Source organism: Flavobacterium enshiense (assembly GCF_040750275.1).
GTDB lineage: Bacteria > Bacteroidota > Bacteroidia > Flavobacteriales > Flavobacteriaceae > Flavobacterium > Flavobacterium enshiense_B.
In genome coordinates this window covers 461,372-576,714 of sequence record NZ_JBDOCV010000002.1, presented here as the reverse complement: position 1 = coordinate 576,714, position 115,343 = coordinate 461,372, and the positions used below count along the sequence as shown (strand labels likewise).

Sequence of the window (115,343 nt, the reverse complement as noted above, 5' to 3'; positions counted from 1 at the left end):
CAATACCTAAAATTGGTTTCAAAACAGTATCATACAGGATTTGTGCATCCAGTTTCGACAATACATTATCGAATTGAAATTTTTCTTCTTTCAATCGTAACGCATAAAATTCACCATCGAAATACATGCCAAATTCGAATTTGTGTTTTGGTTTCCACAATTCTTGTTTTTTAGTTTTGATAACGTAATTTTCAGCCACTTTTTTAATGAAATCCTCTTTGGAATGACCGTTCAAATCACTGATGATTCGGTTGTATTCGTAGATTTTTACGTTAGAATCCGCGATTAGAAAACTCATAAAGTAATTCAGGTTTTCATTGCCTAAGTGCTTGTCTTCTTCGTACAATAATTCAGAAGATGCCGAACGATGATGCCCATCAGCAATATATAAATCGCCAATGGTTTCAAATTTATGCTTCAGCCAATTGATTTCGTCTTCACTCTCAATGGTCCAAAGTGTATGTTTTTCTTTGTTGGTTGTAGAAAATTCGTAAATCGGTCTTGCCTTTTTTTTGTTTGAAATCCAATGGGTTAAATCGGAATCATCTCTGTAGGTAATCAGAACCGGTTCTGTATTGAAACCAGTCTGATGCAGATAATCTTTGAACAATTCCACACGGTATTGTAACGTATCTTCGTGCTTTTTGATGACATTGTTCTGATAATCTTCTACAGAAGTTCCTGCTAAAATTCCTGTAAAGGTGTGGTTTTTAGACTGGATTTCATAAAGATAGAAAACGGCCTTGTCTTCTTGTATGAGAATGCCGTCTTTTTTGAAATCTTCGTATTTATGGGCAACGGCTCTGAATCTTTTATCAAAACCAATTTTCTGTTGGTTCACATACGCCGGATTCAGGATATGTAAAAACGAAAACGGGTTAAATTCCAGATAGGCAGCAAGTTCCGTCGCTCCGTAATCGTCGTAGGAACGCGAAGTAACAAGACTTACTTTGTCTGCCGTTGGGCGAACTGCTTTGAATGGAATGATTTGAGCCATATTTAAGTTTCTAGTGACTAGTAATTAGTGATTAGCGAGTAATTTTTACTACGAACGACTAATCACTAATTACCAATTACTCTTTATTTTGAAAATTGTTTAGAAACTTTCTCTGCTTTTTTGCTTTCCGAATAATCATAGAAACCTTCTCCGGATTTCACGCCTAATTTACCGGCCATAACCATATTCACTAATAATGGACATGGAGCATATTTAGGGTTTTTGAAACCGTCGTACATTACGTTTAAGATGGATAAACATACGTCAAGACCAATGAAATCTGCTAATTGAAGAGGTCCCATCGGATGTGCCATTCCTAATTTCATGACCGTGTCGATTTCTTCTACACCGGCCACTCCGTTGTATAAGGTTTCGATGGATTCGTTGATCATCGGCATTAGGATTCTGTTGGCCACGAAACCTGGATAATCGTTTACTTCGGTTGGCGTTTTTCCTAATTTTACCGATAAATCCATGATGATTTTAGTAACTTCATCTGTAGTATTGTATCCACGGATGATTTCTACCAATTTCATAATAGGCACGGGATTCATAAAGTGCATTCCGATAACGCGTTCCGGATGAACCACTTGTGCTGCAATCTGAGTGATTGAAATAGAAGACGTGTTCGTTGCTAAGATTACATTATGGTCACAAACTTCACTTAATTGTTTGAAGATGTTCAGTTTTAACGTTACGTTTTCAGTAGCAGCTTCCACCACTAAATCACATCCAACAACACCGTCTTTCACGTCAGTATAAGTAATGATGTTTCCGATGGTTTTGTGTTTATCTTCTTCGGAAATCGTTCCTTTGGCTACCATACGATCAAGGTTGGCAGCAATAGTCGCCATTCCTTTTTCCAAGGCTTTTTCTGAAATATCAATCAATTTTACGGTGAAACCTGATTGTGCAAAAGTGTGAGCAATCCCGTTACCCATGGTTCCTGATCCGATTACAGCTATGTTTTTCATTTTAGTATTGTAAGATTTAATAATTTAAAGATTAAATAATTATTTTTTCTCCATGCAGTCGATAATCTGATAAGCAACACGTAAAGCTTCGGTTGCTTGTTCTAACGTTACCACAGGAGTTGTGTTATTGTTGATGGCATCGGCAAATGTTTCTAATTCGTCTAAGATGGCATTGTTGGGTTCAACATGTGGATTATCGTAATAGATTTGCTTTTTTACGCCTTCCGCATTCTGTAAAATCATGTCGAAATCGCCCGGAACTTCAGGTGCATCTTTCATTTTTACCACTTCGCAAACCTTGTCAAGATAATCAACAGAGATGTAAGCATCTTTCTGGAAGAAACGCGATTTGCGCATGTTCTTCATCGAAATTCGGCTGGAAGTAATGTTGGCCACACAACCGTTTTCAAATTCCAAACGCGCATTGGCAATATCCGGAGAATCACTGATTACCGCAACACCACTGGCATTCACGCTTTTTACTTTCGATTGTACAACGCTTAAAATTGCATCAATGTCATGGATCATCAAATCCAGAACTACAGGAACATCGGTACCGCGTGGGTTGAACTCTGCCAAACGATGCGTTTCGATAAACATCGGATTTTCAATTTTATCCTTCACAGCTTTAAAAGCAGGATTAAATCTTTCTACGTGGCCCACTTGTCCTTTTACGGTGTATTCTTTGGCTAAAGCAATAATTTCTTCGGCTTCTTCAACAGTAGTGGAAATGGGTTTTTCAATAAAAACGTGTTTACCGGATTTGATAGCAACTTTTGCACATTTATAATGAGAAAGCGTAGGAGTAACGATATCAATTACATCCACAGCATGAATTAATTTAGCTATGGTGTCGAATCGTTGGTACCCGAATTCTTTAGCTATTTTTTCGGCATACTCTTGATTTTCATCATAAAAACCTACTAATTCATATTTTTCAGATTGTTGTAGTAATCGCAAATGTATTTTTCCAAGGTGCCCGGCACCCAAAACGCCTACTTTTAGCATAAAAACTATTTTTAACAAATGTAAAATTAAAAATAGTAAATCCCAACTTTTAAAATTCCAAATTCCAAATTAGAAAATGAATGTATTTTTTGGAGTTTTGGATTTGATTTTTGGGATTTTTAAACCTAATTTTACAGAAATAAATATGCCAAAAACGTGAGAGATTTAGCCAAACATCAAGGACTTCGAAATCAGTTGGTAAGCCTTTTGGAAAGAAAAGGAATTACCGATAAAAACGTATTGGAAGCTATCCGAAAGATTCCGCGCCATTTGTTTTTGAATTCGAGTTTTGAAGATTTTGCCTATCAGGACAAACCGTTCCCGATTGGTGCAGGGCAAACTATTTCTCAACCGTATACTGTCGCATTTCAAACCGAATTACTTCAGGTAAAGAAAGACGATAAGGTTCTTGAAATCGGTACGGGGTCGGGTTATCAGACGGCGGTTTTGTGTACGATGGGTGCCAAAGTATATTCCATTGAAAGGCAAAACGAATTGTTTAAAACGACTTCACTTTTGTTACCAAAGCTGCACATCCGACCAAAACATTTAGCTTTTGGAGACGGTTATAAAGGATTGCCGGCATATGCACCGTTTGACAGTATTATTGTTACGGCAGGAGCACCGTTTATACCGCAACCTTTAATGGCACAGCTTAAAATAGGAGGCAGGTTGGTTATTCCTGTTGGGGAAGATGTTCAGGTGATGACGCTTCTTATCCGTAAAAACGAAACCCAATTCGAGAAACACGAATTTGGAGATTTCCGTTTCGTTCCGCTTCTGGAAGATAAAAATTAATGTGATTTTTTAATTCGGTCCAGATCACGCTTGTTGTCGCGGTCTTTGATAGTATCACGTTTGTCGTAGGTTTTTTTACCTCGGCATAAAGCGATGTCTAGTTTCGCCAGACCTTTTTCATTGGTAAACAATCGTAATGGAATGATGGTCAATCCTTTGTTCTGAAGACTTTTTTCAAGGCTCTTTAATTCCCGACGGTTCAAAAGCAATTTGCGTTCGCTTTTGGCTTTGTGATTGTAATGCGTTCCGTATAGGTATTCCTCTATGTGCGAATTGATTACGAAAAGTTCTCCGTTGTGGAATTCGCAAAAACTTTCAGCAATACCGGCTTTTCCCAAACGAATCGATTTGATTTCCGTTCCGGTTAAAACGATTCCAGCCGTGTATTTTTCGAGTATTTCGTAATCGAATTTAGCTCTTTTGTTTAATATGTTGACAGTTTTTTGCATAGGACGACAAATGTATAAACAATTCACGAAAAAGTAAAAACTAAATAATAGGAAAATACTTTTTGGTCTATGATTTTTATCAGTATTTGTGAGGTTTTTGAAGGATACTTTTGAGGTATAATTTAAAATCAAATAAAAATGAAAAGAATAATTTTCGCCTTATTGGTCATGTCGTTTTTCAATATCGGATTTTCGCAAGAGAAAGCAGAAAGTAAATCAGCAGATTTTTCAAGATGGAAAGTACGCATAAGAGGAATCGGAGTAGTACCGAATGAAAGTGCCTCAATCGGGACAATTGGCGGTGATGTGAATATCTCAAACGCTTTGGTACCGGAATTGGATTTCACCTATTATTTTACCAAAAACATCGCAGCCGAATTGATTTTAGGCACTACTCAGCACGATGTTAATACGGTAGGTTCGGATATTTCGGCAATAGGCGGGCCAACTAACTATAATGTTGATTTAGGTTCTGTCAGATTACTGCCTCCAACGCTAACGGTGCAGTATCATTTTAATCAGTCGAACGAGAATGTGTTTAAGCCATACATAGGTGCAGGTGTGAATTATACCATTTTTTATGATGTTAAAGCGGGTGATGTGGTAAAAGATGTTAGTTATGATAATGCTTTCGGTTACGCTGCTCAAGCTGGTTTTGATCTGATGGTAACCGACAAGTTCTTTATCAATGCTGATGTTAAACGATTATTTTTGAAAACAGATGTTACGGTAGATGCTTCAAATCTTGCTCCGGGTTTAAATATTCCTGCTGAAGTGGATATTGATCCATGGATTATCGGAATGGGAGTGGGAATGAAGTTTTAATTAGATAGTTTTTTCGATTTAAAAGTCCGCTGTGAAGCGGACTTTTTTATTTGTTTAAAAGCGAATAGACAAAACTGTCAAGATATTTTCCCTGCCAGTAACAATCTTCTTTAAAATGACCTTCGCGGATAAAACCGTTTTTCTCCAATAGTTTCCAGGATGCAAAATTTTCGGGATCTGTTACAGCTTCAATGGAATGTAATTTCATGTCATTGAAACCGTAGTTAATGATTCTGTCCAAGGCTTCCTGCATGATACCTTTTCCATGAAATGACGAATTTAGCATATAACCGATTTCCGCGCGGTGATTTTCCGGCTGCATTCTGAAATAACCGATATTGCCAATCAGTTTTTTATCTTCCTTTAAGCAGATGGCCCAATTGATGCACTCACAATTTTCCAATAATCCCTGCATGAATTCGATGTGTTTAACGGCGTCATCGAGATTTTTAGGCATTTCACGGGGGATGTACTTCATTATTTCCGGATTGGAACGTAGCATAAACATTTCATTGGCATCATCTTTAACGATTTGACGCAATAGTAAACGTTCGGTTTCTAAAATCGGGAAAGTGGAAAAATCAAAAGTTAGCATGGTAATCAGTTTGTGTAAAATTAATCTTTTTAAGAAAAAAATTAAAAAAATATTTCTAATGCTGTTATTTTTATAAAAATTATTAAATTTATAAGACCAAAAACTAACTAACTAATATTGATTACCATGAAATCAACTTATGAAACAATTGATAAAGAGCTTATTAGCACTTTGATATTTCCGGAAGAAGATGTTTTAGATGATGATAAAGATGCTATTTTACAGCGCAAAAATGATTTAAACCGCGCATTGGCTTTGGGAAATTTAGAGCATTTAAAGATTAAAATTTATTTTGAAGATGATCAATCCAAAAAAATGGTGGATACAACTATCTGGGGTGTAACCGATGAGCGTATCATTTTAAAACAAGGTGTGGTCATTCCTATAAAAAGAATTTACAAAACTGTTTAAGCTGTCACTGACAGCTTTTTTTATAAAGAATACCTTGGTAAAAATATCTTAAGAAATTATAACATTTTATGTGGATAATTTTAACAATCAGGTGTTTTTAAATAAAGTACCTTTATCAAACCATTCAAATCTACTATAGTTCTTATAGTTAAGTCTTTTTTGTCTTTGCGAGTTTTCTAATGCTGGGTTTTATTCTTAGTGCCGATTAGTAACAAAAAGGGGAAGTAAAGGTATGCCTTGTACGTTAGCATTTTACGAGTTCAAAGTCATTCATTAATCAAAATCGAACATTATGAAATCAATAGCAAAACTTTTATTTGTTTTGGGGTTTGCCATAACATCTTACGCCCAAGAGAATACGAAAAATGTTCCCGACAGCGATGAAGCTATGGAAACCAAAAAATTACCCGAAATAGTCATTAAACGTGCAGGTGATGATTTTTCAGTTTATTTGCCGGAATACGAAAGCAAAGATGATAAAATCAGAAATTTGCAGGAAGCGTTTATAGCTTACGAATTGGGTAAAGATTATGAGGGATATGATAATTACCTTGTAACGATGAAAGTTAAAGATGGCTCATTAGTAGCCACTTATAATGAAAAAGGAAAACTAACTCATGTAATTGAAAAGTATGATAATGTGCTTTTACCTATGCCTGTGATTTATAGTGTTTATAAAAATTTCCCAGGCTGGAAAATTGAAAAGGATAAATATCTTTATGCTCAGGAAGATGGCGATATCGTTAAAAAACAGTACAATCTTAAATTATCAAAAGATAAAAAGACTAAAAATGTAGTGTTGACTTCTAAAGGAGATGTAATTAAAGGAATATAAATAAAAAGCAAGTTTTTTAAAACACCCTTTTGGGTGTTTTTTTATGTCTAAAATTCCTAAAAATCATAAAATTCAAATTTGAATGTTAAAATTTAATGTAGTTCGTCGATTTAATTTGCAGTTAATCGAATTTAATGTACATTTGTCTCGTTATCAATTAGTTACAAAAATAAGATTGATAATGAAGCAAGCATTAACATTTAAATTTTTAGTTTATGAAAGTAACAATCATCCGCTCCATTTCGATCATTGGCTTACTACTAACTTTTGCTTCATGTTCTACAGAAAGTAATGAAGAAACCGATTCAGCTGTAAATGACACTTATCTTGTAGACAACAATTATTCATATAGCGACATCGAATTGGAAGTTGCCAGACTAATTAACGATTACCGTGTTAGCCAAGGTTTAAATCCTCTTGAAAAAATCAATCATATTTCCAATGTTTCGGAAGATCACGATCAGTATATGATTGCCAACAATACGTTATCTCACGCCCTTTTTGCCCAAAGAGAAGATAATTTAAAAGCGACTTTAGGCGCAGTAACCGTAGGTGAGAACGTTGCATATAACTATGCAACGGCTCAATCGGTTGTGATGGCCTGGTTGAACAGTGCCTCACACAAATCGAACATTGAAGGGAATTATACACACTTTGGAATTGCCATCCGAGCCAATGCAGAAGGGAAAATGTATTTTACCAACATGTTTATCAGAAAATAATTTTAGTTACAATATATGTGTTTAGTTTCTGGGTTATTTTTAATCCAAAAGAAAAGTCCCGATACTGCATCGGGACTTTTTCATATGGAGTAAGGCTTGTCTATTCTGTAAAGTCTAAATCTCTATTATGGGTTTCTTCTATAGTAAGAGTTGAAAAAATTCCTAAAGCAAAAGCAATAAAACCAACAATAGCAGCAGCTGTAATAACACCGCTGTTTATCTTTAAGCCATCAAAAGCCAAAAGCATGACAGGAACCAATCCACGAACCATGTTAGGAATCGTTGTAGTTGCAGTACTTCTTATATTTGTTCCGAACTGCTCAGATCCGACGGTTACAAACATTGCCCAATATCCGGTTCCCAAACCAAGCCAGGCACAGTAGAAATAGTACATGTTTTCAGACATTTTTCCTGAGAAAAGCAGTAGTAATACACCAATAATAGTGAACAACATCATGTATAAAATGGCTTTTTTTCGGGAATGCAGCCAATGCGAAATAAAACCACTGGCAAAATCTCCGGCTGAAATTCCAACATAAGCCCACATGATGGCTTTACCCGGTGTTATGTTTGTAATACCCATAACCGGCGCAAACTGATTGGCCATCATTGCTAAAATGCCGATACAAAACCAGGTTGGTAGGCCGATGGCGATACATTTCATGTATTTTACAAACCGATCCCAATTAGTAAAGAAAGAAAAGAAGTTTCCTTTTTGAATCGTTTCTGAATCTTTGATGTCGTTATAAATTCCGGATTCCACAACGCTTACCCGAAGTAATAATAACAGTAAGCCTAAACCTCCTCCAATGAAATAGGCGATAGTCCAGTCACCGGCTAATTCAACGGTTAATTGCGCTACTACAGCTCCTAATAAACCAAAACCGGCAACAATAGAAGTTCCGATGGCTCGTAATTGTTTAGGTAAGGATTCTGATACTAAGGTGATTCCAGCTCCTAATTCTCCGGCTAAACCAATTCCCGCGATGAAACGTAACAATGCATAAACATTTGTTTTGTCTTCAAACGGCATTTGTGGTAGAAATCCACAGGCAATATTGGCTATCGAATACACCAGAATAGAGCCAAATAAAACAGAAAGTCTTCCTTTTTTATCACCTAAAACACCCCATAAAATTCCGCCTAATAATAAGCCAACCATCTGATAATTCAGAATTAAAGTTCCGGCAGTGTCGACATCTAAATTCATGTCTTTTAAACTCGGAACACGAACGATTCCGAAAAGCAGTAAATCGTAAATATCTACAAAATAGCCTAAAGCTGCGACAATTACTGGAAAGGAGAAAAGGTGTTTCAGTTTCTCGTTCAGGGTAAAATCTTCCATTTTTGGTTTTTGGTTTGGTGCTCAAAAATAGAAAAAAGATTGATTTTACTAAGAATTTGAAAGATAAACTTCCGGATTAAACAATTCCATGTAGCGTTCCGGTCGTTGAATTTCTTTCCAGCCAAATTGTTTGTACAACTCATGAGCATCGGCAGTGAGCAATATCCAACGGCGCAAACCTTGTAAATCGGGATGGGACATGATTGTTTTCATGAGTTTTTTAGACAAGCCCTTTCCCCGATAGCTACTTAAAATGTAAACATCACCCAAGTAAGCTATTGTAGCATAATCGGTTATTACTCGGGCAAATCCGATTTGTTTATCATTATCGTACACACCAAAACATAAAGAGTTTTCAATTGATGTTTTTACGGTTGTTAACGGAATGTCTTTGCACCAATAGGAATGATTGCTCAAAAAATCGTGAACGGCTATTGCATCGATCTTTGATTTGTCCGTTGAAATTTCATAAAGTTCATTTCCCATTGTAATTGCCTTATAATAAATTAAGTGCAGCTAAAATACAGCTATTTATCTGATGGTTTTGTTTTTGAAGCACGATTTTATGTACGAATCATAACCGTTTAGCCCTGATGGGAGCGGCAACTTGTAAAGCGGACAGCAGGAGCATGGAATCCAAAAAGGTACTGACCGTTCGCTCCCAAAAAAATACCCGACTGATTTTTTTAAAAACCAGTCGGGTATAACCAAAAACCAAAATAAAAAATATGAAATCGCTACTAACAACAAGTTTGCGAAAGCAAACTCCAATAAATAAATGCGATTCCCTATATGACCTCTAATAAATGAATTTTACATATAGGAAAAACTAATTACTTTATTCTTTGTGGGACTGGTTCCTAAAAACCAATTCTCCGTTAAAACTATCCAGCAAGATGATGCTATCGGTCGTTATTTTTCCCGCGAGAATTTCCTTTGAAAGCTGATTTAAGACTTCTTTCTGGATCACTCGTTTTACCGGTCTTGCTCCGAAAGTCGGATCGTATCCTTTTTCAGATAAGTAGGCGATTGCTTCCGATGTGGCGTCCATTGTAATGTGCTGTTGTGCCAGCATTTTGATAACGCTTTTCAGTTGCAAGCCTACGATTTCACGAATGTTGTCACCAGTTAACGGTGTGAACATTACGATTTCATCGATACGGTTGATGAATTCCGGACGCACCGTTTGTTTTAGCAAGTTTAACACCTCAACTTTTGCTGCTTCTGTTGCCGCTTCGATTCCTCCCTTGAGGTTTTCGAATTTCTCTTGTATGATGTGACTTCCCATATTGGATGTCATGATGATGATCGTGTTTTTAAAATCGGCCAAACGTCCTTTGTTGTCGGTTAAACGTCCTTCGTCCAAAACCTGTAACAAGATGTTGAACGTGTCCGGATGCGCTTTCTCGATTTCATCAAGCAATACCACAGAATACGGTTTTCTTCGAACGGCTTCGGTAAGCTGACCGCCTTCGTCATACCCCACATACCCCGGAGGTGCACCAACCAAGCGGCTTACGCTGTGACGTTCCTGATATTCGCTCATGTCAATTCGGGTCATGGCGTTTTCATCGTCGAACAGATATTCTGCCAGCGCTTTTGCCAATTCCGTTTTACCAACCCCGGTTGTTCCCAGAAATAGGAAGGAACCGATAGGTTTTTTAACGTCCTGTAATCCGGCGCGACTTCTGCGAACAGCATCACTGATGGCCTGAATCGCTTCTTCCTGGCCGACTACTCTGCGGTGTAACTCATCTTCGAGTTTTAATAACTTTTCGCGCTCGCTTTGCAGCATTTTGGTAACGGGAATTCCGGTCCATTTGGCTACAACTTCGGCGATGTCGTCGTGCGTTACTTCTTCTTTGATTAGCGATTTATCCGATTGATTTTCTTGTAACTGTTTTTGCAATGCGTCCAATTTTTCCTGTGCTTCCTTGATTTTTCCGTAACGGATTTCGGCTACTTTTCCGTAATCGCCATCGCGTTCGGCACGTTCGGCTTCAGCTTTGAAATCTTCAATTTGCTGTTTCACCGATTGGATGTTGTCTACCAAATCTTTTTCTGATTTCCAACGGGTATAGACTTCGTTGCGTTCTTCTTTTAGGTTTGCTAAATCTAAACCAAGAACTTTTAGTTTGTTTTCGTCATTTTCACGCTTAATTGCTTCGATTTCAATTTCCAGCTGCATGATTTTTCGATCCAAAACGTCTAACTCTTCCGGTTTGGAGTTGATTTCCATGCGTAGTTTCGAAGCGGCTTCGTCCATTAAGTCGATGGCTTTATCCGGTAAGAAGCGATTGGTGATATAACGCTGTGACAATTCTACCGCGGCAATAATTGCATCGTCTTTGATTCGTACTTTATGGTGCGTTTCGTATTTCTCTTTGATTCCGCGTAAGATGGAAATGGCACTTTCGGTATCCGGTTCGTCAATATTAACCTTTTGGAAACGACGTTCTAAAGCTTTGTCTTTTTCGAAATACTTTTGATATTCGTCTAAAGTTGTAGCTCCTATGGCTCTTAATTCACCACGTGCTAGAGCTGGTTTTAAAATGTTTGCTGCGTCCATAGCGCCTTCGCCACCTCCGGCACCCACTAAAGTGTGGATCTCGTCAATGAAAAGTACAATGTCGCCTTCCGCGGAAGTTACTTCTTTTACTACGGATTTTAAACGCTCTTCGAATTCTCCTTTGTATTTTGCTCCGGCGATTAAGGCTCCCATATCCAAAGAGAAAACGACTTTGTCTTTTAGGTTTTCGGGAACGTCGCCAGCTACGATTCTGTGTGCTAATCCTTCGGCGATGGCGGTTTTACCTACTCCCGGTTCACCAATTAACATCGGATTGTTTTTAGTTCTTCGGGATAAAATCTGCAACACACGGCGGATTTCTTCATCACGACCGATTACAGGATCGAGTTTGCCATCGTTCGCTAATTGATTTAAATTCTTTGCGTATTTGTTTAAAGCGTTATAAGTTTCTTCGGCAGAAGCGGACGTTACGCGTTCTCCTTTACGGATTTCGGCAATCGCGGCTTCCAATCCTTTTTCAGTTACACCTTGGTCTTTTAATATTTGGGCAACTTTGCTTTTCGATTTGAAAATGGCTAAAATTAAATGCTCAATCGAAACGTATTCGTCGTTCATTTTTTTAGCGATGATGTTGGCTTCGTTCAAGGCAGTACCGGCTTCACGGGAAAGCATAATTTCGCCGCCCGAAACTTTCGGGAAACTCTGAATGGTGCTGTCGAGAATTTGTTTGAACAGGTTTACGTTTACATTCAGTTTTTTTAAGATGAAAGGGGCAACATTTTCGTCCACCTCTAAAATTCCTTTAAAGATGTGCTCGTTTTCCAACTGCTGTTGGCCGTTGACTTGTGCAATTTGCTGTGCTTGCTGTAAAGCTTCTTGCGATTTAATTGTTAAGTTATTTAAGTTCATAATGTTAAATGCTGTATGTCTGTTGTTGTTTTTGTTTAGCTTTGTAATCAAATAGACAATTTGTGTTCCAACCTATAAAATCAAGACAAAATGACTGATTTTCAATGGTTTTGGAAATTAAATCAAGACAAAATGTCCGAAATTATGACAAACTATGAGCTTTTTTAAAACTATTTTTGGTGAATCCGGTAGTGAGAAACCCGAAGCTAAAGTGAATTGGGAACCTTTAAACGAATTACATCAGTTAGAGGAAATCGTTAAACAATCAACTGAAAAGCCCATACTTATCTTTAAGCACAGCACGCGTTGCAGTATCAGCAGAATGGCTTTGAAGCAGTTTGAAAATACCTTTGATTTTCACGACAAAATTACGCCTTATTTTTTGGATTTATTGGAATTCCGACCGGTTTCCAATGAAATCGCCGCGTTGTTCGATGTAACGCATCAATCGCCGCAACTTATTGTAGTCAAAGATGGTAAAGCTGTTTACGATGCTTCCCACAGCGATATCGATTCGCAAGATTTAATCCGATATATTTAAAAAAAGAACCTGCTTATTAAAGCAGGTTCTTTTTTATAGGTTAGGTTTTGTTTTTAAAACATTCCGCCACCTTGTTTTTCGTTAGTATCCCTTTGTTTTCTGTCAAGTGCTTTGTTTTTACCGCTTCCAAATCGGTAACTGAAGTTTATGTTAACCGTTTGACTTTCCCATTTGAATGTACCGTTAATGTTTGCCGGCTCGGTTGAATAAAAACGCGATTTCATGGTTTTGAAAATGTCATTAACACGTAAACTTAAAGAGCCTTTTCCTTCGAATAAATCCAATCGTGTTCCTAAATCGGTTTTCCACATATCTTTATTGGAAAATTGTAAACCGCGTCGTTCTCCGGAATACATTGTAAACCAAATCAATCTGAAGTTTTTGGTAACTTTAAAAGTGTGGTTCATTCTTGAATTGAATAGGTTTGCATTTATTTTTTCTTCATATAAATTACCGTCACTTTTTTCTATGATTCCCTTTGTATTGTTGAAATAATTATCGATTCCAAAGTTTACATTCCACCACTTCTTAAATTCGTAATTACCGGAAAGTTCCAAACCATATTCCTGATTTTTATCAAAATTTGTAAAGGTCATTAATTGTTTTGTAGGCTCGTACGGGTTGCTGGTTAATACCTGATTGATTTCGTCTTTGATAAATCTGACAAATGCTCCGGCAGTAATGCTTCCTTTTTCCAGTTTTCGGGTATAGTTGGCTTCTATTGAATTTGTAAATTGAGGTTTTAATTCAGAATTACCTATTTGCTCAATAGTAGAGGCGCTCCATTGTCTGATTTTGTTTACCTGATGCATGTTGGGTCTGTCAACTCTTCTGGAATAGTTAAAGTTGAAAGAATTATTTTCAGACGGATTGTATGTTAAGAAAGCGGAAGGGTAAGCTGTGAAAATATAATCGCTGAAAGTTTCATTTGCAAATCCTGTTTTTTTGAATGTACCTTTTACATCGTAGCTTTCCAGTCGTAAACCTACCTGATAACTCCATTTTGTGTATTGCTTGCTAAAGTTTCCATAAGCCGATTGAATATTTCGTTCAAAATTGAAGTCTGCATCAAAATTGTCGTTTACAAAAAAGGTATTTGAAGTTTCATCAAATCGGCTTTCAAGGCCTAATTCGATCTTAGTGGTTTCGTTTATCGGGTTAACAAAATCAATGTTTCCAATAAAATTTTTCCCGTCTTTTGTGACGTTGTTTTTTCGTAGAAAAGTATTGTTTCCGTCAACAAACAAACTATTTTCTGGAGATTCGTCCGTATTGTAGTTGGCTTCGATGTCTAATGTTTTATCTTCTTTATCAAAAATATGTTTGTAGGCTAAATTATAGGTTTGATTTTTTGATTTTCCGGTAGAATTTTGAATTTGAGCCTGATCCGTTGTTGCTGAATCATAATAATTTACACCATTTTCAAATTTAAAAACAGGGCTGTTAAAGGTTTGCAGCGTGTAAAATGATAAAGTGTTTTTTTCATTTATATAGTAATCCGTGCCTAATTTGGTAAAATGCTCTTTGTTGAATTCCGTAATCTTAAAGGATAAATCATAATCGTTAGCACTGTTATAATTGTCCCAATGAACAATTCCTTGGTTTATATTTTTCCCATGATTTAAGGAATAAGTGCTGTAAAAATTGAACTTATTAACCTTATAATTCATGTCAAGTGAGCCGTTAAATTTTGGAACGATACCAAAAACCACCCCTGTATTTACATTACCATTAAAGCCGAGCATTGAATTTTTGTTCAAAACGATATTAATGATTCCGCTCATCCCTTCCGGATTATATTTGGCCGATGGATTTGTAATCAATTCAATTTGTTTGATGGATGTGGATGGTATTTGTTGTAAAGCCTGAAGCGCTGTTAAGTTAGAAGGCTTTCCGTTGATAAGGATTTTTACATTTTCATTGCCTCTTAAACTTACGGTATTGTTTTGCAGGTCTACGCTTACCGTTGGGATATTGTTCATTATTTCCGCTGCAGTTGCGCCTGTTGCCTGTAAATCTTTCCCAACCGTAACAACTTTTCTGTCAATTTTTTGAACAATGGCAGTTTTGTCTTTTGTGATGACCACTTCACTTAATTGTTTTGCTTCTTCTTCTAGCGAAACCGTTTTTAAGTTGATGTTTTTTTCCTCCTTAGTTAAGTTTACCGAGGTTTCAAATTTTGTATACCCTATAAATGCAATTTCGATTTTTAAGTTTTTTAGCGGTAAATTGCTTAGGTTGAATGTTCCGTTTTCGTTTGTAAGGCTTCCGGAAATTACTTTGTCCTCGTCTTTTACTGTAATCGTTGCATAAGGTAAAGGATCCTTTGTTTTACTGTCGATTATTTTCCCGCTTAAAGTTCCTGTGGCGTCAATTTTAACAGCAGTGTTAATTGTTGAAGGAACAGATTGTTGCGCTTGCATACTAGCTATAGAAGCCAATAAGCAAAACATGATAGCTTTTACTTTCATTTGATTTAAATTTTGATTGATGATGGGGACAAAGCTAATGCAAAAAATAATACTATGCAATACAAGGTACTTTTTTATTTTTGATTTTTTTTGCTTTATCATAAGAATGACGAATGAGCAGGCGATTTGTAAAATAAAAAAGCAAAAAAAATCCGAAGTTTTTTAACCCCGGATTTTTAAAATTATTTTTTAATGATTTTCCTGAAATACTCTTTACCGTCAATGTTTGCTTTCAGAAAGTAAATTCCGCTGGCAAAATTGCTGATATCGATTGTTTTACTTTGTTTGTCAGATGTTACCTTTTCGGATAAAATTATTTTTCCATTCGTATCCATTACCATAATATCGAAGTTTTCAAATGTTGCTCCTTCAAATGTTATTGTTATAAAATCATTGGCTGGATTAGGATAAACAGATAATTGCGGTTCGGTACGAACAGTATTCTCATCCGACATTTTAGCACAACTGATGGCAGTAACCGATCTTGTTCCGTTTGAGTTATTCACGTTACCGGCACTGTTTTTTGCTTTCATGTAATAAGTATATGTTGTGCCGGCCGTAATCAGATAAGTATTCAGAAAGGTTGTTCCGGTTACATCTGAAGCGTAGAGATTTCCATTGCGGTAAATGTCATAGCTCGTTACATTGGCGGAAGCCGTCCAAGTTAAATTGATTGCGCTTGTCGATCCGCTGCAAGTTGCCGTTGCCGTTAAGGTAAAGGAGCCCGGTGCACAAGTTATTGCCGTGGCAGACAAGGTTCCGTTAGAATTATTGGTTGTTCCGGTTGCATTTTTTGCTTTGATGTAGTAAGTATAAGTTGTTCCAACTGTTATGTAAGTGTTCAGAAATTGGGTTCCTGTGATGTTGCTTGCATAAAGTGATCCGTTTCTGTAAATATCATAGGAAGTTGCATTAGCTGAAGCCGTCCAATTCAATCGGATTTGGCTGGTTGTTCCGCTGCATTCCGGAGTTGTTGTCAACGTAAATGCTCCTGGAATTGGTGCAGAACAAGTAACTCCCAAGTTGGATTTTAAAGAATTAAAATAGGAGAGGGCAAAGGTATCCCGCCAAGTTGAACTAGTCAGTTTGGTTGCATCCGCAGTATCCACAAAACCAATTTCATTTAAGCACGCCGTTGCCGAAGAGTATTTCAGTACTCCTAAATGATAGGCTAAAAAGCTGTTGTCTTCCACACATCTGCGGTTGTTCCATGAACCATTCGTAGCCATATCGTTTTGAATTTTCTGAGCAAAGGCAATATCGGGTGTGGTGTTGGTGTCACTATCAGTACAATAAAAAGTTTCGGTTCCTGTTCCACCGCCAGCGTTACAATGAATGCTCAATAAACGGTCAGCATTCCAGTTGTTGGCCATAGTAGCGCGTTGCGTTACCGAAATCCAACTGTTTAAATTAGTCGTTCTAGTCATTTGCACAGTCCAGGCCGAACAGGAATTCTGGATTAACGTTCGGGTTCGCAAACCAACTTCTAAAGACGTTTCGATTTCTGTTGCGGTTCTGCCGTCCGGGTTGTCACTTGTTGTGGCTCCGTAACCGTGTCCGGGATCAATGACTACAATTTGTGCATTAATGGCAAGTGTAGCAAACAAGCTGAAAAGTATAGTAAATAGCTGTTTCATGACTTACAGTTTTAAAGTTGAGGTATAAATCTTTCCGGTTTTTTCATCGGAGAAAATGATTTGATTGTTACCGTACAATGATGGAAACATTTCAATTTGATTTTCTGTGGAAGTTAATTTGGAAGCTCTTGAATTTTCAACATCAAACAGTATTATTTCCGAATTACTTACGGAATGTCCGTCATGGCTTTCATCTAAAAAACCGATAAGATATTTGTCGTCCGAAGACCATGAAGTCGCAATTCCCTGACCAATGCGTTTTCCTTTGTCTGTACCGTTGATATCATAAACCCAAATATCTGCGCCATTATGAACGGCTACTTTCTTTCCGTCGTTGGATATGATCGCATTGTAAAATTGTCCTTCGTTGTTGGTAACGATCCAGCTTTTTGAGGTTTTTAAATTGGTTGCTTCAATTTTTAAAGAGGAGGGATTGGTATGTACAACGATTTCATTTTTTCCGTTATAAGAAGGAAGAAAATTGTGATTCAACTCCAGCGATTTAGACTTTTTTTGACTGATGGAATATGCCTTGACTTTAGAATCTGAAAAATAATCTTTCTCACCTTTTTCTTTGAAGTAGAATGTTTTGCTGTCCGGACTCCAAGCATAACCGTAACCGTTTCCGTCTTTAGGAGAAATTGGCGTAATTTTTTTGGTTGTCATATTCAGAAGATAAACCCCATGATTGTGTTCCTGTGTAAGTAATGCATACTTACCGTCTGGTGAAGCTACAGGATTAGTAAATGAACCTTTAAGACTAATTTCTTTAGGCTTGGAGAATTCCTGCGCCTGCAACTGAATCCCCAGAAGCAATGTGGCACCGAGTAAAAATTTTGTTTTCATATTAAATTGTTTTTGATAAAGTAGTAAATGTATTACAAAATAATTATAAAACAAAAAAAAACACCTTGATAATAAGGTGTTTATATTGGTGGCTTTTAGATGTTACCTTCGGAATTTATTTCGGGTAATAATGTTTTTAAGTTTGGCTTTCAAATCTTCTCCGGTATCATACACCATTTGTTCATTGCTTGGGAACGGAACGGCTCTCTTGTCAAAGAAAGGAAGGTAATTATCGTCGCAAGCACGCTTATCACCATTGTAATTAGCGTAAATGTGTTCGAAATTGAATTCACTTGCCAGCGGGAAAGTTTCAATCAATTGATTGGTTCTGAAATCAATATAATCTACTTTAGCCGTTACTTGACAAGCCTTGAACTGTCGGAACTCGTAGATATTCACGCGAATCGTTTTAAAATTATCCACTTTAATCGGGTTTCCTAAACTGTCTTTTACAACATTTCCGTTGGCATCCAACAATGTTTTTGTACCGTCTTTAATCTGTTTTTCTTTGATGAACTCTTTCTCTTTTACTTGTTCCGGTGAAATGTTAATCTGGCGGAAATTCACAATCATTCCATAATCATAGGTAATACCTTTCTGGCGGTTGCTGTGGTAAACCGTCCATTTGTCGTTTAATCCGAAAGTACTGAAATCCAGTAAATCGCTCTGTAAACGGGCTGGAATAATCATGTTGGTTTCATTCTTTGTATACACGTTTACGAAATCTGTTCCTTTAAACTGCGCTTCGTCCATTAATTGTTTTACATCTTTGTAGCCTGGGTTGATTTTTTCCAGATAAATAAAATCATCGTAAGCACGACGGTAACTCATTTTGTCATTGGTCTTTAATAATAACTTAGAGTTGTCATAAAGATATTTAGACAAGGCGTTTTTGCTGTTTACAATCTGATCTGAATAATCTTCGAAAGGGAAAATAGCATTTCGGCCTTCTTTCATCAATCGCAAAGGCAATAACGGACGGATTTTCTCCTGACGCGCATTCAATTGCAGATAGGTGTTGTATATCTTTTCCAGATTGGCAGGGTTCGCATCTTTGGCCAGCATGTCCACGGTTCGTAAATCGCGTTCTTTGGCTTTAGCGAAAGCTTCTTCCATTAAGTATATGTAATCCTGTTTCCCTTTGGAGGTTTTGTTGGTACGTAAAGCTTCGGCAGCACGATGAATGGCACCATCATAATCTCCGTCACTTAACATGCTTTGTGTTTGTTTTACACCGCAGGAATACACGAAAAGCAACAATAAAAAAAGTGAAGTAATTTTCTTCATAGACTGTAAGTTTTAGCAAAAATATAATTTTTCAGGAGCTTTTCCCGCTATCCACTATATCTTTTTGTAATACAAAAAAGTATTACAAAAAGGATGCCGTTTCTATCGGGGCTAGAGAATAGTCATAAAAAAACAAAAAAAAAACTCCGAAAGGACATTTCGGAGTTTTCTGTTTTAATTATTTCGTTGGAATAGGAGGAAGCAACTTGCTTGAAACTTCTCCAAACCCTATTCTTACGGTATCATTTACACAATAACCTCTTATGATAACCGTATCACCATCGTTAATAAATTTACGCTCAGAACCGTCTTTCATCGGGATAGGATTTTTTCCGCCCCAAGTCAATTCCAACATTGAACCGAACGAATCTTCCGTAGGACCTGAAATCGTACCGGATCCCATCATATCACCCGAGTTGATTCGGCATCCGTTGATGGTGTGGTGTGCCAATTGCTGGCTCATTGTCCAATACATATATTTTAAATTCGATTTACTAACCACAGTTTCCTGATTGTTATCCGGTGTGATTGATACCTCTAAATTAATGTCAAAAGCGTGGTCACCAGTTTGTTGTAAATACGGAAGCGGCGTTGGCTCTTGCTTAGGCGATGCACAACGGAAAGGCTCCAATGCATCCATAGTTACAATCCATGGCGAAATGGATGAAGCAAAGTTTTTTGCTAAGAATGGCCCTAGCGGCACATATTCCCATTTCTGGATGTCACGTGCAGACCAGTCGTTCAATAATACCATTCCGAAGATGTAATCTTCCGCTTCACCAACCGGAATGTTTTCTCCCATGATGTTAGCATCGGTAGTAATGAAAGCCGTTTCCAATTCGAAATCCACTAAACGGGAAGGACCAAAAACCGGTGCAGTTGCATCCGCAGGCAGTGTTTGTCCCATTGGGCGGTGTACCGGAATTCCCGAAGGCACTATCGTAGAGCTTCTTCCATGATAACCCACCGGAATGTGTAACCAGTTTGGCAACAAAGCGTTTTCCGGATCACGGAACATTTTTCCAACGTTGGTAGCGTGTTCTTTACTGGAATAGAAATCAGTGTAATCACCAATATGAACCGGTAATTGCATTTCCACATCGTTAATATTGAACACTACTACGTCACGGTGAGCATTATTATCTCTTAATTCGGAATTGTTAGCGTCGAAGATGTCTGCTAAACGGTTACGAACCAATCTCCAGGTTTTCTTACCGTCTCCGATGAAATCGTTTAAAGTGTCCTGCATGAACATATCGTCTGTTAATTCGATTCCTTCGAAATAACCGAGCTGTTGTAAAGCACCCATGTCAATAGCGAAATCGCCAATTCTTGTACCGATGGTTACTACATCTTCTTTAGTGATAAAAACTCCGAAAGGAATATTCTGAATGGGGAAATCACTGTTTTCAGGAACTGACAACCATGATGTTCTATTAGGATCGTTTGCTGTTATAGGCATGATGTTGTGTTTTTAGTAAATGTTGAATTTTCAATCATCAAATATACTTTGTATTGGGATTTTACCAAACTCTTTTCGTATTTTTGAGCTCGATTTAACAAATTTATTGAAAATGCAACGCGACGAACAAATTTTCGACTTAATTCTTGAAGAACAAGACAGACAAATCCACGGATTAGAACTTATTGCATCCGAAAACTTTGTAAGCGACCAGGTGATGGAAGCTGCGGGTTCGGTATTAACCAACAAATATGCAGAAGGCTATCCTGGAAAAAGATACTATGGAGGATGTGAGGTAGTAGATGTTATAGAACAAATCGCCATTGACAGAGCCAAAGAACTTTTTGGTGCTGAATACGTTAATGTACAACCACACTCAGGTTCTCAGGCAAATACGGCTGTTTTTGCTGCTTGCTTAAAACCGGGAGATAAAATTTTAGGTTTTGATTTATCACATGGTGGTCACTTAACGCATGGTTCTCCGGTTAATTTTTCCGGTAAATTGTACAATCCGGTTTTTTACGGAGTAGAGCAGGAGACAGGTCGTTTGAACTACGATAAAATTCAGGAAATCGCAACCAAAGAACAACCGAAATTAATCATCGCGGGTGCTTCGGCTTACTCCCGTGATATGGATTTCAAACGTTTCCGTGAAATTGCAGATTCGGTTGGAGCAATCTTAATGGCCGATATTTCACACCCGGCAGGTTTAATTGCAAAAGGGTTAATGAGCGATCCAATTCCTCATTGTCATATCGTAACGACAACTACGCACAAAACATTGCGTGGCCCTCGTGGCGGAATGATCATGATGGGTAAAGATTTCGAAAATCCATGGGGCTTAACGACTCCAAAAGGTGAAATCCGTATGATGTCACACGTTTTGGATATGTCGGTTTTCCCTGGAAATCAAGGAGGTCCGTTAGAGCACATTATTGCTGCTAAAGCGGTTGCCTTTGGTGAAGCATTGACAGATGAGTTCTTCAACTACGCTATGCAGGTTCAGAAAAATGCTAAAGCGATGGCAGAAGCATTCGTAAAAAGAGGATACAACATCATTTCCGGCGGTACAGACAACCACATGATGCTAATCGACTTGAGAAACAAAGGAATCTCTGGTAAAGAAGCAGAAAACGCGTTGGTAAAAGCTGAAATCACAGTTAATAAAAACATGGTTCCTTTTGATGATAAATCGCCATTTGTAACGTCAGGTATCCGTGTAGGAACACCTGCAATCACGACTCGTGGATTGGTGGAATCTGATATGGAAACGGTTGTGGATATGATCGACCGTGTGATTATGAACCATACTAACGAAGAAATGTTAGAGCAAATTGCCGATGAGGTAAACGATATGATGAGCGAAAGAGCAATGTTTGTTTTCTAGTCATCATTGTAAATCATAAAAGAAAGTCTCTCAGTTTTGAGGGACTTTTTTATTTAAAGAAATAATTCACTGATTGCACCACCGAAGTAATCAAAATCACGCCCAAAACAATATAACGGAAATATTTTTGCGAAGTTCTTTCCAATATTTTTTTTCCGATCCAGGTTCCTAAAATGCTAACAACAATTAGTCCTGGAATATAAATAATGTGTTCTTTCAGAAAATAACCGTTGTAAATGTAAATAACCGCACGACTGGAATCGACGCCTAAATCGATTAAAGCGGAAGTGGCGATGAAAATGTCTTTTTGCAAATTGAAAGCTGTCAAAGTCAAACCACGAATAGCGCCACCGGTACCGATTAATCCTGCTAAAAATCCGGATAGCGTTCCTCCTATAAAAAGGTTTTTGTTGTTTTTCTCAATCGTCTTGTTAATATTGAAGATTAAGTAAACTGATAACGCCAGCAATACAAAACTCATACCGAGTTCAATTTCTTTTTGAGGGATGTATTTTGTCAATAAGGCACCGATAATTACAAATACTATAGCTGGTATTCCGAGTTTGATGAAAATGGATTTATCAATGCCTTTGCGAAACAGCATGATTTTTGAAATATTACTGAAAACATGGAACACAGCAGTAATACCCAGAACGATTTTAAAGTCGAAAAACAAAGCCGCTAAAGGAACAAATAAGATGGATGATCCGAAACCGCTTACTGTTCCAATGATTTCGGCAATTAATGCTAAAACAAAAAAGATTAAAAGGTCTTCCATTTCACTCGGGTTTGCAGTCAAATTTAACCATTTTTAACGCTTTCTGTGAAAAATTTATGAATGGAATAGTTTTTGATTTACTATTTTTGAAAATGTAATTCGCAGAACATCACTAAAAATAATGTTTTGTGATGTAAACCAATCATAAACAAGTGAAACAAATTATTACCGGATTATTGTTGTTGACCCTTTCCGTAAGTGCTTTTGCCCAAAAAGACAAAGGGTTGAATTCTATAGCTATTCCGCAATCTAAAAATCCGGATGTGGAACTTGTTCCTAAAAAAGAAGCTGAGTCAAGATTTCAGGCAATTGATTTCAGCCCTTCTATTTATGATGAAAATAAACCGTTGACATTCCCTAAAGAAAATAAATCGTTTGAAATAGGAGCAAACAATGCATCGGTTAAAAAAGAAGTGTTTGCCAATCCGAGAGAAATTCCAAAAAATGCGCTTCCTAAGAATCACGGCGATGAAAACACTAAAGTATTCAGGAGAAATCAGTCATTTGGGGAGTTTAAAACCAAATCTGCTATGGTGAAGATATTGTACCGCGATCACATGGCGGAAGATGGGGATATGGTGAAAATTTATATTAACAATATGGTGGTTGTAGCTCAGGTTCAGTTAATCAATAATTTCAGAACTGTTGAAATCGGATTGACACCTGGCTTTAATAAAATTGAATTTGAGGCGTTAAATCAAGGTACTTCAGGACCTAATACTGCTGAATTTCATGTTTTTGATGATAAAGGCAATCAGATTACAGCGAATCAATGGGATTTGGCCACAGGATTTAAAGGCTCCGTAATGATCATCAAAGAATAATACAATTCAACTCCAAACTTCATTTTGGAGTTTTTTTATGACCTTTATCAGTAATTCCTTCATAAAATTCCAGTAAATTTGATAGTATGAAGTGGACATTTATTAGTCTGACTCTCAATCAAATCCAGTTATAATGAGGTTAAAAGCGATTGTTTCTGTTGGAGTTATTCTGTTATTAACGGCTTGCAAAAATGATAGTTCTGCAATTCAGCCTACCGTTGGCAGTATTACGCAAAGCGTTTATGCTTCGGGAATTGTAAAAGCTGACGGACAATATATCGTTTATCCGTCTGCAAGCGGTGTATTGCAAAAAATTAGCGTAACTGTTGGTGATACCATTGAAAGCGGTCAATCGTTGTTTGAAATCGATAGTGATAAAGCACAACTCACCACGGAAAGTGCCCGTTTGGCTTATCAGTTAAGTAATGAAAACAATCGGTACGTCCAAGACAAAATTGCCGAATTACAATTAGCCGTGGAAAATGCAAAAGACAAACTGAAACTCGACGAATCCATATACAACCGAAATGTAAAAGTAAAAGACCAAGGTGGAATTTCTGAAGTTGATTTTGAACGGGTTGAGCTGACTTATAAGAGTTCCAAATTGGCCTATGAAACTGCGCAAAAGAGGTTAAATCAATTCCGGATTCAATCAAAGAATGAACAATCCCGAAGTAATGTAAATCTTCGTTTAAGTGAAAAATCCCAAAGTGATTTCACTGTTAAAAGTGCTTTCTCCGGACAGTTGTTTGATATTCTGGTAGAAGAAGGAGCGTTGGTCTCTCCGCAAACGCCTATGGCTGTAATTGGTAAAGCAAATTCTTTTCTGCTGGAATTGGAAGTCGACGAAAATGATATGGTTCAGGTAACAATAGGACAAAAGGTGTTAGTTACGATGAACAGCTATAAAAATCAGGTTTTTGAAGCCAAAGTGCAGAAAATCTACCCGATTATGGATGAACGTTCCCGAACCTTTAAAATTGAAGCATATTTCATTAAAACACCTTCTAAGCTTTACCCCAATTTAACCGCAGAGGCAAACATCATCATCCGTGAAAAAAAACAGGCAATTACCATTCCAAAGGATTATTTAATAGACAAAGAATATGTTTTGGTAAACCGGAATGAAAAGCGCAAAGTTAAAACCGGACTCTCCGATTATCAGAAGGTGGAAATTGTGGAAGGTTTGAAAAAAGACGAAACCATTTATCTCAAAGAATAATGAATTACAGACTGGTACTGAATATCGCTGTTCATTTGCTTAGGGCCCGGTTCAAACAAACGGTTGTGGCTGCAGTGGGTGTGACATTCGGTATTGCCATGTTTATTACGTTGCTCGGTTTTATGAATGGTTTGAACGATATGCTGGACGATTTAATGCTTAACAGAATCCCACATGTTCGGTTGTTTAATGAAATTAAGCCTTCTGAAAATCAACCGGTTGAATTGTATGAAGCCTATGAAAAAAGTACCAATTTTATCAATTCAATCAAACCTAAGGACAGAGGTAAAGCCATCTACAATGCAAAAACCATTATTAAAATCTTAAAGGAAGATAAACGTGTGGTGAATGTTGCCCCTAAAGTGACAGCACCGGTGTTTTTCAATTCGGGAACCCTTGAAATTTCAGGCGTTCTTAACGGAATTTCAGTCGCTGAAGAAGAAGAACTGTTTAAATTCAGCGATTGTATGATTGACGGTAACGTAACTGATTTAGAACAGAATAACAGTATTGTCATCGGATCCGGACTGGCCAAAAAAATGATGCTCGTAAAAGGGGATTTTATAAAAATAACGACTCCGAAAGGCAATTTAGCTGCTTTAAAAATTGTTGGGATATCGCAAATTGGTGTTGCGGAAATGGACGATACCATGAGTACAACCTCTTTAAGTACTTCGCAAAAAATTTTAGGGGAGACTACAAATTATATCACGGATATTCAGGTAAAGTTGCACGACATAAACAGCGCACCGCAAGTAGCTAAAGAATTCAGTAACAAATTTGATACCGATGCCATTGATTATCAAACCACAAACGCACAATTTGAAACCGCGAACAATGTAAGAACTACGATTTCGTATGCTGTTGGAGTTGTTTTGCTGATTGTGGCGGGTTTCGGAATTTATAATATACTGAACATGATGATTTATGAAAAAATGGACAGCATTGCTATTTTGAAGGCTACAGGTTTTTCAGGTAAGGATGTAAAATGGATTTTTATTTTGCTTTCCACAATTATAGGTTTGTCCGGAGGAATATTAGGATTGGTTTTCGGGTATATATTTTCCAGTATTATTGATACAATCCCTTTTGAAGCCACTTCTTTTCCAACTATTAAAACCTATCAAATTAACTACAGCCCGGCTTTTTATTTCATAGGAATAACGTTTGCTTTATTCACGACCACTTTAGCAGGACTTTTACCGGCTATCAAAGCTAGTAAAATTGATCCTGTGGAAATTATTAGAGGAAAATAATCATGAGTAATAAAGTATTGGAAACCAAAGGACTTACAAAGTATTTCTACGAACCGACAAAATTTAAAGTGTTGGACAATATCAATTTGAGTATCAATCACGGCGAATTTGTTTCGATTGTCGGGAAATCCGGCTGTGGAAAATCAACTTTGTTGTATCTGTTATCTACGATGGATACGGATTATGAAGGAGAGATATTCATTCATGAGGAATCGGTTACCGGAAAATCGGATATTGATTTGGCCCGCATCCGCAATGAAAAAATCGGTTTTGTTTTCCAATTCCATTATTTGCTTTCCGAATACAATGTACTGAAAAACGTAATGCTTCCCGGATTGAAATTGCAACAATATGAAGAAGCTGAAATAGAACATCGTGCAATGGAACACTTAAAAGTTCTCGGCATGCAGGATCAGGCGCTCAAAATGTCTAAACAGCTAAGTGGCGGGCAAAAACAAAGAGTTGCCATTGCAAGAGCCTTAATCAATGACCCTTTGATAATTATGGGCGATGAACCAACAGGAAATCTGGATAAAAAAAACAGTGATTTGGTGTTTGATATTTTTAAAGAGCTCACACAAGAAAAAAATCAGACGCTTTTAGTGGTTACCCACGATACCGATTTTGCAGCGCGAACCAACCGAATCATTACCATGGAAGACGGTAAGATTATTATCTAGTCTTTTATTACCAGATTGTATTTTGTTAACAAGCCTTTTATACCTTCCGATGAAAAAATTGCGCGTTTCAGTTTGGTTTTCTCGGGATCGATGTTGAAATCGTAGCTGGTATAAAAATCGGCTTTTTCACAGTTGGCATCGGTAAATACGGTCATTCGCAGGTTGCAATTGTCAAAAAGAGCTTCGGATAAATCGGTTTGCATAAAATCGACACTTACCATGCTGCAATTGGTAAACGTAATTTTTTTCAGTTTCAGTGCGTAAAACTGTGCGTAATCCAGTAAACAAGTGTTGAAATGAAATTCATGAATCATTTGATCGGTCATCGCAAAATTTACGGAAGTGAAATTGCAATGGTTAAAAAGAGCGTTACGAAAACCCACATGGCCTATTTTGGCTTCTTTAAAGTTGCATTCGTAAAAAGTACAGTCAATAAAAAGTGTTCCTGAAAAATTGGCTTGTGTAAAATCGCAGTTGATAAAAGTGCAGTTTTCAAATTCTTTTAATTGAATTTCGTAAGCAGAAAAAATATTGTTTTTATATTCTTTATCGTAAATGAAATCGGAAGTCATTGCGTTTTGTTTGACACAAATATAACTATTAATGCTCAGCTATCATTTTTAGTTTTTCCAAATCGATAGGTTTGCTCAGAAAGCACTTTACAAAATCATATTTTTCAGCTCTCAACTTATCTTCAGTAGCAATGGAGGAACTCACAATGTAAATGCTTTTAATTTGGGTGGATTGTGATTCAAACTGAAATGTCATTTCGTTTAGAAAATCCCAGGCATCCATTTGTGGCATTTCAATATCCAGAAGAATTACATCTGGGAACGAATCTGTTTTTGTTAAATGATGAATAGCATCTTCACCGCTTCTAAAGGAAAATGTGTCCGAAAACAGGCCGGATTTATCAATCAGTTTTTGGGTGACGAGTTGATAAATAGGATCGTCGTCTATTATGCATATCGTTTTAGATCGGAGCATTTTTATTTAAAATAAATTATGAATACAGTTCCATTGTTTAATCCGCTCTCTACTTCAATTCTTCCATTCATGGCGTCAATCTGGTTTTTGGTTATAAACAGACCGATTCCTCTCGATTCCGGATTATTGGTAAACGTTTTGTACATGCCAAAAAGTTTTTCACCATTTTTGTTTAAATCAATTCCTATTCCATTGTCTTTGATTTTCAATATTTTAGATCCTTCTGTTTCGGAGTACGACAATTCTATGATTGGTTTTCTTTCCGGATGTCTGTATCGGATAGAATTTGATATCAGATTAAGCAATACACTTTCAAGGTAAGCAGGATTAAATTTCACAGTAACGTAATCCGGTACATTATTGATGATTTCAACATTGTTTTTTTCGATTTGATCCCTTAGGATTTCCTGAACTCTATTAATAAACCGGTTGAGGTTTAAATGCTCAATTAGAGGATTTATGTTTGTTTGGATGGAAACTACTTCGTTGAGGTTGTCCATCGTTTCATTTAAGGTATTTGATACTGTTTTTAGAAGTTCGAGCAGTTCCAGCTGTTCTTTTTTATCTTCGCTTAACTCGATTAAATTGATAAGTGACTGAATATTACTGGTATGAGATCTTAAATTATGGGATACAATGTGTGAGAAATTGAGCAGTCTTTTGTTTTGTTCCGATACCAGTTTAAAGGAATTGCTCAGTTCAATTTCTATTTGTTTCGATTTTGTAATGTCTATTAAAATCCCTCTGAATTTAAAGGAGCCGTCTTTCTCAATAAAAACATTAACGATATCCCGTACCCAAACCAAGCTTCCGTTTTTGGAGATCATACGGTATTCGTGTACATGTGGTTTTTTTAAACTCGACCATTGGTTGGTAAGTTCGATTACCTTTTCCCGGTCTTCAGAATACAGATGGTTGTACCAAAAGTTGTCATCATTTATCCACTCTTCAGAGGTGTACCCCAAAATAGATTCAGATTGCTTGCTGATGAAGGTAACGCCAGGTCTGTCCGGATAACCTTCCCATACGATTCCGTCTATGGTATTAATAAGCGACTCTAAACTTAATCGTGATTGCAGCAGTTCTTTTTCATACTGTTTTCTTTTTGTGATGTCCTCAACAATGGTCATGTGTGTGGTCGGGTTTTCGCCTTTTCTCCAAAGTGGTGTAACAGTAATATTTACCCAAATCAGGTGCCCTGTTTTGTTATGATATCTTTTTTCAAGTGAAAAACCGTTAATATCACCATTTTTAAGCAAGTTCATGTGTTTGGTGTCGTTTTCATGATCATCCCGGTGCGTAATCATCATCACAGTCATTTCCTTTAATTCATCTCTGGTATATCCGGTTAGGTCACAAAATTTGTTATTGACATCTATGTATGCACCAGTAATGGAATTTGTATGTGTAATTCCTAGTCCTGCATTGTCAAAAATCGATTTAAACAGAAATTCACTTTTAATTAGTTTTTCGGTTTGCTCTTTTACCAATTTTTGTAAATCGGAAGGTTTTTGAAGAATGTTAGTAATAAACATTCCGCAAATCAGTGCCAGGATAAAAGCAAGAATAAAAATAGGAACGGTGAGCCATAATAACTTGGATTCGTTTTTTTGAATCATGTATAGTGTCCAATCGCCTTCAGGTATGGTAACACTTTTATAGGTTTTATCTTTGAAAAATGATTTGTCTTCTAAGAAAAAAACTTCTTTATCCCCGGTGCCATTCTTTTTAGAAAGTTGAAAGTAGTATTTATCACTGCTGAAGTTTTTAATTCCGGACGATTCTATAAATGTTGAAAAACGAATAACCACGGCGGAAAAACCCCAAAATTTACCTTTTTTATAAATAGGAAGTCTGCCGACAATTCCTGTTCCGCCTTGTTTGAGACGAACCGGTCCCACATAGTACATTTTTTGCGTACGAACAGCTTTTAACGCTGCTTCCCGATGCAAAGTACTGTTCAGGATGTCAAAGTCTGTGGCGGCTTCATTTCCCTTTAGAGGGTAGGTGTATTTGATTACACCGTTAGGAACAAGCTGAACAGCATCAATCGCGTTGTTACTGCTTATCAGTTTTTTTCCAACCTCCTCAAAATTGTTTACATTTCCATTGTCGTCAATAGTGAGAGCAAGGCTAATTGTAGTCGCGTAACTGTTTTTTAGGGATTGCTCAATGTTTTGATGTACTACGGCAAGTATATTGCTCATATCATCGAGCTGTTTGTTTTTAACAACGAGATATTGCAGGAAAATAGTAGCATTAAGCCCGATAAGCATAATAAAAAAAATAAGCAGCCCTGATGTTTTAGGACGACGAAGGAACCAGTTGCTTATTTTATCAAACCCCATTTTGAATAAACTATGTAACGGATTAATTACTATAAATATAATTAAAAATCAGTTAATTGTGACTAAAATTGAGGGTAAGCTAAAAGATTCGGGGAAATCCATAAAAAAACCCTGCAAAAGCAGGGTTTTGTGACCTCGACAGGATTCAAACCTGTAACCTTCTGAGCCGTAATCAGATGCGCTATTCAGTTGCGCCACGAGGCCGTTGTTTTAACGGGTGCAAATATAGGAAGAAATGTGTAACTTGCAAATCAAAATCAAATAAAAATTTAAAAAAAATGTCGTTACAACAGTACATCCGTGATATTCAGGATTTTCCGAAAGCAGGAATTGTTTTTAAAGATATTACCCCGCTTTTATCCAGTCCGGAAGCAACTAGGGAGTGTTTAGCTTTGTTAATCAGTAGCTTAGGTGAAAAAAAGATAGATAAGGTAGTTGGAGTCGAGAGTAGAGGCTTTTTCTTCGCCACACTTTTGGCACACGAGTTAAATGCAGGTTTTGTTCCGGTACGAAAACCTAATAAATTACCTTTTGAAACGATTTCCGCTTCTTATGCTCTAGAATATGGTACCGATACGCTTGAAATTCATACAGACTCCATTCAAAAGGGAGATAAGGTTTTAATTCATGACGATGTATTGGCTACAGGAGGCACAGCAAAAGCAGTTTGTGAATTGGTTGAAAAATTAGGTGGAGAAATCGTGCAATGCAACTTCCTGATGGAATTATCGTTTCTTAACGGTAGGGAAAAACTCGGGAGTAATGAAATTTTCGCCGCTTTAACATATTAATCTAATGCTCTTGTAGTTACATAATAGCGATAAGCGATAACGGCTTTCTGCCAGTTTTTGGCTTTGGCTAAATCGAGTCTTTGTTTTGTAAAACTGGGTAAAATCAGTTTGTTTATTTTGGCTAATAGTTTGAACATAAATATATTGTTTCCTTCAAAAGTATGAAATAAAAAAGACCGCAGCAGCTGCGGTCCTTTCTTTTGTATTAAGCTTTTTTATCTTTTAAAGATGATTTTACTTTTTCTAACTCAAGTTTTGCTTTTTGCATTTCCTCTTTTGCTTTTTGCATTTCCTGCTTCATTTTTTGCATTTCTTCACGCATTTCTTCATGCATTTTTTTCATTTCAGGTTGTGCTTCTCGCATGCGTATTTTCGCTTTTTCCATTTCAGGACGCATATCTTTCATGCGCTTTCTGGCTTCTTCCATTTGGATTTTGGCCCCTTCCATAGCTTCTTTTTGAATTTTATGGATTTCTTTTGAAGTGATGACGATATCGCCGTCTTCATTTTTAAAGATGAAATCTTTCGGACCTTTTTCGCCTTTAGGTCCTTTAGTATCAAATGAAAACGTAAAAGCTTTTTCCATGTCTTTGAAGTCCATATCACCTAGGATATCTTCACTTACTTTTTCGCCATTAACCCAAACTTCTTTTTTATTGCCGTTTTGTTTTACCACGACACTTTTCTTCATCATTTTTGGAGCATCGGGAGCCTTTGGAGTATCGGGAGCGCCTGGAGCATCGGGAGTGCCTGGAGCGTCTGGTGGTAGGGGAGGATCAATTCCTAATACATCTGCCCAGTCGAAATCGCCTTCATCACCTTCAATAATCACCTCAACATCTTCACCTTCGTCGTTTAAGCGTTGGATTTTATGAATTTTTGCTAAACCTTCTCTAGGACCTTTTCCTCGTGGTGTACCGAAACCAATGGCTGTTTTTCCGTTTTCATCGATTTCTTTAAAGAATTGAATCGGTTGGATTGGCTCATCGCTGGTTACTTGCGTTGTACCTTTTTTACCGTCTTTGTCTTTGTATTCTACTTTAATGGCGGTAATTTCCCCTTTGCTGTTTCGTTTAACTTTCGAAACTTTTAAAGTTACTCCAAATTCACTTTTAAGCATTTCGGCATCTTTTTTAATTTCGGCATCGGAAGAGTTTTTGTCGATTACCACAGAAACCATTTTTTGATTTGCCTCACGGTTTTCAACTTTTGGAAGTACTTTTTCCTGAGCCAAAACTTTCATTTGGAACTGGAACATGAAGAAAGCCAGAAGCGGTAATACCACAAAGTACTTCCAGGCGTTCTTTTTGCTTGATTGATTGGTGTTTAACATAACGATTCGTTTTTTGATTAATGATTGATAAAAAGGATTGGTGATTGCAATGCATTGCGACTGCATTGTTACTTTTAATAAGGTTTTCTGATAACTTTTAATGTCGATGATGTTTTTTGTCGCCTCGGCATCGGCAATGAATTCAAGGTTTTGTGCTATTGCTTTTTTGTACAGCCAAACAATCGGGTTAAACCAGAATGTGATGCAGAATATCTGAGCGATCATCATATCCAGCGAGTGTTTCTGTGCGCTGTGTACTTGTTCATGCTGTAAAATGTTCTCTAATTCGTCTTCTCTAAATGAGTTTGAATTGTAAACGATATAATTAAAGAAGGAAAAAGGCGATTGGACTTTATCGGTATCGATTAAATAGAAATTACTGCGTTTGATGGCTTTCGGTTTCTCTATAAGCTGTTTTATGGCGAAACAATCAATAATGAACTTGATTAAGAATACCGCGATTCCTATTCCGTATACAATTCCTAAAACCATAAACCAATTAATCTCAAAGCCAGATTCTTCAGCCGGAGCATAGGTAAGCGGAAGATCCGAATACTCATAAACCGGCGCCGGATCCACCAAAATCACTTTAGTGTACGTGACAAACGGTAAAACCATTGAAGTAACCAATCCGGCCAGTAAAAACCAGCGGTTCGAATTGAAAAACGTTTCTTTTCGAAGGAATAGTAAGTAGGCGACATAAAACACACCCATCAGGGCACTTACTTTAAGCAGATAAATTCCAAAAGCTTCCATAGGCTTTATTTTTTCTGTTCGATCATTTCTAAAATTTCGCGTAATTCTTTGGCGCTGATTTTCTCTTCTTTGGCGAAAAAGGAAACCATGCTTTTATAGGAGTTGTTGAAATAATTTTCAATAGCGGTGTTCATAAAACCTTTACGGTAATCTTCTTTGGAAACGATAGGGAAGTACTGGTGTGTGTTCCCAAAGGCATTGTGCGACACATAGCCTTTCTCTTCCAAATTACGGATTATTGTAGAAAGCGTGTTGTAATGTGGCTGATCTTCAGTGATTTCTGCCAATACCTCTTTCACGAAAGCCTTTTGCAGCTTCCATAAAATGTGCATTACTTCTTCTTCTTTGTTGGTTAATTTTTGCATGATCTGTTTTTATTATTTGTTGGGCGTTACCACAAGGGTCCGGCTATTCGCTGAATCTTTTTATTTTGAAAAAAAAATAAAAAGGATGCCGCTGCTATCCCTAACGCATTCATATGCTCCTTACTCAAGCACAGAACAAACGTACAACTATATTTTTAGTTACGCAACTATTTTTTTAGTTGAATAACTAATTTTATAGTTTTATTAACAGATTAGGGGAATGTAAATTTAGGTAAATGCCTTAAAAAGAAAAAGTTAATTGTTTTCTTCTGCGAGCAGTTTCTTTAGATAAAGCGATAGGATCAAAGCAAAAGTACCAAGTAATCCCATGAACAACCAGTTTGCCTGATAGCCTTTCAGATCAACAATTTCAAATCCGATATTCGAACTCAGAATATGAGCCAAACTGTAAGCCATAGTAAAAATAGCCATATATCGGCCTTCATGCCCTTTCGGAGCCCGGCTCATAGCAAAGGAATTGGAAAACGGAAAAGCAAACATTTCCCCGAAGCTCATGAAAAACATCATGATAACAAGTATGCCTGCCCATTGATTAATCAGTAACAAATACATACTTATAGTCATTGCAAGCAAACCATAGGAGACAATTTTTACTTTGTCAATTTTTTTGCGTTCCACATAGCTCACAATAGCCATTTCGGAAAAGAAAATAATCAAACCGTTCATCATTAAAAGTAGTCCACTCTGAAACTCGGTTAAATTGAACTGCTCTTTATGATATAATGGCAGAGTGGTAAAGAGCTGGAAAAACAAAATTCCTGTAACCAAGCAGATGAAAAGGAAAATCCAAAAGGGAACATCTGTAAATACAGATTTGTTGGTTTGTTCAGTAGCTAATTCTTTGCTAATTACTTCTTTTTTCTTTTCCTTTACCATTAACCAAAAAATACTAATTGCAAGAATACAAGTTGCTCCGTCTACCCAGAATAACCCTTCATAACCAGCACTCATAATGATAAGGCCAGCCATTGCAGGACCAGCAGCAAAACCTAAGTTAATGGCTAATCGTACTAAGGTTAAGGCTCTGGTTCTGTTTTCCGGTTTAGCATAAACGCTTAACGAAACAAACATGGCAGGACGAAACATATCTGCTACAACCATAATTAAAAATATGGCAAGACAAAGTCCTGTAAAACTTGTTATGTATTGCAATGCAATAAAAGAAATTCCACTGGCAAATAAGCTGAAAACCATTATTTTATAGAACCCTATTTTATCTGATAGTTTACCACCCAGCCAAGAGCCAATCATCGAGCCTAATCCAAAACAAACCAAAACCCACTTTACCTGATCGTATGAAAAATCTAAATCTTCTTTTAAATATTTTGATAAAAAAGGCAACACCATCGTACCGGCACGATTGATAAAAGTTACCAGTGTTAGTATCCAGATTTCGCGTGAAAAACCTCTAAAATTGTTGATGTAGCGTTGAAAGGCGTTTAAAAGCATCGAAAGGAAAATTAAAGTGCAAAGGTACAAACTAGTCTGTTTTTAAAGTTACGGATTTGATTGATTTGCTGTTAAATTGTTGTAAATTTTTTTACACTGAATTTTAACTACTTTTGCATAAAACCATGCGATTATGAAAAAGGTATTTTTAGCAATTTTATTTCCGTTACTAGCCAATGCACAGTGCAATGAAGAAAGCTCAAAAGCATTTCAGGATCAGTTAAATAAAGAATATGCCGATGAGAAAGAAAGTCCTTTAAAGAAAGAAGATTTACAGCATTTTAAAGGCCTTGATTTTTATGATATCAACGGTGATTTTTGTGTGGAAGCCAAACTGAAACTTACGCCTAATGAGAAACAATTTGTTATGCCGACTTCCGGTGGGAGGAAGCCCTTGTATGTAAAATATGGAGAACTTCACTTTGAATTGCAGGGCAAACGATGCAAACTGAATATCTACAGAAACATCGAATTGTCAAAAATGGAAAAATATAAAAATCATCTGTTTTTACCGTTTACCGATTTAACCAGCGGTGTGGAAAGTTACGGTGGCGGTCGTTACATCGATTTGGAAACTACTGATAAAGATACTATGATAATTGATTTCAATCAGGCTTATAATCCGTATTGTGCTTATAATGAAGGGTATTCTTGTCCGATTCCGCCAAAAGAAAATGATTTGTTGGTGGAAGTTCGTGCGGGTGTGAAGAAGTTTCATGATTAGTTATTAGAAGTTAGGAGAGGAAAGAGCTAATAATTAAGAAGTAGTTAAGGAGATGAAAAGCTGGTTGATTTTAGTTGTATTTTTCCAAAGTGTGATGGTTTACTGTCAGGAAGATAAACGTAATGTAGGCCATTCTGTTTTAGACGATATTATTACCAAACGGGCAAATGTTAATGGGGAAATTGAGATTATAGAAAAGCCTGTATTCAAAATAATTGATTACCATTTAGCGAAAATCATTCATACAAAAGACAGAGTATTTGTAAACAACGATGAAGGCAAAAAAGCATCCATAAAACTAACGGAAAAGGAAAGGGATTCCATAATAAGTGCTTTGCGAAGAGAGCTGAAATTACCTTGGAAACCAAATGATTTTCATTATCCATTAGCCGGTACAAACACTGAAGGGTATTTAAAACATAAATGTATAACCCGTTTGTTGCTTACGCATCCGATTTTTCTTCGAAACAATGAAATTGCAGTAGTTTTGTTTGGAAAATATAACACGAATACAACGTATGCACATTCGGACTTATCTATCTACAAGAAAGTGGAGAATGTCTGGACGATGTGGATATCGATAAGTTCCCGAACCGATGGCGAAAAATAATTTATAATGAAACTCAACATTCATACTCATAAAAGTAGTTATCAGGAAAACGTTCTGGAAATTGTCAATCAATACCCAAATGAATTTGATGCGGCTGCTAAACATTTTTCAATAGGAATTCATCCTTGGTATATTGATTTTGATAAGGTTGGAGAGTACTTACAAATCATTGAAGAGAAATTGCAACTGAGAAATTGTTTGGCTTTAGGCGAATGCGGTTTGGATAAACGCATCGAGACACCTTTAGAAAAACAGATAGAAGTCTTTGAAAAACAGTTACACTTAGCAGTGAAATATAAAAAACCTGTAATTTTGCACTGCGTTTCCGCGTATCAGGAAGTAATTGAAATCAAAAAACGTTTAAAAATAGAGGTTCCGATGATTATTCACGGATTTTCTAAAAACGGGCAAGTTGCCAAATCGCTTCTGGACAATGGATTTTATTTATCGTTTGGAAAATATTTGCTCAGAAACCCTGAATTATCAAGTGTGTTTGAACAAGTCCCGGATAATCGATTTTTCCTCGAAACCGACACGATTGAAGAAAGCATCAGCGATGTTTACATAAAAGCTGCATCAGTGAAAAATAAAGATGTGGAACAAATTATCGAGGATAATTTTAAGTTAGTTTTTAACCCGTAATGGCCGACCGGTTTTTCGACCGGAATCGCGTTACACAAAAAGTTTTACAATGGCAGAATGGACAGAAAGAGCCGAATTATTATTTAAAAAAGAAGGATTAGAAAAATTAAAAAATGCGAATGTTTTGGTAGTGGGAATGGGAGGTGTAGGTTCTTTTGCTGCCGAATTCATTGCCCGCGCCGGAGTAGGAAAAATGACGATTGTTGATGGTGATACTGTTGATATTACCAATGTTAACCGTCAGTTGCCGGCTTTGCATTCCACCGTTGGACAACCGAAAGTGAAGATTGTTGGTGATCGTTTGATGGACATTAACCCGGATTTGCAATTAACCCGAATCCAGGAATTTTTATCACCGGAGAGAGCTTTTGAGTTGGTAACACCCGAATATGATTACGTTTTAGATTGCATCGACAGTATCACACCAAAACTAAACCTGATTCTGGCTGCTAAACGAAAAAAGGTAAAAGTAATCAGTAATATGGGAGCAGGTGGGAAGATGCTTGCCAGTAAAGTAGTGGTAAAAGATATTAGTAAAACGGATGTTTGCCCTTTGGCCAAAGTAATACGGAAACGTTTGAAGAAAGAAGGAATCACAAGTGGGGTAAAGGCTGTATTTTCTGTTGAAAAACCAGATCAGAGCAGTTTGAAAATGACGGACGGAACCAATTTCAAAAAGTCATTCTTCGGAACCAACAGTTGGATGCCGGCTTTATTTGGGTTGCACGCCGCTGAAACCGTAATCAAACAGTTGTTGAAAAACGATTAAACAAGAACCTATTATATAGAAAAAAGTCCCAATCCGGGACTTTTTTTATTGTACAACTGTAGTAGTGTCTTTTAGTGTGGGAGGAATCACAATCGGTTTTACCTTTTCCACAATCGGGATGTAAATTTCGGTTATCCATTGTGAAGTTTTGTGGGTTTGCTTGCTATTCACTTTATACACCTCAATGTATTTTCCGGAGTGGTTTTCCTGCCAGTGTTTCTTTTCAATTTCAGCATAAGCTTTGTCCCAGGCTTTTTTACTGTGTGTGTAATCTCCTTTCAGAGTAGTTTTTAATGCTAAGTAGGAATAGAATTTGCCGCCGGAAATGTCACTTCCTTCTGATGTGAAAATTTCCTGTTCCACCGGAAGACAAACCGAAAAAGAAACAATACCACTGGCTTCATCATACTTGTCGTAAACAGTGAAAGGCGCTCCGTTAACGGTAATATTATTATCCTTTGCAAAGGCATCAATCTTCTTCATCAGGATATTCATATTGCGTGACAGAGATGTTATTTTACAGGTTAATGATTGTTTGATGTAATTGCAACCCGGTTTTTTAACTAATCCATTTACCTTAATCGAATAGTTATTCAATTCTTTTACCAATAGGTTGTCAATATTTTCCAGCCCTTTCTCAAACATCGGAGCCATCATATTTTCCACACCTCCGCTTAATATTGAAAAAGCTTTCATGCCAAAATCCATTTTACCTTTCATTCTCCAGGTTATTTTGGTTCCGCCTTTTACTTTCTGAAATCCCCAAATGATATCGGATGGCTTTCCGTTTTCAAAATAAATTTTCTGAAAAAGACTATCGTTTTCAATAACTTTTACGGTATTCATTTTTCCGTTACCCTCTTTTCCACTCCAGGAATAAGCAGCTCCAATTCCTTTGGTTTTTTCGGAATAGGTATACTGAATGGTTTTGTCTTCTTCTGCCCAAGGGCCCCAATCTTCCCAGTTTTTGTAATCATTAATATAATTGTACAAAACAGGTTGGGAGATGTTTATAACTTTACTTCGCTGAATATCAAAATCTCCGGATTGGGTTCCAACATAAACAGAAACAGCAATGGCGGCGAGTATTATAAGGAGAAATATGTATTTTACAATTCGCATAATCTGGGTGTAACTATGATAGTTTCAAATATAGCAATATTTATTCTTTCAGGACTAACTTAATTATAAATAAAATTCCTATAAAAAGCAGGAAGAAAAACAATATCCAAAGGCTTCCTTTATAATGAATTTTATGTAACGCCAAATCTTTTCGGTAAACGTATATCATTACAGACACAAAAGCGATTATAAAAAAAATAGCAAATGCAAGTTGACCTGTTGAAAACATAGTTTGAAAGTTTTTGCAAAAGTAGTCGATTGAAAATTCTTTTTAATTAATTTCCTCACAAATTTTAGAATTATGCAAAAACAAATCAATTCCGTAAAAGAATTTCACGAAGCCTTTGGTTTAGGTGTAAATTTTTCACCAAAAGGTGATTTGGGTGAACAGAAAAACATGTTGCGTTTTAATCTGATGAAAGAAGAAAACGAAGAATACCTTGAAGCTGTTCAGAATAATGATGTTGTGGAAATCGCCGATGCCTTGGGTGATATGTTGTATATTTTATGCGGAACAATTTTAGAACACGGCTTACAACATAAAATTGAAGAAGTTTTCGACGAAATCCAGCGCAGTAACATGAGTAAATTAGGCGAAGACGGAAAACCAATTTATCGTGAAGACGGTAAAGTAATGAAAGGCCCGAATTATTTTAAGCCAAATTTTGAGGAGATATTAAAATAGTGGTCAGTGATTATTAATTAGATGGATGGGTTGTATTTAATAAAAAAAAACAGTGTTCAGAAGTATAGAGCTACTGAACACTGTAAACTGAATATTGAATAAGAATATTGTAAACTATACTTTAACTGTCCAACCAAACGCGTCTTCCGCAAGTTTGTATTGAATATTAGTTAGTTTTTCTTTGATGTCTGAAGCGAATGAATTTTCAATCTTCGGTAACTCATAATAGGTGTCCTGATAGGAAAAACCAGCAATAGGGTTAACTACTGCAGCAGTTCCGGCACCGAAAATTTCTTTTAAAGAGTTATTTTTAGCTGCTTCCACAATTTCAGAAACCAAAACCGGACGTACTTCTACATTAATTCCGATATGTTTCGCTAAATCAATGATACTTTTACGAGTAACACCGTCCAAAATTCTCTCGCTGGTTGGTGCCGTATAAAGTGTGTCGTTAATACGGAAGAAAACATTCATAGTTCCTGCTTCTTCCAATTTTGTATGTGTAGCATCGTCTGTCCAGATAATTTGCTGGAATCCTTTTTCGTTAGCTAATTTCGTCGGATAAAATTGTGCAGAATAGTTACCGGCTGCTTTTGCTGCACCGATTCCTCCGTTAGCTGCACGGCTGAAATGATCGGCAATTACCACTTTCACTTCACCGGAGTAGTAAGCTCTGGCAGGAGAAAGGATAATACAGAAACGATATTGGTTTGATGGGGAAGCCACTACACCATGACCGGTAGCAATCATAAAAGGACGTATATATAAGGTGTTTCCTTTTCCTTTTTTTACCCAATCTTTTTCTATTTCAAGTAATTTATGCAAACCACCTAAGAAAACTTCTTCAGGAACTTCCGGCATTGCTAAACGAACTGCCGATTTGTTGAAACGGTCAAAATTCTGATCCGGTCGAAATAACCAAACCTCATCGTTAGCGTCTTTATAAGCTTTCATGCCTTCAAAGATTGCCTGTCCGTAATGAAATACTCTGGAGGAGGGATCCATAGTGAAGGGCTCGTAAGGAGTGATTACGGGTTGTTCCCAAATCCCGTCGTGGTAGTCACAAACCAGCATGTGGTCTGTAAAGATGTTTCCGAAAGTTAGGTTTTCAAAATCAACAGTATTGATTTTACTTTCTTTAGCAGTAACAATTTTGATGTTACCAGTTGTTGTTAATTCCATTTAATTAAAATTAAATTATGCAACAATAACATGTTGATTATCAGTTTAAAACGTTGTTTTTCTTTGTGATAATAAACCAGTTGTGTCGGTGCAAATCTAATAAAAAATCCTGCCTATTTTAACAGTGTATCAAAAATAACAGAATTGCTTGCATATCTATTAATTTGTTCTTGAATTCTCAACAAAAGTGAATATTTTGTTAGATTTTATCATGTGAATTAAAAAAAACTTAAAGTAGAATTTTCATTAAAATTTAATTTGTTTCTTTGAAAACCAATTATAAAGACTTAAACATAAATAGCATGAAAAGAATTCTACTATTATCTGGGGTTGCAGTTGCCCTTTTCAGTTGCAGCAAAAAACAGGAAGAGCCTAAGAATGAGGAAACAGTGGCTCAAAAATTGGAATACGCCGTTTTCGGTGACAGTATATCCGACAAAGATGTACTTACAAATGCAGAAATGATGACAAAATTCAAGGATTTGAAAGAAACAGATACGATTCAGGTAAAATTCAAATCAAAGATTAATGGAGTTTGCCAGAAAAAAGGATGCTGGATGACTATGGATTTGGGAGAAGAAAAAGAAGCATTTGTGAAGTTTAAAGATTATGGTTTTTTTGTACCGATGAATGCGGAAAATCAAGAGGCAATTGTTAGCGGAAAAGCATTTGTGAGTGTTGAATCTGTAGCGGATCAGAAGCATTATGCAAAAGATGCCGGTAAATCTCAGGTTGCGATAGACAGTATTACTCAGCCTAAAGTAACCTATTCTTTTATGGCTGATGGCGTTTTAATCAGTAAATAATGAAGAGGATTTTACTTTTATCAATAGCTTCTGCTTTTGTTTTTTCCTGCAACAAAAAGGAAGATATTACAGCGGAAAAAAATGAAACTGTAAAAGAAGAAAAGCAGTTTGAAATGTATGAGATGTCTGAAATGGCAGCTTTGATGGAGCAGATGTATGTAGACAATCAGCGTTTAAAAGAAAGAATTAAAATCGGAGATACTATCGGAAAACTTCCTTCGCATTTTATGAAAATACACAGCGCTGTCATGACCGATAAACAGGAAAATGACGCTTTTTTCAAGGAGCAGGCAGCAAATTTTATTAAAGCTCAGGAGTTAATTTATAGCGATCCAAAAAATGCAAAAGAGCATTTTAACAATGGGGTGGATGCCTGTATAAAATGTCACGAAGTGAAATGTGGCGGACCAATTCCCAGAATTAAGAAACTTTATATAGAATAGATTGAAAAGAAAAATAATTCAGACGGCTGACGGATCATCTTCGTTGCTTATGGAAGAATGGGGAGAAACCTATCATTCCAAACATGGAGCCATTCAGGAAGCCAAGCATGTATTTCTACAAAACGGACTGTCACTTTTTAAGGAGCAGTCCGTTGCTGTTTTGGAGATTGGTTTTGGAACAGGTTTAAATGCTTTTATCACTTTTTTGGAAGCTGAAAATCTGAAACGGCAAATCGATTATACCGGTGTAGAAGCCTTTCCGATTCTTAAGGAAGAAGCTGAAAAGTTAAACTATGTTTTACAACTGAATGCAAATCAGTATGATAAGGAATTTTCGTTGTTGCATACCTCGGAATGGGGCGTAAAGACTGTCGTTTCAGAGTATTTCAGTTTAACAAAAAAGCAACAATATTTTAACGAAATAGATGACAAAAACCGTTTTAATTTGATTTACTTTGATGCGTTCGGATTTCAGTACCAACCAGAGCTGTGGTCAGTTGAAATTTTCCGAATCATGTATGAAGCATTAAAAGAAGATGGAGTCTTGGTTACCTATGCCTGTCGTGGTATTATCAAAAGAGCTATGGCAGAAGCGGGGTTTACTGTTGAGAAATTGCCAGGGCCTCCCGGAAAGAGAGAAATGCTTCGTGCTTTTAAAAAGTGAAAAATTTATTTATATGTTAAAATAATGTGATAATTATTTAATGTTAATAAAATTTTAATTGATAATTAAATAATAGTAAAATATTTTTATATATTTACTAAGCGTTCTTACCCTGATTAAACCAAATTTTAAGCAATTATGCCAAGAGCAATGTATACTTACACTAAATCTATTTTAGAAAGAGTAAGTTTCGATCCGATTTTATTTTGTAAAGAATTGGAGAAAGCAGTTAAAGTATTATTACCCTATGAGTTAGAACAATTAACCGAGTGGCTTTTACATTTTACAAAGGAAAAACCGGAACTAAAACAATGTTTAGTTTACGTAAATCAATAAAAAGGAGTTAATAACTCCTTTTTTTATTTCACAAAACGCTGTACTGTTGTTACAATAGCAGAATTTTAACACTAAAAATATGTTTTTTTTGGTTTTTGACGATTTTTTTTGCTTTTAAACGGTATAATTTTGCCTTTTTTCTTGGTTGTGAAAATCAAATTGCATAATTTTACATCATGTTCTTACAGAGTTAAATAGTTAATAATGAGTGATTTATGTCGAGAATGATTTATGATTACACCAAATCGGTGCTTGAAAAAGTTAGTTTTGATCCCTTACTTTTTGCAAAAGAATTGAAAAAGGCTCTAAAAAATCTTTTACCTTACGAACTTGAACGACTAATCAATTGGTTAGAGTATTATACTTGTCAAAAACCGGAATTAAAAGAATGTCTGGTTGTTATTCAAACCCACTAAAAACTGTAACAAATAAAACAAGAAAAGGAGCTTATTCAAGCCCTTTTTTTTATGGCATCATTTTTTTAAATTGAAAATCTGTAAGATATTAACAGATATTGTGTAGGATAATTGTTTTTTGTCGAAATTTTTTGCACTTAAACGATATTTTTCTGTTATTTTTTTTGGTCACAAAGCTTTTTTTACATAATTTTAACAAACGTTCTTGAATTATTAATTAAATCTTATCGGTTATGCCTCGAATGATTTACGATTATACCAAATCGGTATTAGAGAGTGTGAGTTTTGACCCAGTACTTTTTATGAAAGAATTAAAGAAAGCAATTAAAAATTTATTGCCCTACGAAATCGAACAACTAAGAAAATGGTTGTTATTTTATACAAACGAAAAACCCGAACTTAAACCTTGCCTAAAACTAATTAATGAATAATAACTTTACCCTACCTAAAACTTAACTAAATTTGAAAAGGAACCGAAAGGTTCCTTTTTTATTTTTTATTTTTTATTTAAAGGGCTTATAATTTGAATGTTATGGAAGGTTATTGCACCTTTTACTACACCAGATATAGTATTTCGCAACGCATCAATAATATGCATTTTCAATTCGTTTTTCGGAAAAATAAGACTTACTTCTCTTGCTGGTCTGGGTTCTTTAAAATGGCGAAGTTTCAATTGGTCTTTTTCACTTAAATCAAGAGTGTGTAAATAAGGAAGCAATGTAAAACCTAGGCCTTCATCGGCTAATTTTACCAGTGTTTCAAAACTTCCGCTTTCAATTTGAAAATGATTACCGCGATTTTGGTTGGCATTTTTGCACAAATTTAAAATCCCGTCCCTAAAACAATGTCCATCTTGTAAAAGTAAAACATTCTCTAGATCCAAATCATCGACTTCAATTTCGGTCTTATTGTAATTACTATGGTTTTCAGGAAAATAACCAACGAAAGGTTCATAATACAAAACGATTTCTTTGATGGTGGCTTCCTCAAGCGGTGTTGCGGCAATGGCGGCATCTAATTGTCCGTTTTTCAATCGTTTGATAATTTCTTCGGTCGTTAATTCTTCAATGATTAAATTGATTTTAGGATATTTCTTTACGAAATTATTCAAAAACATCGGTAATAAAGTCGGCATTACGGTTGGGATGATACCGATTTTAAATTCGCCTCCAAAATACCCTTTTTGTTGGTCTACGATGTCTTTTATTCTGTCCGATTCGTTCACAATGTTTCTTGCCTGAGAAACAATTTTCTGCCCTATTTCAGTCAATTGGATTGGTTTTTTACTTCTGTCAAATATTTGAACATCAAGCTCTTCTTCCAATTTTTGAATCTGCATGCTTAAGGTAGGTTGTGTCACGAAACATTTTTCAGCCGCTAAAGTGAAATTTTTGTGTTCCGCTACAGCTAAAACATAATATAGTTGAGTAATCGTCATTAGAATAGAATTTTTTGATAAAAATATAAAATCAATCAATTATAATTATACTTTCAGGTTTGAAAAATGAATAATTTTGTAAAACATTAACTAATAAACGTAGTAAAATGAAAACGAACAGTTTGGGATTACCCGTTGAAGAAACACAAATTCTAGTTGCCGAATTGAATATTTTGCTGGCAAATTTTCAGGTTTATTATCAGAATCTTAGAGGTTTGCATTGGAATATCCGAGGAAAGCGTTTCTTTGATTTGCATCTTAAATTTGAAGAACTGTATAATGACAGTCAGTTAAAAATCGATGCTATTGCAGAACGTATCCTTACCTTAGGCGGAACACCATTGCATACATTTGAGGATTATAGTAAAAACAAGAGAATAAAAGTTGGTAAAAATATTTCCAACGATGAAGAGGCAATTCAATTGGTCACATCTTCCTTAACAGAACTGTTGAAAATTGAGCGCGTAATTTTAAAACAATCCGATGAGATCGATGATGAAGGAACAAATTCCATGATGAGTGATTTCATAACCGAACAAGAAAAAACCATCTGGATGATGAAAGCCTGGTTGGAAGAGGAGATATAATGCGAGGTTATCACATTATTAAAAAAATCATAATATTATAAACTTAAATTTTATTTAACGGTTTATTTTATAATTTTGGAGCCATGAAATTTTTAACCAACATAGTATTGCTGTTGTTTTTCGCTTTTTTAGCGACACCTACTGTTGTTGGGATATTGGAAAGTGATACAGATGTATCAGTCGTATATACTTTCTCGGAAGAGGAGATTCACAAAGAAGTAAAAGAAATTCCGATGCATATTGGAGATATTCTTCAAATTTGCTCTGTTCCTTCCTCTGATGAAATTTCTTTAATTACTACTGAAAACGAGCAGAAACACGATAATGTTTCTGAAGAAATTTTTTCACCACCTCCTGAATTAGTATAATACATCAAGCTTTATTTTGAGTTGAAATTCCTTGAGTTTCAGCAAGTTTATTGTATTATATTTTATCGGGTTATGACAAAAAAAACAAATATTTTTGGTCACCTCAAATCGGATTTTGCGTCTGGTTTGGTGGTTTTCCTTGTGGCATTACCATTATGTTTAGGTATTGCAATGGCGTCCGGTGCGCCTTTATTTTCCGGAATTATCGCGGGTGTAATTGGTGGAATTGTAGTGGGATACTTAAGTAAATCACACGTAAGTGTTTCCGGTCCAGCAGCAGGTTTAACGGCGATTGTATTAACAGCAATTACAGATTTTGGTGCGTTTAATATTTTTTTAACCGCGGTGTTGTTGGCGGGTATTCTCCAGTTGATTTTAGGATTTCTTAAAGCGGGAAGTATTTCGAATTATTTTCCAACAAATGTAATTGAAGGAATGTTAGCGGGTATCGGAGTAATTATTATTCTTAAACAATTGCCACATGCAGTTGGGTACGATGCAGATTTTGAAGGTGATGAAGCATTTGTGCAAGCCGATGGAGGTAACACGATTTCCTCATTATTAGGTGCTTTGGACTATATTCAGTTTGGAGCTGTTATCATCACACTTATTTCGTTGGCCATTTTAATTGCATGGGATAAGGTTCCTTTCCTTAAAAAGCTGAAATTAATTCCAGGTGCATTGGTTGCAGTTACCGTTGGGGTAATTTTAAATGAATTATTTATCGCAAGCGGAAGTTCATTAGCCATTGCAAAAGAGCATTTGGTAGCCTTACCGGTTCCTACTTCACTGGAAGATTTTCAGAACATTTTTATGTTTCCTGACTTTACAGCGATAACCAACTCACAAGTTTGGGTGGTTGCTTTAACAATTGCTATTGTAGCTTCCATTGAAAGTTTATTATGTATTGAAGCTGCCGATCGTTTGGATCCTCAAAAACGCTTTACGGATACCAATAACGAGCTTAAGGCTCAGGGAGTTGGTAATATTGTCAGTTCCTTATTGGGTGGCTTGCCGATGACTTCGGTTGTGGTGCGTACTTCTGCTAATATTAATTCGGGTGCCAAAACCAAAATGTCTGCTATTGTGCATGGCGCATTACTTTTGATAAGCGTTGTTGCAATTCCTGTTATTTTAAACAAAATTCCGTTGGCAACATTGGCCGCGGTTTTATTAATGGTAGGCTATAAACTGGCTAAACCGGCAACGATTATGCATTTCTGGCACAAAGGAAAATACCAGTTTGTTCCTTTTATTGCAACACTTTTAGCTGTAGTTTTTCTTGATTTGTTGAAAGGTGTGGCTTTAGGTATGATAATCAGTATTATCTTTGTTCTTAGAGGAAACTTGAAAAGAGCTTATTATTTCCGAAAAGAAGAATATGAAGATGGCGATATCATCCACATCGATTTAGCTCAGGAAGTTTCCTTTTTAAATAAAGCTGCTATTAAATTGACGTTAAGTAATCTGCCGGAAAATTCCAATGTGATTATTAATGCTTCTGACACCGTATATATTGCGCATGATGTCATCGATTTGATTAAAGAATTTAAGCATATAAATGCAGTCGAGAAAAACATCGATGTAACGTTAATAGGATTTAAAGAAGCTTACGAATTAGATAATACTCAGTACGAAAACAATCATGTTTTTATGGAGCATGACGCCCTTATTAAATATAGAAACAATTCGATTTCTTCGCATAAGGAAGCTATTGAAGAATTAACAACCAACTAAGAAATACAAAAAAGTGAGAAATCTTTTTTGTTGCATAAATTAAACAGAAAACAACATGAGAACATTAAATAAAGAATTACAATCACAAATAAGCCCAAGAAAAGCCTTAGAACTTTTAAAAGAAGGAAACAATCGTTTTGTAAACAATTTAAAATTGCACCGTGACTTGTTAGAACAGGTGAACGATACGCGAGATGGTCAGTGGCCTTTTGCTACTATTTTGAGTTGTATTGACAGCCGTACATCCGCAGAGCTGATTTTTGATCAGGGACTAGGAGATGTTTTTTCCATCCGTATCGCCGGAAATGTTGCTAATACCGATATTTTAGGAAGTATGGAATTCGCATGTAAAGTTGCCGGTTCTAAGTTAATTGTAGTATTAGGACATTCCAAATGCGGTGCGGTAAAAGGAGCTTGCGACCATGTAGAAATGGGTAATTTAACAGAATTACTATCAAAATTACAGCCTGCAGTTTATGAAGAGCAAAAAACTACAGAAGATAGAAGTTCTAAAAATGGCGAATTTGTGGAAAATGTAGCGGAAATCAATGTGAAACGTACCGTTAAGTCTGTTATCCAAAGAAGTTATATTTTAGAGCAAATGATTGAAAATGGCGAGATTGGTATTATAGGCGCGATGCATAATATTGAAACCGGAAAAGTGGAATTTTACACGGAAACCGAATTCATCAAAGATGAGCAAAATCCAGAATTAAGTTTAAAAGAACTGGTAAAATAGTTTTTTAAGTTACATTTGTTATCTCAAAATCTTATGATGAGCGATTTTTATAAAAAAATATTAGATAATAATAAAAAGTGGGTAGACGAGAAGTTAGCCATTGATAAAGATTATTTTAAAGATTTATCAAAAGGGCAAACCCCACCGTTATTATGGATTGGATGTTCCGACAGCCGCGTACCTGCCAATGAAATCATTGGAGCCCAGCCAGGAGAAGTTTTTGTGCACAGAAACATTGCCAATATGGTGGTTCACAGCGACATGAACATGTTAAGTGTTTTGGATTACGCTGTCAACGCTTTAAAAATTAAACACATTATTGTTTGTGGTCACTACGGATGTGGTGGTGTAAAAGCGGCTATGGGGAATGATTCCATCGGAATAATCGACAACTGGATCCGTCACATTAAAGACGTTTACAGATTGCACAAGCAGTATTTAGATTCTATTCTTGATGAGAAAGAACGATTCAATAAGTTCGTAGAATTGAACGTAAAAGAACAAGTTTTCGATTTAGCCAAAACATCAATTGTTCAAAACGCCTGGAAGAACGGACAAGAATTAAGTTTACACGGTTGGGTTTACGGATTGAACTCCGGTTATGTTACTGATTTGAACGTAAATATTGATTCCAATAATCAACTTGATGAAGTCTATCAGTTGAAGTTCTAATAAAATGTTTATAAAAAAATCCGCTTAAGAGCGGATTTTTTTATTCTGTATCAATGTCTAAATTTTCATTAAAAGCTGAAGGTAAAAGTTGCGGGATGAACTTTATCAGGATTGGTAAAAGCAAACCGCCACCCGGAAGCAGGAAAATTGTCAAAGACGGAATGGTTTTACAAATGTCGAGCAATTGTTTTTTCATCCGCTTTTTTTCTTTGTCAGTTAAATCTCTTTTGGTCGAATAGGCTATAAGTTTCATCAGTTCACCACTTTCTGTAATTTCTTTTACCAGGCGGTTCTTGTTTCGGGAAAGTAGAACCTGTACATTCTGAGTGGTTTGATCGTAAAAGTGTTTTACCGGGTTTGAATATTTGAAATACGGAATTTCCTTCTTGTATTTATGAATAAAATCATCAATAGATTCTATACTTTGAATTGCATAACCTCTGTCAATCTCAAGTAAATCGGAAAGTCTGAAGAGGAAGTCACTTTCTTTTTGTTCGATAACACCGTCGCTCCACATTGCCATTCCGGCCATATCCAACAAATAATTTTTTTCTAAATTTGATGTAAAATGTTCTAATTCAAGTATTTCAAGATTTTCCGCATTGATTTTTGAAAACTTGGTATAGCGAACGGAAGATTCAAAAAGTTTAATTAGCAAATCATCATAATTAGATTTTACCGTTTTGGTTTTTAAGGCTAACGAAACTAGACTGATGATGTTTTCTTCCAGCTTTTTCAGATAATTGATCGGAATTTCCTTGTGTAACAAATACTGACGAAACGCCAATACATCCATAAAAAGCAAGGCATTAGTCAGGATATGTGAAAAATTTTTGCTGATGATGTTATCGTTGGTCTGCACACGCTCATCAATCATTTCCTCCAAACGATGACTGGCTGAGGCTTCCGGCAACATTTTCTTCAACAAATTAAAGCTTTCCGGATTCATCTGTTTGTAAAAACCGTTGGCCTTATCAATAAAATCTTTTGGATTACCGTCGTGAGTGATTAAACCAAAAACACCGTAAAGTGTATTCAATAATGCTATTTTGGTAATTTCCTGCGTTGTCCATCCTTTGGTGTTGATGGGTTTGTTAATATCAAATTCGACTGTATGACCGTAGATAAAACCCGTGTTGCGTACGTTCAGATAAAACTCTTTTGAATAAATAACAACAGGCAGGGGCAGGGGTTGCTGCTCTGCAAAAAACTTGTCAATCCATCCGTTTGTAGAAGGGTTAATCATCACACTCAATTATACCGCAAAGCTATAGTATTTTAGGTATCTAATACAAGTTTGGTGTTAAGTTTTCTGGAATTATTGTCGGGATTTTAAGTTGGCATATCATTTAAGGCTGTTTAATCAATACATATGTCTCATTAGGAAACGTTTCTCCAACATAAACTTCATCAAATTCAAGAATAGAGTCTCCAATATATCTCGTTCCATTAAGGATAAATTGTGCAGATATTGCTTCCTGACCACCAACATTTATTTTTCTTAAATATAATGGACCCCAAGTTTGTTTAAGAGGATCTCCAAAGCTCACAACTAATCTTTTTTCTCCTACTACACAATCATTACATGTGGGTTTAGAATTATGATAAATCACAGAATTACCTTCAATATTATTTTCAGAATTAGAAATATTATTTAACGTGTTAATTATCTCAACACCATTTTCAATATATAAATATTCACCGATTAATAAATCTTCTGAATAGTTTGCACGTTGCCGACTAATTTTTTGAAAAATGATTTTTAAGCTAGTATTACCATTAGTATATTTCCAAGTTCCAACAAATCTATTTAATAATAGCTCATTATCTTTATAATATGCTCCATCTATAGGAATCAAGCCAATATCTTCAATTGATATTATTTGACTATTTGAATTTAAACAATAGAATAACAAACTTACTATTGTCATTACTATTTTATTCATAATTTTAATTTGCATTTAGGTATGGCATAGACATTCTTCTCTCAGAATTTGGTTGTCCTGAAGGAGGAGTATGTAGTTTTCTGGAATTATTGTTGGGATTTCATATTAGCTGCACAAAGAGTTATGATTTCTTCAATTCTAGTATTACGCGTTTCCTTTCTTTTTGCGTGATTTAGCCAATACAGATAGCTTTTGCGATATGAAAAACTAAAATTTGAATAATTTTCGAAAGCTTTTTTATTGTTATTAAATGCTCTTTGTAAATCCTCCGGAATGATTAATTCTTCCACATGATCCAGAGAAGTCCAGGAACCGTTTTGTTTGGCAATTTCAATTTTGGCCAAGCCACTTTCATGCATTAAGTTCTCTGCAATCAGTTTTTCGATGTAGTTTTTGTTGACTTTGCTCCAAACGCTTTTATCCTTTCTTGGCCCAAAAGATTGTTTACGGCGTTCCTCATCCAATTTTCGAACGGTAGAATCAATCCAACCGTAACAAAGTGCTACCTGAACGGCTTCTTCCCAGCGCATACTTTCGGTATTGCTGTTAACCCGATAAAAAATTAAGTCAATGCCGTTGGAGGAATTATGGTTTTCGTGCAGCCAATTCCTCCATTCTTCAACATTTTTGAAATAATGCAGTTCTTTTTCTTTCATGAAAATTTATCGGATGATTGCCGTACAAGCAACACGACCACCAGCATTTCCTGTTGGTTGCGTAGTGAAATCATCGGCACCTTGGTGTACAATAATGGCTTTTCCTAAAACGTCTTTGGTTTCATCTCCACAGCCAATGCACCATTCGTCTGTAGTTAACGTGATTTTTCCATTTCCGTTAGCATCGGCCGTGAAGTTACCGATGTCACCTTTATGGTATTCCGCTTGTCCCCATTTGCCGTGTTTTTTGAACGTTGGGTTCCAGTGTCCGCCCGCAGAAGTTGCATCCGCTGCTGAACAATCCGCTTTTTCGTGAATGTGAATCGCATGAACACCAGGGGTTAAACCTGAAATATTTGCTGTAAACGTAACTTTTCCACCTTTTTCGGAAAAGACAACTGTTCCAGAAGTTGTAGTTCCGCTTTTAGGTTCTAAAGCTATTTTTAATTCGTTTGGCTTGTTTTCGGTTTTCGTTTTACAACCGGTAAAGGCAATTATTGAGAATGCTAATACGATGATTTTTTTCATGATTTTTCCTTTTAGTCAAATTTACAGAAAATTTACACGAATAGTCTGTTAAAAAAATATAAAAAAACCGCCCCTGTATTTGATTACAAGAGCGGCTTTTAAACAAACTAAACCAAAATTTTATTGCAATGTGTTAAAAGCAATAAGCGTTCTCTGCTACTAATTTCGAAGCGATAGTTTCACGTAAAGCAACTACATTAGGCATATTTGTATATTTTGTAAAACGACGTAATCCCATTAACATCATGCGTTGTTCGTCGCCTTCGGCAAAAGAAACGATTCCTTCTTTTCCTTTTTGAGCGATAGTGTCAACCGCGTGATATAGGTACAATTGCGCCATTGCGATTTGTTCTTTTACATTAGCTTCTCCTTTGGATTTTGCTAATTTTTCTGTTCTAAGAATTGCAGATTCCGCCATGTAAATCTCGATTAACATATCGGATGCCGCCATTAATAGCTGTTGGTGCGCTTCTAAATCCGGACCATATTTCTGCACTGCGGAACCGGCCACCATTAAGAATGCTTTTTTTAGTTTCCCGATTAGTTCCTTTTCTTCTGCAAATAATTCGGAATAATCAGGAGTATCGAATGATGGAATGCCCATTAATTCTTCAGCAACTTTCATCGCAGGACCTAATAAATCCACGTGACCTTTCATGGCTTTTTTGATTAACATTCCCACAGAAAGCATACGGTTGATTTCGTTCGTTCCTTCGTAAATACGAGCGATACGAGCATCTCTCCAGGCTGATTCCATTGGAGTGTCTTCCGAGAATCCCATACCACCAAAAATCTGGATTCCTTCATCGGAACAGTTTTGAATATCCTCAGAAACCGCAACTTTTAGGATAGAACATTCGATTGCAAATTCTTCCACACCTTTCAATTCTGCTTCTTGGTGTGAATTTCCTTCCGCCACACGAGCGTTGATTCTGTTTTCGACACTTCCTCCGGCACGGTACGAAGCACTTTCTCCAGCATAAGCAGAAGTAGCCATTTCCGCTAATTTAGCACGGATTGCCCCGAAATTCGCGATTGGTGTATTGAACTGCATTCTTTCATTAGCATATTTTACTGAAGCAGAAATTGTTCTTCTTTGAGCATCCAAACAAGCGGCTGCCAATTTGATACGCCCTACGTTTAACGCATTCATAGCAATTTTAAAACCTTCACCACGACCCGCTAACATGTTTTCTACTGGAACTACCGTATCGCTGAAGAAAACCTGACGGGTAGAAGAGGAGCGGATTCCCAATTTATGTTCTTCCTCACCTAAAGTGATTCCGTTTGGATTGGCTGCATCATATTCTACGATGAAACCGGTAATGTTTTTATCGTCTTCGATTCTGGCGAAAACAATCATTAAATGACAGAAACCGGCGTTGGAAATCCACATTTTCTGACCGTTGATTTTGTATGATTTACCGTCTGCAGAAAGTTCAGCTTTGGTTTTTCCTGAATTAGCATCCGAACCAGCTCCCGGCTCTGTTAAACAGTACGAACCGAACCATTCTCCAGTCGCTAATTTTGGAACGTATTTTTTCTTTTGTTCTTCGGTACCATATAACGTGATTGGCATTGTACCAATCCCGGTATGTGCTCCGAAAGCGGTTGAGAAGGAACCAGTTGCGCCTGATATGTAGTCGCAAGTTAGCATTGTGTTTATAAAGCCCATTCCTAAACCACCATATTCTTCCGGTACCGCAACACCTAAGAAACCAAGTTCTCCGGCCTTTTTCATGCACTCTTCGGTGTAGGCGTAGTCTTTCTTCTCGAATTTATCTTTGTGAGCCCATAATTCTTTGTCTACGAATTCTTTAACAGAATCGCGCATCATGATTTGCTCTTCTGAGAAATCTTCTGGTGTAAAAATGTTTTCGCATTTTGTTTCCTTAACCAAAAACTGTCCACCTCTTGTAATATCTTCCATAACTTAAAATATTTTGTTCTTTGATTGACTAAATTATAATAGCTCGTAAATACCTGCGGTTCCCTGACCTGTTCCTACACACATGGTAACCATTCCGTATTTGTTACCGCGTCGTTTCATTTCGTCGAACAACTGAACGGAAAGTTTTGCTCCTGTACAACCTAGTGGGTGCCCTAAAGCAATCGCTCCACCATTTACGTTGATAATTTCAGGATTTAAATCCAATTCGCGAATTACAGCTAAGGATTGTGCAGCGAAAGCTTCGTTTAATTCGAATAATTCGATGTCTTTGATTTGTAAACCTGCTTGTTTTATCGCTTTTGGAATCGCTTTAACTGGGCCAATTCCCATAATTCTTGGTTCAACACCTGAAGAAGCGAAGTTTACTAAACGTGCAATTGGCTCAAGGTTTAATTCTTTTACCATTTCTTCCGACATTACTAAAACGAAAGCCGCACCATCACTCATTTGAGAGGAGTTACCTGCTGTTACTGAACCGTCTGCTGCGAAAACTGGTTTTAGTTTTCCTAAAGCTTCTTTGTTAGTATCGGCTCTTGGCCCTTCGTCTTTAGTAACCGTGTATGATTTAGTTTCTTTTTTACCATTTTCATTGATGAACGTTTGCTCAACGGTAATGGGAACGATTTGTTTGTCGAATTTTCCTTCTGATAGGGCTTTTAAAGCTTTCATATGAGAATTGTAAGCAAACTCATCCTGATCTTCACGAGAAACGTTAAATTGTTTAGCCACCGCTTCGGCAGTTAGTCCCATTCCCCAGTAGTAATCTTCGTGACCTGCCGCAGCTGCTTTATAATCCGGAGTAGGTTTGTAACCGCCCATCGGAATATAACTCATGCTTTCTGCGCCACCGGCAATGATACAATGTGCCATTCCAGATTGGATTTTAGCCGTCGCCATTCCGATAGTTTCCAATCCTGATGCACAGTAACGGTTTACTGTAACGCCCGGAACATCATCAATTTTTAATCCCATTAAGGAAATCAAACGACCTACGTTCAAACCTTGTTCGGCTTCCGGCATGGCATTTCCTACCATAACGTCGTCAATTCGGGTTTTGTCGAAATTTGGCAGTTCGTTCATCATGTATTCGATGGTTTCGGCTGCCAATTCATCAGGTCTTTTAAAACGGAACACGCCTTTAGGTGCTTTACCCACTGCGGTTCGGTATGCTTTAACTATATATGCTGTTTTCATATAAACATTTTAAATTTTTGAAAGAAAAATTTATAATTTTTAATTTCTTAAAGGTTTCCCTTTTGTTAACATGAACTGGATTCTTTCCAAAGTTTTTCTTTCGGTACAAAGAGATAAGAAGGCTTCTCTTTCTAGATCCAATAAGTATTGTTCGCTTACTAAAGTTGGTTCGGATAAATCTCCCCCTGCCATTACATAAGCTAATTTATTGGCAATTTTCTGGTCGTGCTCCGAGATGTATTGTCCGGCAGCCATCTGATCGGTTCCAACCAAGAACATACCCAATGCTTGTTTTCCTAAAACTTTGATGTCTTTGCGTTTAACCGGTTGTGTATAACCTGCTTCTGCCATTAAAATAGCATGTTTCTTCGCTTCTGCGATCTGACGGTCTTTGTTTACAACAACAATATCTTTCCCTTTCTGAAGTACACCGATATCGAAACCTTCGTAAGCGGAAGTAGCTACTTTAGCCATACCAACCGTTAGGAAATATTCTTGTAAAACGTTTAATTCTACGTCGTTTTTACGGAACGTGTCCGATGCTCTTAAGGCCATTTCTTTAGAACCACCACCACCAGGAATAACTCCAACTCCGAATTCCACTAAACCGATATAAGTTTCAGCTGCGGCTACGGCTCTGTCGGCGTGCATTGTTAATTCGCAACCACCACCTAAAGTCATACCGTGAGGTGCTGCAATTACAGGGATTCCTGAATAACGCACTTTCATCATCGTGTCCTGGAACATTTTGATGGCTAAGTTCAATTCGTCGTATTCCTGTTCAACAGCCATCATGAAAATCATGGCTAAGTTGGCTCCAACGGAGAAATTTGGTGCTTGATTTCCGATAACTAATCCGCGGAAATCTTTTTCGGCTAAATCGATGGCTTTATTGATGCCCTGGATTACACCACCTCCAATAGAATTCATTTTGGATTGGAATTCTAAGTTTAAGATACCGTCACCTAAATCCTGAACGATGGCTTCGCTGTTGCTCCATACCTTTTTCGTTTCACGGATATTGTTTAAAATGATAAAGGAATCTTGTCCCGGAACTTTAGCTTGTGATTTAGAAGCAGTACTATAATAATGTGTAGCTCCTTCTTTTACAGTGTAAAATGATGTATTACCTGAAGCAAGCATTTCAGTAACCCAAGTAGCAGGAGCAAGGCCTTCCGCTTTCATTAATTCGATTCCTTTTTCTACCCCGATGGCATCCCAAATTTCAAACGGACCATTTTCCCAACCGAAACCGGCTTTCATGGCGTCGTCAATTTTGTAGAAATCGTCGGTAATTTCAGGAACGCGATTAGAAACATAAGCGAACATTGCCGAGAAGTTCTTTCTGTAGAATTCCCCCGCTTTGTCTTTACCTTTTACCAACACTTTGAAACGGTCGATTGGTTTGTCAATCGTTTTGGTCATTTCTAAAGTAGCGAATGAAGCTTTTTTTGCGGCTCTGTATTCTAAAGTATCTAAATCTAAGGATAGGATGTCTTTGTCTACTTTTTTGTAGAAGCCTTGACCGGTTTTGCTTCCCAACCATTTGTTTTCCATCATTTTGTTGATGAAACCAGGAAGTTTGAACAGTTCGTGCGCTTCGTCGTTCGGACAGTTTTCATATAAACCGTTGGCTACGTGAACCAAAGTGTCTAAACCAACAACGTCAACCGTTCTGAAAGTAGCCGATTTTGGTCTTCCGATTACTGGACCGGTTAATTTATCAACTTCTTCAATGGTCAAGCCCATGTCTTTTACTAAATGGAACAGGCTCATGATACCGAAGATTCCGATTCTGTTTCCGATGAAGGCCGGTGTATCTTTAGCAACAACCGAAGTTTTTCCTAAGAATTTTTCACCGTATTCATTTAAGAAATCCAATACTTCGTTTGAAGTTTGAGGACCTGGAATGATCTCAAATAATTTTAAGTAACGGGCCGGGTTAAAGAAATGGGTTCCGCAGAAATGTTTCTGGAAATCTTCGCTTCTTCCTTCGCTCATAAAATGAATTGGGATACCGGAAGTGTTTGATGTAATCAAGGTTCCCGGTTTTCTGTATTTTTCAATCTGTTCGAAAACAGCTTTTTTGATGTCTAAACGTTCAACAACTACTTCAATAATCCAGTCGCAGTCTTTGATTTTTTCTAAATCGTCGGTGGTGTTCCCCGTTGAGATTCGGCTGGCAAATTTCTGATCGTAAATAGGAGAGGGTTTAGACCTTAAAGCATTCGCCAAACTGTCGTTAACCAATCTGTTGCGAACTATTTTGTTTTCTAACGTTAATCCTTTTTTCTGTTCAGCTTCGGTTAACTCTCGCGGTACAATGTCAAGAAGCAAAACTTCCACACCGATATTAGCAAAATGGCAGGCAATCCCTGAACCCATAATTCCCGAACCGATAACTGCTACTTTTTTAATTAGTCGTTTCATTTGTTGATAATAAATTTTTAGATCAAATGGAACTCGTCTCCTCGTTTCATTTTCAGTAATAGTAATATGCTACTTTAATAGTTTGTTTATTTTTCAATTTTTTCGTCTCCGAAAATGTTTTTGTCTACAATCAGTTCGTTAATGATTTCAGCTACTTCCATGAAATGATTTAGTTTGTCTTCTGAAACATGTTGCCTGATGGTTTCATTAAATTTAAGAACAGTGGATTTAGATAACTCCCTTTTCTCCTTTCCTAATTTGGTAAGATGAATCAAAACACCTCTACCGTCAACAGGGTTTTTCTTTCGGATAATGAGGCCTTTTTCCTCCATGGATTTCAATGTTCTTGTTAAGCTTGTCGCTTCCATACCCATTCTTGCACTGATGGCCGTTGATGGAGTCCCTTTTTCCCTATCGATACTCAGCAAAGCAAATCCTGTCGCCATAGTAGCGCCATATTTTGTAGCTTCTTCATTATACATTCTTGCTACAGCTTGCCAGGTGGCTCTTAAAACATAATCTATAGTTTTGTCTTTCATAGCTTATTTCGAATTTCAAATATACAAAATATTTATTATGCACGCATAATAAATTTAAATTATTTTTATGTTAATTAATAAAAAACTCCTCTAAATAGAGGAGTTTGTTGGTTTTTAGGCATTATTGTAAATTTTATCATAAAGATACTGATATTTCTCTTTTATGATTTTACGCTTCAATTTCATGGTTGGTGTTAAGTGTCCGGCATCAATCGACCAAGTGTCAGGAGTAAGTTCTATTTTCTTTACCTGTTCCCAGTTTCCGAATTTTTTGTTTAATTCTTCAACTTCTTCTTCAATACGCTGCTTAACTTCTGGGTTGGCAGAAATTTCAGCTTCTGTTGTTCCTATATTAATGCCTTTAATTTTTGCCCATTCTTTTACAAAATCAAAACTTGGTTGTACAAAAGCAGCCGGCATTTTTTCACCGTCACCAATAACCATTATCTGTTCAATAAAGCGGGATTGTTTGAAAGTGTTTTCCAAAACCTGCGGTGCCACGTATTTACCTCCGGATGTTTTAAACATTTCTTTTTTACGATCTGTAATTTTTAAGAAGCCATTAGCATCAACTTCTCCAATATCACCCGTGTGAAAATAACCGCCTTGTAACGCTTCGTCTGTTTTTTCCTGATCTTTGTAATACCCAATCATAACGTTTGGTCCTTTGCAAAGGATTTCACCGTCTTCGGCTATTTTAACTTCAACGCCATCTAAAATACGACCTACGGTTCCAATTTTAAAACCATGATTCTTTTCTTCGTTAACCGATATTACAGGGGAAGTTTCCGTTAAACCATAACCTTCCATGATTGGAATTCCTGCTGCTGCAAAAACCCTTGTTAATCTCGGTTGTAATGCGGCACTACCGGAAACCATCAATTCTAATTGTCCGCCAAGACCTTCCTGCCATTTGGAGAAAATCAGTTTTCGGGCGATTTTTAACTGGAATTCATACCACCAACCGTTGACTCCGTATGGTTCGTATTGTAAACCAAGTTCGATTGCCCAGAAGAACAGTTTCTTTTTGATTCCTGTCAAATCTGCACCTTTTGCATAAATTTTATCGTATACTTTTTCCAATAGACGCGGAACTGCTGTCATTACATGAGGTTTTACTTCTTTTAAGTTATCGCTCATTTTTTCGATGCTCTCCGCGAAATAAATTGAAATACCATAATATTGGTATAGATATAAAATCATTCGCTCAAAGATGTGACAAACCGGCAAGAAACTTAATCCTCTTGTATCGCCGGCTCTTAAAGGAACTCGGGGTGCACTCATTAATACATCGGAAACAATATTCTGATGCGTTAACATTACACCTTTAGGTCTTCCGGTTGTTCCGGATGTATAGATTATTGTTGCTAAATCTGTTGTAACAATACTGTTTTTTCGGTCTTCAACTTCATTTTGATTGCTCTCCTCTTTTCCTAATTCTAAAATTTCTTTCCAGCTTTTACAACCGGGAATGTCGTTATAGGAATAAATTTCCAAAAGTGAAGAAACACGATTTTTAATGGAATTGATTTTGTCAAAAACCTCCTGATCCGAAATAAAACAATATTTAGATTCAGAATGGTTTAAAATGTATTCATAATCTTCAGCCGAAATGGTAGGATAGATAGGAACGGTTTGCGCTCCGGTTTGTAATGCACCAATATCTGTAATATTCCATTCCGTTCTGTTATTGGAAGATATGATGGCAATTTTATCATGTTTCTGAATGCCTATTCGCAATAAACCTCGCGAAATAGCATTAGCTTTTTCTAAGTATTCTTTAGTTGAAGTTTTAACCCATTCTCCGTTTTGCTTGGTAACCAAGGCATCAGAAAGATTGTATTTTTCCATTTGATAGTAAGGGAAATCAAAAAGACGGGTAACGTTAGTCATAATTAATTTGTTTTTTAGCAACTGCAAAGTATAAAAAAAATAATGAAATTTGTTTAAAATTTTAATAAATATATTAAGAAATACGCTTGATTTTGCGGTTTTTGGAGCTAATTTGACTGATTCTCATTAAATTAAGATTCCTGTTTTCTTAGGATTTTAAAAGAAGAATAATCATTCTTGATTTATCACAACAAATTGAAATTTAACTGAATATATTTTAGTTGGTCGGAAATATTAGGGTAAAATGTAATATTGTCGTAACTTGATTTATGTTAATTTTCTTCATTGTGAGACAGAACTATAGATTAGAAGACGAATTCCATGTCGGCAGAAAGTACACATGTTTGTTTCGGTATTTAATACTTCTGTTTTTTCTTTTGTGTTATTCTGCGGGTTCTGTTGCTCAGCAAACAGCTATTGATTCTGCAGTTTTAAAAGAATTTGAAAGAGCTAAAAAGCTGTATGAGAAAAACGATTATGAGTTATATCAACAAGGAAATCAAATCATTGGTCAACTGGAAAAGAAACTGATTGCTCAAAAAAACTACGATCAGTTAATGTACTTGTACCTTGAGATTTCCTATTTTCAGATTACACAATTCGATTACAATTCTGCCAAAAAGTCTTTGGACAAGGTTGATGTTGTTTTGAGAGGACATAATAACAATTGCATTCGGGGAGAATATTATGAGCATTTGGCGGTTTTTTATAACTCACAGGGAAAAGAAGCATTAGACGAGAAATACACACTGCTCTCTGAAAAGTTTCTCACAAAATATGCACCAAAGGAAAAGCAGGTGGATTTATACTATAATCTTATTTTGTTGTATCTAAAAAAAGAAGACTGGAATAAAACCCTCGAAAACTCATTTAAATTTCTGAAGATAAATGAGGAAACCGGTGGAGATTCCGACCAGCCTGAAATATTCTTGTTTATTGCTGAAAGTTATTACAGTATTAATCAACTGGACAGCGCTTTTATATATCTGGACAAGGTTAAAAGGTCACCGATTTATCTGAATCACGATGATGATTTTTTACTGAAATCCCGTTATTACCTCATTTTAGGCAAATTGCACGAAAAGAAAGAAAACTACAAAGCTGCGGCAATTAATTTAAAAATAGCCAATGACTACTTTAAAAAAAGGTTGGTTTATCGTGTTGTGAAAATGAATCTCTTTTTAAATCAGAAAAGGGAATTAGAGGTTAAAAATATTGAGTTTCAGTCGATAATAAAGCAAAACGAACTTAAAAGCGAAAATATCAAGTACAAAAATTACCTTTTATCCCTTTGTTTGATAACCATTGTCATTTTGTTGGTTCTATTGTATTTTCAATATCGTAATGCAAAATTCAAAAGTTCAATTAATCTTCTTTTAAATGAAAAAAACACATTACTGCATAACGCTAATACGGAATTAGAAGCGGCACTAAATGTCAAAAAAAAATTATTAGATACGATCTCTCATGAGTTAAGAACACCAATTTATACCTTAAACGGGCTTCTTCATTTAATGAAAGAAGACAAATCGAATTACGAAAAGAATATTGAACAGTTGGAAGCCTCGGTTCAGCATCTGTATAATTTATCGGGCAATATTATTGAAATCAATGTTTTGGATAGTTTTGACAATAATTATGTGCCGAAAAAAGACATTATTTCCTTAGAAGAATTTCTCACCAAATTACTCGGTACGGTTGAGAAAAACAGAATTGCCAACAACAATACAAGCACGCTATTTTTTGATAGAACCATTCCAAAAAAAGTAATATTTGATGAAGCTAAGCTATATCAGGTTTTGTTTAGTTTGATTGACAATGCCTTTAAGTTTTCTAAAGATGGGGAAGTGGTTGTTGAAGCAAAAAAACTATTTCAGGATGAAGTGAAGACGGAAATTCAATTCAATATAAAAGATAACGGAATTGGAATCGATCCGGGTATCAAAGATAAAATTTACGATTTGTTTTTTCAGGGATCCGATAAAATTAATTACGAATACGGAGGTAGCGGATTAGGGCTGACCTTGGTCAAAAAAACCTTGGCACTGTTTGGAGAGACGATCGTTATTGATTCGGAACCAGAAAAGGGAACCTCGATTTCTTTTTCATTAGATTTTGAAAACTATTTTCAGAAAGAAGAGGTTTTACAAGAGCCCATACTCAAAGAGGTCATGCATCCTTCAAAAATTAAAATATTATTAGTGGAAGACAATAAAATTAATCAGGTTATTACAAAAAAAATCCTGACCAATAAAGGATATTCCTGTGATATAGCCAACAACGGATTTGAAGCCTGTAAAATGGTAGGAGAGGAAGACTACAGTTTAATCCTAATGGATATCATGATGCCGATTATGGATGGTTTTGAAGCTTCGGAATACATTTCTAAATTTAAACCTGAAATTCCGATAGTTGCATTGACGGCTATTTCAGAAGATGTCAATAAAGAACTGTTTGCTGCAGCAAAAATTAAAAAAGTACTTAGCAAGCCTATCGATGTTGATGAACTCTATAAAACAATCGAGGTTTATTGCGGGTAGTTGTAAAATGTTTTTTACATCTGATATTTTATACTTCCAAATTTCCAATCGGTTACGTAGCCTATTATTGAAATAGCAATAATAAAGAGTTCAAAACCTAAGAGTAAAAGAAAGAACAGCATTCTTACTGAAAAACCAATTTTACCGTAATTTTCTTTAAAGGCAGTATAATAGCCATATATCACATAAAATAAAATAATTAACGGAGTGGCGATGTTGGCAATATCGGATAGTATTTCGAAGTGTTTTGTAAAATCGAAGAAAAAAAACGAATGCCCCACAACTGTAATTATCATAATGCCCAGATATATAATTCCTGCAATTATAAAATGTTCACTTAAGTTTAGTTTCTTTTTTCGAAACAAAATGAAGGTGTTGAATGCAAAAAGAGGAACAAAGGAGAAAATTAGCAATTTGGCATAACTAGCCATAAAGACATCTATTTTTTTGCCCGTGGAATTATTTATGTTTTCAATTTTGCCATTATAAATTTCAATCAAATGTTCGTGATAATTTTGAATGAAAACACTTAAACCAATTAGTAACAGTATAAAATAGAAAACATTATAATATTGAATTCTCTTGCCAGCTATGTAGTCAAGTGCTGCTTTTCCCGGTCGTAATAGTGCTTGTTTAGCGGTAAAAAGCATGCCTTTTTCAAAATGCCAAATGCCGTGTAAAACATCGTGCATAATGAAATGTTTGAAAGTGATTCTGTGGGTATCCGATTTTTGTCCGCAATTCGAACAGAATTTTCCAATTAGTTCCGTATCGCAGTTTAAGCAGTTATGATGTTCCATTTCAAACGAAATAATTTCCCACAATAATACAAAAAAGCACCCTAAAATTAGAGTGCTTTCTTTTAGAATTTATAGAAAATCTTATTTGTTTTTTGCTTCGATCCATTTACGGGCATTCACGAAGGCTTCGTGCCAAGGTGTTACCTCATCTTTGTGGTCTTCGTCGGGATAATGTGCCCAGTTCCAAGGGAAAGTTGAACGCTCAATGTGTGGCATCGTTACCAAATGACGACCGGTTTTGTCACATAGCATAGCGGTATTGAAAGCGGAACCGTTTGGATTCGCGGGATAGCCTTCATAACCGTATTTTCCAACGATGTTGTATTTCTCTTCCGAATACGGTAAGTTGAATTTACCTTCACCGTGAGAAATCCAAACTCCTAAAGTAGCGCCTTCTAAAGAAGAAAGCATCACCGAATTGTTTTTCTGAACCGTTACCGAAGTAAAACCACTTTCGTGTTTGTGAGAGTTGTTGTGAAGCATTTTTCCGTGAACTTCATGCTCAGGGTTTACCAGTTCCAATTCCATGAACAACTGGCATCCGTTACAGATACCTACTGATAAAGTATCTTCACGTTTGAAGAAGTTTTTCAGCGCAGTATTTGCTTTTTCGTTGTACAAAAATGCTCCGGCCCAACCTTTAGCAGAACCTAAAACGTCGGAATTCGAGAATCCACCAACCGCTCCGATGAATTGGATGTCTTCCAACGTTTCACGGCCTGAAATCAAATCGGTCATGTGAACATCTTTTACATCGAATCCTGCTAGGTACATCGAGTTTGCCATTTCACGCTCGGAGTTACTTCCTTTTTCGCGGATAATCGCTGCTTTTGGTCTTGGTTTTGTATTGTCGATAACTGGTGCTTTTCCGTCAAAATGCGATGGGAAAGTATACGTTAACGGTTGGTTTTTAAAATTATCGTAGCGCTCTTTTGCCGTTCCGTTTTTCGATTGTTTCGAATCTAAAAGGAATGATGTTTTGAACCAGGTATCTCTTACTTCCGAAACATTGAAAGTAAACGAATCGGTATTGTTCTTAACAGTTATTGAATTTCCTTCTACAACGGAACCAATGTTGAAAATTTCGATATTATTTTGAGCAAATGTACTTTCCACTGAAGCATCCGCTTGGAACACCAAACCAATATTTTCGTTAAATAACGCTTTAACCGTATCTTTTTCTCGAAGAGAAGTTAAGTCGAAAGAAGCGCCTAAATTCACATCTGCAAAACACATTTCCAATAAAGTAGTAATCAAACCACCGCTTCCAATATCGTGACCCGCTTTAATTTTACGGTCTTTAATCAAATCCTGTAAAACGTTGAAGGTCTTTTTAAAGAATTCCGCATTTTGAATAGTTGGAACATCATTTCCGATTTTATTCAAAACCTGAGCAAATGAACTTCCGCCTAATTTGAACGTATCCTGAGATAAGTTGATATAATAGATGTTTCCGCTGTTTCTTTTCAAAACAGGTTCTACAACTTTAGTAATGTTAGAACAGTTTCCGGCAGCTGAAATGATTACCGTTCCCGGTGCGATCACTTCGTCATTTGGATATTTCTGTTTCATGGAAAGTGAATCTTTTCCGGTTGGAATGTTGATTCCCAGTTCGATAGCGAAATCCGAACATCCTTTTACTGCTTCATATAAACGAGCGTCTTCACCTTCGTTTTTACAAGCCCACATCCAGTTGGCAGAAAGTGAAACCGATTTCAATCCGTCTTTTAAAGGAGCCCAAACAATATTTGATAACGCTTCTGCAATGGCTGTTCTTGAACCCGCTACCGGATTTACCAAAGCTGAAATAGGCGAGTGGCCAATAGTTGTAGCAATTCCTTCTTTTCCTTTGAAATCCAAGGCCATAACCCCAACATTGTTTAGTGGTAATTGTAATGGTCCGGCACATTGTTGTTTGGCAACGCGTCCGCCCACACAACGGTCTACTTTGTTGGTCAACCAGTCTTTACAAGCTACTGCCTCTAATTGTAAAACCTGGTTTAAATAGGTTGGAATATTTTCAGTTGCATATTGTAAATCTGCATAATTAGCGGCAACTGATTTATCCGTCATAATCGTTTTTGGCGAACTTCCGAAGAAATCTTCCAAAGCATAATCCATTGGTTTTGCACCCGTTGTTTTCGATTCGAACGTAAAACGATGATCTGAAGTTACATCACCCACTTGATACATCGGTGAACGCTCACGGTCTGCAATTTTCTGAAGAATATCAATGTTTTCTTCTCCAATAACCAATCCCATTCTTTCCTGAGATTCGTTTCCGATGATTTCTTTAGCCGAAAGGGTAGGATCGCCCACTGGTAATTTGTCCAAGTCGATTAAACCTCCTGTATCTTCCACTAATTCAGAAAGACAGTTCAAGTGTCCACCCGCACCGTGATCGTGAATCGATACGATAGGGTTGTTTTCGCTTTCCACCAAACCACGAATGGCATTAGCAGCACGTTTTTGCATTTCCGGGTTGGAACGTTGGATCGCATTTAATTCGATTCCTGAACCGAAAGCTCCTGTATCTGCAGAAGAAACCGCAGCACCACCCATTCCGATTCTATAATTTTCTCCACCTAAGATTACGATTTTATCGCCTTCCTGTGGTTTCTTTTTAATTGCTTGGTCTAATTTTCCGTACCCGATTCCGCCCGCTTGCATGATTACTTTGTCGTAACCAATCTTGCGGTTGTTTTCTTCGTGTTCGAATGTTAAAATAGAACCTGTAATTAGCGGCTGACCAAATTTGTTACCGAAATCGGAAGCTCCATTGGAAGCTTTGATTAAGATATCCATTGGTGTTTGGTACAACCAAGGTCTTGCGTTCATGGCATCTTCCCAAGTTCTGTCTTTTTCCAAACGAGAATAAGAAGTCATGTAAACCGCCGTTCCTGCCAATGGTAATGAACCTTGTCCTCCTGCTAAACGGTCACGGATTTCTCCTCCTGAACCGGTTGCAGCACCACTGAACGGCTCAACCGTAGTAGGGAAGTTGTGGGTTTCCGCTTTTAGGGAAAGTACGGAATCAAATTCTTTTTCCTGGTAAAAGTCAGGTTTATCGGCACTTTTTGGTGCGAACTGTGTGACTTTTGGTCCTTTTACAAAAGCAACGTTATCTTTATAAGCCGAAACAATATCGTTAGGATTTGTTTCCGATGTTTTCTTGATTAATTTGAATAAAGAAGTCGGTTTTTCTTCACCATCCACCACGAAAGTTCCGTTAAAGATCTTATGACGGCAGTGTTCTGAATTGGCTTGAGAAAAGGCAAAAACTTCAGAATCCGTTAGTTTTCTTCCAATTTTAACCGCTAAGTTATTCAGGTATTCTACTTCTTCTTCACTTAAAGCTAAACCTTCTTGTTTGTTATATGTAGCAATATCATCAATATCCAGAATCGCTTCCGGTTGGATGTTGATAGTGAAAATTTCTTGATTTAACTCGGCATACTTTTGAGAAATCATAGGGTCGAATGCATTGAAATTTGAAGTTGATTTTTCAAATTCCTCAATTCGGATAATTCCCGAAATCCCCATGTTCTGAGTAATTTCAACGGCATTGGTACTCCATGGTGTAACCATAGCGGCACGGGGACCAACAAAAAAATCCGACAGTGCGGATTTCTCTATTTTATGTGCGTTGCCAAAAAGCCAGTTTAATTTTGAGATGTCTTCAGTCGATAATTCGTTTTGCGCCTGAACTGCAAAAACAGTGTTCGTTTGGTTTCCGAAGAAATGGATCATTGTTTGTAGTTGTTTTATTCCGCTGCGATTCATAGGGTTGACTCACTTTGGATGTGTTGTTGTTTTGAAAGTGCAAATTTATTCCAAAAAACTCAGTTAACAAAGTTTAGCATCATAAAAAAAGCACAAGATTTAACTTGTGCTTTTCAATTAAATTATTTCGTGAAAATTATTTCTTTTTAGTAGAAAGAATCTCCATGTTTTTGTATTCTTTTCCGTCATAACCGGTATCGAACATTTCCATTTTGCGGGTATTGTCATCAACAACTGTAATAACTTCACGCATTTTTTTGGTTTTCTTGGTTACCGGATCCACACAGTCTCCTTCAAAACTGAACACTTTGGTTGCCGGATCGTATTTTCCTTTCATGATCATGATTCCGGTTCCCATGTTATCAATCCAAGTTGAAGTGTATTCCTGAGTAGCATTATCGTAGGCCAAAGTACTTTTACCTTCAAACGGCATTCCCATGAAATTACCTTTGTGAATTCCTTCCTGATAACGGCCACCCATTACGGTTTTGTAATCTGCTGAGACAGCTTGTTTCATTGGCTCGGCTCCGGCATGCATCCACATGGTCATTTCACCATTCCAGGTTCCGTTTTCAGCGGCCATCATTTTATGAGCTTCTCCTGGCGCTGCATAGTCCATCCAAGCTTTGTTAATGGTTGCAGAATCAGGAATTACTGCAGCTTCTTCGATTTTAACCGCCGTTGAATCTGTTGCAGACTGAGAATCTGTCTTTTCTCCGTCTTTTTTGCAGGCAACCAAACTTAAAGAAGCAATTGCCAAGGTTAGAATTGTTTTGTTCATAATTATATTGGTTTTTGGTTTACTCAAATATAATAAAATTATAAGCACCCATGTCAGACGGGCTGTTTCGTTGGTTATTCAGGATGTCGTAAGTTCCATTTGAAAGAGAAAAATCGGCCGTTCCTTTTGCTGCAGAATCTTCACCAATAATCAATTTATTGTTTTGTGGCTGTAAAAAGTACGGTAGGTTTGTATTTGAATTTCGTGCGATGATGCAACCAGGATAATCAACTGAATTAGCTATAGGATATAACGGGTCGTTTTGAAATTGACCGAAATCGAAAAATTTAATCAAACAATGATTGAATGTAAACGGGAAAGGATCCGAACCTTCTTTTTTAAGTGAAATACCATAACTGCCCGAACCGTAAATGATACAGTTGTCGAAACGAGCATTGATTAACGCAAAGTCGGGAGTTCCGTCTCCGTTGTCAATGGAAACCGGTACCTGATTTGGTCTTGGCCAGTAATTCGCAAAAGTACAATGTGAGAAATTATAATCTCCACCTAAGGAACAAGCCAAACCAGCCTGCCCGCAGTTGTTGATTACCACGTTTTGTCCGTTAATTATTGCGGTTCTTGCTAAAACACCAAAGTTGGAACAATTGTAAATCTGTACATCCTTCATATTGATGGGAACGGTGTTGTGATCAATCAATAAACCAACCGTGGCGTTTTTTATGGTCACATTTTGGAAACTTCCGGTGCTTCCTTCGGTCATCCATATGGTACCCCATTGTCCTGCAATATCGGAGAAATCTGGTTCAAGACGGTCGCCTTCAAAGGTTATTTCGTTGTCTACAATAATATTTCCTTCCGCGTCATAAGTGGAATGTGCTCCAATTGCATTAATGGTAGCTCCGTTGCCGATAATCAAACCGGAATCCGCATGAAAATGAATTTTTGCACCGGGGTCAATAGTTAGTGTTTCTCCTGTTGGCACAGCGGCATAACCGTAAATCACATAGGGTTTGTCGTTACCCCAATGGTATTCATCACCGTTGTTGGGATCTGCATGGTCTAAGTAAAAACCGTAAATTTCTTCGTCTCCAATAGGTAAAGTTTCATACGTTCCGTCGGAGAATCGTTTTGGAAACAGCATATAAGCATCTCTCACTAAAGTTACCAAATCAACGGTTTGCGGATCACCGCTTATGTTGTAAAATTCAATTTTATCAGTATAAAGATATTCGGAGTCGGGGTTTGCAAAATCATTATAATTAATCGTTGTTTCAATGAAAATGTACATGCTGTCTTTGGCCAGTAATTCCACATTGTCGAATATTTTTCCATCGCCTAAACCATTACCGTCGTTATCTTGTCCCATCATACCGTCAACTGTGATGCGATACTTTGAGTTGTTGCCTTGCGCTAATTGGATTTTTGGTATTTTTATATCGTTATCACTTCGGTTGTAAACCTTTAAAGTATAAGTGCTGGAACCTACGTTTGTAAAGACGGTGTCAAGGTAAACCGTTTCTTTTGAAAATTCAAGGCCTCCTGTGCTGTTTTCAAATTCAAAATCTTCTCTGCAGGAAGTCAGTGAAATTAGTATTCCAAAAAAAAGCAGGCTTAAAAAATGACGCATTATGTTTAGTTTTTTGTAAAAGTATTGAAATATTTTAAAGTATACACTTACCTAATTAACGTTTTTTTAAGCAAATTAGTGTTGTATACATTATGGGAATTGCCGTGACATTTCCTAAATTTACACTTCTAAAGAAATGTTTATGCAATTTGAAAAGGAAAAAGTGCTGCAACTCTGCAGACAGTTCTCCCAAAATACTTTAATGGAAACCCTTGAAATGGAATTTACCGATGCCGGCGAAGACTTTCTGGTTGCGACAATGCCTGTAAATCCTCGTGTTCATCAACCAATGGGATTACTTCATGGGGGTGCTTCAGTGGCATTGGCGGAAAGTGTGGGAAGTGCGGCATCCATCATGTTTATCAATCCTGCTGAAGAAGAGGTGAGAGGTATTGAAATTTCTGCCAATCATTTGAAAAGCAAAAGAGAAGGTCTGGTAACCGGAACAGCACGTATTATCCACAAAGGAAGAACGGTTCATCTATGGGAAATTAAGATTACCGATGAAGAAGGTAACCTGATTTCACTTTGCAAACTGACCAATATGGTGTTGCCCAAAAGAAAATAACATGACAGATTTATTTCTAAAAGTTAAAACCCATCAGGAGCAGAATCTTCCGTTTGTTTTGTATTGCAAACCGAATTCTCACGAAATAATCGGATTGTTTCAAAAAAATGATCATTTGTATTTTGTGGAAGATTTTAAGGAGAAAGGTTTTGTTTTTGCCCCTTTTGACGGCGATAATTTTGTATTGCTACCGGAAAAATTTCTTGAGGTTTTAACGCAAACTATTGCTGTTTCAAATACAAATGATGAAAAAACGGTTTTCTACGAATTAGACGAAAACGCGAAAGAAAAATTTGAAAGCCTGGTAGAAAACGCTGTTGAAAAAATCAATGCCGGTTATTTTAAAAAGGTCGTTTTATCGCGGGAAGAGAAAATTGATTTGGAAGATTTTGAAGTAGAGAAAATGTTTTCCAGACTGGTTGTAAACTATCCGTTAGCTTTTAAATATTGTTTTTGTCATCCGAAAGTAGGGATGTGGATGGGCGCCACACCGGAACAGTTAATGAAAGTGAAAGATTTTGAAATACATACGGTTGCCTTAGCCGGAACGAAAGTTAATAAAGGAAAAGAAGCGGTAAACTGGAAACAGAAGGAAAAGGATGAACAGCAGCTGGTAACCGATTTTATTCTTGAGAATCTTAAAAAGCACGTCTCGGAAGAAGTGGTTTCAAGCCCTTACACGGCAACAGCGGGGAATTTACTGCACATCAAAACGGATATTTCTGCAAAGTTGAACGATTCGAGCAGTTTAAAAGATGTTTTGAAAATTTTGCATCCAACGCCGGCAGTTTGTGGTTATCCGAAATTAATTGCGAAAGATTTTATTTTGGAAAATGAAGGCTATGACCGTGAGTACTATGCCGGTTTTTTAGGGGAATTCAATCGTAATTTTGCAACTGGCAGAAGTGACAGTTCCGATTTGTTCGTCAATTTACGTTGTATGAAAATAAAGGACAAAACAGCTCATTTATATATTGGTTGCGGCATTACCAAAGACAGTGATCCTGAAAAGGAATTTTTGGAAACCGTGAACAAATCGCTAACCATGAAAAAGATACTAAATTAAGATGAAATTAGACATATTAGCTTTCGGGGCACATCCCGATGACGTGGAATTAGGCTGTGGTGCAACGATTGCCAAAGAAGTCTCTCTCGGAAAAAAAGTTGGAATCGTAGATTTGACACGAGGTGAATTAGGAACAAGAGGAACCGCCGAAATTAGAGATAGGGAAGCAGAAGCGGCTGCTAAAATATTGGGCGTTGAAGTTCGTGAGAATTTAAGATTCAGGGATGGTTTTTTTGTAAATGATGAAAAACATCAGCTGGAAATTATCAAGATGATTCGAAGATACAAGCCTGAAATTGTGTTATGCAATGCAATCGACGATCGTCATATTGATCACGGAAAAGGGAGTAAATTGGTTTCCGATGCGTGTTTTCTTTCCGGTCTACGCCGAATTGAAACGGAACTTAATGGTGAAAATCAGGAAGCGTGGCGACCAAAATTAGTGTATCATTACATTCAGTGGAAAAATATCGAACCGGATTTTGTAGTGGATGTTACCGGATTTACTGATAAAAAAGTAGAAGCGATTATGGCATACAGTTCGCAATTTTACGATTCAAATTCTAACGAGCCTGTAACGCCGATAGCAACAAAAAACTTCTTGGACAGCCTTACTTACCGTTATCAGGACCTTGGAAGGCTTATCGGTACCGATTTTGGTGAAGGATTTACAGTGGAAAGATATTTGGCTGTCAATAGTTTAGGAAATTTGATATAATTTTTTTTAAAAAATATTTGCGAAAGCTGAGAAATGCGCTATATTTGCACTCGCTAATCAGGATTTGATTTATTAAAGTTCTGAAAGGTAAAAACAAATGGTGATTGTAGCTCAGTTGGTTAGAGCGTCGGATTGTGGTTCCGAAGGTCGCGGGTTCGAGACCCGTCTTTCACCCTTAACTTTATAAGCTTCGAGGAAACTCGGAGCTTTTTTTATTTCTGCAATTTTTATTTCAGTACTATTTTATCTGATTCGATATGTGTCTTTCTTTTTTCAAAATTGAATTTTGTTGAAGAATGATTTGATTTTATTTAAGCGAATCAGAGTGTATATGATAATCATAATAATCAGAGTGTATATGATAATCATAATAAATAGTCTGCAAAATTTTACTGTGAGGTTAATAGTATCAAATTGACCTCATTTTTTCCATAAATTGATTATGTGTCTATAGAAAAACGGTTTTGTCTATTTTCTTTTTTTCGCATCGAGAATGAGAATATTTTCGTATTCAAATTTTAATAATAATGTAATGAAAAAGAAAATTTTAATGATTATGCTAGCAGCAACAATTTTGAGTTGTTCAAATGATGATGACCATAATTCAGCTGCTCCAGTTTTTGTCGCTAATCCTGATAATTGTTCCGAAGCCCCGGAATTAATTGTTGGCGCAGATTTTAGTGAGCATGCCGTTATTGTAGACAATACAAATGCAACCGATAGTGAGGTCGATGCTCCTGGATGTGGTGGTTACAGCGGAGGAGATTTGTGGTATAAAGTGGTTGTTCCTGCTTCTGGAAACTTAACAATAGAAACGGATCTTGATGATAATGCCGAGGGTATGGTATATGATACAGTATTGGCTGTTTATGGAGGTAATTGTGATAGTTTGACGGAATTGGGATGTCAAGATGATATTGGTAACGGGAATTATTTTTCAAAATTAACTCTTACAGATTTTACACCGGGAGAAATATTGTATGTAAGAGCTTATGTGTATAATAATGATGTGCTTGGTACTTTCAAATTATCAGCATATGATTCAAATTAAAAAAGGTTTTTAATCGACTAAGCTATTTTACTGACTTTTTGTGAAATTGGATATTTGCTAACCTAGCTCGAGTTGGTATTGAGAACAATCTTGATTTTATTAAATGGTAAAAATTAATTTATAAAATTCTTTTTAAAATTAAATTTGATTAAGAAATAAAATCTTACTATTTTAGTGTTTGTCAACTTTATAAAAAAGTATTAATCAATAAAAATTAAATTCATGGGATCATTCTTAGTTACTAAAAGAGCAAACGGTGAATTTCAGTTTGTTTTAAAAGCAGGAAACGGACAGGTTATTTTAGCAAGTGAAGGCTATACCACTAAAGCAGCTTGTGAAAACGGAATCGAATCGGTTAAGAAAAACTCGCAGGACGATGCGCGTTTCGATCGTTTGGAGTCTAAAAACGGAAAGCCATATTTCAATTTGAAAGCAACTAATGGACAAATCATTGGAAGTAGCGAAATGTACGAATCTGTAGCAGCAAGAGACAATGGAATTGAATCCGTTAAGAAAAATGCTCCTGATGCCGATGTAAAAGAAGATCTGTAATAGCTTATAAAGTAGGAAGGCGCTCAATTGAGTGCCTTTTTTATGCTGTAATTTTAGCATTCAAAATGATTGAATGTAGTTTGAAAAACAATTACTTTTGTTATATGAGATTTTTAAAGGGATTGTTATTGTGTTTTGTCTGTCTGCAAATAGCATTTCCTTTTGCATCAGAGAATCTATTAAAATTTCCGATTTTAATTTCACACTTTTCGCACCACAATCTGGATCATAATAAAATTGATTTTCTCACTTTTCTAAAGGATCATTATTATGGAAGTCATCATGAAGAAGAACATGAAGAGCATAAAAAACTACCTTTTCATCATCATGCAGACAATTGTAACTATCAGATTTTGGCCTGCAATTTCGAAATAAAGTATTTCAAACCGGCTAATACATTCCTTTATCGAAAACCATCTGGAATTGTTTTTTATAAAAATGATTTTAAGCCCAGTGTTTTACTTTCCATATGGAAACCACCCAAAATAGGTTAATAAAATTTTTGCTAAACCTCAGATAAAATAGTGTCTTGAGGTGAATTTTTATTAATCAATTTTAAATAAAATGAAATATTATTTTTCGTTATTAGTATTTCTGTTTGCTGCTTTTACAGCATTCAGTCAAAATACATTTAATGCGGTGGTGGAGGACAGTATCACCGGAAATCCTTTAGCAGGTGTCAGTGTGGTAATGAAAAACACTACTGTCGGGGTAACTTCAAATGAAAATGGTGAAGTATCCATTTCTAACCTTCCGGAAGGAAAACAAACTTTCATTTTTTCTTATTTGGGTTATACAACCATTGAAAAAGACATTGAACTTCCACAAAGAGAAACGCTCATACTATTGATGAGTGAATCCCATTCTTCCGAATTAGACGAAATCATTGTAGAAGGAACCCGTTCCGCACGAACGCTGTCTAACATTCCAACCCGGGTAGAAGTTCTTACTGAAGAAATAGATGAAGCCGCCACAATGGACCCGAGTAAAGTGGCCCATTTGCTTACACATAGTACTGGAATTCAGGTGCAGCAAACTTCGGCAACCAGTAATACGGCAAATGTTAGGATTCAAGGTTTAGACGGTAGGTATACACAAATGTTAAAGGATGGGTTTCCATTATATGGTGGTTTTTCCGGTAGTTTGAGCATTATGCAGATTCCGCCTTTGGATCTTCGTCAGATAGAATATGTTAAGGGCTCCACTTCAACACTTTATGGAGGAGGTGCAATTTCCGGATTAATCAATTTAATCTCAAAAGATCCTAAAAGTGATGAAACTATTTTGCATGTAAACGGTTCTCATATCGGAGCATTTGATGTGAATATGTTTACAAGCAGAAAATATGAAAAAATAGGATATACATTATTAGCACAGCGCAATTCTCATAGAGCGTACGATGCTGATGCTGATGGTTTTACAGATTTACCGGAATTGGTAAAATACAATTTTAATCCGAAGATTGTATTCTATTTCAATGATAAAACCAACCTGAATATTGGTGGAACATTTACTACGGAAAAACGACAAGGTGGCGATGTGCAACTTTTGGATGAGGAAGATATTAACAGTACCCATTTCTACAAAGAGAAAAACGAAATCAGTCGAATCACGACACAAACTAAGCTAGATCATAAATTAGCTGAAAATAAGACAATTACGCTTCGAAATTCGTTTAATATTTTCGACAGAAATCTTTTGATTGTACCAACTTTTGGAGAAGGGGAGTATAAATTCGCCGGGAAACAGTTTTCTTCCTTTTCAGAAGCGTCTTATTTGTATAAAAAAGACAAGAATTCATTGATAACAGGTTTGAATTTCTATTCGGATGATTTTAAAGAAACTCCTTTGGAAACCAATAATTTGAGAAATGAAAATTACAAAACTTTGGGAGCTTTCGTGAATTATACTTTCGACCTTGGTGAAAAAGTAGCCATTGAAAGTGGCTTGCGAACCGATTATGTAGTTGATGAAAAGCTTTATGTTTTACCACGATTATCGACATTGTTCAAATGGACTGACAGGCTGACCACAAGAATTGGCGGAGGTTTAGGATACAGAAATGCAAGTATTTTTAATCAGGAGGCTGAATTGCTAGGTTATAAAAATGTACTTGCCATAAACAGAGATGCAACAAAAGCAGAACAATCTTACGGCGGGAATGCCGATATCGGTTACAAAATTAATTTTGGAGAAGGAATGTTTATTAATTTTAATCAGATGTTCTTTTATACTTATCTTGATAATCCGTTGTTATTGCAAAATTCGGGCAGTAATTATGAATTTGTTAATGCTGTAGGATATACACAAAGCAAGGGTGCGGAAACATTCTTTAAATTTGGATTCAGAGATTTTGTTTTCTTTTTGGGATATACTTATACCGATGCTACCAACCATTTCAGCGGAACGAAATCAATTGTTACCTTAACACCAAAACATAGTGTAAAAGGAGATTTATTGTACTCACTGCCAGGAAAATGGCGAATAGGAGTAGATTATGAATTTAAGAGTAGCCAGACGCTCAGCAGTTTGGTCAAAACACCGTCTTACTGGACATATGGTGCTGTGGTAGAACGTTATTGGAAACAATTTACGTTCTTCGGGAATGTGGAAAATATTTTCGACTATCGTCAAACCCGAAAGGAGAGTTTAATTTCAGCACCAAACAATACGCCTCAATTTACAGAAGTTTGGGCACCTTTGGATGGATTCGTGTTTAATTTCGGATTTAAAATTAAATTATAGTTTACTAAAAACGGCGCTCAATTGAGCGCCGTTTTTATTGACTTTATTTTTTATTTTCCGTCTCGGTCGACAACAATTCTTTGATCTCTGTTAGCTAATTCCCAAGCTAATGCAAAGGCAAGTTGCGCTCTTTTGGTTAACAAGTCGAATTCAATTTTCTCAACGTCGTCTGTTGGTTTGTGATAATCGTCATGAATTCCGTTAAAAAAGAAAATCGCCGGTATTCCTTTTTTGGCAAAATTGTAATGATCAGAACGGTAATAAATCTGTTCCGGATCATTTCGGTCGTTGTATTTATAGTCCAAACGAAGTTTCGTGTATTTGTTGTTCACTTCTTCATTAATGGTATGAAGTTCGGAACTTAATCGGTCAGAGCCAATTACATAAATATAGTTGTTGTCATTCGGATTAAGATTATCGCGACGTCCAATCATATCGATATTGATATCAGCAATGGTGTTTTTCAGTGGAAATAATGGGTTTTCCGAATAAAAACGGGAACCGTGTAAACCATGTTCTTCACCGGTAACATGTAAAAATAAAATAGAACGTTTTGGTCCGTGGCCTTCTTTTTTGGCTTTCATAAAAGCCTTTGCGATTTCCATTACACCTACTGTCCCGGAACCGTCATCGTCTGCACCATTGTAAATTTCACCGTTTTTCATTCCTACGTGATCGTAATGTGCAGAAATTACCAAAACTTCTTCTGGTTTTTCCGAGCCTTCAATGTAGGCCCAAATGTTTTCAGAATCGTTCAGTTTTGGGCTGAATCCTCTTTTCATGAAATCTGAAGGGACTTTCTGGTAATAGCTGTCAGCACCTTTAGGAAAAGAAATTCCTAATTTTTTATACTGATTAATGATATACTCACCTGCTTTTTTCTGTCCGGGCTCACCTGTATTTCTACCTTGCATTTCATCAGAAGCGATTACATAAAGATTAGTTTTCAGGTTGTTGGTTTCAATTGCATTGATGTAGGTTTCAATGCCCGCATTTGTTTTTTTAGTGGCGGTAGCACTTTGTTGTGAGGTACAGCTGACAATACAAAAAGTAAGCGTTATACAGCTAAACAGTATTTTTTTCATGACAAACAGATTACAATTTAAGTATTAGTAGTATAAAATTCAGTTTTGTTTCAAATTAAGGACATTTTATTTGACACTGATAAAACTATAAGCCACGCAAAGTCCCATTATTAATGATATCAGAATAAAATTGATCAGAAATAAAAGTGAACTTTTTAAGAAAGAAACAAATTTAGTTTCTGCATACAGGCGCTTGTGTGATTTGTAAAAGTAGATGATTGGCCAGAAAAAGTAAGTCAATCGGATGATTATCTTTAAAATGATAATAACGACATGATTCGAATGACTAAGAATCCATTCCGCAATAATTAACAAGACCGTGAGTAATAATAAAAATGAGAAATAATGCAAGGTGAAAATGCCGTGATCAAAATAATACCAGTATTTTTTTCCGTGGATTAACCATAACCAGAAAGCAAACAACGGCATATAAAGAAATAATACCTTGGGTAGATTTTGCTTGAATAAAACCAATGCTTTGGCCGCAGCTTGTTTTGGTGTATTGTGTTCGGACACGGCAATTATTTTCTTTAATACCCAATAGTTATACTTGTTCATTTTTTTATTGGCAGGAAGAGCATTTTGAACAGAGTCCAGCTCCTGAACTGTTTTAAATCCCGGAAACCATCCGTATTTTTCCGGAGAAGTTTTCTTTTCTTTATTTTGGATGCTGTCCCGAGTATCCCATACTTTAATATTGCTTTTATTTTCCGTTGGGCTTATTTTTATAAAAGAATCATTTTTGTTATTAGCGATATTATCCGGATTCAGTATAAAGCCGGCCAGGAAAAAAGTAACAAAACTGATAAAAATGTAAAGTTTAACAGGGACAACATAAGCTTTTCTTCTTCCGGAAAGGTATTCACGGGTTAGTTTTGCCGGGTAGAAGAGTAAATACTTCATGGTTTTCCAGAATCCACTGTCATAATGTATAAGATCTTCAACAAAATGAGTAAACAGATAATGGAATGATTTTCTGGTTTCCGTATTTTCCTGACCACATTGCGGACAGAAACGATCTTCAACCGTAGTACCGCAGTTTAAGCAGGTTTTGTCTTCACGTAAAGTATTTTTGCTCATATACTTCATTTTCAGTGCTTTAAATTTAAGAAAATATATTATTTTATTTACAAAGGAATGATGTAAATTTTATAAGACATGCTTGTCTTTATTTTGAATCATAAGAAAATCTTATCATAAAATAAAAAATTATAATCAAGCATAATACAAATGGATGATTAGTAATTTCTATTTTTGCCTCGTTAAAAATTAATAATCTTTAAATCGTATACATTATGTCATTAGTTGGAAAAAAATTCCCGAACATTACAGTTGATGCAATTTCAGAAATGGGTGATAACTTAAGAATCAACGTTTTGGAAGAAGCTACAAAAAACAATAAAAAAGTGTTATTGTTCTGGTATCCAAAAGATTTTACATTCGTATGTCCTACAGAATTACACGCTTTTCAAGCAGCTTTACCAGAATTCAATAACAGAAACACTGTTGTAATTGGTGCTTCTTGTGATACTAACGAAGTTCATTTTGCTTGGTTAAACACGGCAAAAAACAATGGTGGTATCGAAGGTGTAACGTATCCGCTATTGGCTGATACAACTAGAAATTTAGCTTCTGCATTAGGAATTTTAGATGCTGAAGAAGTATTCAACGAAGAAATGGGTGATTATTTGATCGAAGGGTCAAACGTTCCTTACAGAGCTACTTATTTAATTGACGAAACCGGAAAAATCTTCCACGAAAGTGTAAACGATATGCCGTTAGGAAGAAATGTGAACGAGTATTTGCGTTTAATCGATGCTTACACGCACGTTCAGACTAAAGGTGAAGTTTGTCCTGCTAACTGGGAAAACGGAAAAGAAGCTATGTCTGCCGACAGATTAAGTACTGCTGCTTACTTGAGCAAAAACTAATTTGTAAAAACATATAAATTCCAAATGACAGGATTCGTTTTTAACGGGCCTGAAGTTTGGAATTTTTTTAACCCTAAATTATTCAAGTTATGTTGATAGAATTAAACGAAGATACCCTTCAGAATATAGTAGCAACTACCGATAAAGTTGTAGTGCAATATTCAGCGTCTTGGTGTGGGAATTGCCGTATTATGAAGCCGAAATTTAAAAAGTTAGCTTCTGAAAATGAAAACCTTACTTTCGTTTTAGTAGATGCTGAAAATTCTCCGGAATCCAGAAAACTGGCAAACGTTTCCAACTTACCAACTTTTGCAACTTTCGTAAACGGAAAACTGGTAAACGAAACCCAAACCAACAAAGCAGAAGTGTTAACAGATTTGGTAAACGAAATCGCTTAATCATGAAATTGCCTGTAATTAAACATCTGACCCAATTTATTGAGGAAAACGATCAGGATTATATCGTGGAAACCATTGAAGTTTTGGAAGCCTTAACGGAAGTTCCGTCTTTAAAAGATGAAGAATTGGATGTTATTGGCGAATTGATTTCCAACATGTATGGCGCATTGGAAGTTCATAAAATGGTAAAAGATGGAACCGACAAAAAAGAAGCTTTAAATGCTTTTATGCAACGTGTTTTAGGTTCGATTGATAAATAATGTTTTTTTTAAGTAATGCTCAAGCCTTTGTATTTTGTGATATAAAGGCTTTTTTGTTGCTTCATTTTTAAACTTTGTAGAAAAAATATTATGAATGCATAGTATTTTAACAATTTCTTTATATATTAGCATATCCCATCTTAAAAAATTATGCTTATGTATAAAACTACTATTAATGCTTTATTTTTATCGTTATTATGTTATACAGCCGTAAAAGCTCAGGATAACAGTACATTCGAGTATAAACCGAGAAACAAGGAATTTGAGTTTTATGCCTATAAAAACGATTCCATAATTCCGTTAAAAAGAATTCAGGAAAATACTTCAAGAGTTTTTGAGAGCAAGCACGCTTATCCAATCATTTTTATTCACGGATTGAATTCGAATTCAGAAACCTGGAATACAAGTCTCGATTATTTTGATTCGCAATACGGGCTTACTTACGGTGGTCGTTTTGACTTCTGTCTGAATGCAGACAACAATAATAACACAACCAATAAAAATTTCTATCCTGCAGCAGGAGCAGATATAGCCGCTTTTGAATCATCTGTAATTAATGGCGATTATTATCTGGTTAATTTTGATGTTAAAATCGATGGTTCTTTTGGTACGAATGTATTGAGCAACCAATCAGCCATTGCAAAACAAGGAGCTGCCTTAAAAAAAGCTGTTGAAAGAGTACTTCAGCTTACCGGAAAAGATAAAGTGGTCTTGGTTGGGCACAGTATGGGAGGATTATGTTCCAGAGAATATATTCAGAATACTGAAAACTGGCAGGCTGACGGAAGTCATCACGTGGCTAAACTTTTAACTGTTGGAACACCGCATGGAGGAAGTAATGCCAGTGACAATAATACGATAGCGCAAATAATAGGAACTAATTTACAATCAGAAGCAATTCGGGATTTAAAGAAAACATATTATTACAGTGGAGGAGGAAGCCGTTTTCTGTATGGAGGGTTAGAACTTCAGAATAATTCTAATATGAACGATAATGATCTGACTCCGGATTTTTATAATGTTGATATTAACTGTAATGGTGTTACAGGGGACAATATTTTAGGTCTGAATCAGAAACCAATAGATAATCTTATCGATTTTTCAAGTGTGATAGGACGAATTACTGATTTTTTTGGAACCAACATCACATCGGATGGCGTAGTAGAAGAACCGTCTTCCAATATGAATACTTATTTTCCATCATTAACGTATCCTGTAAAATTATTTTATTTCAATTCCGGATATGATATGATTGAAAATCATACCGAATTACCAAGTTATAATTACCAGATTATGCAAGGTTTGGACGAGCCAAATGTTAAAGAATTAGCATATGGTATAACTACTAATAAATTGTATAATGGTTATACGACGATTCAGACTACTCCTTCGAATCCTGACAATGATTATTATAAATTTAGTGTAACCGATAATATAAATGCCAACATAACGATTAGTGGAATTGCAACAACTTCCATGAGTGCTACAATTTTAGATAGTTCAGGAAATGCAGTTGGTGCAGCACAAAACAATGCCGGAGCCACTATAAATTTTGCCAGAACGTTAACGCCTGGGAATTATTTTCTAAAAATAACGAGTATAATTCCAAACCCTAACACGGGTTCCAGTAATACTACTTTTATTACTCCTCAGCATCAATTTACGATAAGTACTACGTTAACTGCAGCCGATTATATAACTCAAGATTTCAAATTTTATCCAAACCCGGTAAAAGATTTCTTGCACTTGGATAATATCAGCATTATAAAAGCATCCGTATATTCTGCTTTAGGACAATTGCTTGAAGAAGTTAATTTCGATGGTATTACTTCTACAAACAGTTTAAATATGTCTAAATATTCGAATGGAATATATTTTATTGCGTTAGAAAATCAGGGACAACAACAAACGATTAAAGTGATTAAGGAATAATAAATACTAGTTGTATGTAAAAAAGCTCTCATTTCGAGAGCTTTTTTTATAGATTTTCTTCCACAAACTTTTTGGAATAGATTTTAATTTCTTCCCTGACATTTCTGAATTGTTGCAGAATTTCATCATCGGTACCTTTCGCTTTGGCCGGATCGGGAAAGTTGTAATGGAATTTAGTGGCTTTGCTTGGGAAAAAAGGACATCGTTCTTTAGCGTTATCACAAACCGTAATTACAAAATCAAAAGGTATTTCATAGTATTCGTCAATATTGTTTGAAGTGTGATTTGAAATATCAATGCCATCTTCTTTCATAATTGCGATAGCTTTCGGGTTTACTCCGTGTGTTTCCACACCTGCGCTGTAAACTTCCGCTTTTTCACCGGCAAAATGACGTAAATATCCCTCTGCAATTTGGCTTCTGCAGCTGTTACCGGTGCAAAGCACTAAAATGTTTTTCTTCATAAATGTGTTTTAAACAAGTAGCCAGATCATGTTGATAATGCAAAATTTAGGATCAAAGCCAAAAAATAGTTGAAGGGTAATTACCGATGATGTAATAATGATTGGCTTTTTATATTTGATGATAAATTCTTTCATAATTAACAGCATCCCGAATTAGGCGAGCAGCAGGCCGCAGCAGTTTGTAAATCACTTAATTGTTTCTTTTCTTTTGGTATACCGCAGTTATCGCTGGCTAAACAAGCTGTATTTTTAGAAACCAAAACAAAATTATTTCCGTTAAAATCCAAATCGTATTTGCCTATGGTCTCAGATTGGTATTCTACTTCAATTTCGTTATCCGCTATGTTCAATATATTCTCAGATAACTCAATAATATGCGCCAATTTTTGTGGTTTTAAGCGGTGTTCGTAATCATTCGCGTTCCATAATTGGAAGTTTACAACTGTTTCTTTTCGAACTGTTCCACCACAATCGATAAAGTTTTTGGTAATTTCGCCAACTTCAGTTACATGGAAATGTTCAGGAACAAAAGTGCCGTCCGCTAGCTGGAAGTTAACCGTATTAACGGTTTTTAAAACTTCTTTAATCTCTGATAATTTCATAATCGTATGTATTTAAATTAACAACATTTTGTATTTAATGATTTTGAGATGCCAGAAAAATAGTTTTCCATTTTCTTCATGGTTTCAGGATTCAGACAATAACATATTGCCGTACCTTCAATATTTCCCTTGATGATATTTGCGTTTTTCAATTCTTTAAGATGTTGGGAAACAGTAGGTTGGGCAAGGGGTAATTCGTTAACAATATCTCCGCAAATGCAGGAATCCACTTTGAGTAAATATTCGATGATAGCTACTCTTGCCGGATGTGAAATTGCTTTAAATAATGATGCGATTTCGTTTTGTTCTTCTGAAAAAAAATCTGCTTTTGAAGCACCCATGACTTATATTTTTATATTGCAATATTACGATAAAACAATTTAATAAAAAAGCCTTTTATCATAAAAAAAGAAATTCAATTAAATTTCCTTACTTTTGGAGCTCTAAAAATAAATGAAATGGCACAGATAAAATTAAAAGGAAACCCAATAAACACAATAGGTTCTTTGCCTCAGGTAGGTTCACAGGCAAAAGACTTCTCATTAGTAAAAACAGATTTGTCAACCGCTTCTTTGAATGATTTTAAAGGAACTCAGTTGGTGTTGAATATTTTTCCGAGCATCGATACAGGTACTTGTGCGACATCGGTGCGTAAATTCAACGAAAAAGCGAGTGCTTTGCCAAATACGAAAGTAATTTGCATTTCGCGTGATTTGCCGTTTGCCATGAATCGTTTTTGCGGAGCTGAAGGATTGGAAAATGTTGTTAATCTTTCTGATTTCAGAGACGCTTCTTTTGGTAACGATTACGGATTAACAATCGTTGATGGTGCTTTAAAAGGTTTGCATTCCAGAGTGGTTATTGTTTTAGATGAAAATGGTATTATCAAGCATGCTGAGCAGGTTGAGGATATTGTTGATGAACCTAATTACGAAAATGCTTTAGCAGTACTTTAATGGAAGTTAAAAGAGAAATAAATAAAGATAATTCATTTTTTACCGGAAGGCTGAAAAGTATCGGTTTTGCTGTTCGCGGCGCTATAAAGCTGGTAACTACGGAGCACAGCGTTATGGTGCAGTCCTCACTTGCAGTTTTTATGACATTTGCAGGATTTTATTATAATATTACCGCTACTGAATGGATGTTTCAAATTCTGGTTTTCGGATTGGTATTGAGCATTGAAGGGTTGAATACTGCCGTAGAAAAAATTGCTGATTTTATTCATCCGGATTACCATGAGCGTATTGGTTTTATTAAAGATATTGCGGCAGGAGCAGTTTTTTTTGCAGCTTTGTCGGCAATTGCTATCGGTGCTATAATTTATCTGCCAAGAATTATCTAATTCCGTTCAGATTGTTATTTTTGTATAAAACAACTTCAGTTAATGGCTAAAACAAACAAAAAAGAAACTTCGGGATCGAAAGAAAATAATACATCGGGAGAGAAGAAACCTCTTTTTACCCGTCGCCACAAAGTCCTTTTCGGGGCTTTACTGGTTTTGTTTTCTGTTGCGTTATTGCTTTCTTTTGTTTCGTATTATATTTACGGAGATTACGATCAGAGTTCGTTGACATCTTTTGCGGACAGAAGCGAGAAGACTTACAACTGGCTTGGCAAATTGGGAGCTATGTTGTCTGATTTCTTTTTGTATAAAGGATTTGGAGCGGCCTCTTTTCTTTTTGTGCGCCTTTTCTTTTTAGCCGGAGCTTATTTGCTGGTTGATATTTCATTGAGCAAACTTAAAAATACTATTTTTTGGGATTTGTTTGCGATGACATTAATCTCAGTACTTCTTGGTTTTTTCTGGGATTACATACCTCAGCTGGGTGGTGTGATCGGTTATGAAATGAATCTTTTTGTTCAGGACTACATTGGGAAAGTAGGGACGTTCTTGGTATTGCTTTTCGGACTGATTGTTTATCTGATTTTAAAAATTAAAGTATCAACCGAGGGTATTAAAAACTATTTTGAGAACAGAAGTAAAGCTTTTACCGAAGAATTAAATAAGACTGGCGAAATAATTAATAATCAGGAAGTAACACCTGTATCAGTATCTGATGTTGATGCTATTGAAGTAACGGAAGAAGAAATCATCAATTCCAATCCGTCTTTGGATTTCAATGATGCGGAAGATGATGAGATTTTGTCCAATATCGAATTAAAAACTACGAATCCATCCACTTTTGAAGTGAATAAAGAGGCGCTAAAGCCTACCATAAGCAATTCTTCTGAAATTACGTTAAAGACAGTTCCGCCGGTTGTAACGCCACCGATAACTATTCCGACAGAGAATCTGGTTTCACCTGTTACAGAAATGCCAAAATCGGAAATCATTCATACCGATGACGACAGTTTTACCATTGAAAAAATTGAAGAAGAGGCTACGGTTGAAGAAAATTTAGCCGCACGTTTAGTTCAGGATTTTGGTGAATTTGACCCAACACTTGAATTGTCTAATTACCAGTTTCCGTCAATCGAATTGCTTAAAGAATATTCTTCCGGAGGCATCACCATTAATCAGGCAGAATTAGAAGAGAACAAAAACCGTATTGTAGACACGCTGAAAAACTACAACATCGGAATTTCCCAAATTAAAGCAACAGTTGGTCCTACAGTAACTTTATATGAAATCGTTCCCGAAGCAGGAATCCGTATTTCAAAAATTAAAAACTTAGAAGACGATATTGCTTTGTCGTTAGCGGCATTGGGAATTCGTATTATTGCGCCAATTCCGGGTAAAGGAACCATTGGTATCGAAGTGCCGAACAACAATCCTACGATGGTTTCCATGAAAAGCGTAATCGCTTCACCTAAATTCCAACAGGCAGAAATGGAACTTCCTATTGCTTTAGGAAAGACAATTTCTAATGAAACCTTTGTGGTCGATTTAGCCAAAATGCCCCATTTATTGATGGCAGGAGCAACCGGACAAGGGAAATCTGTTGGATTGAATGCGGTGTTAACGTCATTATTGTATAAAAAACATCCGGCAGAAGTAAAATTCGTATTAGTCGATCCGAAGAAAGTGGAATTGACACTTTTTAATAAAATTGAAAGACATTATTTAGCAAAACTTCCTGATGGTGGGGATGCTATTATTACAGATAATACTAAAGTAATCAATACATTAAATTCCCTTTGTATTGAAATGGACAACCGTTATTCGTTGTTAAAAGACGCAATGGTTCGTAACATTAAAGAATACAATGAGAAGTTTAAACAGCGTAAATTAAATCCGGAAAACGGACATCGATTCTTGCCTTATATCGTTTTGGTGGTAGACGAGTTTGCCGATTTAATCATGACGGCCGGTAAAGAAGTAGAAACTCCAATTGCACGTTTGGCACAGTTGGCAAGAGCTATTGGAATTCATTTGATTATTGCTACGCAGCGTCCGTCGGTTAACGTAATTACGGGTATGATTAAGGCGAATTTCCCGGCTCGAATTGCTTTTCGTGTAACCTCTAAAATTGATTCCAGAACAATTTTAGATACCGGTGGTGCCGATCAGTTAATTGGACGAGGGGATTTGTTGTACACACAAGGAAATGATCTAGTGCGTGTACAGTGTGCTTTTGTAGACACGCCAGAAGTAGAAAAAATTACAGATTATATTGGTTCGCAGAAAGCGTATCCTAATGCTTATATGTTGCCTGAGTATGTTGGTGAAGAAAGTGGCATAAGTCTTGATATAGATATCTCCGAAAGAGATTCCATGTTCAGGGATGCTGCCGAAATTATCGTTACGGCACAACAAGGATCAGCTTCTTTACTACAGCGTAAACTGAAATTGGGTTACAACCGAGCCGGCCGATTAATTGATCAGTTGGAAGCAGCCGGAATTGTAGGTCCTTTCGAAGGCAGTAAGGCAAGAAGCGTGAATATTCCTGATCTTGTAGCTCTGGAACATTTTTTCGCTAACGAACAAAATAACATGTAAAATGACAACAATTCTTAAAAGGTATAAATATTTAGCGATTATTGCATCCGTATTATTTATAAATCTTTCGGTTTCTGCACAAAATTCGCAGAAGGCTAAAGACTTATTGGATCAGGTGTCTGCTAAAGTTAAGGGTTACGATAATATCCAGATTAATTTCAGTTATTCTCTTCAAAACCTGCGTCAGAATGTTAATCAGGAGAGTAAAGGGAATGTGACCATGAAAGGGAATCAGTATGTATTGAATTTAATGGGGGTGACCAAAATCTTCGACGGAAAGAAAAATTATACCATCGTTCCAGAAGACGAAGAAATTACCATTTCCAAGCATGATGATAATGACGCAGATGCCATTACACCTGCAAAAATGCTTACTTTTTTTAATTCTGGCTTTAAATATTCCTGGGATATCCTGCAGAATGTGAAAGGAAGACAAATTCAGTATGTAAAACTTACGCCTTTAAACGGAAAAGATAACCGCAAAGAAATTTTGTTAGGTATTGATGCTCAGACTAAAAATATTTATAATTTGATAGAAACAGGCAAAAATGGTTCAAAAACCGTTATCACTGTTAATTCTTTTAAAACGAATCAGCCTATTTCAAAAAATCATTTTACCTTTACCCAAAGTAAATATCCCAATTATTACATCAATAATTTAGACTAGGTTTCGGGTGAAAATTTTAGATCGTTACATTTTAAAATCCTTTTTGATTACGTTTACCTCGGTATTCGTAATCCTTTTTTTTATATTCATATTGCAAACGGTTTGGCTTTTTATCTCTGAGCTGGCCGGAAAAAATCTGGATTTAATTACAATCGTTAAATTCCTTGCCTTTTCAATGCCTAGGTTAGTGCCTTTGGTATTACCGCTTTCGGTTCTTTTAGCCTCCATTATGACTTTCGGTTCTTTTGCTGAAAATTATGAGTTTGCCGCGATGAAATCATCCGGAATTTCGCTTCAGCGCGCGATGAAAGTTTTGATAATATTTATCTTCGGACTTAGTTTTGTTTCGTTTTTCTTTGCCAATAATGTCATTCCAAAAGCAGAGTATATGTTTGTGAACTTGAGGAAGGAAATTCTTCAGACCAAACCTGCCATGGCAATTGCCGAAGGACAGTTTAATACGATAGGAAATTCAAACATTAAAGTAGATAAAAAATCAGGAGATAACGGTGAATTGCTGGAAGGAGTAACCATGCATATTAAATCTGGTGAAGGAGCAGGAAATAAAACTGTCATTAAAGCCAAAAAAGGAGTGCTTAAGAGTGAGGAAAACTCCAATATTCTTAAACTTGATTTGATTGACGGATACTATTACGAAGACATTAAACCCAAAAGGTACGAAGAGCAGAACAGGCTTCCTTTTACTAAAGCTTTTTTTCAGAAGTATACCATTAATATAGATTTATCTAATTTGAACAAGTCTGAAGATCAGGGAGAAATTGTTAATACTAACTCGATGTTAAATGTTAGTGAATTGAATTTTACCATCGATTCTCTTCAGAAAAGTTATAACAAAGACATTATTTTATTTTCTGACAATATTGCACAAGGTGTTGAATTTACATTAAAACCTAAAAAGATTCAGAATAAGAAAGATTTTAAAAGTACGGATGAGATTTTAAATGTTTTTTCAACGGAAGAAAGAGGAAGAATCGTTGAAATGGCCAAAAACAATGTCTCCAGTACGGACTTTTCTATTCAAACCAATAAAGATGATTTGTTTAACAAAAAGAAAAACATCAATAAACACTGGCTTGCATTATTCGACAAGTTCGTGATTGCCTTTTCCTGTTTGTTAATGTTTTTCATTGGGGCACCGCTTGGGGCAATTATCAGAAAAGGAGGTTTAGGATTACCGATTGTATTTGCGGTTTTAATCTTTATTACTTTCCATTTTACAAATACATTTGGAAAAAAAGTGGCTCAGGAGGACGGAATTCCGACTTATTTAGGCAGCTGGCTTTCGTCTATAATACTGACACCATTGGCCTTTGTTTTAACGTATAGGGCAACTAACGATATTGGTGTGATGATTAATTTTGATTGGATTACTGCGCCATTTCAAATAGTATACAAAAAATACTTTAACGGTAACGAACAAGACAACGAAAACAACGATAATGACAACTAAAATATTAACTACTGAAAAAATACAACTAAACACTATTGAGGAAGCCATTGAGGACATTCGTCAGGGTAAAGTGATTATTGTAGTAGATGATGAAGACCGAGAAAATGAAGGCGATTTTTTAGCTGCTGCTGAAAAAGTTACACCCGAAATGATCAATTTTATGGCCACACACGGAAAAGGATTGATTTGTACTCCATTAACCGAAAGTAGGTGTAAAGAGCTTGAGTTGAAAGCAATGGTTGTGAATAATACAGACCACATGGAAACCGCATTTACCGTTTCTGTAGATTTAAAAGGTCATGGTGTAACAACCGGTATTTCAGCTTCCGACCGATCGAAAACAGTGCAAGCATTAATTGATTCAAATACAAAACCATACGATTTAGCAAGACCAGGACATATTTTTCCTTTAATTGCCAAGCAAGGCGGTGTTTTGCGAAGAACCGGTCACACAGAAGCGGCCATTGACTTTGCTCGTTTGGCTGGTTTTAAACCTGCTGGTGTGATTTGTGAAATCATGAATGATGATGGTACCATGGCACGTCTACCACAATTAGTGGAAGTGGCTAGAAAATTCGATTTAAAATTAGTTTCCATCGAAGATTTAGTAGCATACCGAATGCAGCATGACAGTTTAATCGTAAAAAAAGAAGATTTTGATATTGAAACGCGTTTCGGAATATTCAGACTTCGGGCCTATGAGCAAACGACGAACAAGCAAGTTCATATTGCCTTAACTAAAGGAACCTGGAATTTAGGTGATTCAGTTTTAACCAGAATTAATTCTTCTCAGGTTAATAATGATTTATTAGGAACACTTACCAATAACGCAGACAAGCAACTGGACGAGATGTTTAAGGTGATTAACGAACAGGGTAAAGGAGCGGTTATTTTTATCAATCAGGATATGCAATCGGTTAATTTGCTGAATAGAATTTCGGAATTAAAAGCATTGCAAGCTGAAGGCGTAATGAAAGCACCAAAAATTGTAATTGATAGTAAAGATTTTGGAATTGGTGCACAGATTTTACACGATATAGACATTTCTAAAATCCGATTGGTAACCAATACCGATCAGGCCAAACGTGTCGGAATGATTGGATATGGCTTAGAAATCGTTGAATATGTAAATTATTAGAAAATAATATATTTGCTAATCCTTACGAAATGAAACAGTTAAAAATGGATTGAAATTTATTTCTGTTTTTTGTAAAAAAAAGGTTTGCAGATATAAAAAAACCGTCTATATTTGCACTCGCAATACGGAAGTAAAGCGAGACATACTGGAGAAATGGCAGAGTGGTCGATTGCGGCAGTCTTGAAAACTGTTGACTGTAACAGGTCCGGGGGTTCGAATCCCTCTTTCTCCGCTGATTAAACGAAAAAGCCCCGATATACGGGGCTTTTTTATTTTAGTTGACAATTTGTGACAGTTCTACTTTTTTGAACTAATAATTTTAAGTTTTAATTTATTTTTTTGATGCTTTAATTGTGCTCATATAATTTAAAGTTCAACTTAATATTTGATTTTTCTTCCAACCATTTTACTATTGTTTTTGCAATACCGGTCATATAAACGACTTTCAGCACTTTTTACCTTGCTTTGGTAATAATAACTATTTCAAAGGTTTTAGTTTTTCTGTTTCTCCATTTATAAGATTGAGCATCATTTTTGAGTGATGAATCTGCGCTTTGCTCTGCCTTTCAAAATTTCATTATTGCTAAGATCAGTGACATTTTCAGAGATTACGGCCTGCTTTTGTCACGGTTTATTCCTCCCGTTCTGTCCTAATGTATTATAAATGATTACTGTTGATGGACGCTCTGTCAGCTAAAAACGGATAAAAGAGTAATGTGCAATAATTAATAATTCTAACTGAAGCTGTATATATCATCTGGTATGTATTGTTATTTATTATGGTAATAATCTAATTAAATGCAGTAAATCTTAAAGCTAATTTGTAAATTTAATGATACAATAAAAAGTTATGCTGGAAGAAAACAAAGTTAACAGAGTCGCAATAATCGGATATAACCGAATCCCTTTTGCCCGTCAGAACACAAATTATTCCAACGCAGGTAATGCAGATATGATGACGGCAGCTTTATCGGGATTAATAGACCGTTATAATCTTGGAGGCAAGCTTTTGGGGGAAGTTGCCGGTGGAGCAGTTATCAAGCACAGTTGGGAAATTAATTTAATGCGGGAATGTGTGCTTAAAACCTCGTTAGATCCTAAAACACCGGCTTGCGATATCCAACAGGCTTGCGATACCAGTATTGAAGCCGCAATTTACATCGCCAATAAAATTGCTTTGGGCCAAATTGAAGTAGGGATTGCGGGCGGCGTAGACAGTACAAGCAATGTGCCTTTGGTTTTGGGAGAGAAGTTAAGGAAGGTTTTACTGTCGGTTAGAAGAAGTAAAACTTTTGGAGAGAAAGTAAAGCAAATCCTAAAACTGCGCCCTAAAGATTTTGTTCCCGTTGCGCCCATGAACAAAGAATCCCAAACGGGTTTGTCGATGGGAGAACATACGGAATACACGGCAAAACATTACGATATTCCTCGTCAGGAGCAAGATGCCTTTGCTTTAGAGAGTCATGTAAAGATGGGAAAAGCTTACGAAGAAGGTTTTTTCAGTGATATGCTTTCACCTTATTTGGGATTGCAACGGGACAACAATTTACGACCCGATTCAAATCTGGAAAAGCTTTCAAAATTAAAACCTGCTTTCAGTAAGGAAAACGGGTCATTAACCGCAGGGAATTCTTCTGCGTTAACCGATGGCGCTTCGTGCCTATTGCTGGCCAGTGAAAAATGGGCTAAGGAAAACAATCATCCAATTTTGGCGTATATCACTTTTGCGGAAGTAGCGGCCATTGAATTTACCCAGAACAAACATAATTTATTATTGGCGCCGATTTATGCTTCCTCACGTATGTTGGACAAAGCCGGTTTAAAATTGCAGGATTTTGATTTTTATGAAATTCACGAAGCCTTTTCTGCTCAAGTGTTGGCGACTTTAAAAATTTGGGAAAGTGATGAACTTTCCAGCCAGTTTGGTTTAGGTAAAGGTTTAGGAGTTATCGACAGAAGCAAACTCAATGTTAAAGGGAGTAGTTTAGCAGCGGGTCATCCCTTTGCGGCTACCGGAACAAGAGTGATAGCGGGAATGGCTAAATTGCTACATGAGAAAGGTTCTGGTAAAGGGTTTATCTCCGTATGTGCAGCTGGTGGTCACGGAATTACCATGATATTGGAAAAATAAATCAGTTTAGTTTCAACTTGTTTTCTAAAAGTGATTTCTTGTCTTAGATTAACTTTTTTTGTTTTGGACTGTCCTAATTTTATCAAATAAAACAAAGGTTATGAAAGAGTTACATTTTTTAGTTATAGGAAAAAACGAACCGATATTGGATACACTTCTTACAGTGATTCATAAAAATCCAAATTGGAAGGCAATAGGAGTAACCGATGAGGATTTGATTTACCCGCTCATAGGTTCCGGGAATTTTGACATTGTTCTTTTAAGTTGCGGTCTGGAAAAACAACTTGAAGAAGCCATTAAAAAGTTTTGCTTGGTGCATGCACCTTCGGTTAAAGTAATCGATCATTATGGAGGAGGAAGCGGTTTGTTAAATAGCGAAGTACTTACCGAGTTTCCCGAATTAATCAGTTAATCAATCTTGTATGTTTGAAAATATTACCAATAATGTTTCCAAATGGATTACGCTAACCGATACGGAAAAAGAATTCTTTTTCAGTGTATTGGAGTTCAAAAAAGTTGCCAAGAAAACCATTCTTTTGCAGGAAGGGGAAATATGCCAGTTCGAGGCCTATATCAATAAAGGTTGTATAAGAATCTATTATATCAATGAGAACGGGTTTGAGGTGAACCTACAGTTTTCAGTAGAAGATTGGTGGGTTAGTGATATTGCATCATTTAGTGAGCACAAGCCTTCAAAGTTGTACATCGAAACATTGGAAGACTGTGAATTACTTGTTTTAACCCCGGAGAAAAAAGAGATTCTTTTAGCAGAAGTACCAAAATTCGAGAAAGTGTTCCGATTGTTGGTACAGCGAAAATTATCGGTAATGCAGGACAGGTTAATAAGCACCATTTCCAAAACCGCAGAAGAAAAATATCTTAATTTTACACAATTATACCCAACGATTTCTCAGCGTGTACCACAGCATTATATTGCACATTATCTGGGGATTTCTCCCGAATTCCTCAGTAAAATAAGAACCCGATTGGCAAAAAAATAATGATAAACGGTTAGAATTTCAAACTTACTGTGGAAGCAAAAAACAGTATTTCCTTGCCAGTACTAACTTCTTTAAGAAAACCATTTGGATCGAACCAAGTTCCTTCAGTTTTAAAGAATAAAAAAGAATTGATTTCATAAGTCAGTAAAAAACCGAGCTGGTTTCCAATATGTTTTTCCGAAGTATTTTTTCCAGAATATAGCAGCGATGTATTAGCGTGGTACAAGCCGTCATTGGTGCTTGCTCGCCAAAATATATCGTAATCTATTGTGAATGAAATCTTTTCGGAAAAAACCAGTTCAACAGAAGGGTGTACGTCGATAAGATTGGAGGGGCCAATTAAAGAGGCTTGCCCAAAATAAGCGCCTTTTGGGAATAATGGGTTGAAGGTTTGGAGTTTACCGTCGTCGTAGTTTTTATCTCCCGAAATATATTCTGTTTTTAATCCGATGGTTGGTTCGAACTTAATCGAAGTGATTTGGTAAGAGGAGTTTATGGAAAATGTCCAAGCGTTAATGTTCTTATAATCTACTTTTCCAAACTGATAAACTCCTTCGAGATCATAACTGAATTTATCGAGTTTTCCCCAAACCCGTGATCCGATGGAATGCCTTGTTTCTTTTGCCGAAATATCGTCAAATTCAGTGTTTTCTTTCTCAATTCCAAGATAGTAAGCATCGATGTTTTGCAGCAGTTGGATGTTTTTAAAAGTAGTATAGGTTCCCCATAATTTTGTCGCGTCGTTTACTTTATCGTTAAAATTCCCTTTTTGGTTGCGCACATAATACCCGTAGAGTAAATCTATTTTGGTATCATGATTTTTGTAAATGAGTTTTAAAGCGTCAAAAGCTTGCCGGCTGTTTGGATTCTCGCGAACAGAGATAAGCCTTTGTGAACCATACGAAAGTTCCTGTCTACCAGCTCGGAAGGTTAGTTGGTCAAGAGCGACATCGAAAAATAACTGGTGTAAATCGATAGGATTTTCTTCAACAGGATTTGGATCAATTCTACTGATGCTTGTGCTGCTCTGTAATTGCGAAAAAAGCCTGAAATGTTTTCCAAGATGAAAATCGGTGTGAAACAATAGTCGGTTTAAAACAAAACCATTATCGTCTTGCTGGCCATCCCCCCAGTTTTCATTTTCATAGTATAGATATTGAGAACGGATTTCTCCCCCAATAGAGCCATAAAGTTGAGGTTTATCCAGAATTCGGAAATATTTAGTTTGCTTATAAAAATTCCTGGTCGAATCCTGAGCTAAAACGCTATAGTCTTCATTATAACGTAAAGACTCAAACGCGACTTTGTTTTGGGCCGTGATTCCACTTTGAATGCTGAAATAAAAAAGCAAAAAATATGTAACCCTCTCTTTCATTTCATTGGTTTTTACTTAAAATTGATCGTTTTTTGGATACTACAAAATCCAAAGAGTATTTGCCTGCTCCCAAAAAAGCAATCAGTAAAAAAGCAATACTGTACATAAAAGGAACATCTGATTCTAAAAGCGAATCATTCCAATGCACTATAAAATATCCGGAGAGCGTAACGGCTAAAACCGGTAAAGTAGCCCATCTTGTTTTCCAGCCGATTATAATCAGAATAGGGAAGAAGATATTCGAGGCAACCGCTAAAAAGAAATTGATGTTTTCCGGCAAATGATAAGGATTTGGAACAGCTTCCGTAAAACCTGTTCCAATTCCTATCTTCTTCAAACCATGAACCACTATCAATTGTAAGGAAACCGCAATTCTAAAAAACAGAATCACCCAATCAAAAGGTGCTTTTGTTTCGTTAAAAGCGTTTATTTTTTGAGCAATTTTCATGAGGCTTAATTTTTTTGATAACCACCGTAAAAATTAATCGGACTCCAGGAAGGAATAGCTTTAGGCAATGGCTTTATCAAAGATTTGAAAATGGAATCCGCATACACAATTTCTCCGTTTACCACTGTTAAATTAGAAGTTATGTCAGGAATCTGTTCATCAGAGACCTTGAAATAATCATCGGAAAGAATTATGAAATCGCCTAAATAATTTTCTTTAAGCATTCCTCTGTCTTTGTGTAAATTAACCAGTTTGGCACTTCCTTGTGTGAAGAGTTTTAAAGCAGTTTTTCGATCGAGCAAATTCCCGTCGCTCATGTGTTTTGTTCCACCTACAGATTTCCCGGTTGTAAGCCAATACAAACCAATCCAAGGATTATAGGAGCTAACACGTGTTCCGTCTGAACCCATTCCGACCGTTACACCCAATTCGAGCATTTTTTTGATAGGAGGAGTTTGTTCTGCGGCTTTTTTTCCATAGCGTTTTATAAAACCTTCTGCCTGATATGCCATACGATGTTGCACCGCGATATTTCCACCCAAAGCTTTTACTCTTTTTAAATTAGCTTCCGAAATGGTTTCCGCATGATCGAAAAACCACAACAAACCATTTAACGGCGTTTCTTTGTTCACTTCTTCAATCACGTTTAAAAATCGCGTGATACTTTCATCGTAAGTGGCATGCAAACGAAACGGCCAACGGTTTTTTACCAAAGTTCCGATAACAGCTTTCAGTTGAGTTTCCATTGCTGGGCTTAATTCGGGTCTGGGCTGGTCGAAGTTTTCAAAATCACCGGCGCTGGACACTAAGTTTTCTCCTCCACCTTGTACATAATATTCCAAATTATGATCGTGATCGTCGTCGTGCGGGCCAATTTCAACTTCGCTGATCCATTTGGTATAATCTGCTAATTCACTTCCGGGTTTTTGTGCGAAAAGATAAAAAGGCAGTCTTACGGTTAACTCATTGTTTTTGGCAAGTTTATCGGTAATACCGTAATCATCCGGATAATTTTGAAAGCCGCCACCTGCATCCATAATGGAAGTAATCCCTAAACGATTCAATTCCGCCATATACAATTTAGTAGAATTGACTTTTTCCTCACTATTCAGTTCGGGAAGTTTGGCAAGTGTGGAATAAAGGATGAAAGCATTTGGCTCGGCTACTAAAAGTCCGGTCGGGTTTCCGGTTTCATCCTTTTGGATTAAGCCTCCTTTTGGATTTGGTGTTTCAGCATTGATGTTTAATTTCTGTAAACCGGCTTTGTTTAAGTAAGCATGACCGTATAAGTGTAAAATAAATGCTGGAGTTTTTCCGGTAGCCGCATTGATTTCTTCAAGTGTTGGAAGTCTTTTTTCTTCAAACTGATAGGCATTCCATCCGCCAACCACGCGAACCCATTGTCCTTCGGGAGTTCTTTCGGCTTGTTCTTTGAGCATTTGTAAGGCTCTTTTTAAGGAACGAACGCCGTCCCAACGCAACTCTGAATTATAAAAACGTCCGCCGCGAATCACATGCAAATGGCTGTCGAAAATACCAGGGATTATTGTTTTTCCTTTGGCATCCACCTTTTTTACGTTTTTTAAATTCAGTTTCAAAACCTCTTTGCTGGAACCTACTTTTACGATTTTACCATTGGTAACGGCTATTGCTTCAGCGATGGTGTTTTGTGTATCTAAAGTGTGGATTTTTGCGTTGTATACGATCAGTGAAGCCGTCTCACTTTTCTGGGCAACAACATTCCATCCCAATAGCAGAAACAGGATCGCATAAAAATGAATAACTTTTTTCATCATCATTTAATTTAAAAACCAGGAACCTAAGCTCCTGGTTTATTAATGAATTAGTGTTTTATTACAGCGCGGGAGTATTGTACCCCAATTCCATACGATCCACCGTATTTTACAACCAGATCCGTAACGGCTTTGTAAGTTTCTCCTCTTGCCCAGTCACGTTGCAATTCCAATAGATACTGTAAGGAAGTGATAGGGCGCGCACCAGCCTGAACCATTCGGGTTACTGCCATTTCATGCGCTTCTTTTGAAACGTCTCCACTGGCATCTGTAATCACATAAACGGTATAGCCATCATTAATTGCGGATAATACCGGTCCAACGATACATACGCTGGTCCATAAACCGCCCATTACCAAAGTTTTTTTGCCTTTGCCAACGATGGCTTTATGAGCATTTGCATCTTCCCAAGTGTTCATAGTTGTACGGTCGATGTAATTTGAAGTCGCTTTAGGATAAAACTCTTGTATTTCTGGGAAAACAGGACCACTAAATGATTCTTCGGCAACGGTTGTAACCACTGTAGGAACTTTAAAGATTTTTGAAGCACCAGCAACTAAAGCCGAGTTGGTTCTCAACTGATCCACACTGATGCTTGTTACCGGAAAAGCCATTTGGCTTTCATAATCAATCAATACTAAAGCATGATTGGTCGGGTTTAATAATGATGGACTAGGTTTTTGAGCAAATCCCATTAAGGATGAAAAACCTACAACTAATGTTAAGATTAATTTTTTCATGATATTTACTGCTTAAAATTGTTACTACTTATTGTTTAATTAATTGAATTTCAGAAGCAAGTTTGACTTCTTCTCCAACCAGTACACCGCCTGTTTCCAATCCGGCGTTCCAGGTTAAGCCAAAATCTTTTCTGTTTATTTTTCCGTTTAAGGAAAGGCCTGCTTTGGTATTGCCCCAAGGATCTTTCATCAGCCCGCTGTATTCTGCTTCTAAAGCAATATTTTTAGTTACACCGTGAATGGATAAATCCCCGTGAATCTCAAACAAACCTTCGTTTATTTTTTTGATTTCTGTTGAATTGAACGTTAATAGTGGATAGTTCTCTGTGTCAAAAAAGTCTGCACTGATCAAATGCGTGTCTCGGTCTGCATTTCCGGTGCTGATGGAATTTACATCGGCATTAAAACTGATTTTTGAAGTTTCAAATTGATCGCTCTCGTTTTCAATGGATGCTTCAAATGCGTTAAACTTACCAGATACGTTTGTGAACATCATGTGCTTTACTTTAAAGCCAATTTCTGAATGGGTCGGGTCTATTGCCCAGGTTGATTTTGTCATTTTCTTTTTGAATTTTAATAGTGTTATTGTGTTGATTTATAAAGACATCGGTACTTCCATTAATAAGATTTCCGTATCCGCTGTGTTTGCTGTTATGGTGAAGGAGTCGGTATTCCAGATTCCGAAACCATCACGTGTTTCTAATTTTTGATCTCCAATGGTTGCTTCCCCTTTTAGAAGGAAAACATAAACTCCGTTTCCGGCTTTGTTGCTTTTGTATTCAGTAGCCACATCTTTGTCGAAATTCCCCATGTTAAACCAGGCATCCTGATGAATCCATACCCCGGCATCGTCTTGATTGGGCGATAAGATCTGTTGGAATTTGTTTTTTCGGTCTGCAACATCCATCGTGATCTGATCGTAGCGGGGAGAAACATTTCGTTGGTTCGGATACACCCAAATCTGAAGGAATTTCACCGGTTGGTCACTGTTTTTATTGTATTCGCTGTGGAAAACCCCGGTTCCGGCGCTCATTATCTGAATGTCACCGCTTTTAATTACCGTTGTGTTTCCCATACTGTCTTTGTGCTCTAAATCCCCTTCAAGCGGAATACTGATAATCTCCATATTATCGTGCGGATGCGTTCCAAATCCCATGGCGGCATTTACTCTGTCGTCGTTTAGAACTCTCAATACTCCAAAATGCATTCTTTCCGGGTTGTGGTAGTTCGCAAAGCTAAAGGTGTGTTTACTTTCCAACCATCCGTGATTGGCTATACCTCTTGTGTCTGCTTTGTGTAAAATTGTATTTTCCATAACTTTTGATTCTGTGTTGGGTAGATGATTGAAACCTAAAACCTCTAATTGTTCAATGTCATCGATTTCGTTGTTAATGATATTTCCGAAGGCTGCTGTTGCTGCAAAAATTCCGGTTCCGAATAAACCTTTCTTTAAAAATTCTTTTCTGTCCATAACTGTTTAGTTTTTTGTGATTTACAAGACAAAGTTCCTTCGATTTCGATTCTTGTGCATTGAACTGGTTCAAGAAATAACGGCTTCGATTTTACTTTCATTTCTTATACAAAGTTCCGTTGTAACTGGTTGATATACATTGAACTGGTTCAAGAAATGCAATGACAATAAGAGAAGATTTGGGGCAGTGGATTTGATGCGTTCGGATTAGTATTTACTCATCCAGTTTAAGATGTACTCTGCGTTTTCTTTCCAGGTTGGTAAACCCAGTACATTGTGATTGCGTCCTTCGAATACTTTATATTCGGTTACTGCATTCGGGTTGGTGTATTTTTTATAGTTTTTATAGTTGATTGCTGGAGGGAAAAAGTGGTCTTTATCACCGGCAACAATTAACAGTGGGTCGTGGTATTTTTTGAAATCGACTTTCGCTGCATCGGTCAATCCGCCTCTGATTAATTTTACAGATTCCGGAGTGGCATATTTTTCATAGGTTGCTCTTTGTTCCGCTTCAGTCATTCCGTTTGTGAAGGCATATTGCCAGTCTTTAAACGACATCATGTACGTCTTTTTCGATGATCCAAACAGAGAAAGCGGGCTCCAAATCGATTTAAGCGATGACCATTTTGATAGAAAAATCCCTTTTGGTGGCGCTGAATGTATTGCAATTCCGGCAGCTGCAATGTTTTTCTGAAGCAGGATCTGTGTAATCATTCCTCCCAATGAGTGTCCTATTAAGATTGGTTTTTCCGGTTGTTGACGAATTATTTTTTCATAATAGTCAGTTAGTTCTTCTAACGTTAAATCCGCTAAGGCTGAATCTGGTTTTCGGTTTCTTAATGTGGCCGGATCTGCATCTTTATGAGGATAATCGGGAACAATTACTTTATATCCTTTGCTTTCATAATACGTTTTCCATTCCTCCCAGGAATTGCTGCCTACAAAGGCTCCTGTAATTAATACGATAGTTTTTGTTTTCATTTCAGAATTCGATTTTTGTGTTTGTGAAAAAACAGTCAGGTTAAAAAATAGCGCAACGAATACTGCTGCAGTTTTTACTAAAATTGATTTCGTTTTCATTTTAAATTTTTGTTTGATTTGACAAGACAAAATTCTAAACTTCTAACGGCAATAATTTTAACCTGAGTTAAAATCGATATTCTTCTAAAATTTCTTTTAAAGATTGATTTTGAATCTTTTATAAATAAAATCAGGTTGATAATAATTGCTTTGTTTTCCATTTTGAATTTTGTTTCCTTTTGATGAGACAAAGTTCAGAACTGGCAACCGCAATAATTTTAACCTGAGTTAAAAACGTCATTTACCCATCATTCTTTTTCGAATGCGGCTTAAAGAAGGGCCTTGAATCCCTAAATAGGAAGCGATATGGTAGAGTGGGATGGCATTAAAGATGTCCGGATGTTGTTTTATTAAATCGAGATAGCGTTCTTCCGGAGTTCGGAATAAGAAACTTTCCATGCGTTCGTTGCCGATGGTAAAGGCCAATTCGGCAATGATGCGTCCTAAATGTTCCCACTGATGGGATTGCCCGTACAGTTTATACAACTGATCGATATGAATATAATAAATGGTCGCGTCGGTCATTGCCTGCGTGTAATAATTGCAAGGCGTTTGGGAAATAAAGCTTTTATAGGCAACCACAAACTGGTTTTCTGAATAAAAGAAAATGTTTTTTTCTTCACCGGTTTTATCATCCAGATAATAGGTTCGGAAAACACCATTCATAATAACGCCTAAATATTTGCACACATTTTTATATTCGTTGTAGAATTCTCCTTTTTTATATACTTTTTCCTGCCACATGGAAGTGGATAAATCGAAATTATTCGCATCAATATTGCCAAAAGCGGATAAAAGGTTTTCCAGACGTTCCATGTGTTGTTGATTTTATTTAAAGTTAAACATTCTTCATAAACTAATTCGTTAAATTAGAATTTACGCTTATTGTTGCATTGATCGCTTTACTGATCGGGCAATTTTCTTTAGCATCTTTCACGCTTTCCTCAAAAGTTGCATTCGAAATATTTGGTATTATTGCGCTAACTTCTAAATGAGATGCGGTAATGCTTCCGTTTTCTAATGTTACGGTTGCTGTTGTTTCAAGTTTATCTGCTACAAAACCAGCTTCATTCAAAACAAAGGCTAGTTTCATTGTAAAACATCCTGCGTGAGATGCAGCTAATAATTCTTCAGGATTAGTACCTATGCCATTCTCAAAACGACTTTTAAAAGAAAGCTGTGTGTTGTTAAGCACGTTGCTTTGCGTGGTAATCAGACCACTTCCTTCCATTCCGGAACCTTGCCATATGGCTGTGGCTTTACGTTTCATAATCTAAAATTTATAGTTTCTCATACCAATCTAAAACATAGTCTGCAATCATTTCCCATCCGGGCTCTCCGCATATGAAGTGACTTTTGCCTGAAAAAATCTTCAAATCGACCTTGCTTTTCTGGTCGTTGTATTTGTTTGCCAAAGTTGTTGTAAGGGATGGAGGAAAGATAGTGTCGCTACCGCCACCAATGAATAAGATTGGCTTATGAGGTTTGCTAAAATCAATATTTGAATAAGAGTTCAATACCAATTCACGGCTAACTTTATAACTTTCAGGCACTGCAAAACTATCGAAGGCATTCGCTCTTTCTCCTTCTGGTAATGTGTTGAAAAAGCATTTGTTGTACCATTCACGACTACCCATAAAATACGCTTTGGTTGAAAAAAAGCCAAATGCTGGTAATACAGATTTTAATGTTGTAAATGGTGGAAATACATTTTTTGGCGGTGCACCGTCGATACTTACCGCTGCAGCTGCTTTATCCAATTCCAACAGCTTCATTGCTGTCATGCCTGCCATGGAATGTCCTATAATCAGTGGTTTATCAGGTAAACTGTCAATCAGTCGTACAATATTATTAACCACGTCTATAAAACCTGTTTTAGTAAGATCTGGATGAACCCGGTTTCTTAAATCGGCCGGATTTCCTTCGTGACCGGGGTTTGCCGGTGTGTAAACGGTATATCCCCTTTGTTCATAACGGTCTTTCCACTTTGTCCAAGTTGCGTTGTTTACAAAGTTTCCGTGTATGAGAATAATGGATTTTGATTTTGTCATGAGAATACTATTAGATGAGTAGAATTATTTGAGATATTTTATTAGTTCAGAAGCTGCGTGTTCCAGCATTGTTCGGGTGTTTGGTTCTTCAGCTAAAGCGTTGAGTAACCCAAAATCGTGGATAGTTCCATTGTAGCGAACTGTTCTTGCGACTACTCCGGCTTGGTCCAGTTTTCTTCCGAATGCTTCACCTTCATCGCGAAGGATGTCGTTTTCAGCAACTTGAATTAAAGTAGGAGGCAAGCCTTTTAATTGTTCGGTAGTTGCCTGCAATGGCGATACATAGATTTCTTTTCGCTGATTAGGATCGGTAGTGTACTGATCGAACATCCATTTCATGACTGAAGCTGTTAAAAAGCGGTCGGTAGCAAATTTTTTATACGATTCGGTTTGGAAACCGGCATCGGTAACCGGCCATAATAAAACCTGAACTTTAAATTTCGGTCCGTTTTTCTCTTTAGCTGTTAAAGTTGTTGCAGCAACCATATTACCACCAACACTGTTTCCAACGATTGCCATGTTTTTTCCATCCACATTTATTTCATTTCCGTGTTCGGCGACCCATTTGGAAGCCGCATAAATTTCATTGATGGCTTTTGGGTATTTTGCTTCTGGAGATGGTGTATAATTCACAAATACAGCAGCATAACCCGAAAGTACAACCAAATCTCTCACCAGTCTTTTGTGTGTTGGATAGTCGCCTAAAATCCAGCCTCCGCCGTGAATGAAAATAAAAACGGGCAACTGTTCTTTTTTATCTTTTGGACGAACGATGTTCAGTTTTATGCTATGACCGTCAACGTCGATGGTTTTTTCGGATTCTTCAATACCGGAAAGATCGACTTTAATTGCTGCCTGTGCATTGACTAGTACATTGCGTGCATCCTCTTTTGACATTTCTTCCAAAGGAGTGCCACCAGTATTTAAAACTTTAAGAAAGGCTTTTGTGCCCACGCTCAAATTAGGGTCGGTAGCAAAATCGTGTACTGCTGTTTTTTCCATTGTTTCCATAGTTTCAGTATTTGAATTGTTAGATGAATCGTTTGATTTTTTGCAGGAGGTTGTCGTTATAAAAAGTATGGCAAATCCTGTGAATATTTTTGTAATGAATAATCTTTTCATAATTGTCTTTTTATGTTTTGAATAAATTGTCATAAGGAAATTGTTTTTTCTTGAGCATCTATAATAATGGTGATTATGTGGTTATTTACTGAATTTTAAAAAATTGATTATGTATTTAGCTGTAAGTTCCGGGTATTGGTGTTGTGGGGCATGACCGGATTGAAGGAAAGTGATCATTTGAGCGTTTTGGAGTTGTCGGTTAAAAGGGTACCAGTTTTCTACCGCAAAACTTATATCGTGATCCCCACAAATTATTAATATTGGGGTTTTTACGCCTTTTAATTTTTCCCTGAAGTTTTGCTGATCTTCTCTGTATCCTGCTCCTCCTTTTAAATATAAATTGAAAACTTCCATTGTAGAAGGTATTTTAGAAACATCAAATCGTTTGGCAATTCTGTCATGTGATGCCTTTGCCGCTTTAACGCTTGCCTGTGAATTAGGTTCGAAAAAGAGTATGATTTCGTCTTCAAAGGTGTTAACTGGTTTGAGTGCTACATCAAGAAAAGCTTTCTCTAAAGGGGAATCATTTTTTCCCGGAGGACCTGTACCAATCAAAATAGTATGGGTAACTAATTCTGGATACAACAATGTTGCTACCTGAGCCACTGTTCCGCCATACGACCAGCCCAATACGACCGCTTTTTTTATTTTTAAGAAGTCTGCCAAGTCTTTCACATCTTTGGCAACAAGCGCAATATCAGTAGGTAATGTACCTGTGGAAGAACCGATTCCGGTATAATCAAACGTGATTACATTGTAATTCTCGGCAATTTTATCCAGAAATAGAGGATCCCAAGTGTCCAAAGTTCCTCTGAAACGGTTGATGAAAATGATCGGGCTGCCTTTTCCCATAGAGCGATAGGCTAGTTTTCGCCCTTCTACTTGTGCAAATTGAGTTTTGGCTTCAAGTGCTTTTTGAGCGTAAGAAGATAATCCGAAAACAAGAAGCATTACTGCCAAAACTATTTTTTTAAAAGAATTCTTCATGATTTTAGTGATTTTATAGTATTGCTATTTTAAAGTTGATTTCTTTACTTTTTCCAAATACCGGAAAGCGCTTTCATTTCAATGTCTTTGGCAAACAATGGTGTTTCTTCTTCATTATGTGCTTTCAGGTTCAAGTGAATTTCATTGCGAACCGGTTCCAAATCGGTGATGTTGGCTTTTTTGAGCGCCTCAAAAAAATCATCGGTAAGAGCAACAATAACATGATTAGTTAATTCACAGGAATCTGTTGTTATTGGTTTTATTTTCAGTTCCCAGGTTATTTTCAGTTTTGTTTTTCCTAAGGCTGATATCGAATCGGAATCGGAATTTACACGACAGTGATTTCTTTGGCTAACCTCTTCTATATAATGTTGAATTAGAAGATTATCAGCAACTTGTTCTACATTGATAGACATTCTTTTACCGTTCGAATCCATGGAACTTCCACCGGCAATATGCGCCTTGGAACAAGCCTGATATTCTTCATCTTTTAATGTAAACAACCATTCTGTAACATCGATATTTTCAGATGGTGCATTGATAATGGTTGTAGCAGTACTTTCAATAAAAGCTTCCATTTTATTCGTTTAGCGTTTTGATAAATTCTTCCGTAGATAAAAGTTTGTGGCCGTAATTCGGGAAATTAGTCTCTACGGTCGCCTTGATTTCTTCCCAGTTAAAAGCGCCAATTCCGTCTTTGATTAAAGTTACATGATAGCCTAATTCAACCCCAAATCGAGCTGTGGAATCGATACAGGTGTTGGCTCTCATTCCAACAATTACAATGTGTTCGATGTTGTGTTGTCGTAATAAAAAATCCAAATCGGTATTAGCGAAACCGCTTGCAGTCCAATGGTTTTGTGCAATTAAATCGCCTTCTTCTGGGGATAGTTCCGGATGAAATTCCGCTCCCCAAGTTCCTTTTTCAAATAAGGTTACATTTTTGCTCCCGATGTGGGAAGGAGCCATGAATTTCCAATTCATATAATCGCCTTTTTGGGTGTGGCGATGTGGCGCATACACGATTTGTATTTTTTTCGCTCTGGCTGCCTGGAGCAAGCTTTTGATGTTTTGAACCATTCCGCTTCCTTCAACGGTTTCTTTGGTGACCGGATAAAGTTTGCCGCCTTCCGAAAGGAAATCGTTAAAAGGATCTACAAGGATCAGTGCAGTGTTTTGTGGATTATAAAAGCCCATGATTTTATGATTTTAATTGGTTAATCAATCAGTCGTAGGTGTTTAAAATCGGGGCTGTTTTTATAATTTAAAAATTGGAAATGGGTGTAGTGGGTTGGTAATTAGGTTTTTGAAAAATAATTTTATCAGAAACAAATGAAAGCCTTTGTTTGGAAACACCTTCCTGATTTTCCTGATGTTTTCTTTGCTATGTTCTTTGGATAGTAAGCCAAATGTGAGATCGGTCAAATCTGCTTTTCTGAAAATTTCTGCTAATTCAGATGCTTTTACTTTGCTTAGTTTATGATGATTGTCTATCATTAGTTCGATTTCTTCTGCTATTGTATTGTTTAAATGTTGTTCGATGCAATACGCTTTAGCTAATTCTGCAGAAGGTTTTAAATAGTCCAGTGTGTTGTTTGTCCAAATGCCGATATCGTGAAAAGCTGCTGCAATGGATAGTTTTTCAGTATCTTTTTCTGAAGTGGCAAATGGTATTGAAAAATTATAGACCCGATATACGTGATTTCGATAGGGTGCATAATTTTTCCCAAGCTCAGATTCAAATGAGTGCAGAATTGTATCAATGATGTTATTTGTAACAATCAGACTCATACCTAAATTATCTTATTTGTTAGTCTGATAAGTAGGCTAATAATGTGCCAAAACCATTTCCCCTGTGTTTTCAGGTGATTCAGAGATTTAGCAAAAAATGAATTTACGATATTTAGCAAAAATGAAGACGCTATTTACGAAATAAAGCAAATTAATATGAGTGAAAAGGAAGTGAAAATCAATCTGAATTGATAAAATGGATGCTTATCATTAGATTTAATTTAATTAAGATGATTTAGTGAAGTGGTTATGCTTTTGGTTTATGTTCAGGACAGTCTACACGGAGCTTTGTTGGAGACAGTGTTTGGTTCAACAGTTTACAATATGGTTGATTGTCTTGATCAGACAGTTGGAAATAGGCACAAGTCATGCACATTCTCTGAATTGTAATCACCCCGGAATTGTTCAAATGCTTAATAATCCCGATAAGATTCAACAAGAGGTTTTCTTTGTTCTCAGCACTTAAATTGTCAATCGGAGTGCGTATTTCTTTTGAAAAAAAGGAAGTTTTTTCAGCAATATCTTTGCCTTTTTCAGTTAAATGAATAATGTAACTTCGGGTATCATGCGGTTCGTGTTCTTTGGTAATGAGGTTTTTCTGCTCAAGCGTTTTAACCGTGTCACTGATTGTGGCTTTGGTCATGTTGAACTCGTCGGCCAAATAACTGACTTTTCGTTTTTCATCACTATGGTTAAGCAAAAAAATCAAGACCTGAATTTGGATTGGGCTTAGCGCAAACTCCTTGCTTTCCTGCCACAACAAAACACGGAAAGCCTGTGAAATTCTTTCCAAAGAAGCCACTATTTTGCTCTCTGTGCTTTGGTTTTGGTGTGATAGGTTAAAATCGGATTGATCCATTAATTACAATTTTCCATTTCAAAGATATAATATCCTTTCTCATTTATTGATACTTCCTGATGCGGTTGTACTGTTTCGATATGACAGAAAGTACATTCTTTTGATGTTAAAGGCTGTCCTTCCTGATCTTTTGATTTAAGGTATTCTAAGCCATACTTGTAAATTATGGCAGCATCTCTTATTTCTGTAGGAGCAATAATATCAAAGTGCATTACCGATCCGTCTTTTTTAGTTACATAGGTGTCCCAAACTGCTACTTGCATTTTATTTTTTTGTTTTGAGAGTAATTGCAAACCTTTCTGTTCACTAATTACAAAATTAATTTTAAGAATAAAAAGCCTCACAAAGGTAGTTGTCCTAACTATGTGAGGCAAATTTTTTAAGCTTTTACTTCTTCCATGCTCGCGCCAAAGTTGATATGAAGTACATTTCCGGTTGGGGTTACTAGGGCAGGAACTGATTTTATTCCGGCTTTTTCAGCTTCTTCAATTCTACTTTTGTCTTCACCAAGATGAACAATTTCCACATTATTTTCGCCTACAAGGTTTATGATGTCGTGTTCTGCACTAATGCAAACCGGGCATCCTGCGTGATAAAAAACAGATTTTTTCATTGTTATAAAGATTAAATTTTATTTGGCTTTATTGCCAGTACAAATATAGTTAGGACAACTAACTAAAAAAAATATAATATATATTTTAAGTATATTTTATGAGTTAATGTTTTGTGTAAGTATTTGTTATGGTCATTTTAGAATTAGGCTAAGATTTAAGAAACACTTCTGATTAGTTATCATTCTGTTAATTTTTCAAAGATTTGTTACATTTCATTTTATCGGGCGTCTTTGTTGATATTCCATTGTTTACAATTAACCCTATCACTCTATATTTGAGTACAATATTCTACATTACATATCATGTTAAAAATTAAGTATCTGCTTAGGTTTTTATTTCTTTTTACCTTTTTATTGCTTCATAATAAATCCGTAGCACAAGAAAATACTAAAAAAGTTTGTGATGATTTGATTGAGAAAGGAAAAGCAGCGCTCCGAAATAATCAATACTCTCATTCTTTGCAATTGCTTACCAACGCACTTTCAATAGCGCAGAAAAATGATTGGAAGAAACAGGAATTCACGGCATTGAATAATATTGGAGCAAATTACTACATGCTTTTGGAATATGGCGAAGCTTTAAGTAATTACCTGGATGCTTATAAGATAGCCATGAATACGTTGGGGTATAAAGAAGAAATGGCGGTATTAAACAATATTGCGATTCTCTATTTTGAGGAAGAAGATTTCGACAATGCAGATGAATATTTTAAAAAAGCCTATAAAATAGCTAAAGAACAAAAGGAGTGGGAAAAAGCTGGCTTGTATGCAGTAAATCTTGGAAATTCAGCTAATGGTACAGGTAAATATAGTTTAGGGAGAAAGTATTTTAATGAGGCTATACCGCTTTTAACTGAAAAAAAAGAATTTTTAAGTTTGGCAAAAGTGGGGCTTTGTGTTAGTGATTTACATGAGGGAAAACCGCAACAGGCCATAAAATCGGCGGAACAATTATTGACAACTACCGAAAGTCTGGATTTTAATGAAACAGGAATATTGTTGTATACTGTAATTTCAAAGGCTTATTTAAAGGAGAACAGATTAGAAAAAGCCTTGGAGTTTGTCAATAAAATATTTGCCGGTAATCCGAGCCATAAAATGAAAGTAGAAGCTTTTAGTGTTTTATCGGAAATTAATTTCAGGAGCAAAAAATATGATGCAGCATTACAGTACAAAGACTCTATAATAGCAGCAAATAAAGAACTCGAGAAAATCAAAAACAATCAGCTTTATGAAAACAGTAAGGTAAAATTAGGCATTGAGAATTATAAAAACGAGTTGGTTGTTAATGAAGCCAGACTAAGTAGTGAAAGAAGGTTATTCTATTCTATAATTGCTGTCATTTTAATTGTAGTAGCTTGTATTGTCTGGAGTTTAAGAAGTTTGTCCGTCAAGCACAAACAAAACAAAATAATTGCTGAAAGAGACAAACAAATTCTTGAACTGGAACTTACTAAAAAGCAAAACGAATCGTTACTTCTTGAAAAACAATTTACCGAAAATCAAACATCGTTATTGTTGGAGCAGGAACGTCTAAAAAATGAAATAGAAGTAAGGAATCGCAAGTTGTCTGCAAAAGCGTTATATCTGTCAGGAAGAAATCAAATGCTTGAAGATATAGTATCAGAATTGTCAAGACTCGCACAAATTTCTGAAAGTAAGGCATTACTAAATCATATGGAAACTTTAAAAAACCATTTGGATTTAAACAACGACTGGAAGGATTTTGTCACCCATTTTGAGGAAGTTAATCAGGGATTCTTAAAAGCGCTTAAAGAACGCCATCCAAATCTTTCCGCCAATGATATCCGTTATGTTTCTTATGTTTATATGAACCTGAGTAGTAAAGAAATTGCAACAATGTTCAATATATCACAGGATTCGTCCCGAAAAAGAAAAGAGAGGATTATTACTAAAATGGAATTGTCAAACAGTGTAAACCTCTATAATTACTTGGCTTTACTGAGTTAGTCACAATTTATCCTGTGCTTTGTCACAGTTTATACCGGCTTAATTTCTGTCATTTTGTTTGGTAATTTAAATATTTGCCGAAAATTAAAAAACCAAACAAGTTATGAGAAAAATTACACTATTGGTTGCCTTACTCCTGATGGTATTTTGTTCGGGGTATTCGCAATTTAATGAAAGTTTCGAATCGGGAATTCCGTCTACATGGACGGTTATTAATGGAGGAGATTCCAATACATGGGAAGTAACCTCATCGAGTCATTCAGGTTCAAATGGAGTCAGGATTTATTATTCGTATGAATCCCATGATGATTATTTAGTAACACAGCAATTTACTGTGACCGCTGGTGTTTCAGACCGGTTATCGCTTTGGGCACGAAATCTTTACAGCTCTTATCCGGAGCCTTTTGATATTTTAGTGTCAACAACTGGGAACAATGCTGCAGATTTTACCAATACTATCGCTGCTCAAGTTTCACCGCCTGATTATGCATGGCAAAAGTACACGTACAGCTTGAATGCTTATGTTGGTCAAACAATTTTTATTGCTTTTCATACAACTACTACAAACATGTATGAATTGTTTATTGATGATATTTCTGTTGATACTGATCCAGTAGCACCACCAGCTTGTGTAACCAATCCGGTATCGGTGATCAATCCTTCTTGCGGTAATTTCGCTTCAACCATTTCTTGGAATCTCGCACCGGATGCGGATGGGTATTATCTGACAGTTGGTACTACACCAGGAGGAACTAATGTTATAAATAATCAGGATATGGGAATGATTAACAGCTATACCTTGAATGATCAGGTTCCCAATACCACATATTATTGGAAGGCGGTTGCGTATAATGTTATAGGCCCAACTGTCGGCTGTGTGGAAAACAGTTATACTACGGCTGCAGTTCCGTGTTTTTGTACACCAAACCCAAGTTCAGTTGATAATTTAGGTATCACCGGGGTTTCAATAGGAACGATTAATAATACTACTGGTGCAGAGAGCGGTAATTACGGAGATTACAGTAATATGATAACTGATGTGTACAGAGGTTTACCGAATCCTTTTTCAATAACATATGAAACAGGTTTTACATATGATACAAAAATTTGGGTAGACTGGAACAATGATTATGATTTTGATGATGCGGGTGAAGAAGTTTACAGTGGAGTTTCCGGTGATGCAATGCCAACCACTCTTTCCGGTTCATTTTTTGTGCCTCCAACTGCATCTTTAGGAAATCACAGAATGAGAATTGGAGGACAGGATAATGGTCCTGCAGTTCCTTGTTATACATGGGATTATGGTTCTTTTGAAGACTATACAATTAATGTGATTTTACCAAACTGTAGTCCGGCTGTGGCTATACCTTCAATTGTGCCTGATTGTTCAACTCAACAGTATTTTATTCAGGCAAACGTAATTGATTTAGGAAGCGGAACACCTTATATTTCTGATGGCGTAAATACCTGGCCGATTGCTGCCGTTGGAAATGTTCAGATAGGTCCCTTTTCATTTGGAACTCTTACTACGTTAATGTTACATAACGGGGTTAATTCCATTTGTGATATGCCACTTGGAACGTTTAATTTTCTGGGATGCCCTCCGGCGAATGATGATTGTGCCAATGCAATTCCTTTGACGCCAGGTGCTACTTATTCAGAATATATAACGGACGGGACAAATCTGGAAGCATCAGCTTCTAATGAAGCAGGAACAACATGTTTCGGTTCCGTTGGTGGTGATGTTTGGTATAGCGTAGTTGTTCCTGCAAGTGGTAGTATAACGATTGAGACCGGTGCTACATCATCTGGAGATGCGCCTTATTTTGATTCCGTTATTGCTATCTATTCGGGAGTTTGTGGCTCGTTGACACATGTAGATTGTGACGATGACAGTGCAGATACAGGGAATTATTCATTGAAAACTGTTTCAGGCCTGACACCGGGTTCTACACTGTATATAAGTGTTGCTGAATATTACAACGACTATGTAGCCAGTTTTGGAATATCAGCATATGATACCTCTTTATTAAATACGGTATCGTTTGATGACAAAGGGTTGTTGATATATCCAAATCCGACGAAAGACATATTGAATATATCGTATAGAACAGCTATTTCCAAAGTGAGCATCCTTAATTTATTAGGGCAGGAGATATTGAAGATAAACATAAATGCAACACAATCTCAAATAGATATATCTAGCTTAGCTAACGGAACTTATTTAGTTAAAGCAGAAACAACCAATGGTGTAAAAACCGTAAAAATTGTTAAGGCTAATTAATTGACTTGACTGAATTTGATTCGATTGAGAAAAAGCAGGGCACTATTTAAATGTCCTGCTTTTTTTAAAATTAATAATTCGCGATTGTGTTTTGGGAATAACGTACGGAATACACAAGATTAATAAAAGAAGATTCTCAGCAAAACATTTACGAAATACAGTAAAATAATGTATCTTTAAGTGATTGAAAATCAGTTAAATGTTTTATGATATGTCTGTGAATAAGAGTTCTATCAATGATTCGGAAATCAACTTGTTCCTTTCCATTAGTCAGGCGACAGTTTCCATTAGAAACAAGAATGATCTGGTGGATTTTATTCAGGAAAAATTGAAGAACGTATTTAACTTTTCAGATTTAGCCATCACCAAATTTAACTTAGAAAAAGGTACATATAAAGTTTTTTTGGAGCATTGCGATAAGTCAAACCAACATCCCGATTTCAATGATATAGCCTTTTGTGAATATCCTATAAATGACGGACTTCATAACGCAATTATGGATTCCGAATTTACAGTAGTATTTACAGTTAAGGAATTGATTCAAAACGGAATGAAACATTTTGTTTTTTTGCAAGATGCCGGAATTCGGGAAGTAGCGGGAATTCGGTTGTTGCATAAAGGAGAAGTATTTGGAACGATGGTTTTGCTTTCCGAACATGAAGGCAGTTTTCCCGAATCCCACAGAAGACTAATCAAAAATATTTCCAGTCATGTGTCTTCAGCTATTTCTAATGTATTTACAAACGAAGAAATAGAGAAAAGGGATAAAGAACAATCCATCTTACTTTCATTGAGTAACCAGATGGCAATGGTTAGGGATAAGGACGAACTGTTTAAAGTTATTGACGGCAGGTTTAAAGAATTGTTTTTAGCGAAAAGTTTTGGCGTTGCTTTAATAAATGAAAACAAGAAAAGCCATAAGCCATTTTTATTAGGAGTTCCGGAAACAATTAAAAAAAACAACTACTTTAAAACTCTCAGCAGTAATGAGTATGACATCAATGACGGAATTTTCGATAGAGTGTTGGCTTCAGATTCGGCAGTGATTTTCCATATTGATGAAATGCAAGAACCACTTCCTTTGTATGTCGAATTTTGGAAAAAAAGAAAAGTGACCAAAATGATTGGAATAGCACTCAGGGTAGCCAATCTTGATTTGGGCTGTTTATTCGTTCAACCAAAAAATGAGTTTGAAATTACCTCAGTGATGAATTTGTTTAAAGGTGTGAGTTCTCAAATAGCGATTGCATTAGCGAATATTATGACTAATGAAAAGAACTCAAGCCAATTAAAAGAAATATTGAATTATAAAGAACTTCTCGAAAATGAAAAATCCTATTTGTTAGAAGAAGTAGCAACAGGAAATAAATACACTGACATAATTGGTTCAGGGCCGGAAATGCAGAAAGTATTTCACATGCTGACTCAAGTTGCTTTTACCAACAGTACAGTATTGCTTTTAGGAGAAACAGGTACCGGAAAAGAACTTATCGCCAGAGCAATACATAATTCATCACCACGGAAAAACAGCTTATTGGTAAAGGTTAATTGTGCGACATTGCCTTCCAATTTGATAGAAAGTGAATTATTTGGTCACGAAAAAGGTAGTTTCACCGGGGCAATTGAAAGAAGAATCGGAAAGTTTGAACTCGCCCACAAAGGAACACTGTTTTTAGATGAAATAGGAGAAATGCCGCTCAAACTCCAAATGAAACTTTTGAGAGCGATTCAGGAACGGGAAATTGAACGAGTAGGAGGAAAGGAAACCATTAAAGTTGATGTTCGTATCATTGCTGCAACAAATCGAAACCTTATCAAAGAAGTCGAAGACGGTAAATTTAGAAGTGATTTGTATTACAGGCTGAACGTTTTTCCAATTCAATTACCGCAGTTGAGAAACAGAAAGGAAGATATTCCGGCCTTAGTGACTCATTTCATCTCCAAATTTTCAAAATCGATTGGTAAAGATGTGAAGAGCATTTCAAAAAGAGCGATGACCGAACTTGCGTTTTATCAATGGCCTGGAAATGTCAGGGAACTTGAGCATGTTATAGAAAGAAGTATTCTAATGGCTAATGGGCCTGTAATAAAAGATGTGTTTCTTCCCGTTAAAGAAAATTTGGAAGGTCATGGTCAAAAAGGAACAGTGCATAAAACCATCCATGAACATGAAAAACAATACATCATAGATATATTAAAAAGTTGTAACGGTAAAGTTTTTGGCCCAAATGGAGCCGCAGTAATTTTAGGAATTCCTCATACTACGCTCCATTCCAAAATGAAAAAATTGGGCATTACCAAAAATGAAATCTATAATTAGCGATTATTTTTAGGCTCTTCTACAAAGAATATTTCATCAGATTTTTGCAAAGCCTCCGATTTTGAAATTTCATAAAGTATTTCAATCAATTTATTGGCTTTTTCGGGCGGAAACATAGATTGAAGAAAAGTCCTTTTTCCGTTATGATACAATATGATTGTGATTAGTGGCCTGTCGCAACAAGTTACACCGTCAAATTCAATAGAATCCATCCCGATTGCTTTTAATTCGTGGGTAAGCCTGTTAAAAGTCCCGTCATTTATCGATCCGGTTTTGTAAATCGGTTCTTTGTTTATTGATTCGCTGGATTTTTGCTTACTGCTTCTAGGAGATTCTTCGGAAATTAACTTGACCTTTTTATCGTTTTTAACTTCCAAATGATAAACGGGACAATCCCCAAAACAGGCTGATGAATGGAAAACTATTTTTTCAAAAGTATCCGAAGTTGTTTTCGATTTTGTGGCACAACCCAAAAGTATAATTGATGTAATAACTAAAGCGGCAATTTTTTTAAGCATTTGTTGTGATATTTTATTAATCTTTAAATGGCTACCATTTCGATCATAACCACTCTTTTCATGATTTTATTATTTGATGATTTTGTCAACCAGTTTTTCAACTCTAGGAGCAATTATCAATATAGCCGGTACAGCCATTACATAGGCCAATCCCCAGGATTTAAGCCACACAGTCATAAATTTATCTCCAAAACCCACATTGATCGAAATAAGGAGAAACGATATAATGAAAGTGGTTATCATCGCCATGATCATCGAAAATGCAATCTTCTTTTTCATAATTCTGATTATAAATCCTGTTTTAATAAGTTGGTATAACCTTTGGCCAAGAGTTTGGTTCTGTCGTCATTCCAAATTTCGCAGGTAGCATTTGTTATTTGTTTTCCTTTTTTAATGAGGAATGTTTCCGCAAGAATAACATCGCCTTCTCTGGCACTTCCAAAATAATCAATGGCTAAATTTATTGTGATGTAAAAACTCGGCTCTCCAAAAGTGATTAAAGAAGCACCAATAACATCGTCTATTATTGCAGCAGTTACTCCACCATGAAGCGTACCGAAAGGATTGGTCATTTCTTTTCTTACCGTGTATCGAAAGATTAATTTTCCCTTTTCAGCTAAAACAACCGTTGGTTTTAACCAATCCATGAACGGCGAAGGTGAACCGGTTACTTCTTTGTCCTTATGTTGAACCAGAAAATCTAATGGTTTTGAATTCATTTTCAGATGATTAGTTATTCATTAAATCATAAGCTTCTTTTGGGGAAGTAAGTGACAATTGGTAAATCGCAGCG

The 115,343-nt window shown here is 36.4% G+C and carries 116 protein-coding genes and 3 tRNA genes (2 of these 119 running past the window's edge); 54 read left to right on the top strand and 65 right to left on the bottom strand.

All coding sequences use genetic code 11. From position 1 onward, the window contains the following. The 3 genes from ABGT15_RS05530 to ABGT15_RS05520 form a co-directional block, all read right to left on the bottom strand. Positions 1–997 carry the 5' portion of a DUF1015 domain-containing protein gene (locus tag ABGT15_RS05530; RefSeq protein ID WP_367230418.1) on the bottom strand. 224 nt of this gene lie to the left of the window's left edge, so 997 of the gene's 1,221 nt are visible here — the first part of the coding sequence; the start codon lies at positions 995–997; its stop codon lies off the left edge, out of view. An 83-nt stretch (positions 998–1,080) separates the two neighbouring features. Beyond that, positions 1,081–1,971, bottom strand: coding sequence for a 3-hydroxyacyl-CoA dehydrogenase family protein (locus ABGT15_RS05525; protein ID WP_367230417.1), 891 nt, complete (start codon positions 1,969–1,971; stop codon positions 1,081–1,083). A 39-nt stretch (positions 1,972–2,010) separates the two neighbouring features. Next, positions 2,011–2,979 carry a Gfo/Idh/MocA family protein gene (locus tag ABGT15_RS05520; protein WP_367230416.1) on the bottom strand — a complete coding sequence of 323 codons (969 nt, stop codon included), beginning with the start codon at positions 2,977–2,979 and terminating at the stop codon, positions 2,011–2,013. Positions 2,980–3,135: 156 nt separating this feature from the next. Between ABGT15_RS05520 and ABGT15_RS05515 the strand changes: the two genes are divergently transcribed. Continuing rightward, the gene (locus tag ABGT15_RS05515; protein WP_367230415.1) at positions 3,136–3,777 is read left to right on the top strand and encodes a protein-L-isoaspartate(D-aspartate) O-methyltransferase; all 642 of its coding nucleotides are present in this window, start codon (positions 3,136–3,138) and stop codon (positions 3,775–3,777) included. On the opposite strand, the gene smpB is transcribed toward ABGT15_RS05515, so the two are convergent. Further along, the gene (gene smpB / locus ABGT15_RS05510) at positions 3,774–4,226 is read right to left on the bottom strand and encodes an SsrA-binding protein SmpB (protein ID WP_367230414.1); all 453 of its coding nucleotides are present in this window, start codon (positions 4,224–4,226) and stop codon (positions 3,774–3,776) included. The genes ABGT15_RS05515 and smpB overlap by 4 nt on opposite strands. A gap of 138 nt (positions 4,227–4,364) precedes the next feature. Here smpB and ABGT15_RS05505 point away from each other — a divergent pair, with 138 nt between their 5' ends. Next, positions 4,365–5,051 (top strand): OmpW/AlkL family protein, encoded by a 687-nt coding sequence (locus ABGT15_RS05505; protein ID WP_367230413.1) that lies wholly within the window; start codon positions 4,365–4,367, stop codon positions 5,049–5,051. Positions 5,052–5,097: 46 nt separating this feature from the next. Here ABGT15_RS05505 and ABGT15_RS05500 read toward each other — a convergent pair whose 3' ends face one another. Next, on the bottom strand, positions 5,098–5,646 hold the full coding sequence (locus ABGT15_RS05500) for a GNAT family N-acetyltransferase (protein ID WP_367230412.1): 549 nt from the start codon (positions 5,644–5,646) through the stop codon (positions 5,098–5,100). 126 nt (positions 5,647–5,772) lie between these two features. Between ABGT15_RS05500 and ABGT15_RS05495 the strand changes: the two genes are divergently transcribed. The 3 genes from ABGT15_RS05495 to ABGT15_RS05485 all read left to right on the top strand — a co-directional run bounded on the left by ABGT15_RS05495 (position 5,773) and on the right by ABGT15_RS05485 (position 7,614). After that, positions 5,773–6,057: a hypothetical protein gene (locus tag ABGT15_RS05495; protein WP_367230411.1), complete on the top strand. Its 285-nt coding sequence runs from the start codon at positions 5,773–5,775 to the stop codon at positions 6,055–6,057. Positions 6,058–6,349: 292 nt separating this feature from the next. Next, complete coding sequence (locus ABGT15_RS05490; protein WP_367230410.1) at positions 6,350–6,892, top strand: hypothetical protein; 543 nt, start codon at positions 6,350–6,352, stop codon at positions 6,890–6,892. A gap of 215 nt (positions 6,893–7,107) precedes the next feature. Next, the gene (locus ABGT15_RS05485; RefSeq protein WP_367230409.1) at positions 7,108–7,614 is read left to right on the top strand and encodes a CAP domain-containing protein; all 507 of its coding nucleotides are present in this window, start codon (positions 7,108–7,110) and stop codon (positions 7,612–7,614) included. A 100-nt stretch (positions 7,615–7,714) separates the two neighbouring features. On the opposite strand, the gene ABGT15_RS05480 is transcribed toward ABGT15_RS05485, so the two are convergent. From ABGT15_RS05480 to clpB, 3 genes are all read right to left on the bottom strand, one after another. Next, positions 7,715–8,959, bottom strand: coding sequence for an MFS transporter (locus ABGT15_RS05480; RefSeq protein ID WP_367230408.1), 1,245 nt, complete (start codon positions 8,957–8,959; stop codon positions 7,715–7,717). Between the two features lie 48 nt (positions 8,960–9,007). After that, on the bottom strand, positions 9,008–9,445 hold the full coding sequence (locus ABGT15_RS05475; RefSeq protein WP_367230407.1) for a GNAT family N-acetyltransferase: 438 nt from the start codon (positions 9,443–9,445) through the stop codon (positions 9,008–9,010). A gap of 352 nt (positions 9,446–9,797) precedes the next feature. Further along, entirely contained in the window at positions 9,798–12,398 is a 2,601-nt protein-coding gene (gene clpB, locus ABGT15_RS05470) for an ATP-dependent chaperone ClpB (protein ID WP_367230406.1), read from the bottom strand. 154 nt (positions 12,399–12,552) lie between these two features. Between clpB and ytxJ the strand changes: the two genes are divergently transcribed. Next, positions 12,553–12,939: a bacillithiol system redox-active protein YtxJ gene (gene ytxJ / locus ABGT15_RS05465; RefSeq protein WP_367230405.1), complete on the top strand. Its 387-nt coding sequence runs from the start codon at positions 12,553–12,555 to the stop codon at positions 12,937–12,939. A 53-nt stretch (positions 12,940–12,992) separates the two neighbouring features. On the opposite strand, the gene ABGT15_RS05460 is transcribed toward ytxJ, so the two are convergent. The 5 genes from ABGT15_RS05460 to fahA all read right to left on the bottom strand — a co-directional run bounded on the left by ABGT15_RS05460 (position 12,993) and on the right by fahA (position 20,642). Further along, positions 12,993–15,410, bottom strand: coding sequence for a TonB-dependent receptor domain-containing protein (locus tag ABGT15_RS05460; protein ID WP_367230404.1), 2,418 nt, complete (start codon positions 15,408–15,410; stop codon positions 12,993–12,995). Between the two features lie 182 nt (positions 15,411–15,592). After that, positions 15,593–17,047 (bottom strand): N-acetylmuramoyl-L-alanine amidase, encoded by a 1,455-nt coding sequence (locus tag ABGT15_RS05455; protein ID WP_367230403.1) that lies wholly within the window; start codon positions 17,045–17,047, stop codon positions 15,593–15,595. Positions 17,048–17,050: 3 nt separating this feature from the next. Continuing rightward, positions 17,051–17,893: a TolB family protein gene (locus ABGT15_RS05450; RefSeq protein WP_367230402.1), complete on the bottom strand. Its 843-nt coding sequence runs from the start codon at positions 17,891–17,893 to the stop codon at positions 17,051–17,053. 102 nt (positions 17,894–17,995) lie between these two features. After that, complete coding sequence (locus ABGT15_RS05445) at positions 17,996–19,180, bottom strand: hypothetical protein (RefSeq protein WP_367230401.1); 1,185 nt, start codon at positions 19,178–19,180, stop codon at positions 17,996–17,998. 178 nt (positions 19,181–19,358) lie between these two features. Continuing rightward, positions 19,359–20,642 (bottom strand): fumarylacetoacetase, encoded by a 1,284-nt coding sequence (gene fahA / locus ABGT15_RS05440; RefSeq protein WP_367230400.1) that lies wholly within the window; start codon positions 20,640–20,642, stop codon positions 19,359–19,361. 112 nt (positions 20,643–20,754) lie between these two features. Here fahA and glyA point away from each other — a divergent pair, with 112 nt between their 5' ends. Then, a complete protein-coding gene (glyA, locus tag ABGT15_RS05435; RefSeq protein ID WP_367230399.1) occupies positions 20,755–22,029 on the top strand; it encodes a serine hydroxymethyltransferase in 1,275 nt (424 codons plus the stop codon). A 49-nt stretch (positions 22,030–22,078) separates the two neighbouring features. On the opposite strand, the gene ABGT15_RS05430 is transcribed toward glyA, so the two are convergent. Next, positions 22,079–22,807: a sulfite exporter TauE/SafE family protein gene (locus ABGT15_RS05430; RefSeq protein WP_367230398.1), complete on the bottom strand. Its 729-nt coding sequence runs from the start codon at positions 22,805–22,807 to the stop codon at positions 22,079–22,081. Between the two features lie 152 nt (positions 22,808–22,959). Here ABGT15_RS05430 and ABGT15_RS05425 point away from each other — a divergent pair, with 152 nt between their 5' ends. The 4 genes from ABGT15_RS05425 to ABGT15_RS05410 all read left to right on the top strand — a co-directional run bounded on the left by ABGT15_RS05425 (position 22,960) and on the right by ABGT15_RS05410 (position 26,789). Continuing rightward, the gene (locus tag ABGT15_RS05425; RefSeq protein ID WP_367230397.1) at positions 22,960–23,631 is read left to right on the top strand and encodes a hypothetical protein; all 672 of its coding nucleotides are present in this window, start codon (positions 22,960–22,962) and stop codon (positions 23,629–23,631) included. Between the two features lie 133 nt (positions 23,632–23,764). Then, positions 23,765–24,853 (top strand): efflux RND transporter periplasmic adaptor subunit, encoded by a 1,089-nt coding sequence (locus ABGT15_RS05420; RefSeq protein ID WP_367230396.1) that lies wholly within the window; start codon positions 23,765–23,767, stop codon positions 24,851–24,853. Next, a complete protein-coding gene (locus ABGT15_RS05415; protein ID WP_367230395.1) occupies positions 24,853–26,109 on the top strand; it encodes an ABC transporter permease in 1,257 nt (418 codons plus the stop codon). Before ABGT15_RS05420 ends, ABGT15_RS05415 begins: the two co-directional genes overlap by 1 nt. 2 nt (positions 26,110–26,111) lie before the next feature. Continuing rightward, entirely contained in the window at positions 26,112–26,789 is a 678-nt protein-coding gene (locus tag ABGT15_RS05410) for an ABC transporter ATP-binding protein (RefSeq protein WP_367230394.1), read from the top strand. On the opposite strand, the gene ABGT15_RS05405 is transcribed toward ABGT15_RS05410, so the two are convergent. From ABGT15_RS05405 to ABGT15_RS05390, 4 genes are all read right to left on the bottom strand, one after another. After that, a complete protein-coding gene (locus tag ABGT15_RS05405) occupies positions 26,786–27,361 on the bottom strand; it encodes a pentapeptide repeat-containing protein (RefSeq protein ID WP_367230393.1) in 576 nt (191 codons plus the stop codon). The genes ABGT15_RS05410 and ABGT15_RS05405 overlap by 4 nt on opposite strands. A gap of 28 nt (positions 27,362–27,389) precedes the next feature. After that, positions 27,390–27,776 carry a response regulator gene (locus ABGT15_RS05400; protein ID WP_367230392.1) on the bottom strand — a complete coding sequence of 129 codons (387 nt, stop codon included), beginning with the start codon at positions 27,774–27,776 and terminating at the stop codon, positions 27,390–27,392. Between the two features lie 2 nt (positions 27,777–27,778). Beyond that, complete coding sequence (locus tag ABGT15_RS05395; protein WP_367230391.1) at positions 27,779–29,983, bottom strand: sensor histidine kinase; 2,205 nt, start codon at positions 29,981–29,983, stop codon at positions 27,779–27,781. A gap of 271 nt (positions 29,984–30,254) precedes the next feature. After that, positions 30,255–30,328 (bottom strand) — tRNA-Arg (locus ABGT15_RS05390). A 74-nt stretch (positions 30,329–30,402) separates the two neighbouring features. On the opposite strand from ABGT15_RS05390, the gene ABGT15_RS05385 reads away from it, so the two are divergent. Beyond that, positions 30,403–30,915: an adenine phosphoribosyltransferase gene (locus ABGT15_RS05385; protein ID WP_367230390.1), complete on the top strand. Its 513-nt coding sequence runs from the start codon at positions 30,403–30,405 to the stop codon at positions 30,913–30,915. Here ABGT15_RS05385 and ABGT15_RS05380 read toward each other — a convergent pair. The 4 genes from ABGT15_RS05380 to ABGT15_RS05365 form a co-directional block, all read right to left on the bottom strand. Further along, the gene (locus tag ABGT15_RS05380) at positions 30,912–31,052 is read right to left on the bottom strand and encodes an SsrA-binding protein (RefSeq protein ID WP_367230389.1); all 141 of its coding nucleotides are present in this window, start codon (positions 31,050–31,052) and stop codon (positions 30,912–30,914) included. The two genes, ABGT15_RS05385 and ABGT15_RS05380, sit on opposite strands and share 4 nt — an antisense overlap. Positions 31,053–31,120: 68 nt before the next feature. Then, a complete protein-coding gene (locus tag ABGT15_RS05375) occupies positions 31,121–33,004 on the bottom strand; it encodes a M56 family metallopeptidase (protein ID WP_367230388.1) in 1,884 nt (627 codons plus the stop codon). Positions 33,005–33,009: 5 nt separating this feature from the next. Further along, positions 33,010–33,369, bottom strand: a complete 360-nt coding sequence (locus ABGT15_RS05370) for a BlaI/MecI/CopY family transcriptional regulator (protein ID WP_367230387.1) — start codon at positions 33,367–33,369, stop codon at positions 33,010–33,012. A 255-nt stretch (positions 33,370–33,624) separates the two neighbouring features. Then, positions 33,625–34,839 carry an MDR family MFS transporter gene (locus ABGT15_RS05365; RefSeq protein ID WP_367230386.1) on the bottom strand — a complete coding sequence of 405 codons (1,215 nt, stop codon included), beginning with the start codon at positions 34,837–34,839 and terminating at the stop codon, positions 33,625–33,627. A 133-nt stretch (positions 34,840–34,972) separates the two neighbouring features. Here ABGT15_RS05365 and ABGT15_RS05360 point away from each other — a divergent pair, with 133 nt between their 5' ends. From ABGT15_RS05360 to ABGT15_RS05345, 4 genes are read left to right on the top strand one after another with little or no spacing between them, the layout of a single operon-like run. Next, positions 34,973–35,563: a DUF1684 domain-containing protein gene (locus tag ABGT15_RS05360; protein WP_367230385.1), complete on the top strand. Its 591-nt coding sequence runs from the start codon at positions 34,973–34,975 to the stop codon at positions 35,561–35,563. Between the two features lie 52 nt (positions 35,564–35,615). After that, positions 35,616–36,173: a hypothetical protein gene (locus ABGT15_RS05355; protein ID WP_367230384.1), complete on the top strand. Its 558-nt coding sequence runs from the start codon at positions 35,616–35,618 to the stop codon at positions 36,171–36,173. 6 nt (positions 36,174–36,179) lie between these two features. Next, positions 36,180–36,815, top strand: a complete 636-nt coding sequence (locus ABGT15_RS05350; protein WP_367230383.1) for a TatD family hydrolase — start codon at positions 36,180–36,182, stop codon at positions 36,813–36,815. A 49-nt stretch (positions 36,816–36,864) separates the two neighbouring features. Next, positions 36,865–37,584: a tRNA threonylcarbamoyladenosine dehydratase gene (locus ABGT15_RS05345; protein WP_367230382.1), complete on the top strand. Its 720-nt coding sequence runs from the start codon at positions 36,865–36,867 to the stop codon at positions 37,582–37,584. A 45-nt stretch (positions 37,585–37,629) separates the two neighbouring features. Here the strand turns inward: ABGT15_RS05345 and ABGT15_RS05340 are convergent, their stop codons facing one another. Next, positions 37,630–38,706: an SRPBCC family protein gene (locus tag ABGT15_RS05340; RefSeq protein ID WP_367230381.1), complete on the bottom strand. Its 1,077-nt coding sequence runs from the start codon at positions 38,704–38,706 to the stop codon at positions 37,630–37,632. 301 nt (positions 38,707–39,007) lie between these two features. On the opposite strand from ABGT15_RS05340, the gene ABGT15_RS05330 reads away from it, so the two are divergent. Beyond that, the gene (locus ABGT15_RS05330) at positions 39,008–39,391 is read left to right on the top strand and encodes a hypothetical protein (RefSeq protein WP_367230379.1); all 384 of its coding nucleotides are present in this window, start codon (positions 39,008–39,010) and stop codon (positions 39,389–39,391) included. A 114-nt stretch (positions 39,392–39,505) separates the two neighbouring features. Here ABGT15_RS05330 and ABGT15_RS05325 read toward each other — a convergent pair whose 3' ends face one another. Next, on the bottom strand, positions 39,506–40,573 hold the full coding sequence (locus ABGT15_RS05325) for a branched-chain amino acid aminotransferase (protein WP_367230378.1): 1,068 nt from the start codon (positions 40,571–40,573) through the stop codon (positions 39,506–39,508). Between the two features lie 302 nt (positions 40,574–40,875). Here ABGT15_RS05325 and ABGT15_RS05320 point away from each other — a divergent pair, with 302 nt between their 5' ends. The 6 genes from ABGT15_RS05320 (at position 40,876) to ABGT15_RS05295 (ending at position 43,669) form a co-directional block, all read left to right on the top strand. Next, a complete protein-coding gene (locus tag ABGT15_RS05320) occupies positions 40,876–41,379 on the top strand; it encodes a DUF4920 domain-containing protein (RefSeq protein ID WP_367230377.1) in 504 nt (167 codons plus the stop codon). Beyond that, entirely contained in the window at positions 41,379–41,822 is a 444-nt protein-coding gene (locus ABGT15_RS05315) for a hypothetical protein (protein ID WP_367230376.1), read from the top strand. The genes ABGT15_RS05320 and ABGT15_RS05315 overlap by 1 nt, the downstream gene beginning before the upstream one ends. A 1-nt stretch (position 41,823) precedes the next feature. Further along, on the top strand, positions 41,824–42,486 hold the full coding sequence (mnmD, locus tag ABGT15_RS05310; RefSeq protein ID WP_367230375.1) for a tRNA (5-methylaminomethyl-2-thiouridine)(34)-methyltransferase MnmD: 663 nt from the start codon (positions 41,824–41,826) through the stop codon (positions 42,484–42,486). A 138-nt stretch (positions 42,487–42,624) separates the two neighbouring features. Further along, a complete protein-coding gene (locus tag ABGT15_RS05305) occupies positions 42,625–42,822 on the top strand; it encodes a hypothetical protein (RefSeq protein WP_367230374.1) in 198 nt (65 codons plus the stop codon). A 215-nt stretch (positions 42,823–43,037) separates the two neighbouring features. Continuing rightward, on the top strand, positions 43,038–43,238 hold the full coding sequence (locus ABGT15_RS05300; RefSeq protein WP_367230373.1) for a hypothetical protein: 201 nt from the start codon (positions 43,038–43,040) through the stop codon (positions 43,236–43,238). Positions 43,239–43,471: 233 nt separating this feature from the next. Next, positions 43,472–43,669, top strand: coding sequence for a hypothetical protein (locus ABGT15_RS05295; protein ID WP_367230372.1), 198 nt, complete (start codon positions 43,472–43,474; stop codon positions 43,667–43,669). Positions 43,670–43,734: 65 nt separating this feature from the next. On the opposite strand, the gene ABGT15_RS05290 is transcribed toward ABGT15_RS05295, so the two are convergent. Then, positions 43,735–44,676 carry a hydrogen peroxide-inducible genes activator gene (locus tag ABGT15_RS05290; RefSeq protein WP_367230371.1) on the bottom strand — a complete coding sequence of 314 codons (942 nt, stop codon included), beginning with the start codon at positions 44,674–44,676 and terminating at the stop codon, positions 43,735–43,737. A 107-nt stretch (positions 44,677–44,783) separates the two neighbouring features. Here ABGT15_RS05290 and ABGT15_RS05285 point away from each other — a divergent pair, with 107 nt between their 5' ends. From ABGT15_RS05285 to can, 5 genes are all read left to right on the top strand, one after another. Further along, positions 44,784–45,263: a Dps family protein gene (locus ABGT15_RS05285; RefSeq protein ID WP_367230370.1), complete on the top strand. Its 480-nt coding sequence runs from the start codon at positions 44,784–44,786 to the stop codon at positions 45,261–45,263. Positions 45,264–45,346: 83 nt separating this feature from the next. Further along, on the top strand, positions 45,347–45,631 hold the full coding sequence (locus tag ABGT15_RS05280; RefSeq protein WP_367230369.1) for a hypothetical protein: 285 nt from the start codon (positions 45,347–45,349) through the stop codon (positions 45,629–45,631). A 72-nt stretch (positions 45,632–45,703) separates the two neighbouring features. Next, positions 45,704–47,368 (top strand): SulP family inorganic anion transporter, encoded by a 1,665-nt coding sequence (locus ABGT15_RS05275; protein ID WP_367230368.1) that lies wholly within the window; start codon positions 45,704–45,706, stop codon positions 47,366–47,368. Between the two features lie 55 nt (positions 47,369–47,423). Then, complete coding sequence (locus ABGT15_RS05270) at positions 47,424–48,107, top strand: carbonic anhydrase family protein (protein WP_367230367.1); 684 nt, start codon at positions 47,424–47,426, stop codon at positions 48,105–48,107. Between the two features lie 36 nt (positions 48,108–48,143). Next, the gene (gene can, locus ABGT15_RS05265; RefSeq protein ID WP_367230466.1) at positions 48,144–48,779 is read left to right on the top strand and encodes a carbonate dehydratase; all 636 of its coding nucleotides are present in this window, start codon (positions 48,144–48,146) and stop codon (positions 48,777–48,779) included. Positions 48,780–48,819: 40 nt separating this feature from the next. Here the strand turns inward: can and ABGT15_RS05260 are convergent, their stop codons facing one another. The 9 genes from ABGT15_RS05260 to ABGT15_RS05220 all read right to left on the bottom strand — a co-directional run bounded on the left by ABGT15_RS05260 (position 48,820) and on the right by ABGT15_RS05220 (position 59,916). Beyond that, on the bottom strand, positions 48,820–50,025 hold the full coding sequence (locus ABGT15_RS05260; RefSeq protein WP_367230366.1) for an LETM1-related biofilm-associated protein: 1,206 nt from the start codon (positions 50,023–50,025) through the stop codon (positions 48,820–48,822). Positions 50,026–50,128: 103 nt separating this feature from the next. Then, entirely contained in the window at positions 50,129–50,725 is a 597-nt protein-coding gene (locus ABGT15_RS05255) for a DUF6705 family protein (protein ID WP_367230365.1), read from the bottom strand. Positions 50,726–50,811: 86 nt separating this feature from the next. Continuing rightward, positions 50,812–51,381, bottom strand: a complete 570-nt coding sequence (locus tag ABGT15_RS05250) for a YdeI/OmpD-associated family protein (RefSeq protein WP_367230364.1) — start codon at positions 51,379–51,381, stop codon at positions 50,812–50,814. Between the two features lie 6 nt (positions 51,382–51,387). Next, complete coding sequence (locus ABGT15_RS05245; RefSeq protein WP_367230363.1) at positions 51,388–51,909, bottom strand: superoxide dismutase family protein; 522 nt, start codon at positions 51,907–51,909, stop codon at positions 51,388–51,390. 133 nt (positions 51,910–52,042) lie between these two features. Then, positions 52,043–53,839, bottom strand: a complete 1,797-nt coding sequence (locus tag ABGT15_RS05240; RefSeq protein WP_367230362.1) for an acyl-CoA dehydrogenase family protein — start codon at positions 53,837–53,839, stop codon at positions 52,043–52,045. A 33-nt stretch (positions 53,840–53,872) separates the two neighbouring features. Then, on the bottom strand, positions 53,873–55,054 hold the full coding sequence (locus tag ABGT15_RS05235) for an acetyl-CoA C-acyltransferase (protein ID WP_367230361.1): 1,182 nt from the start codon (positions 55,052–55,054) through the stop codon (positions 53,873–53,875). A gap of 39 nt (positions 55,055–55,093) precedes the next feature. Then, positions 55,094–57,484: a 3-hydroxyacyl-CoA dehydrogenase/enoyl-CoA hydratase family protein gene (locus ABGT15_RS05230; protein WP_367230360.1), complete on the bottom strand. Its 2,391-nt coding sequence runs from the start codon at positions 57,482–57,484 to the stop codon at positions 55,094–55,096. A gap of 86 nt (positions 57,485–57,570) precedes the next feature. Beyond that, the gene (locus ABGT15_RS05225; RefSeq protein WP_367230359.1) at positions 57,571–58,023 is read right to left on the bottom strand and encodes a MarR family winged helix-turn-helix transcriptional regulator; all 453 of its coding nucleotides are present in this window, start codon (positions 58,021–58,023) and stop codon (positions 57,571–57,573) included. A gap of 114 nt (positions 58,024–58,137) precedes the next feature. After that, positions 58,138–59,916 (bottom strand): AMP-dependent synthetase/ligase, encoded by a 1,779-nt coding sequence (locus tag ABGT15_RS05220; protein ID WP_367230358.1) that lies wholly within the window; start codon positions 59,914–59,916, stop codon positions 58,138–58,140. A gap of 287 nt (positions 59,917–60,203) precedes the next feature. On the opposite strand from ABGT15_RS05220, the gene ABGT15_RS05215 reads away from it, so the two are divergent. Further along, entirely contained in the window at positions 60,204–62,456 is a 2,253-nt protein-coding gene (locus ABGT15_RS05215) for a hybrid sensor histidine kinase/response regulator (protein WP_367230357.1), read from the top strand. 14 nt (positions 62,457–62,470) lie between these two features. Here the strand turns inward: ABGT15_RS05215 and ABGT15_RS05210 are convergent, their stop codons facing one another. The 4 genes from ABGT15_RS05210 to ABGT15_RS05195 form a co-directional block, all read right to left on the bottom strand. Continuing rightward, on the bottom strand, positions 62,471–63,256 hold the full coding sequence (locus tag ABGT15_RS05210; RefSeq protein WP_367230356.1) for a DUF3667 domain-containing protein: 786 nt from the start codon (positions 63,254–63,256) through the stop codon (positions 62,471–62,473). Between the two features lie 81 nt (positions 63,257–63,337). Further along, positions 63,338–67,006, bottom strand: a complete 3,669-nt coding sequence (gene purL, locus ABGT15_RS05205; RefSeq protein WP_367230355.1) for a phosphoribosylformylglycinamidine synthase — start codon at positions 67,004–67,006, stop codon at positions 63,338–63,340. A gap of 169 nt (positions 67,007–67,175) precedes the next feature. Continuing rightward, positions 67,176–67,820, bottom strand: coding sequence for a DUF1579 domain-containing protein (locus ABGT15_RS05200; protein ID WP_367230354.1), 645 nt, complete (start codon positions 67,818–67,820; stop codon positions 67,176–67,178). A gap of 19 nt (positions 67,821–67,839) precedes the next feature. Continuing rightward, on the bottom strand, positions 67,840–69,408 hold the full coding sequence (locus ABGT15_RS05195; RefSeq protein WP_367230353.1) for a hypothetical protein: 1,569 nt from the start codon (positions 69,406–69,408) through the stop codon (positions 67,840–67,842). A gap of 142 nt (positions 69,409–69,550) precedes the next feature. Between ABGT15_RS05195 and ABGT15_RS05190 the strand changes: the two genes are divergently transcribed. The 8 genes from ABGT15_RS05190 to ABGT15_RS05155 all read left to right on the top strand — a co-directional run bounded on the left by ABGT15_RS05190 (position 69,551) and on the right by ABGT15_RS05155 (position 76,108). Then, a complete protein-coding gene (locus ABGT15_RS05190) occupies positions 69,551–69,976 on the top strand; it encodes a PaaI family thioesterase (RefSeq protein WP_367230352.1) in 426 nt (141 codons plus the stop codon). A gap of 1 nt (position 69,977) precedes the next feature. Beyond that, positions 69,978–71,042: an isochorismate synthase gene (locus tag ABGT15_RS05185; protein WP_367230351.1), complete on the top strand. Its 1,065-nt coding sequence runs from the start codon at positions 69,978–69,980 to the stop codon at positions 71,040–71,042. Position 71,043: 1 nt separating this feature from the next. Continuing rightward, positions 71,044–71,760, top strand: a complete 717-nt coding sequence (bshB1, locus tag ABGT15_RS05180) for a bacillithiol biosynthesis deacetylase BshB1 (protein ID WP_367230350.1) — start codon at positions 71,044–71,046, stop codon at positions 71,758–71,760. Between the two features lie 99 nt (positions 71,761–71,859). After that, positions 71,860–71,935: transfer RNA gene (locus ABGT15_RS05175), tRNA-His, on the top strand. Between the two features lie 375 nt (positions 71,936–72,310). Next, complete coding sequence (locus ABGT15_RS05170) at positions 72,311–72,811, top strand: hypothetical protein (RefSeq protein ID WP_367230349.1); 501 nt, start codon at positions 72,311–72,313, stop codon at positions 72,809–72,811. Between the two features lie 222 nt (positions 72,812–73,033). Next, positions 73,034–73,363: a YegP family protein gene (locus tag ABGT15_RS05165; RefSeq protein ID WP_367230348.1), complete on the top strand. Its 330-nt coding sequence runs from the start codon at positions 73,034–73,036 to the stop codon at positions 73,361–73,363. 104 nt (positions 73,364–73,467) lie between these two features. Beyond that, positions 73,468–73,857, top strand: a complete 390-nt coding sequence (locus ABGT15_RS05160; protein ID WP_367230347.1) for a hypothetical protein — start codon at positions 73,468–73,470, stop codon at positions 73,855–73,857. 70 nt (positions 73,858–73,927) lie between these two features. Continuing rightward, a complete protein-coding gene (locus ABGT15_RS05155) occupies positions 73,928–76,108 on the top strand; it encodes a TonB-dependent receptor (RefSeq protein ID WP_367230346.1) in 2,181 nt (726 codons plus the stop codon). A gap of 50 nt (positions 76,109–76,158) precedes the next feature. On the opposite strand, the gene ABGT15_RS05150 is transcribed toward ABGT15_RS05155, so the two are convergent. Both ABGT15_RS05150 and ABGT15_RS05145 read right to left on the bottom strand, forming a co-directional pair. Further along, positions 76,159–77,193: a M28 family metallopeptidase gene (locus ABGT15_RS05150; protein WP_367230345.1), complete on the bottom strand. Its 1,035-nt coding sequence runs from the start codon at positions 77,191–77,193 to the stop codon at positions 76,159–76,161. 66 nt (positions 77,194–77,259) lie between these two features. Then, complete coding sequence (locus tag ABGT15_RS05145) at positions 77,260–78,273, bottom strand: DUF3667 domain-containing protein (RefSeq protein ID WP_367230344.1); 1,014 nt, start codon at positions 78,271–78,273, stop codon at positions 77,260–77,262. Positions 78,274–78,488: 215 nt separating this feature from the next. Between ABGT15_RS05145 and ABGT15_RS05140 the strand changes: the two genes are divergently transcribed. From ABGT15_RS05140 to ABGT15_RS05125, 4 genes are all read left to right on the top strand, one after another. After that, entirely contained in the window at positions 78,489–79,124 is a 636-nt protein-coding gene (locus ABGT15_RS05140; RefSeq protein WP_367230343.1) for a peroxiredoxin, read from the top strand. A gap of 89 nt (positions 79,125–79,213) precedes the next feature. Further along, the gene (locus ABGT15_RS05135; RefSeq protein ID WP_367230342.1) at positions 79,214–79,522 is read left to right on the top strand and encodes a thioredoxin family protein; all 309 of its coding nucleotides are present in this window, start codon (positions 79,214–79,216) and stop codon (positions 79,520–79,522) included. Positions 79,523–79,524: 2 nt separating this feature from the next. Further along, on the top strand, positions 79,525–79,782 hold the full coding sequence (locus ABGT15_RS05130) for a DUF6952 family protein (protein ID WP_367230341.1): 258 nt from the start codon (positions 79,525–79,527) through the stop codon (positions 79,780–79,782). Between the two features lie 156 nt (positions 79,783–79,938). Further along, on the top strand, positions 79,939–81,714 hold the full coding sequence (locus tag ABGT15_RS05125; RefSeq protein ID WP_367230340.1) for an alpha/beta fold hydrolase: 1,776 nt from the start codon (positions 79,939–79,941) through the stop codon (positions 81,712–81,714). Between the two features lie 46 nt (positions 81,715–81,760). Here ABGT15_RS05125 and ABGT15_RS05120 read toward each other — a convergent pair whose 3' ends face one another. The 3 genes from ABGT15_RS05120 to ABGT15_RS05110 all read right to left on the bottom strand — a co-directional run bounded on the left by ABGT15_RS05120 (position 81,761) and on the right by ABGT15_RS05110 (position 83,120). Further along, the gene (locus ABGT15_RS05120) at positions 81,761–82,177 is read right to left on the bottom strand and encodes an arsenate reductase ArsC (RefSeq protein ID WP_367230339.1); all 417 of its coding nucleotides are present in this window, start codon (positions 82,175–82,177) and stop codon (positions 81,761–81,763) included. A 137-nt stretch (positions 82,178–82,314) separates the two neighbouring features. Beyond that, positions 82,315–82,779, bottom strand: coding sequence for a DUF6428 family protein (locus tag ABGT15_RS05115; RefSeq protein WP_367230338.1), 465 nt, complete (start codon positions 82,777–82,779; stop codon positions 82,315–82,317). 17 nt (positions 82,780–82,796) lie between these two features. Continuing rightward, complete coding sequence (locus ABGT15_RS05110; protein WP_367230337.1) at positions 82,797–83,120, bottom strand: ArsR/SmtB family transcription factor; 324 nt, start codon at positions 83,118–83,120, stop codon at positions 82,797–82,799. 117 nt (positions 83,121–83,237) lie between these two features. Here ABGT15_RS05110 and tpx point away from each other — a divergent pair, with 117 nt between their 5' ends. From tpx to ABGT15_RS05060, 10 genes are all read left to right on the top strand, one after another. Next, complete coding sequence (gene tpx / locus ABGT15_RS05105) at positions 83,238–83,735, top strand: thiol peroxidase (protein ID WP_367230336.1); 498 nt, start codon at positions 83,238–83,240, stop codon at positions 83,733–83,735. Next, entirely contained in the window at positions 83,735–84,121 is a 387-nt protein-coding gene (locus tag ABGT15_RS05100) for a diacylglycerol kinase (RefSeq protein WP_367230335.1), read from the top strand. Before tpx ends, ABGT15_RS05100 begins: the two co-directional genes overlap by 1 nt. A 42-nt stretch (positions 84,122–84,163) precedes the next feature. Continuing rightward, a complete protein-coding gene (locus ABGT15_RS05095) occupies positions 84,164–86,719 on the top strand; it encodes a DNA translocase FtsK (RefSeq protein WP_367230334.1) in 2,556 nt (851 codons plus the stop codon). A gap of 1 nt (position 86,720) precedes the next feature. Next, on the top strand, positions 86,721–87,386 hold the full coding sequence (locus ABGT15_RS05090) for a LolA family protein (protein ID WP_367230333.1): 666 nt from the start codon (positions 86,721–86,723) through the stop codon (positions 87,384–87,386). 7 nt (positions 87,387–87,393) lie between these two features. Next, on the top strand, positions 87,394–88,857 hold the full coding sequence (locus tag ABGT15_RS05085; RefSeq protein WP_367230332.1) for an LptF/LptG family permease: 1,464 nt from the start codon (positions 87,394–87,396) through the stop codon (positions 88,855–88,857). Then, the gene (gene ribB / locus ABGT15_RS05080) at positions 88,847–89,995 is read left to right on the top strand and encodes a 3,4-dihydroxy-2-butanone-4-phosphate synthase (RefSeq protein ID WP_367230331.1); all 1,149 of its coding nucleotides are present in this window, start codon (positions 88,847–88,849) and stop codon (positions 89,993–89,995) included. The genes ABGT15_RS05085 and ribB overlap by 11 nt, the downstream gene beginning before the upstream one ends. A 147-nt stretch (positions 89,996–90,142) precedes the next feature. Then, a tRNA-Ser gene (locus ABGT15_RS05075) sits at positions 90,143–90,227 on the top strand. 618 nt (positions 90,228–90,845) lie between these two features. Next, the gene (locus ABGT15_RS05070) at positions 90,846–92,126 is read left to right on the top strand and encodes an acetyl-CoA C-acetyltransferase (RefSeq protein WP_367230330.1); all 1,281 of its coding nucleotides are present in this window, start codon (positions 90,846–90,848) and stop codon (positions 92,124–92,126) included. Between the two features lie 100 nt (positions 92,127–92,226). Continuing rightward, entirely contained in the window at positions 92,227–92,538 is a 312-nt protein-coding gene (locus ABGT15_RS05065) for a hypothetical protein (protein WP_367230329.1), read from the top strand. Positions 92,539–92,548: 10 nt separating this feature from the next. Continuing rightward, positions 92,549–93,127, top strand: a complete 579-nt coding sequence (locus tag ABGT15_RS05060; protein WP_367230328.1) for a Crp/Fnr family transcriptional regulator — start codon at positions 92,549–92,551, stop codon at positions 93,125–93,127. Positions 93,128–93,137: 10 nt separating this feature from the next. On the opposite strand, the gene ABGT15_RS05055 is transcribed toward ABGT15_RS05060, so the two are convergent. The 18 genes from ABGT15_RS05055 to ABGT15_RS04970 all read right to left on the bottom strand — a co-directional run bounded on the left by ABGT15_RS05055 (position 93,138) and on the right by ABGT15_RS04970 (position 107,457). After that, positions 93,138–94,502 (bottom strand): alginate export family protein, encoded by a 1,365-nt coding sequence (locus ABGT15_RS05055; protein ID WP_367230327.1) that lies wholly within the window; start codon positions 94,500–94,502, stop codon positions 93,138–93,140. A 1-nt stretch (position 94,503) separates the two neighbouring features. Continuing rightward, complete coding sequence (locus ABGT15_RS05050; protein WP_367230326.1) at positions 94,504–94,950, bottom strand: DoxX family protein; 447 nt, start codon at positions 94,948–94,950, stop codon at positions 94,504–94,506. A gap of 5 nt (positions 94,951–94,955) precedes the next feature. Further along, entirely contained in the window at positions 94,956–96,743 is a 1,788-nt protein-coding gene (locus ABGT15_RS05045) for an amidohydrolase (RefSeq protein WP_367230325.1), read from the bottom strand. Positions 96,744–96,793: 50 nt separating this feature from the next. Continuing rightward, complete coding sequence (locus ABGT15_RS05040; protein ID WP_367230324.1) at positions 96,794–97,483, bottom strand: hydrolase; 690 nt, start codon at positions 97,481–97,483, stop codon at positions 96,794–96,796. 28 nt (positions 97,484–97,511) lie between these two features. Further along, positions 97,512–98,042, bottom strand: coding sequence for a YceI family protein (locus ABGT15_RS05035; protein WP_367230323.1), 531 nt, complete (start codon positions 98,040–98,042; stop codon positions 97,512–97,514). Between the two features lie 36 nt (positions 98,043–98,078). Continuing rightward, positions 98,079–98,798: a pirin family protein gene (locus ABGT15_RS05030; RefSeq protein ID WP_367230465.1), complete on the bottom strand. Its 720-nt coding sequence runs from the start codon at positions 98,796–98,798 to the stop codon at positions 98,079–98,081. Between the two features lie 363 nt (positions 98,799–99,161). Then, positions 99,162–100,034 (bottom strand): alpha/beta hydrolase, encoded by an 873-nt coding sequence (locus tag ABGT15_RS05025; protein ID WP_367230322.1) that lies wholly within the window; start codon positions 100,032–100,034, stop codon positions 99,162–99,164. 237 nt (positions 100,035–100,271) lie between these two features. Continuing rightward, complete coding sequence (locus ABGT15_RS05020; RefSeq protein WP_367230321.1) at positions 100,272–100,850, bottom strand: Crp/Fnr family transcriptional regulator; 579 nt, start codon at positions 100,848–100,850, stop codon at positions 100,272–100,274. Positions 100,851–100,890: 40 nt separating this feature from the next. Then, positions 100,891–101,304 (bottom strand): OsmC family protein, encoded by a 414-nt coding sequence (locus ABGT15_RS05015; protein ID WP_367230320.1) that lies wholly within the window; start codon positions 101,302–101,304, stop codon positions 100,891–100,893. A 10-nt stretch (positions 101,305–101,314) separates the two neighbouring features. Continuing rightward, positions 101,315–102,085 carry an alpha/beta hydrolase gene (locus ABGT15_RS05010; protein ID WP_367230319.1) on the bottom strand — a complete coding sequence of 257 codons (771 nt, stop codon included), beginning with the start codon at positions 102,083–102,085 and terminating at the stop codon, positions 101,315–101,317. A gap of 24 nt (positions 102,086–102,109) precedes the next feature. Beyond that, positions 102,110–103,207, bottom strand: a complete 1,098-nt coding sequence (locus tag ABGT15_RS05005; RefSeq protein ID WP_437125353.1) for an alpha/beta hydrolase — start codon at positions 103,205–103,207, stop codon at positions 102,110–102,112. 81 nt (positions 103,208–103,288) lie between these two features. Further along, positions 103,289–104,194, bottom strand: coding sequence for an alpha/beta fold hydrolase (locus ABGT15_RS05000; RefSeq protein ID WP_367230318.1), 906 nt, complete (start codon positions 104,192–104,194; stop codon positions 103,289–103,291). Positions 104,195–104,238: 44 nt separating this feature from the next. Continuing rightward, entirely contained in the window at positions 104,239–104,772 is a 534-nt protein-coding gene (locus ABGT15_RS04995) for a hypothetical protein (protein ID WP_367230317.1), read from the bottom strand. Position 104,773: 1 nt separating this feature from the next. Next, on the bottom strand, positions 104,774–105,391 hold the full coding sequence (locus tag ABGT15_RS04990) for an isochorismatase family cysteine hydrolase (RefSeq protein WP_367230316.1): 618 nt from the start codon (positions 105,389–105,391) through the stop codon (positions 104,774–104,776). Between the two features lie 60 nt (positions 105,392–105,451). Further along, positions 105,452–105,985 (bottom strand): HD domain-containing protein, encoded by a 534-nt coding sequence (locus ABGT15_RS04985; RefSeq protein WP_367230315.1) that lies wholly within the window; start codon positions 105,983–105,985, stop codon positions 105,452–105,454. Between the two features lie 247 nt (positions 105,986–106,232). Next, a complete protein-coding gene (locus ABGT15_RS04980) occupies positions 106,233–106,844 on the bottom strand; it encodes a MarR family winged helix-turn-helix transcriptional regulator (RefSeq protein ID WP_367230314.1) in 612 nt (203 codons plus the stop codon). Then, positions 106,844–107,107 (bottom strand): DUF2024 family protein, encoded by a 264-nt coding sequence (locus ABGT15_RS04975; RefSeq protein ID WP_367230313.1) that lies wholly within the window; start codon positions 107,105–107,107, stop codon positions 106,844–106,846. Before ABGT15_RS04975 ends, ABGT15_RS04980 begins: the two co-directional genes overlap by 1 nt. A 116-nt stretch (positions 107,108–107,223) precedes the next feature. Then, entirely contained in the window at positions 107,224–107,457 is a 234-nt protein-coding gene (locus ABGT15_RS04970) for a thioredoxin family protein (RefSeq protein WP_367230312.1), read from the bottom strand. Between the two features lie 303 nt (positions 107,458–107,760). Between ABGT15_RS04970 and ABGT15_RS04965 the strand changes: the two genes are divergently transcribed. The 3 genes from ABGT15_RS04965 (at position 107,761) to ABGT15_RS04955 (ending at position 114,032) form a co-directional block, all read left to right on the top strand. Continuing rightward, the gene (locus ABGT15_RS04965) at positions 107,761–109,428 is read left to right on the top strand and encodes a tetratricopeptide repeat protein (protein WP_367230311.1); all 1,668 of its coding nucleotides are present in this window, start codon (positions 107,761–107,763) and stop codon (positions 109,426–109,428) included. A 103-nt stretch (positions 109,429–109,531) separates the two neighbouring features. Continuing rightward, entirely contained in the window at positions 109,532–111,712 is a 2,181-nt protein-coding gene (locus ABGT15_RS04960; RefSeq protein ID WP_367230310.1) for a T9SS-dependent choice-of-anchor J family protein, read from the top strand. A 211-nt stretch (positions 111,713–111,923) separates the two neighbouring features. Further along, positions 111,924–114,032, top strand: coding sequence for a sigma 54-interacting transcriptional regulator (locus tag ABGT15_RS04955; RefSeq protein ID WP_367230309.1), 2,109 nt, complete (start codon positions 111,924–111,926; stop codon positions 114,030–114,032). Here the strand turns inward: ABGT15_RS04955 and ABGT15_RS04950 are convergent. The 4 genes from ABGT15_RS04950 to ABGT15_RS04935 all read right to left on the bottom strand — a co-directional run. Continuing rightward, positions 114,029–114,550, bottom strand: a complete 522-nt coding sequence (locus ABGT15_RS04950) for a DUF6438 domain-containing protein (RefSeq protein WP_367230308.1) — start codon at positions 114,548–114,550, stop codon at positions 114,029–114,031. The genes ABGT15_RS04955 and ABGT15_RS04950 overlap by 4 nt on opposite strands. 69 nt (positions 114,551–114,619) lie before the next feature. Next, positions 114,620–114,793, bottom strand: a complete 174-nt coding sequence (locus tag ABGT15_RS04945; protein ID WP_367230463.1) for a DUF2798 domain-containing protein — start codon at positions 114,791–114,793, stop codon at positions 114,620–114,622. A 44-nt stretch (positions 114,794–114,837) separates the two neighbouring features. Further along, positions 114,838–115,269, bottom strand: coding sequence for a PaaI family thioesterase (locus ABGT15_RS04940; RefSeq protein WP_367230307.1), 432 nt, complete (start codon positions 115,267–115,269; stop codon positions 114,838–114,840). Positions 115,270–115,279: 10 nt separating this feature from the next. Then, a protein-coding gene (locus ABGT15_RS04935) for an SDR family oxidoreductase (protein ID WP_367230306.1) crosses the window boundary here: on the bottom strand, positions 115,280–115,343 show its final stretch. Its footprint extends 674 nt past the window's final position; only the last 64 of its 738 coding nucleotides appear in the window; its start codon lies beyond the right edge, outside the window; its stop codon occupies positions 115,280–115,282.

Excerpts from the sequence above, each read along its gene's own strand:
- ABGT15_RS05050 (WP_367230326.1), bottom strand. The coding sequence starts at position 94,950 with ATGAAAATTGCTCAAAAAATAAACGCTTTTAACGAAACAAAAGCACCT.
- bshB1 (WP_367230350.1), top strand. The coding sequence starts at position 71,044 with ATGAAATTAGACATATTAGCTTTCGGGGCACATCCCGATGACGTGGAA.
- ABGT15_RS05015 (WP_367230320.1), bottom strand. The coding sequence starts at position 101,304 with ATGAAACGTAAAGCCACAGCCATATGGCAAGGTTCCGGAATGGAAGGA.
- ABGT15_RS05500 (WP_367230412.1), bottom strand. The coding sequence starts at position 5,646 with ATGCTAACTTTTGATTTTTCCACTTTCCCGATTTTAGAAACCGAACGT.
- ABGT15_RS05295 (WP_367230372.1), top strand. The coding sequence starts at position 43,472 with ATGCCTCGAATGATTTACGATTATACCAAATCGGTATTAGAGAGTGTG.
- ABGT15_RS05200 (WP_367230354.1), bottom strand. The coding sequence starts at position 67,820 with ATGAACAAAACAATTCTAACCTTGGCAATTGCTTCTTTAAGTTTGGTT.
- ABGT15_RS05070 (WP_367230330.1), top strand. The coding sequence starts at position 90,846 with ATGCTGGAAGAAAACAAAGTTAACAGAGTCGCAATAATCGGATATAAC.
- ABGT15_RS05040 (WP_367230324.1), bottom strand. The coding sequence starts at position 97,483 with ATGAAAAAATTAATCTTAACATTAGTTGTAGGTTTTTCATCCTTAATG.
- ABGT15_RS05120 (WP_367230339.1), bottom strand. The coding sequence starts at position 82,177 with ATGAAGAAAAACATTTTAGTGCTTTGCACCGGTAACAGCTGCAGAAGC.
- ABGT15_RS05130 (WP_367230341.1), top strand. The coding sequence starts at position 79,525 with ATGAAATTGCCTGTAATTAAACATCTGACCCAATTTATTGAGGAAAAC.
- ABGT15_RS05320 (WP_367230377.1), top strand. The coding sequence starts at position 40,876 with ATGAAAAGAATTCTACTATTATCTGGGGTTGCAGTTGCCCTTTTCAGT.
- smpB (WP_367230414.1), bottom strand. The coding sequence starts at position 4,226 with ATGCAAAAAACTGTCAACATATTAAACAAAAGAGCTAAATTCGATTAC.
- ABGT15_RS05395 (WP_367230391.1), bottom strand. The coding sequence starts at position 29,983 with ATGAGCAATATACTTGCCGTAGTACATCAAAACATTGAGCAATCCCTA.
- ABGT15_RS05100 (WP_367230335.1), top strand. The coding sequence starts at position 83,735 with ATGGAAGTTAAAAGAGAAATAAATAAAGATAATTCATTTTTTACCGGA.
- ABGT15_RS05125 (WP_367230340.1), top strand. The coding sequence starts at position 79,939 with ATGTATAAAACTACTATTAATGCTTTATTTTTATCGTTATTATGTTAT.
- ABGT15_RS05400 (WP_367230392.1), bottom strand. The coding sequence starts at position 27,776 with ATGCTCCGATCTAAAACGATATGCATAATAGACGACGATCCTATTTAT.
- ABGT15_RS05095 (WP_367230334.1), top strand. The coding sequence starts at position 84,164 with ATGGCTAAAACAAACAAAAAAGAAACTTCGGGATCGAAAGAAAATAAT.
- ABGT15_RS05355 (WP_367230384.1), top strand. The coding sequence starts at position 35,616 with ATGAAAAGCTGGTTGATTTTAGTTGTATTTTTCCAAAGTGTGATGGTT.
- ABGT15_RS05230 (WP_367230360.1), bottom strand. The coding sequence starts at position 57,484 with ATGAAACGACTAATTAAAAAAGTAGCAGTTATCGGTTCGGGAATTATG.
- ABGT15_RS05360 (WP_367230385.1), top strand. The coding sequence starts at position 34,973 with ATGAAAAAGGTATTTTTAGCAATTTTATTTCCGTTACTAGCCAATGCA.
- ABGT15_RS05490 (WP_367230410.1), top strand. The coding sequence starts at position 6,350 with ATGAAATCAATAGCAAAACTTTTATTTGTTTTGGGGTTTGCCATAACA.
- ABGT15_RS05155 (WP_367230346.1), top strand. The coding sequence starts at position 73,928 with ATGAAATATTATTTTTCGTTATTAGTATTTCTGTTTGCTGCTTTTACA.
- ABGT15_RS05025 (WP_367230322.1), bottom strand. The coding sequence starts at position 100,034 with ATGAAAACGAAATCAATTTTAGTAAAAACTGCAGCAGTATTCGTTGCG.
- ABGT15_RS04990 (WP_367230316.1), bottom strand. The coding sequence starts at position 105,391 with ATGGGCTTTTATAATCCACAAAACACTGCACTGATCCTTGTAGATCCT.
- ABGT15_RS05460 (WP_367230404.1), bottom strand. The coding sequence starts at position 15,410 with ATGAAAGTAAAAGCTATCATGTTTTGCTTATTGGCTTCTATAGCTAGT.
- ABGT15_RS05485 (WP_367230409.1), top strand. The coding sequence starts at position 7,108 with ATGAAAGTAACAATCATCCGCTCCATTTCGATCATTGGCTTACTACTA.
- ABGT15_RS05065 (WP_367230329.1), top strand. The coding sequence starts at position 92,227 with ATGAAAGAGTTACATTTTTTAGTTATAGGAAAAAACGAACCGATATTG.
- ABGT15_RS05505 (WP_367230413.1), top strand. The coding sequence starts at position 4,365 with ATGAAAAGAATAATTTTCGCCTTATTGGTCATGTCGTTTTTCAATATC.
- ABGT15_RS05375 (WP_367230388.1), bottom strand. The coding sequence starts at position 33,004 with ATGGAAGCTTTTGGAATTTATCTGCTTAAAGTAAGTGCCCTGATGGGT.
- ABGT15_RS04965 (WP_367230311.1), top strand. The coding sequence starts at position 107,761 with ATGTTAAAAATTAAGTATCTGCTTAGGTTTTTATTTCTTTTTACCTTT.
- ABGT15_RS05385 (WP_367230390.1), top strand. The coding sequence starts at position 30,403 with ATGTCGTTACAACAGTACATCCGTGATATTCAGGATTTTCCGAAAGCA.
- ABGT15_RS05380 (WP_367230389.1), bottom strand. The coding sequence starts at position 31,052 with ATGTTCAAACTATTAGCCAAAATAAACAAACTGATTTTACCCAGTTTT.
- ABGT15_RS05520 (WP_367230416.1), bottom strand. The coding sequence starts at position 2,979 with ATGCTAAAAGTAGGCGTTTTGGGTGCCGGGCACCTTGGAAAAATACAT.
- ABGT15_RS05260 (WP_367230366.1), bottom strand. The coding sequence starts at position 50,025 with ATGATTAACCCTTCTACAAACGGATGGATTGACAAGTTTTTTGCAGAG.
- ABGT15_RS05195 (WP_367230353.1), bottom strand. The coding sequence starts at position 69,408 with ATGCGTCATTTTTTAAGCCTGCTTTTTTTTGGAATACTAATTTCACTG.
- ABGT15_RS04950 (WP_367230308.1), bottom strand. The coding sequence starts at position 114,550 with ATGCTTAAAAAAATTGCCGCTTTAGTTATTACATCAATTATACTTTTG.
- ytxJ (WP_367230405.1), top strand. The coding sequence starts at position 12,553 with ATGAGCTTTTTTAAAACTATTTTTGGTGAATCCGGTAGTGAGAAACCC.
- ABGT15_RS05340 (WP_367230381.1), bottom strand. The coding sequence starts at position 38,706 with ATGCGAATTGTAAAATACATATTTCTCCTTATAATACTCGCCGCCATT.
- clpB (WP_367230406.1), bottom strand. The coding sequence starts at position 12,398 with ATGAACTTAAATAACTTAACAATTAAATCGCAAGAAGCTTTACAGCAA.
- ABGT15_RS05170 (WP_367230349.1), top strand. The coding sequence starts at position 72,311 with ATGATTATGCTAGCAGCAACAATTTTGAGTTGTTCAAATGATGATGAC.
- ABGT15_RS05140 (WP_367230343.1), top strand. The coding sequence starts at position 78,489 with ATGTCATTAGTTGGAAAAAAATTCCCGAACATTACAGTTGATGCAATT.
- ABGT15_RS05055 (WP_367230327.1), bottom strand. The coding sequence starts at position 94,502 with ATGAAAGAGAGGGTTACATATTTTTTGCTTTTTTATTTCAGCATTCAA.
- ABGT15_RS04945 (WP_367230463.1), bottom strand. The coding sequence starts at position 114,793 with ATGATAACCACTTTCATTATATCGTTTCTCCTTATTTCGATCAATGTG.
- ABGT15_RS05225 (WP_367230359.1), bottom strand. The coding sequence starts at position 58,023 with ATGAAAGACAAAACTATAGATTATGTTTTAAGAGCCACCTGGCAAGCT.
- ABGT15_RS05345 (WP_367230382.1), top strand. The coding sequence starts at position 36,865 with ATGGCAGAATGGACAGAAAGAGCCGAATTATTATTTAAAAAAGAAGGA.
- ABGT15_RS05450 (WP_367230402.1), bottom strand. The coding sequence starts at position 17,893 with ATGAAAACAAAATTTTTACTCGGTGCCACATTGCTTCTGGGGATTCAG.
- ABGT15_RS05415 (WP_367230395.1), top strand. The coding sequence starts at position 24,853 with ATGAATTACAGACTGGTACTGAATATCGCTGTTCATTTGCTTAGGGCC.
- ABGT15_RS04955 (WP_367230309.1), top strand. The coding sequence starts at position 111,924 with ATGTCTGTGAATAAGAGTTCTATCAATGATTCGGAAATCAACTTGTTC.
- ABGT15_RS05190 (WP_367230352.1), top strand. The coding sequence starts at position 69,551 with ATGCAATTTGAAAAGGAAAAAGTGCTGCAACTCTGCAGACAGTTCTCC.
- ABGT15_RS04970 (WP_367230312.1), bottom strand. The coding sequence starts at position 107,457 with ATGAAAAAATCTGTTTTTTATCACGCAGGATGCCCGGTTTGCATTAGT.
- ABGT15_RS05150 (WP_367230345.1), bottom strand. The coding sequence starts at position 77,193 with ATGAAAAAAATACTGTTTAGCTGTATAACGCTTACTTTTTGTATTGTC.
- ABGT15_RS05315 (WP_367230376.1), top strand. The coding sequence starts at position 41,379 with ATGAAGAGGATTTTACTTTTATCAATAGCTTCTGCTTTTGTTTTTTCC.
- ABGT15_RS05290 (WP_367230371.1), bottom strand. The coding sequence starts at position 44,676 with ATGACGATTACTCAACTATATTATGTTTTAGCTGTAGCGGAACACAAA.
- ABGT15_RS05045 (WP_367230325.1), bottom strand. The coding sequence starts at position 96,743 with ATGAAAAAAGTTATTCATTTTTATGCGATCCTGTTTCTGCTATTGGGA.
- ABGT15_RS04985 (WP_367230315.1), bottom strand. The coding sequence starts at position 105,985 with ATGAGTCTGATTGTTACAAATAACATCATTGATACAATTCTGCACTCA.
- ABGT15_RS05165 (WP_367230348.1), top strand. The coding sequence starts at position 73,034 with ATGGGATCATTCTTAGTTACTAAAAGAGCAAACGGTGAATTTCAGTTT.
- ABGT15_RS04995 (WP_367230317.1), bottom strand. The coding sequence starts at position 104,772 with ATGGAAGCTTTTATTGAAAGTACTGCTACAACCATTATCAATGCACCA.
- ABGT15_RS05240 (WP_367230362.1), bottom strand. The coding sequence starts at position 53,839 with ATGGAAGATATTACAAGAGGTGGACAGTTTTTGGTTAAGGAAACAAAA.
- ABGT15_RS05035 (WP_367230323.1), bottom strand. The coding sequence starts at position 98,042 with ATGACAAAATCAACCTGGGCAATAGACCCGACCCATTCAGAAATTGGC.
- ABGT15_RS05495 (WP_367230411.1), top strand. The coding sequence starts at position 5,773 with ATGAAATCAACTTATGAAACAATTGATAAAGAGCTTATTAGCACTTTG.
- ABGT15_RS05325 (WP_367230378.1), bottom strand. The coding sequence starts at position 40,573 with ATGGAATTAACAACAACTGGTAACATCAAAATTGTTACTGCTAAAGAA.
- ABGT15_RS04975 (WP_367230313.1), bottom strand. The coding sequence starts at position 107,107 with ATGCAAGTAGCAGTTTGGGACACCTATGTAACTAAAAAAGACGGATCG.
- ABGT15_RS05255 (WP_367230365.1), bottom strand. The coding sequence starts at position 50,725 with ATGAATAAAATAGTAATGACAATAGTAAGTTTGTTATTCTATTGTTTA.
- ABGT15_RS04960 (WP_367230310.1), top strand. The coding sequence starts at position 109,532 with ATGAGAAAAATTACACTATTGGTTGCCTTACTCCTGATGGTATTTTGT.
- ABGT15_RS05350 (WP_367230383.1), top strand. The coding sequence starts at position 36,180 with ATGAAACTCAACATTCATACTCATAAAAGTAGTTATCAGGAAAACGTT.
- ABGT15_RS05030 (WP_367230465.1), bottom strand. The coding sequence starts at position 98,798 with ATGGAAAATACAATTTTACACAAAGCAGACACAAGAGGTATAGCCAAT.
- ABGT15_RS05010 (WP_367230319.1), bottom strand. The coding sequence starts at position 102,085 with ATGACAAAATCAAAATCCATTATTCTCATACACGGAAACTTTGTAAAC.
- ABGT15_RS05115 (WP_367230338.1), bottom strand. The coding sequence starts at position 82,779 with ATGAAATTATCAGAGATTAAAGAAGTTTTAAAAACCGTTAATACGGTT.
- ABGT15_RS05110 (WP_367230337.1), bottom strand. The coding sequence starts at position 83,120 with ATGGGTGCTTCAAAAGCAGATTTTTTTTCAGAAGAACAAAACGAAATC.
- ABGT15_RS05330 (WP_367230379.1), top strand. The coding sequence starts at position 39,008 with ATGCAAAAACAAATCAATTCCGTAAAAGAATTTCACGAAGCCTTTGGT.
- tpx (WP_367230336.1), top strand. The coding sequence starts at position 83,238 with ATGGCACAGATAAAATTAAAAGGAAACCCAATAAACACAATAGGTTCT.
- ABGT15_RS04940 (WP_367230307.1), bottom strand. The coding sequence starts at position 115,269 with ATGAATTCAAAACCATTAGATTTTCTGGTTCAACATAAGGACAAAGAA.
- ABGT15_RS05020 (WP_367230321.1), bottom strand. The coding sequence starts at position 100,850 with ATGGAACGTCTGGAAAACCTTTTATCCGCTTTTGGCAATATTGATGCG.
- ABGT15_RS05525 (WP_367230417.1), bottom strand. The coding sequence starts at position 1,971 with ATGAAAAACATAGCTGTAATCGGATCAGGAACCATGGGTAACGGGATT.
- ABGT15_RS05475 (WP_367230407.1), bottom strand. The coding sequence starts at position 9,445 with ATGGGAAATGAACTTTATGAAATTTCAACGGACAAATCAAAGATCGAT.
- ABGT15_RS05405 (WP_367230393.1), bottom strand. The coding sequence starts at position 27,361 with ATGACTTCCGATTTCATTTACGATAAAGAATATAAAAACAATATTTTT.
- ABGT15_RS05285 (WP_367230370.1), top strand. The coding sequence starts at position 44,784 with ATGAAAACGAACAGTTTGGGATTACCCGTTGAAGAAACACAAATTCTA.
- glyA (WP_367230399.1), top strand. The coding sequence starts at position 20,755 with ATGCAACGCGACGAACAAATTTTCGACTTAATTCTTGAAGAACAAGAC.
- ABGT15_RS05090 (WP_367230333.1), top strand. The coding sequence starts at position 86,721 with ATGACAACAATTCTTAAAAGGTATAAATATTTAGCGATTATTGCATCC.
- ABGT15_RS05160 (WP_367230347.1), top strand. The coding sequence starts at position 73,468 with ATGAGATTTTTAAAGGGATTGTTATTGTGTTTTGTCTGTCTGCAAATA.
- ABGT15_RS05220 (WP_367230358.1), bottom strand. The coding sequence starts at position 59,916 with ATGACTAACGTTACCCGTCTTTTTGATTTCCCTTACTATCAAATGGAA.
- ABGT15_RS05410 (WP_367230394.1), top strand. The coding sequence starts at position 26,112 with ATGAGTAATAAAGTATTGGAAACCAAAGGACTTACAAAGTATTTCTAC.
- ABGT15_RS05270 (WP_367230367.1), top strand. The coding sequence starts at position 47,424 with ATGAGAACATTAAATAAAGAATTACAATCACAAATAAGCCCAAGAAAA.
- ABGT15_RS05060 (WP_367230328.1), top strand. The coding sequence starts at position 92,549 with ATGTTTGAAAATATTACCAATAATGTTTCCAAATGGATTACGCTAACC.
- ABGT15_RS05280 (WP_367230369.1), top strand. The coding sequence starts at position 45,347 with ATGAAATTTTTAACCAACATAGTATTGCTGTTGTTTTTCGCTTTTTTA.
- ABGT15_RS05245 (WP_367230363.1), bottom strand. The coding sequence starts at position 51,909 with ATGAAAAAAATCATCGTATTAGCATTCTCAATAATTGCCTTTACCGGT.
- ABGT15_RS05455 (WP_367230403.1), bottom strand. The coding sequence starts at position 17,047 with ATGAAACAGCTATTTACTATACTTTTCAGCTTGTTTGCTACACTTGCC.
- ABGT15_RS05370 (WP_367230387.1), bottom strand. The coding sequence starts at position 33,369 with ATGCAAAAATTAACCAACAAAGAAGAAGAAGTAATGCACATTTTATGG.
- ABGT15_RS05420 (WP_367230396.1), top strand. The coding sequence starts at position 23,765 with ATGAGGTTAAAAGCGATTGTTTCTGTTGGAGTTATTCTGTTATTAACG.
- ABGT15_RS05135 (WP_367230342.1), top strand. The coding sequence starts at position 79,214 with ATGTTGATAGAATTAAACGAAGATACCCTTCAGAATATAGTAGCAACT.
- fahA (WP_367230400.1), bottom strand. The coding sequence starts at position 20,642 with ATGCCTATAACAGCAAACGATCCTAATAGAACATCATGGTTGTCAGTT.
- ABGT15_RS05005 (WP_437125353.1), bottom strand. The coding sequence starts at position 103,207 with ATGAAAAGATTATTCATTACAAAAATATTCACAGGATTTGCCATACTT.
- ABGT15_RS05235 (WP_367230361.1), bottom strand. The coding sequence starts at position 55,054 with ATGAAAACAGCATATATAGTTAAAGCATACCGAACCGCAGTGGGTAAA.
- ABGT15_RS04980 (WP_367230314.1), bottom strand. The coding sequence starts at position 106,844 with ATGGATCAATCCGATTTTAACCTATCACACCAAAACCAAAGCACAGAG.
- ABGT15_RS05305 (WP_367230374.1), top strand. The coding sequence starts at position 42,625 with ATGCCAAGAGCAATGTATACTTACACTAAATCTATTTTAGAAAGAGTA.
- ABGT15_RS05000 (WP_367230318.1), bottom strand. The coding sequence starts at position 104,194 with ATGAAGAATTCTTTTAAAAAAATAGTTTTGGCAGTAATGCTTCTTGTT.
- purL (WP_367230355.1), bottom strand. The coding sequence starts at position 67,006 with ATGATCCATTTCTTCGGAAACCAAACGAACACTGTTTTTGCAGTTCAG.
- ribB (WP_367230331.1), top strand. The coding sequence starts at position 88,847 with ATGACAACTAAAATATTAACTACTGAAAAAATACAACTAAACACTATT.
- ABGT15_RS05145 (WP_367230344.1), bottom strand. The coding sequence starts at position 78,273 with ATGAGCAAAAATACTTTACGTGAAGACAAAACCTGCTTAAACTGCGGT.
- ABGT15_RS05445 (WP_367230401.1), bottom strand. The coding sequence starts at position 19,180 with ATGAAGAAAATTACTTCACTTTTTTTATTGTTGCTTTTCGTGTATTCC.
- ABGT15_RS05185 (WP_367230351.1), top strand. The coding sequence starts at position 69,978 with ATGACAGATTTATTTCTAAAAGTTAAAACCCATCAGGAGCAGAATCTT.
- ABGT15_RS05250 (WP_367230364.1), bottom strand. The coding sequence starts at position 51,381 with ATGAAAGAAAAAGAACTGCATTATTTCAAAAATGTTGAAGAATGGAGG.
- ABGT15_RS05480 (WP_367230408.1), bottom strand. The coding sequence starts at position 8,959 with ATGGAAGATTTTACCCTGAACGAGAAACTGAAACACCTTTTCTCCTTT.
- ABGT15_RS05430 (WP_367230398.1), bottom strand. The coding sequence starts at position 22,807 with ATGGAAGACCTTTTAATCTTTTTTGTTTTAGCATTAATTGCCGAAATC.
- ABGT15_RS05300 (WP_367230373.1), top strand. The coding sequence starts at position 43,038 with ATGTCGAGAATGATTTATGATTACACCAAATCGGTGCTTGAAAAAGTT.
- ABGT15_RS05365 (WP_367230386.1), bottom strand. The coding sequence starts at position 34,839 with ATGCTTTTAAACGCCTTTCAACGCTACATCAACAATTTTAGAGGTTTT.
- can (WP_367230466.1), top strand. The coding sequence starts at position 48,144 with ATGAGCGATTTTTATAAAAAAATATTAGATAATAATAAAAAGTGGGTA.
- ABGT15_RS05210 (WP_367230356.1), bottom strand. The coding sequence starts at position 63,256 with ATGGAACATCATAACTGCTTAAACTGCGATACGGAACTAATTGGAAAA.
- ABGT15_RS05275 (WP_367230368.1), top strand. The coding sequence starts at position 45,704 with ATGACAAAAAAAACAAATATTTTTGGTCACCTCAAATCGGATTTTGCG.